Source organism: Mesorhizobium sp. M0923 (assembly GCF_040319365.1).
GTDB lineage: Bacteria > Pseudomonadota > Alphaproteobacteria > Rhizobiales > Rhizobiaceae > Mesorhizobium.
The window spans coordinates 56,698-172,040 of the sequence record NZ_JAMYNW010000004.1 but is presented as its reverse complement, the minus strand read 5'-3'; the positions used below and the strand labels follow the sequence as shown (position 1 = coordinate 172,040).

Below are 115,343 nucleotides of genomic sequence, written 5' to 3'. Positions count from 1 at the left end.
AAACCGAACAGGAAATGTGATTGGGCTGCCGGCCGTAAGGTCGGCAACAAGCTCGGGAGAAAGAAGATGGTTGTAAGCGCCAACAGGCTTGAACTGCTGCAGATCGCCGATGCGGTCGCGCGTGAAAAGTCGATCGACAAGTCGATCGTCATCGCCGCTATGGCCGATGCGATCCAGAAGGCCGCGCGCTCGCGCTACGGCCAGGAAACCAATATCCGGGCCGATATCAATCCGAATACCGGCGAGATGAAGCTGCAGCGGCTGATGGAAGTGGTCGAGAAGGTCGACGACTACGCGACGCAGATTGCCATTTCCTCGGCGCGCGAGCGCAATCCGGACGCCCAGCTCGGCGATTTCATCGCCGAACAGCTGCCGCCGATGGATTTCGGCCGCATCGCCGCCCAGTCGGCCAAGCAGGTCATCGTGCAGAAGGTGCGCGAGGCCGAGCGCGACCGGCAATATGACGAGTACAAGGACCGTATCGGCGAGATCGTCAACGGCACCGTCAAGCGTGTCGAATACGGCAACGTCATCGTCGATCTCGGCCGCGGCGAGGCGATTATCCGCCGGGACGAGCTGATCCCGCGCGAAAACTATAAATATGGCGATCGCGTCCGCGCCTACGTCTATGACGTGCGCCGCGAACAACGCGGCCCGCAGATATTCCTGTCGCGCACCCATCCGCAGTTCATGGCGAAACTGTTCACCATGGAAGTGCCGGAAATCTACGACGGTATCATCGAGATCAAGTCGGTCGCCCGCGATCCGGGTTCGCGCGCCAAGATCGCTGTCATCTCCCGTGACAGCTCCATCGATCCGGTCGGTGCCTGCGTCGGCATGCGCGGCAGCCGCGTCCAGGCGGTCGTCGGCGAATTGCAGGGCGAGAAGATCGACATCATTCCGTGGTCGCCCTCGGCCGCGTCCTTCATCGTCAATGCATTGCAGCCGGCGGAAGTCGCCAAGGTCGTGCTCGACGAGGATGCCGAGCGCATCGAGGTCGTCGTCCCCGACGACCAGCTGTCGCTGGCCATCGGTCGCCGCGGCCAGAACGTCCGTCTTGCCTCGCAGCTCACCGGCTGGGATATCGACATCCTGACCGAGCAGGAAGAGAGCGAACGGCGCCAGAAGGAATTCGTTGAACGGTCGTCGCTGTTCATGGAAGCCCTCGACGTCGACGAGATGGTCGGCCAGGTGCTCGCTTCCGAAGGCTTCACCAGCGTCGAGGAGGTCGCGTATGTCGATTCCGGCGAAATCGCGTCGATCGACGGCTTCGACGAGGACACGGCTTCGGAGATCCAGACCCGCGCCCGCGAATATCTGGAGAAGATCGAAGCCGAGCATGACGAGAAGCGCAAGGCGCTCGGCGTTAAGGACGAGCTGCGCGAGATTCCCGGCATCACCACCGCCATGATGGTGACGCTCGGCGAGGACGGCGTGAAGACGATCGAGGATTTCGCCGGCTACGCCGCCGACGACCTGACCGGCTGGAAGGAACGCAAGGACGGCGAGACGAAAGTATTCCCGGGTGTGCTCGCCAACCACGGCGTGTCGCGCGCCGATGCCGAGCAAATGGTCTTGGCCGCTCGCCTGAAGGCTGGCTGGATCACCGAAGACGAGCTTGCCGCCGAGGGCGTGCCGGCTGACGAAACCGTCGGTGCGTGAGGTGAAACCGCATCGCACCGAACCCGCCCTTGGACGAGATGAACGATCGCACCTGCATCGTCACCCGCAGGCAAGCCGAACCGGATGAGCTGATCCGTTTCGTCGTCGGCCCGGATTCGGCCGTCGTTCCGGACATCAAGAGAAACCTGCCCGGCCGCGGTTGCTGGGTGACCGCCGACCGCCTACATATAGACAAGGCAGCGGCGAAAAACCTGTTTGCCCGTGCTTTTAAGGCGCAGGTGACCGTGCCAGCCGATCTTGGCGGCATGGTCGACGCGCTGCTTTCCAGGTCCGCTCTGGGCATGCTTGGCCTGGCCCGCAAGGCGGGCGCCATAGCGCTCGGAGCGACCAAGGTCGAGAGCGCCGTGCGCGGCGGACTTGCACTTTTCGTGCTCCACGCGACCGAGGCTTCCGACGATGGCGTCCGCAAGATAAGCCAGGCGCGACGGGCAACCGTCCACCTCGGCGGGCCTGCGATCCGCGCTTACAAACTTTTCTCTGAGGCCGAGTTGAGCTTGGCATTGGGGGGTACAAATGTGATACATGCTGCCGTTCTCGCGGGAGACGCGGGCAGGGCGGTCCAGAAGCGCATGGTTGCGCTCGACCGATATCGGGGCGGTTCCCCGGACGATCTGGCAATGCTTGCGGCCGTTGCTGACGAAGATGATGCCGCAGAGGATATGGAATGAGCGATACGAAATCGGGCGACGACAAGACGCTGAGTGTTACGCCGAAGAAGACCTTGACGCTGAAGCGCCCCGGTATGGAACAGGGCACGGTGCGCCAGAACTTCTCGCACGGCCGCACCAAATCGGTGGTTGTCGAGACCAAGAAGCGCAAGTTCTCGCTGCCCGGCGACAAGTCGGAGCCGGCGGCAGCGCCTGTGTCCGTCTTCACGCCGAAGCCGGTCGCGGCAGCGCCTGCCGTGCAGGAAGCCCCCAAGGCGCCGCCGCCTCCGCCGCCGGTCGAACGCGGCGGCATGGTGCTGAACGAGTTGTCGCGCCAGGAAATGGAAGCACGCCGCCGGGCTCTCGAGGGCTCGAAGGTCCGTGACGTCGAGGATCGCCAACGCGCCATCGAGGAGGCCAAGCGCCGCAGCGAGGACGAGGAGCGCCGCCGCCGCGAGCGCGAGGAATCGGCTCGCCGTCAGGCCGAGGAAGAGGCACGGCTGCAAGCCGAGGCTGAATCCCGCCGCCGTGCCGAGGAAGAGGCACGCCGCCGTGCGCCGCTGGCCGCCGAACTGGCGACAGTCGATGACGAGGAAGAGGTCAAGCCGAAGCGGACCGGTGCCGGCGCACCAGTGCGCCGTCTGGTCACGCCCGAAGTGGCGCGTCCGGCCAAACCGACCAAGGGCGAGGAAGACCGCCGCCGCGGCAAGCTGACGCTGAATTCGGCCCTTTCCGACGAGGATGCGCGCGCCCGCTCGCTGTCGTCGATGCGCCGCCGTCAGGAGAAATTCAAGCGCGCGTTGCATAATGAGCCACGCGAGAAAGTCATGCGTGAAGTGATCCTGCCCGAAACCATCACCATCCAGGAGCTGGCGCAGCGCATGTCCGAGCGCGCTGTCGACGTGGTCAAGTTCTTCATGAAGCAGGGCCAGATCCTGAAGCCTGGCGACGTCATCGACGCCGACACGGCCGAACTCGTCGCGACCGAATTTGGCCACACGGTCCGCCGCGTCGCCGAGTCCGACATCGAAGAGGGCTTGTTCAACATCGCCGATCGTCCCGAGGACCTGCAGCCGCGTCCGCCGGTGGTAACCATCATGGGCCATGTCGATCACGGCAAGACCTCGTTGCTCGATGCCATCCGAAATGCCAACGTGGTGTCCGGCGAAGCCGGTGGCATTACGCAGCATATCGGCGCCTATCAGGTCGAGAAGAACGGTAACAAGATTACCTTCATCGACACGCCCGGCCACGCCGCCTTCACGGCGATGCGTGCCCGCGGTGCCCAGGCGACCGATATCGCCATCCTGGTGGTGGCGGCCGACGACAGCGTGATGCCGCAGACGATCGAATCGATCAACCACGCCAAGGCGGCCGGCGTTCCGATCATCGTGGCGATCAACAAGATCGACAAGCACGACGCCGACCCGCAGAAGGTGCGCTCGGAACTGCTGCGCCATGAGGTGTTCGTCGAATCCATGGGCGGCGAGGTGCTGGATGTCGAGGTGTCGGCGACCAAGGGCATCAATCTCGACAAGTTGCTCGAAGCGATCCTGCTGCAGGCCGAAATCCTCGACCTGAAGGCCAATCCGGACCGCACCGCCGAAGGCGTTGTCATCGAAGCCCAGCTCGACAAGGGCCGCGGCCCAGTCGCAACCGTGCTGGTGCAGACCGGCACGCTGATGCCGGGCGACATTCTCGTCGCCGGCAACGAGTGGGGCCGGGTGCGCGCGCTGGTCAACGATCGCGGCGATCAGGTCAAGGAAGCGCCGCCGGCAATGCCGGTGGAAGTCCTCGGTCTGCAAGGTACGCCGCTGGCCGGCGACCGCTTCGCCGTTGTCAACAACGAAGCCCGCGCCCGCGAGATCACCGAATATCGCCAACGTCTGGCGCGCGAGAAGGCGGTGGCCAGGCATGCCGGCCAGCGCGGCTCGCTTGAACAGATGATGTCGCAATTGCAGACCAGCGGATTGAAGGAATTCCCGCTGGTCATCAAGGGCGACGTGCAGGGCTCGATCGAGGCGATCAACGCGGCGCTCGACAATCTCGGCACCGACGAGGTGCGCGCCCGCATCGTCCATGCGGGCGCCGGCGGCATCACCGAAAGCGACGTGTCGCTGGCGGAGACCTCGGGGGCTGCGATCATCGGCTTCAACGTTCGTGCCAATGTGCAGGCGCGTGCGGCCGCGGCTGCGGCAGGCATCGAGATCCGCTACTATTCGATCATCTACAATCTCGTCGATGACGTTAAGGCGGCGCTCTCCGGCCTGCTATCACCGGAGCGTCGCGAGACCTTCATCGGCAATGCCGAGATCCTCGAGATCTTCGACATCACCAAGGTCGGCAAGATCGCCGGCTGCCGTGTCACCGAAGGCAAGGTCGAGCGTGGTGCGGGCGTGCGCCTGATCCGCGACAACGTCGTCATCCACGAAGGCACGCTGAAGACCCTGAAGCGCTTCAAGGACGAGGTTTCGGAAGTTCCGGGCGGTCAGGAATGCGGCATGGCCTTCCAGAACTACGAGGACATGCGCGTCGGTGACGTCATCGAGTGCTTCCGCGTCGAGATGGTAACCAGGACGCTCTGAGTTCGAGCGTCTTGAGTTCGAGCATCTATTGAGACCGGGCGGTGGTCGAAAGGCCGCCGCCCAAACCATATGAGACATGCGGCGCGGTTCCATCCCGCGCTTCACGATTTCAGGACCGAGGAAAATGCCCCGTTCGACCCCGTCAGGCCCATCCCAGCGCATGCTGCGCGTCGGCGAGCAGGTGCGCCATGCGCTATCCGAAACCTTGCAGCGCGGCGAGATCCTCGATCCGCTGATCGAGAACACAGTGGTCTCGGTCTCCGAAGTGCGCATGTCGCCCGATCTGAAGATCGCCACCGCCTTCGTCTCGCCGCTCGGCGCCAAGGATGCCGGTGCGGTGGTCGAAGCGCTCAACAAGCATGCCAAGTTCGTCCGCGGCCGCGTCTCCGGCGCGCTGCGGCAGATGAAGTACATGCCGGAATTCCGCTTCCGGCTCGATACCAGCTACGATAATTTCCAGAAGATCAACGAATTGCTGCACTCGCCCGAAGTGGCGCGCGATCTCAGCGCCGACGACAAAGACAAAGACAAAGACGACCGGAAGGACAGCGAATAGTGGCGCGTCGCGGCAAGAAGAAGGGCCGGCCGATCTCGGGCTGGCTGGTACTGGACAAGCCGGTCGGCATGGGCTCGACCGAAGCCGTCTCCAAGATCAAATGGCTGTTCCTGGCGGAAAAGGCCGGCCATGCCGGCACGCTCGACCCGCTGGCGTCGGGCATGCTGCCGATCGCGCTTGGCGAGGCGACCAAGACCGTGCCTTACGTCCAGGACGGCGCCAAGGTCTACCGCTTCACCGTTGCCTGGGGCGAGGAGCGTTCGACCGACGACCTCGAAGGCGCGGCGACCAAAAGCTCAGACCTCCGTCCGGCGGAATCCGAAGTGCTGGCGCTGCTTTCGAAATATACCGGCGTGATCATGCAGACACCGCCGCAATTCTCAGCGATCAAGATCGCCGGCGAGCGCGCCTACGACCTTGCCCGCGACGGCGAGACGGTCGACATTCCGGCACGCGAGGTCGAGATCGGCCGGCTCGACCTGGTCGAGCACATGGCCGATCGCACCATCTTCGAGGTCGAATGCGGCAAGGGCACCTATGTCCGCTCGCTGGCGCGCGACATGGGGCGCGACCTTGGCTGTTTTGGTCACATCGCCGAGCTGCGGCGGGTCGAGGTCGAGCCGTTCACGCAGGGAGATTTCGTCACCTTGGCCGAGCTGGAGGCCGCCCGCTTCGGCGAACAGAGCGAGGACGCTTCGCAAGCAGCGGACGCGCCGATCGACTTCGGTGCCATCGATGCACTTCTGGTCGACACCGCCGCGGCGCTCGAATGCTTGCCGCAGGTTGCGATCAGCGACGATGCGGCAACCAAAATCCGCCTCGGCAATCCGGTCATCATTCGCGGCCGTGACGCGCCGGTAGAAGCTGAGGAGGCCTGCGCCACCGCGCGCGGCAAGCTGGTCGCCATCGGCGCCATCGAGCAAGGCATGTTCAAGCCAAAGCGGGTCTTTGTCGGGTAACAGCTGTCGCCCGGCGCATGATCTCCAAACCGGATTCTATTTTGGGAAAGGATCATGCGCTAAATCAACAGGGCTACGGCGTCGTTTGTCGTCCGAAAGGATGCGCTGTGCTGTAGTGCCGTTCGACGCTGCACTCGAGGGGGCACATGGCAAAGGCTGACACGGTCAACAAGCGAGCGGCGCTCAAAACACGGCGGCCACCGGTCGGGACTTCGCCGGGCACGCTGATCGCCGACCCGGCGGCGCGCCGCTCCGAGCTCAGGCTGACATTGATCTCGCCTGAGAAGTTCAAGACGATCGACAATGCCAGCATCGACGACGTCAACACCCATTGCCACAATTGGCCGATCATCTGGCTCGACTGCACAGGCCTCGCCAACATCCAGCTGATCGAGGAGATCGGCGGGATCTTCAACCTGCATCCGCTGGCGCTGGAAGATGTCGTCAACACCGGTCAGCGGCCCAAGGTGGATTTCTTCGAGGACCATGCCTTTGTCGTCGTCAGGATGATCGACGATGTCACCGCCCATCGTTACGAACAGATCGCCGTCTTCTTCGGCAAGAACTTCGTCGTCACCTTCCAGGAGCGCGAAGGCGACCCGTTCGATCCCGTGCGCAAGCGGATCGCGAGCTCGGTGCCCAACCGCTTGCGCTCGCGCGGCGCCGACTATCTCGCCTATGCTTTGATCGACGCCATCGTCGACAGCTATTTCCCGCCGATCGAGGCTGCCGGCGAATTGGTCGACAGCATCGAGGACCAGATGCTGAACCAGGCGCACAAGCACCAGATGCGGCAGCTTCACGAATTGCGGCGCGACGCCAATGTGCTGAAGCGCGTGCTTTGGCCGATGCGCGACGCGCTGGCGACCATGATCCGCAACGACGTCTCTTATGTGAAGGCCGAAACCAAATTATTCCTGAACGACACGCTGGATCATTCGCTGCGATTGATCGAACTGGTCGAAACCCAGCGCGATATGCTGACCGGCCTGATCGAGATGCACCTGTCGCTCAGCCAGGCGCGCACCAACGACGTCATCAGCTATTTGACCATCGTCTCGGTGATCTTCATGCCGCTCACCTTTCTCGTCGGCGTATGGGGTATGAATTTCGACCCCGACACCTCGCCCTGGAACATGCCGGAGCTGAAAGCCTATTACGGCTATCCCCTGTCGCTCGTCTTCATGGCGATTGTTGCGGTCGGGCTCTACGCATACTTCAAATGGAAGAAATGGCTCTGACCATGCGGAAGTGCCCGTTTATGCAGCAAAAAGCCGGCTTGTGAATTGGGCTGGCCTTTTTGTCGGAATTGCACTATATGCGCCGCAGCTTCGCGCTTTGACGCGTTGCTTGCACCGGCCCCTGCTGGACGACATCCCGGCTGAGGGCGTCCCGTTTCCTCAAACAGACAAGGAAAAACACGATGTCGATTACTGCCGAACGCAAGAAGGAATTGATGGGCGAATTCGCAACCGCCAAGGGCGATACCGGGTCTCCGGAAGTCCAGGTGGCCATCCTTTCCGAGCGCATCAAGAACCTGACCGATCATTTCAAGGACCACAAGAAGGATAACCATTCCCGCCGTGGCCTGCTCGCTCTCGTTTCCCAGCGCCGCAGCCTGCTTGATTATCTCAAGCGCAAGGACGACGCGCGCTATCAGACGCTGATCGAGAAGCTCGGTCTGCGCCGTTGACGAATTGACCGGCGGGTTCTTTCGAGAGCCCGCCGGTCGCGCATTGGAGCATCGGATCATCCAAGGCTCCAATGAAGAAAGCAGAGCGCCGCGCACCGGTTTGGATGCGCAAAGGACGCTCTGAAGTTTTAGATTTGCGCAGGATACTTTCCGAAAACCTGGTTTTCGGGTTCACGCGCAAGGCCAGTCGGATCGATTGGCCAACCCGGTTTCGAAACAGCAGAGGGCCACTCGAAACCGCCCATGGACGGTCATGGGGCAGGATTGCAGGACGCTCGTGCGGCAAATGCGCCGAATAGCCGAGCTTCCCGTTGTCTTGCCCGTGGCTGCCCGAGAAAGGAAGCCAAGGGAAAGGGGCATCCGCGCACGCTGAAACGGCGCGGCCCTTTCCGCATACGAAGGACAAGATATGTTCAATTACCACAAAGTGGAAATCGAATGGGGCGGCCGTCCGCTCATTCTCGAAACCGGCAAGATCGCACGTCAGGCTGACGGCGCGGTGCTGGCCACCTATGGCGAAACCAAGGTTCTCGCCACCGTCGTCTCGATGAAAGAGCCGAAGCCCGGCCTCGATTTCTTTCCCCTGACGGTCAACTACCAGGAAAAGACTTACGCCGCCGGCAAGATCCCGGGTGGCTATTTCAAGCGTGAAGGCCGTCCGAGCGAGAAGGAAACGCTGGTTTCCCGCCTGATTGACCGCCCGATCCGCCCGCTCTTCGCCGAAGGCTACAAGAACGACACCCAGATCGTTGTCACCGTCGTCCAGCACGATCTCGAAAATGATCCGGACATCCTGTCGATCGTCGCCACCTCCGCCGCACTGACCTTGTCCGGCGTGCCGTTCATGGGCCCGGTTGGTGGCGCCCGCGTTGGCTACATTAACGGCGAATACGTGCTCAACCCGCATGTCGACGAGATGCAGGAATCGAAGCTCGACCTGGTCGTCGCCGGCACCGCCGACGCCGTGCTGATGGTCGAGTCCGAAGCCAAGGAACTCGGCGAGGATCTGATGCTCGGCGCCGTCATGTTCGGCCACAGGGGCTTCCAGCCGGTGATCGACGCGATCATCAAGCTGGCCGAAGTCGCCGCCAAGGACCCGCGCGATTTCACCGCGCCGGACTATTCCGCGCTTGAAGCCGAGATGCTCAAGATCGTCGAAGGCGAGCTTCGCGATGCCTACAAGATCACCGACAAGCAGAAGCGCTATGCCGCCGTCGACGCCGTCAAGGCGAAGGTCAAGGCCGCGTTTGCGCCGGCAGAAGGCGAAGAGGCCAAATACACGTCCGAACAGATCGGCACCGTGTTCAAGGAACTCCAGGCCAAGGTCGTGCGCTGGAACATCCTCGACACCGGCTCGCGCATCGACGGCCGCGACCTGAAGACGGTCCGCAAGATCGTCTCGGAAGTCGGCGTCCTGCCGCGCACACACGGCTCGGCGCTGTTCACTCGCGGCGAGACCCAGGCGCTGGTCGTCGCCACGCTCGGCACCGGCGAGGACGAGCAGTATGTCGATTCGCTGACCGGCATGTACAAGGAGAAGTTCCTCCTGCACTACAATTTCCCTCCCTATTCGGTCGGTGAAACGGGCCGTATGGGTTCGCCCGGCCGCCGCGAAATCGGCCACGGCAAGCTCGCCTGGCGCGCCATCCGGCCGATGCTGCCGACCGCCGACCAGTTCCCCTATACGTTGCGCGTCGTTTCGGAGATCACCGAGTCCAACGGCTCGTCCTCGATGGCTACCGTCTGCGGCACCTCGCTGGCGCTGATGGATGCCGGTGTGCCGCTGGCCAAGCCGGTCGCCGGCATTGCGATGGGCCTGATCAAGGAAGGCGAGCGCTTCGCCGTGCTCTCCGATATCCTCGGCGACGAGGACCACCTCGGCGACATGGATTTCAAGGTTGCCGGCACCGCCTACGGCATCACCTCGCTGCAGATGGACATCAAGATCGAGGGCATCACCGAAGAGATCATGAAGATCGCCCTCGACCAGGCCAAGGATGGCCGTCAGCACATTCTCGGCGAAATGGCCCATGCGCTGTCCGGCGCGCGTGCCGAGCTCGGCGAGTTCGCGCCGCGCATCGAGGTCATGCACATCCCGACCGACAAGATCCGCGACGTGATCGGCTCGGGCGGCAAGGTCATCCGCGAGATCGTCGAAAAGACCGGCGCCAAGATCAACATCGAGGATGACGGCACGGTCAAGATCGCTTCGGCCAACGCCAAGGAAATCGAGGCGGCGAAGAAGTGGATCCACACCATCGTCGCCGAGCCGGAAGTCGGTGAAATCTACGAAGGCACGGTCGTCAAGACCGCCGACTTCGGCGCTTTCGTCAACTTCTTCGGTCCGCGTGACGGCCTCGTCCACATCTCGCAGCTCGCCAATGATCGCGTCGCCAAGACCTCCGATGTGGTCAAGGAAGGCGACAAGGTCTGGGTCAAGCTGATGGGCTTCGACGAGCGCGGCAAGGTCCGCCTGTCGATGAAGGTCGTCGACCAGGCCACCGGCAAGGAAATCGCCCGCGATAAGAAGAGCGAAGGCGAAGAAAACGCCGCCTAAGCGGGGTTGCGTTCCGTCGAACGCATAAAGCAATCGAAGCGGGCGCGCCGGAAGGTCGCGCCCGTTTGCATTTCAACAACAGCCTTGCAGTTCAAGAGTGGTGAATGTCCGCCGAGCCGCTGAAGACGCTTTTCCATCCTTTCGAGGCCGGGACCGTTTCCCTGCCGCGAAAGGATGAACGTATTCTTTTTCTCGGTGCCGAGCCCGGCTTTCGCTTGCTCGAAGGCTTCGATGCCAAGCTTCATCTCGTCCAAGGCTTCAGGCCGCATTTTCGCGCCTTGCAGGCGTCCGGCTTCACCGTCACGCCGCAAGTGGAAGGCAAGGCTTTCGACGCGGCGCTAGTGCTCGCTGGCCGCCATCGCGGACAAAACGAGGTGCGCGTCGCAGAAGCGATCGAGCACGTGGCATCAGGCGGGTTGATCGTCGTCGCCGGCGGTAAGGACGATGGTATCGCCAGCCTGCGCAAGCATGTCGGCGCCCTTGTGCCGCCCGAAGGCCACCTGCCGAAGCATCACGGCATTGCCTTCTGGTTTCGCCGGCCGGCCGATACCGTTGCCGCGGCAACGCTTCGCGCCGCCAATCCGGACTTGGTGGTCGAGGACCGCTTCCGCACGGCCCCAGGCATGTTTTCGTTCGACAAGATCGATGCCGGATCGAAGCTGCTGGTCGAAAATCTGCCCAACGATCTGCGTGGCAGCGTTGCGGATTTCTGTGCCGGTTGGGGCTATGTCGCCGCCGAAGTCGCCGCCCGCTCACCCGGCATATCGGCGCTTGACCTTTACGAAGCGGATTTCGAGGCGCTGGAGGCGGCGAAGGTCAATGTCGGCAACACAGGCCTGGAGCCACGTTTCTTCTGGATAGATCTTTTGAGCGAGCCGGTCGAGCACCGCTACGATGTGATCGCCATGAACCCGCCCTTTCACCGCAGCCGGGCGACTGAGCCCGAAATCGGTGCCGGCATGATCCGCGCGGCAGGCAAGGCGCTGAAGCCGGGCGGCCGGCTGTTCATGGTGGCGAACCGTCAGCTTCCCTACGAACCGGTGCTGGCGGCCGCCTTCTCCAGCCATGCGGAGCTCGCCCGCGACGGCATGTTCAAGGTCTTCTCGGCGCGACGCTGAAACGCTGCGGGGCAAGCCGGCGACACGTCGCTCGCGCTATTCCCGCCCGCCGTCGGTTTGCTTCAACTCGTCAAGCGTCGGCATGGACACGATGTGATAGCCGGAATCGACATAGTGGATTTCGCCGGTGACGCCGGAGGACAGATCGGACAGCAGATAGAGCGCTGAGCCGCCGACTTCGTCGATTGTCACCGTGCGGCGTAGCGGCGAGTTGCGCTGCTGGTAGGAGAACATGTGGCGTGCGTCGGAAATCCCGGCGCCGGCAAGCGTCCGCACCGGTCCAGCCGATATGCCGTTCACCCTGATGCCGCGCGGGCCGTAGTCGTTGGCTAGATAGCGGACGCTGGCCTCCAGCCCGGCCTTGGCGACGCCCATGACGTTGTAGTTCGGCATGACGCGGACCGAACCGGCATAGGTCAGCGTGATCATCGAACCGCTATCCTTCATCAACGTGGCGGCGTGACGGGCGACCTCGGTGAAGGAGTAGCAGGAGATCACCATGGTGCGGATGAAGTTGTCGCGGCTGGTGTCGGCGTAGAGGCCTTTCAGCTCGTTCTTGTCGGAAAAGCCGATGGCATGGACGACGAAATCCAGCCCGCCCCACGCCTTGCCCAAAGTCTCGAAAGTCGCGGCGACCGATGCGCTGTCCTCGACGTCGCAAGGCACCACCAGCGATGCGCCCAGTTTCTCGGCGAGCGGCTTGACGCGGCGCCCGAAGGCCTCACCCTGATAGGTGAAGGCGAGATCCGCGCCATGTTCGGACAGTTTGCGGGCGATGCCCCAGGCGATCGAATGATCGTTGGCGACGCCCATGACAAGCCCGCGCTTGCCCTTCATCAATCCGTCCATGGTCGGCAAATCCTTATGCGGAATAGCGCTGGAAAATCAGCGTAGCGTTGGTGCCACCGAAACCGAACGAATTGGACAAAACGGTGTCGATCCTGGCTTCGTCGATGCGCTTGCGCACGATCGGCATGCCTTCGAATTCCGGATCGAGGTTGTCAATGTGGGCGCTCTCGCCGATAAAGCCGCCTTGCATCATCAGGATCGAGTAGATCGATTCCTGCACGCCGGCCGCACCCAGCGAATGACCGGTCAGCGATTTGGTCGACGTGATGAAAGGCATCTTCTCGCCGAACACCTCGCGGATGGCGCCCATTTCCTTGGAGTCGCCAACCGGCGTCGAGGTGCCGTGCGTATTGATGTAGTCGACCGGCGAGGACACCGTTGCGAGCGCCTGCTTCATGCAGCGAGCCGCGCCTTCGCCCGACGGCGCCACCATGTCGTAGCCGTCGGAGGTGGCGCCATAGCCGGTGATCTCGGCATAGATCTTGGCGCCGCGTGCCTTGGCATGCTCGAGCTCTTCAAGAATCAGCACGCCGGCGCCGCCGGCAATGACGAAACCGTCGCGATCGACGTCGTAGGCGCGCGAGGCGACTGATGCCCTGTCGTTGAACTTGGACGACATGGCGCCCATGGCATCGAACAGATCCGACATCGTCCAGTCGAGATCCTCATGACCGCCGGCGAAGACGATGTCCTGCTTCCCCCACTGGATCAGCTCGTAGCCATTGCCGATGCAATGCGCTGACGTCGAGCAGGCCGATGAGATCGAATAGTTGACGCCGTGGATCTTGAACCAAGTGGCAAGCGTCGCTGAAGCGGTCGACGACATCGCCTTTGGCACCGCGAAGGGACCGATCCGCTTGGGACTGCCGTTCTTGATCGTCGTCTCGGCCGCTTCGACGATTGCACGGGTCGACGGTCCGCCGGAGCCCATCACGATGCCGGTGCGCTCGTTGGTGATGTCGGTCTCGTCGAGGCCGGCGTCTGCGATCGCCTGGTCCATCGCGACATGGTTCCAGGCAGCACCTTGCGACAGGAAGCGCATAGCGCGACGGTCGATCATTCCCGACGGATCCAGCGTCGGCGCTCCCCACACCCGGCAACGGAAGCCATGCTCGGCGAAAGAGTCGGAAAAGCTGATGCCGGACCTGGCATCATGCAAGGAGGCCTGCACCTCGTTGGCATTGTTGCCGATCGACGACACGATGCCGAGACCTGTGACTACGACCCGTCTCATTCGCAACTCCTTCCAGCACGGACCTCCGAAACCTGATTAAGTTTCCGGAACGGAACCATGCGCAAATTAAAGTGCTACAGCGTCCTTTAGATGTCCAAGACGTGGCACCGTTGGTCTTCGCTCAGCCGGCGGCCGATTGCTTGGACAGACCGACCTTCAGATCCGTTGCCGCGTATATGGGCTCGCCATCTGCCTTCAGCCAGCCATCGGCGATGCCAAGCACAAGCCGACCGCGCATCACTCGCTTGAAGTCGACGCCATACTCCACCTTCTTGACCGAAGGCGTGACCATGCCTTTGAATCTCACCTCACCTGTCGACAGCGCCATTCCCTTGCCTGGTTCGCCGAGCCATCCAAGGTAGAAACCCGTCAACTGCCACATGGCGTCCAGGCCCAGGCATCCCGGCATGATCGGATTGCCGATGAAATGGCAGGCGAAAAACCACAAATCCGGCTTGATATCGAGTTCTGCGCGGATGAAACCCTTGTCGAACGCACCGCCGGTTTCGCTGATCTCGGTGATGCGGTCGAACATCAGCATCGGCGGATAGGGCAGTTGCGCATTTCCCGGTCCGAACAGCTCGCCGCGGGCGCAGGCAAGCAATTCCTCGTAACCGTAGCTGGATTTCGAACCCGCCATCAATCTCGTCCCCGTGATCGTCCCGGGCGATAGGCGCCCATGCTGGTGGTTTCCTAACACAATCTGTTTCAGGCCGGAAACCGGCGTTTGCGCTTAACCTGCCCGTCTGCCCGGGTCAATGCGCGCTATTGATCGCATTCGGCCGACAGAATATATGTCAGGACACGTCCAATTTCGGCAGATGCTCTATTTCTGCCATTTTGGACGTGTCTGAGACGGAACTGTGGGCGCGACGGATAGATGGATCTGGGTTGCCGGAAGGATAATGTCGCTGTGGACAAGCGGGTTCGCGAAGCCGGTCTGAGGCCGACACGCCAGCGTATCGCGCTGGCCGATCTGCTTTTCGCCAAGGGCGACCGCCACCTTTCGGCCGAGGAACTGCACGAGGAAGCGCTTGCCGCCGGCGTGCCGGTGTCTCTGGCCACCGTCTACAATGCTCTGCACCAGTTCACCCAGGCTGGCCTTTTGCGCATCCTTGCCGTCGAGGGATCGAAGACCTATTTCGACACCAACACCTCCGATCACCATCATTTCTATATCGAGGGCGAAAACAGGATCTTCGATATCGACAGCGGCCCGGTGACGGTTTCCAACCTGCCGGAACCGCCGGAAGGCATGGAGATCGCCAATGTCGATATCGTGGTGAGACTGCGTCCGAAACGCTGCGACTGACCGGCGCCTTATGAATTTCCTGGATTTGACGCTCCGGCTCGAATGGGTCGCCGTCGCGGTGGCGGCTCTTGTCTTCTATGCAATGGCCGGTGCTTCCTGGTGGCTATTTGCAGTGCTCGTCCTGGCGCCCGACCTGTCGATCCTGGGTTACATGGCCGGGCCGCGCGTCGGGGCCGTCGCCTACAACACCTTGCACATACTGGTCTTGCCCGTTCTGCTGGCGCTTTTCGGCAGCGTCTTTGACAATGCATTGGCGACATCCGTTGCGCTGATCTGGATCGCCCACATCGCCATCGACCGCGCCCTGGGCTATGGCTTGAAGCTGTCGAGCAGTTTCCAGGATACCCATCTCGGCCGCATCGGCGGCTAGATCATCCCCGAATTGAAGAACAGCGAAACAAAATGCCGGATCCGGTGCTTGCAGCGCTGGCCTGACCTCCGGTTCGGAAGCGTCAGTTCTTGACCTTTTCGCCGGGATAGGCGCCCCAGACGAGCGACTGGGCGAGCCAGCCGGTATGGCCGTCGAAGGTCATTTCGCACCATTGGCCATCGCAGGACTTGATCGTGCCCATCACCCCCGGTTCGAGGATCGCGATGACGCTTGCATCTTTTGCCGGGTCGTCGAGGAGGTTGATGCGGGCGTCCTTGCCGCGCTGCCAGGGGGCGACGATCGCCGTGCGGCGGCCCGAAAGCAGCGACTGATTGATCCAGCCTTCCGAGCCGTCGGCATCGCGCACGCGGCGCCATGTATCGAACTCCTGGATGATCTCCATCGGCAGGCCTGGTTTCATGTACATCCAATCGACGGAATAGTTGACGCCCGGCCCGACGCGCGAGTTGACGCGGCCGGATTTCAGGCTGACGAAGCGCGGCAGCGGCAAGCCGCTTGGTCCGAGCGTGACGCTCTGGGCGGGGGCCGCGGCACTTTGCGCCATCACCAGTGGGCTATGGATGAGAGCGCCGAGGAATGCTGCACTGAGGGTCAGGCGGAGCGACGCGAAACCAGACACTTTCGTTCCTTTCGGCGCCGGCCCATCGGCCTTCGCGCCCCTTTTTCTTTGTCTTCGGCGGAACCACTTGTTACATGGATGACCGGTACCGCGATCGGCTCTCAGTTTCGCCGTTCTTGGTTAAAGAGGTCTCAACGAGATCGAGTTCGAGGAAACAATGGCAGGCAAAAAGAAGCCCCTCGTCGTCATCACGCGCAAGTTGCCCGACCCGGTCGAGACCCGCATGCGCGAGTTGTTCGACGCCCGGTTGAATGTCGAGGACAGGCCGATGACGCAGCCGGAACTGGTGGCGGCGGTCAAGGAGGCTGACGTGCTGGTGCCGACCGTGACCGATAATATCGACGCGGCGCTGATTGCCCAAGCCGGCGACAAGCTCAAGCTGATCGCCAATTTCGGCAATGGCGTCGACAAGATCGACGTTGCGGCAGCGGCCAAGAAAGGCATCACCGTCACCAATACGCCGAACGTGCTGACCGAAGATACGGCCGACATGACCATGGCGCTGATGCTGGCCGTGCCGCGACGGCTGGCCGAAGGCGCCAACGTGCTGACCGGGGACAAGAAATGGGCGGGCTGGTCGCCGACCTGGATGCTCGGCCGTCGCATCTGGGGCAAACGGCTCGGCATTGTCGGCATGGGTCGCATCGGCACCGCCGTCGCCAGGCGCGCCAAGGCCTTTGGCCTCTCGATCCACTACCACAACCGCCACCGCGTGCTGCCGGCAATCGAGGACGAGTTGGAAGCCACATATTGGGAAAGCCTCGACCAGATGCTTGCCCGTATGGACATTATCTCGGTCAATTGCCCATCGACACCGGCAACCTTCCACCTGCTTTCGGCACGGCGGCTGGCGCTTCTGCAACCGTCCGCTTACATAGTCAACACCGCGCGCGGCGATATCATCGATGAGGAATCGCTGGTCAAGCTCATCCATGACGGCAAGATCGCCGGCGCCGGCCTCGACGTCTACGAGCACGAGCCGGCGCTGAACAGCAAGCTTCTGAAGCTCGCCCACAAAGGCAAGGTCGTGCTGTTGCCGCATATGGGCTCGGCGACGCTCGAAGGCCGCATCGACATGGGTGAGAAGGTGATCATCAACATCCGCGCCTTCTTCGATGGCCATCGTCCGCCCGACCGCGTGCTGCCGCTGCGGGCGTGACCTGCCATCATGCCGGCATGGCCTTGCCGCGGCAACCACGCGTTCGTCTTTGGATAGTGTTGGCTTACGAAAGCGCCTTGCGCATGGTGATTGAGGTCGGCCGGTCGTAGCCCTTGTGCGCTGTCCGTTCGGTTTCGCGAAAGCCGAGGCGGGCGAAGGCAGCGTGGTTTCCGGTCAGTTCGACCCGGGTCTGGAGCTCGATGGCGGCCCGGTTGTGGCTACGGGCAAGATCTTCGACAGCCTGCATCAGCCGCTTTCCGATGCCTTGTCCCTGAAGAGCCGGCACAACCGCGAGCTTTCCGACATAGAGGTCGTCTGCCCGCTCCAGGATGAAGACGCAACCGACGATCTCGCTTTCCTTCAGCGCCAGGAATCCTGTCTCCTCCAGCGCTTTAGCCCTAAGATTTTCGACAGTGAGCCGATGCGCCGAGGACGGCGGATCAATAACGTCTTCCATGAAGGCGAAGGCGCGCATGACCAGTGCCAAGACCTCGTCCCAACGATCGAAGTCGGCCGCAAGCTGCACAATGGAAACGTCGGCAGGCAGGCTCACCGGCTAGTTCGCTTGTAGCGGATCGTGTCGAAGCGTGCCGCCAGTGCATCATAGAGCAGCAGTCGCCCGACCAGCGGCTCGCCAATCCCGGTGATCAGCTTGATTGCCTCCATGGCTTGCAGCGTGCCGATGACCCCGCTCAGCGCGCCGACAATGCCGGCCACCGCGCAGGACGGCACCAGTCCCGGCGGCGGCGCTTCGGGAAAAAGATCGCGGTAGCTTGGGTTCAACGTGCCGTCCGGACCGGTTTCGAACGGCTTCAGCACCGTGACCGAGCCGTCGAAGCGGCCAACGGCGGCATGGACGAGCGGCCGGCTTTCGGCGGCGCAGGCGTCGGCCACGGCGTAGCGCGTCTCGAAATTGTCGGAGCCGTCAACGACGATGTCATAATCGGCGATGAGGGCAGGGGCGTTGTCCGCGGTCAGCCTGAAATTGTGCTCTTCCACGACGACGTTTGGATTGATGCGGATGATCGCCGCCTTGGCGCTGTCGGTTTTCGCCATGCCGACATCGCCCGTGGCGTGGATCACTTGTCGTTGCAGGTTGGAAAGCGAAACGATGTCGTCGTCGACGATACCGAGTGTGCCAATCCCTGCGGCGGCGAGATATTCGAGCACCGGCGCTCCCAACCCGCCGGCGCCGATGACCAGCACCCGCGCCCGCTTTAGCCGCTGCTGGCCGGCGCCGCCGATTTCGGGCAGCACGATGTGGCGGGCGTAGCGTTCGAGCTCTTCGTCGGTGAGGGCGGCTGTGATCATCGCCGGACCATATAACGGAGGAAAAAACTTGTCAGGCGTCAATGCATGCGGCTCAGAAATGCGTCATGGACGAAGTTCAGATGGTCGGCCTGACCTTGCCGTGATCGACGGTCAGGAACTGCGCGCGTCCCTTGAGGCTGTCAAACAACGCGGCATCGGTCCCGGTCATGAAAGCCTGGCAGTTCAGTTCCTCCAGGATCGAGAACAAGGCCGCGCGCCGGCCGCCGTCGAGGTGGGCGGCGATCTCGTCGAGCAGCAGGATCGGCGTCATGCCCGACATCTCGCCGGTTAGCCGCGCATGCGACAAGACAATGCCGACCAGCAGCGCCTTCTGTTCACCGGTCGAGCAGAGTTCGGCCGGCATTGCCTTGGGCCCGTGGCGCACCACGAGATCGGAACGGTGCGGGCCGTCGAGCGTGCGTCCGGCGGTGCGGTCACGGTCGCGCCCTTGGGCAAGCGCACGACGGAACCGTTCCTCGACGTCGACGGCCGGCGAAATGCCGACTTCGCCTTCCAGCTCCCCCGAGATGCCGATGTCGGCTTGCGGAAACGGTCCGTCGCCGGGCAGACGGTCGATCATGGCGGCGAGCAGACGCACCAGTTCGGCACGCGCCGCGGCAATTGCCACGCCGGTCTCGGCCATTTGCATCTCGATCGCATCGAACCAGGCACCGTCGCGCGAACCGTCGGCGAGCAGCCTGTTGCGGCCGCGCATTGCCTTTTCGTAGTCAAGCGCGCGCTGGCCGTGGCCAGGATCGATCGCCAGCACCAGTCGGTCGAGGAAGCGCCGACGATCGGCCGCCGGCCCGGGGAACAGGCCGTCCATGGCCGGTGTCAGCCAGACCACACGCAGCCATTCCAGCATGTCTTCGGCTGAGCGCGCCGCCGCGCCGTTGATCCGCACCCGCCTGCCGCCTTCGCTGTCGCTGCCTGCAATCCCGGTACCGATCTCGACCTGGCCGTCCGGCCCGTCAAGCCGGGCATGCAGCGCAAAGCCACCGTCGCCGCCTTCGCGCGCCACCTCGGCATAGGGTGCGCGGCGCAGGCCGCGGCCTGGCGTGAGCAGCGAGATCGCTTCAAGCAGATTGGTCTTGCCGGCGCCATTGTCGCCGGAGAAAACCACAGCGCCGGGATCAACGTCGATTGCCAACGCCGCATAATTGCGGAAATTCGTAAGTGTAAGCTTACTTATGTAAGTCTGCCGCGGGTTTGCAAATCTGGTCACGACAGCAGATGGCCTCGTTCGGGCCCTACACCCGCATCGGCATCAACACGTAGAGCGCGGTCTCGTCGGCCATGTCGTGGATCAGTGTCGGGGATCCGGCATCCGCCAGCATGAACTTCGCCTCCGTGCCGGTCAGTTGCGCGGCAACGTCGAGCAGGTATTTGGCGTTGAAGCCGATTTCGATCGGATCGGACGAATAGTCGGCTGCCAGTTCTTCGGTGGCGCTGCCTGAATCCGGATTGTTGACTGCAAGCGTGACCTGGCCTTCGGCGATCGAAAGCTTTACAGCCCGGCCGCGTTCGGACGAAATGGTCGAAACGCGATCGACGGCAGCGGCGAAACTCTGACGATCGATGATCAGCTTCTTGTCGTTGCCGGTCGGAATGACGCGCTGGTAGTCCGGGAAAGTGCCGTCGATCAGCTTGGAGGTCAAGATGACGCTGCCGATGGTGAAACGGATCTTGGTGTCCGACAGCTCGGTGGTCACCGCAATGTCGGGGTCGTCGACCAGCTTCTGCAACTCGCTGACCGTCTTTCGCGGGATGATGACGCCAGGCATGCCCTCGGAGCCCGCTGGTGCGTCGATCTCGGCGCGCGCCAGCCGATGGCCGTCGGTCGCGACCGAGCGCAGCTTCAGCTTGCCGCCAGCCTCGTGCGTGTGCAGATAGATGCCGTTCAGATAATAGCGCGTCTCCTCGGTCGAGATGGCGAACTGGGTCTTCTCGATGAGGCCCTTTAGCCCGAGGGAATCGAGCCGGAAAATATGCGAGAACGACCCGGCTGAAAGCTCGGGAAAGTCGGACTGCGGCAGGCACTGCAGGCGGAAGCTCGAGCGCCCCGACGTCACCGTCATGGCGTTGCCGTCTTCGTCGGTCTTCAGCGCCACCTCCGCGCCGTCGGCAAGCTTGCGCACGATGTCGTAGAGCAGATGCGCCGGAACCGTCGTCGCCCCGCCACGCTCGACCTTTGCCGGCGTTGCTTCGGTCACCTCCAGGTCGAGGTCGGTCGCCTTCATTTCAAGGCTGGCCCCCTCGGCGCTGAGCAGCACGTTCGACAGGATCGGAATGGTGTTGCGCCGCTCGACCACGCGGTGAACATGGTTAAGCGACTTCAGGAGATTTGACCGTTCCAGGATAACACGCATGACGAAACAGGCTCGCTTGAATGAATGAACGGGTCTCCGGCAAGCGGCGCCCCGCGAAAGGTCTGAACAGGCTCAGAATCTGCGTAAACTGACAGGAAAAACCCGGCAAACGCAAGCCCGCGCCACCGGTTCGGGCCGGCTGCACGGGCTTTCTGGGGATAAAAAGGCCGAAGTCCGCGAGCCGGCGTTTTTCGCGCCGTCAGGCCTGGTCGTTGATCAGCCTTCTCAGCAATTCGAGTTCCTGCGCCAGTGTGTTGTCGACGCCTGAAAGATCCTCGATCTTGCGCACGGCATGCAGCACCGTCGTATGGTCACGGCCGCCGAAACGCCGCCCGATCTCCGGCAGCGAGCGCGGCGTCATCACCTTCGACAGGTACATGGCGACCTGCCGTGGCTTGACGATGGTGCGTGTGCGCCGGTTGGACAGAAGTTCAGTCTTCGACACGTTGTAATGGCGTGCGACGATGCGCTGAATGTCCTCGATACGCACCCGCTTCGGCTCGCCGGAACGATAGATGTGGCCGAGGATCTCGTCGATGCGGTCGATGGTGATCTGCGGTTCGAAGGATTGGCGAAACAAAAGCTGGTTGAAGGCACCTTCGAGCTCGCGCCCGCTGCCGGTCACCGTGCGGGCAACGTGATTGAGGATCTCTTCGGAAATATCGAGCGACACATCGTCGAGCTTGGCGGTGGCAAGCCTGAGCTTGAGCATACCGATGCGCATGGCGAAATCCGGGGCCGACATTTCCAGCGCGACGCCGCCGTTGAGGCGCGAGCGGACGCGCGGCTCCAGCGACTCCAATTCCGACGGCGGCCGGTCGGCAGCGACCACCACTTGCTTGGCGCTGTCGAGCAGCATGTTGATCAAATGGCAGAATTCATGCTGGATCGACTTGCCCTGCAGGAACTGCATGTCGTCGATGATGAGAAGGTCGATGTCGCGAAGCTGTTCTTTCAGCGTCAGTGCGTTGTTGTCGCGAATCGCGGTGGCGAACCGCCACATGAAATATTCAGCCGTCAGATAGACGACCCGCGATTTCGGGTTCTGCTTCAGCGATTCTGCGGCGATCGCCTGCAACAGATGCGTCTTGCCCAGCCCAACCGTCGCGTGAAGAAAGAGCGGATTGAAGCGCACCGCGCTCGACTGTGATTCCGCGACCGCCTTGGCAGCGGCAAAAGCCACTCGGTTCGATGGTCCCTCGATGAAGGAGGTGAAAGTGTAGCGTGGATCGAGCGGCGAACCGAGCACATTGTGCCGGAACTCTGTCTCTGCCGGCATTCCTGGGCGGGGTGCCGGGACCCGCTCGACCCTGCTGGGGCTCGCCGTGCCCGCAGAGAGAGCGGTTTGCGTCTGCCTGGTCATCTTGCGTGCCGGGGCCACTTCCGGCTCGACGCTGTTGCGGCCCTGGCGTGTGGCGGTGCGAACGACGATCTCGATCTTGAGGATCTCCGGATCCTCGTGCTTCCACAACTCGGCGATGAGATCGAGATAGTGGCCGTTGATCCATGAACGCAGGAATGCGGTTGGCACCGAGATGCGGACAATGCCCTTGGAGGATTCAGCGACCTTCATGCGCCCGAACCAGCTCGAATAGACCTCGGTTCCCAGACGCGCCTTCAGCTGGGCCTTGACCCGATCGAACTTCTGTTCAGCTTCATTGGAAGCCGCCATGTCGTTCCTTCCGATTAACGTTCCAGGAAATGGGAGGTCGCCCGTAAGCTCCCTTTCGATGCCGCCGCTCTGCATGATCGAGTTCCTTGTCTCTTGTACCTGTTTTCCGCCGGGGATGCGCCTCCTGCATCCATGTTTCCGGCGACCGTGTCTTCGCTGCGACACCATCGCCACCGCCGGCTGATGAATCGCCTCGTTATCGGTCCGGCGCCGAAGTGCCGATCCGCCTTGGTCATGTCAGGGCAATAAAATGCCGTCCGGCGAAAAACGCCGGCGCACCGTCGACCTGCCATGTACAATTACGCCAGTCCCCTACCGTATCAAAAAGACAAACCAACCCCGTCCGCGGAGTTGAATCCGCGTTGTAAACTCTGCCAATTTGAGCTGGCCGGTTTCAGGCTGGTCAAGGGCCAAGGGCCCGTCCCTTCGATGGACAGACATTACCGAAATCGCTGTGGATAGGGCAAGGCCACCCCTAACGGATTTTTAAGGAATCTGACTAGCAAGGGACGGTTCGGACGCCATGCCGCAACAGTTGATTTTGACAAAGCCATTGTGATTCAAACCCTTTTCCGGCGAATATGAAAAAGGCCACACAACGCGAAATTTTCTGAAATAATTCACTTGACAGCCAATTGTCGCCTATCGACCGCAGCCGATGTGAACAAGCTGTGGATCACCATCTGTAAACTGCTGAAAAGAAACGGTAATCTGTGACGCTCGGAAATTTTCGCATTGGCGGTTTCGAAGGCTGCGAATATCAGCGGGCATGTATATGCCGGCAAAGCATTTCGAACTTTGAAATGCACGCGGAGCGCCGTTTTGCGGGCTTTCTTTTAAGTACTTGCCGGCAAACGAAAAAACCCGGCGCGATCGGCCGGGTTTGAAGAAGCGCAGTTCAGGAAAAGGTATATTAGGCCGACAGCACCTTGACCCGTTGGGCCAGCCGCGACACCTTGCGCGATGCAGTGTTCTTGTGCACCACGCCCTTGGTCGCGGCCCGCATCAATTCCGGCTCGGCCACCTTGAAGGCAGCCTGTGCGGCCGCCTTGTCGCCAGCCGCGAGCGCCTCTTCGACCTGGCGGATGTAGGTCCGGACGCGGGAGCGACGGTTCTTGTTGATCGCTGCGCGACGGGCGATCTTGCGCGTTGCCTTTTTGGCCGAGGAGGTATTGGCCATGGTGCCTCTCTTCTGATCTGGTGGGCGCTTGCGGGATACCGCGGGGCGCAAAAAACAAACGGGCAGCCACAGGGCCGCCTCGGTTGGTGCGGCTTATAGTTCAGCTTTTCCGGCGCGTCAACGCTGCGGCGCTTTCTTTTTGGCCGGTGCCTTCGTCATCTCATCGGTTCGTGAAATTCGGCTTCCGCTTGCCGGTGAAGGCCGCCATGCCTTCCTTCTGGTCGTCCAGCGCAAACAGCGAATGAAACAGCCGGCGCTCGAACCGCAGGCCCTCGGTGAGCGTCGTCTCATAGGCGCGGTTGACGGCCTCCTTCGCCATCATCACCGATGGCAAGGAAAAACCGGCGATCTTGGCCGCTGCCTTAAGCGCTTCCTCGATCAACTCGCCGGCTGGCACGACGCGCGAGACCAGGCCGGAACGCTCGGCCTCGGCTGCGTCCATCATTCGCCCCGTCAGGCACATATCCATCGCCTTCGACTTGCCGACGAAGCGGGTCAGGCGCTGCGATCCGCCCATGCCGGGCATGACACCCAGCGTGATCTCGGGTTGGCCAAACTTGGCGGTATCGGCGGCGATGATGAAATCGCACATCATCGCCAGTTCGCAGCCGCCGCCCAGAGCGTAGCCCGCCACCGCCGCGATGATCGGCTTTCGTGCCCGCGTAAATTCTTCCCAGCCGACGAAGAAATCCTGCAGATAGGCATCCACATAGGAGATCGACTGCATTTCCTTGATATCGGCACCTGCGGCGAAAGCCTTTTCCGAACCAGTGATGACCATAGCGCCGATGTCGGCATTTGCGCCCATGCTGTTCACCGACGCAACCAGTTCCGCCAGCACTTGTGAATTCAGCGCATTGAGCGCTTGCGGCCGGTTCAGCGTAATCAGCCCGATCTTGCCGCGGGTCTCGACGATGATGGTTTCATAGCCCATGCTTGCTCCTCCTCGCTTGTGTTTCAAGCCTGACAGGTCCGGCAGTGGAAGGTTGAGCGACCGCTTTGCACGATACGCTCGATGTGCCCGCCACAACCAGGCTTGGAGCAGGCCTCGCCCTCGCGACCATAAACCGCGAAGGAATGCTGGAAGTAGCCCAGCGATCCATCGGTCTGCATATAATCGCGCAACGACGAGCCGCCGGCGGCGATCGCGTCGGCGACGACCGAGCGGATTGCTTCGGCCAGGCGTTCGCTCTGTTCTCTGGCTTTCTTGCCGGCTCTCGCGAGCGTGCCCGCTTTGCGCAGCGGTGACAGGCCGGCCCGCCAAAGCGCTTCCGAGACGTAGATATTGCCTAGCCCGGCGATCAGCCGTTGGTCGAGAAGTGCCGCCTTCAGCGGTGACTTGCGACCTTTCAGCAGCGAAGCGAGCAGAGCGCCGTCCAGTGCATTGCCTGTAGGCTCGACACCTAATCCCGCCAGCATCGGATGCATGTCTGGCTCGTCTTCCGAAAACAGCATGAACCCGAAGCGGCGCGGGTCGTTGAAGATCACGCGAGAGCGGACGCCGGCAGGTGATGTGATGTCGAAGACGACGTGATCGTGAGCGGTGTTTTTCGAACGTTCATAGTGGAACGCGCCGGGTGTTGCACTCTCGTCGGCCGTTTCGACGCGAAACGAACCCGACATGCCGAGATGGCAGATCAGCACCGGGCCGTTGTCCAGGTGCATCGTCAGATATTTGGCGCGGCGGCCGAGCGCTGCAATCGTCTTGCCGGTCAGCCGCTCCGAAAATCTCTCGGGGAATGGAAACCGCAAATCGGGCCGGCGTGCCTCGACACCGACGATGCGGGCACCTTCAAGGACCGGCTGCAGACCGCGCCTGACTGTCTCGACCTCCGGCAGCTCAGGCATGGCCGCTTATCGTGGCATGGAAGGAGGTGCCGTATGGGCCGGGCGCCAGCCCGAGATGTTCGGCCACGGTTTCGCCGATGTCGGCAAATGTCGTCCTCAGTCCAATGTCCGCGCCTTTGAAACCCGGCCGTGTGCCGATAACCGGAATACGCTCGCGTGTGTGGTCGGTGCCGCGCCACGTCGGATCGTTGCCGTGATCGGCGGTCAAAATGAGCAGATCGCCTGGCCTCAGCCGCGCGAATGCCTCCGGCAGGCGCCGGTCGAAAGCTTCGAGTGCGGCGGCATACCCCGCGACGTCGCGCCGATGTCCGAACTCGGTATCAAAGTCGACAAAGTTCGCGAAGACGAAGTCGCCGTCGCGGGCATCTTCCATGGCGCCAAGCGCTTTGTCGAACATCGCCATGTTGCCGGCAGCCTTGCGGACTTCCGAGATCCCCCGATGGGCGAAGATGTCGCCGATCTTGCCGATTGCGATAACCCGGCTGCCGCGCGCCGTCAGCCGGTCGAGCAGCGTCGGTTCCGGCGGCGGTACGGCATAGTCGCGACGATTATGCGTTCGCGCGAACGTGGCGGCGGTTTCACCGATAAACGGTCGTGCGATGACGCGCCCGATATTCAGCGGATCGACCAGCCCGCGCACTATCTTGCAGAAGTCGTAAAGCCGTTCCAGGCCGAAATGAACCTCATGCGCGGCGATCTGCAGGACGGAGTCGACCGAGGTGTAGCAAATCGGCTTGCCGGTGCGGATATGGTCTTCGCCGAACCGTTCGATGATCTCGGTGCCGGGGGCATGACAATTGCCGAGAATGCCGGGCACCTTCCCTTCACGCACCATTGCTTCGGTCAACTCGGCTGGAAAGGCGGGAATCGTGTCGGGGAAGTAACCCCAGTCGAAACGGACCGGCAGGCCGGCTATTTCCCAATGGCCCGATGGCGTGTCCTTGCCGCTCGAAACCTCCTGTGCCGCGCCGTGAAAGGCGGCGGCAAACTCGACGCTGCCGCCATTCTCGAACCTGAAACCCGTCGCCGTTGCCGCGGCATGGCCGAGGCCGAGCGATAGCATGTTTGGTACAAGAAGCGGTCCGCCACGCAGGCCTCCGCGATCGGCGCGGCCTTCCGCGCAGGCCTGCGCGATGTGTGCGAACGTGTTGGAGCCAGTGTCGCCATAGCGTTCGGCGTCGGCCGCGCCGCCGATGCCGAAGGAGTCAAGGACAAAAAGGGAGGCGCGTGCCATCAAAGGTTCATCATTGCCTGGGTGTTGACTCAGACATAGGGTTCCGCGCTGCCGTTGGCAATTCGGAAACCCGAACGGCACGGCTTGGCGTGCTGGTCCGGGAGAAACGAATCGCGGCATGGTCGATCTGCCGATCGAAATGCGCGGCATGGAGCTCGCATGAGGCCTGCCCTGAAAGCATTCGCTGCCGTACTGGCCTTGCTGCTGGATGCATCTTGCGCGAACCTGGCGCGTGCCGATTGGCGCGATGATATCGGAACGTTCCGTATCGGTATCGTCGCCGAGCCTGGCGCCGGCAACACCGTTCCAGGTCTGGCGCTGCTGACCGACGCCTATACCAAAGCGCTCGGCATGAAGGTGGAGTTTGTCGTTGCCCGCGACTATACGTCGTTGATCGAGGCGCAGGCCAATGCGCGGATCGAATATGCAATCTATTCGGCAACCTATTCGGCAACCGCCTACGCCGCCGCCTCCGAACGGTGCGGATGTGTCGAACCTCTCGCGGCGCCGCTCGATTCCGGCGGCGCCATCGGCATCCGCTCCGTACTGCTGACGCGCGACGGGAGGGTTCCCGATCTGATGGCCATGGCAGTCCATCGGGTCGTCATGGCGCCTTTCGACAGCGTCGGTGGTGCTTTGTTGCCGCTTGCCGGGCTGGCTGCAGACGGGGTCAACGTGGCGGAAGATGCGCCGTTTTTGACCCACGCCAATTCGGCTGCCGCAGCTGAAGCAATGCTGGTCGAGGGCGAGGCCGATGCCATATTCGGCTGGATCCCGGCTGTGGCAGAGGGACGGCCAAATCCTCCTGGCGGCACGGTGGCGAGGCTCGAGGCCGCAGGGCTCTCGAAATCGTCGCTTCAGGTCGTATGGACCTCAGGCCTGCTGCGGTATGGTCCGCACGCCGTCCGCAGCGATCTGGACCCCGAAGCCAAGCGCCGGCTCACCGTCTTTCTCACCAATCTCAGATCAGCCGCGCCGGACATTTACGATCTTCTGGAGCCGAGACACTCCGGCGGGTTCGCCGTTGCCGGTCCGAGGGATTATGTGCTGGCTGCGGCCATCGTGCACCTGGTCTCGGCCCGCGGCCGCACGCAATAGCTACAGCCCGGTTAGCGGGCTTCAGGCGTCAGCAATCGCTGCACGGAATGGTCGGGCTCCTTCGCGGCCGTAGATAATAAGTTTCCGCCATCGATATCGAATTGAAGGCCGAGCTCAACCCGAACCGGCTTTGGCCATCCGCCGACCAGGTGATGATTGGCTTGTAGGCGAGATCGCTTTCGACCCGAATGAGGAAAGTGCCTTTGATCTTGAGCGCGCTCGGGACCGTTGTGGCGGAATCCTTGATGGCGTCGACGCTAGAGACACCATCGACTACTTTGCGCGACCACACGACCAAGACTTTCGGCGTCGTCTCGTCCGTGACCTGTATCGCCGTAATGATGATCTTCGGTTTCGAACGATTATAGGGCTGAAGCGTGGAACTGCCGATCGCGATGATGGCATCGAGATCGGCCGCCTTGATGGTCTGCTGCTGCGTGACAAGGTCCGCTACCATGCTGCCGATGCGGCTGACCTTCTTGCTGGTCTCGATGGCTTGCGAGGCTTCCATGGTCATAAAGTACATGATCAACAGGACAGGCACGATGAGGGCAAACTCGACAGCCGCAATACCGCGGCGGTCCGAGCAAAGCCGGACTGCTCTTGTACAAATCTCTGCGATGCCCAGCTGTGCCCCCGCACGAATCATGGCTTTGCCCTTTTCAAGCGACTAGGTGGTTCAGTTGTCGAACGGCTCGTTCTGCCAAGTGATCGAAGCGAAATGCAGCGTTTTGCCGTGCTTCAGATTGGCCATCGACTTGGCCATGAAGTCGGTCATCACCGGCCATTTGTAAAAAACCCGCAGCATGTTTCTCGACTCTGCCAGGCCTGGTGCGACGGTGAAGGTCTGTGTGCTCGTGCCCTTGGTCAACACGACGTCGCCATCCTGGATCTTGAAACCGGCCAGCGCCGCATCGGCGAAGGTCGGATATTCGCGCAAATCCACCAGCAATCCGGGACAGGTCTTGGCGACCATGATCTCCAACTTGGTGCAGATCATATCCCGCAGCTTGGTCCCGGACACATCGGCCGGTCTTAATTGGCCGGTACGCAGTTGGCGCGCGATGTCGTCTGTGGCGTTTGCCATCACTTCTTGTGCGGCAAATGAAATACAGCTCTCCAGGATGGCGAAGACAAGAAGCGCGAATGGAATTGCAAGCATGGCGAATTCGATCGCCGTGCTTCCGCGTCGGTCGCCCAAAAACCTTCCGGGAAAACCTGCTCGTCCTGCCTTGCTCATGTCCTCTACCCGCCGATTCCAGTTCTGCATCGGATCCCACCATTAGTCGGAACCGATTGAAGTCCGGTTGGAATGACCGTTAAATTCGGCGGAAAGGCCTTAACCAGGCAATAACCGAAGCGTTCCCGCAAAGGTGGAGAAGTCGGCTAGCTAATGCCCGGCGCTCATCTCGGCCTCAGAGGCCTTCTCGGCATCGCTCTTGTACGAGCTTTCGCAATATGGCGCGCAGGACATGGTCTGTACTTCGGCACGCCGATAGATGCGCACCGACGACGCTGCCTGGCGCACGACCGTTATTTGCTCATCGACGATCGGGTTGCCCTCCTGATCGAGGACGACAAGATTGGTGACGCCAAATCCCTTGCCGGTCAGTACGATCGTCGATGCGTCCTGCACGGAGGCGTCAGCGATCGCCGGATTGCCGACGACAATCGTATCGGCGGCGCGCGACAATTTGACGATCTTTGCCTGGTTCATCGTGACCTCGATGCCGGCGCCTGCCTTGGCTGGAACGGCGAAAGCCGCTGCGGCAAGAACCACGGCAATTGGAAATGACGATCTCGGCCCGGCCATTGAGGCGCTCCCCGGCAACAAACTGTTCAACAGAACATGAACGAGATTGGTGAACCAACCGTTAAGCGGCTGGAGTTCAGGATTAAGCCGGAACCGGCATTGGGCTAGCAGGCACGGCTCAAACCTCTTTGCCGAATTGCGCCTTTTGCGCCCTTTGTTAGCCTGTGGACCCAGTGGCCGGTATTTTAGTCCTGGGTTAACTACGCAATGTCATCGAAGCGGGAAAGGAATCGGTAAGCCTGTTTATTAAGCCGATCGAAACAGCTTCCGCTTACATTCGCAGCATCCGATCAGCCATCAAGAGAAGTTGACGGAAGTGCTGTAACAATTGGAGTAGGAGCTCGAATGTCTAACCTCATCGCACGTTTTGTGAAGGACGAATCCGGCGCGACCGCTATCGAATACGGTCTGATCGCCGCCCTCATCGCGCTCGCCATCATGGTTGGCGCCGGCTCGCTCGGCAACGCGCTGAACGCCAAGTTCGACAAGATCGCCAGCAAGGTCAACGGCGTCAATTAAGCTACGCGGCCAGTCACTTTTCAAGAACAGGGGCCGCTCCGTTGCGGCCCTTGTTGCATTATAGTAACAAAACACTTTGAAGTCTCATCAGTCGTTAATAGAATGTGCCTAGGTTAGGCCAGGTACAATTTGACCACAGGCGCGCGTCCATGCTTGAAGCCGTGATCTTCGTCGTCTTTCCGTTCTGCATGCTTTTTGCCGCGATCTCCGACATGCTGTCGATGACGATCGCCAATCGCGTGCCTGTGCTGCTTGTGGTTGTCTTCGCCTTGGTAGCGCCTTTGACCGGCATGGATTGGGCCACCTATGGCTGGCATTTCGCCGCCGCCGGCCTGGTTCTCGCGGTGACGTTCGGCCTGTTCGCGCTTGGCGGCATGGGCGGCGGCGACGCGAAGCTTCTGGCCGCCACTGCCATGTGGATGGGACTGAATGTCCATCTCATCGAATATCTCGTCGCCTCGACATTCATAGGCGGCTTGCTGACGCTTGCCATTCTCGCCTATCGAAAATCGCTGCTTGCCGCCGTCACAAGCCACAATCCGTTCCTGCGCCATTTCGCCGATGACGCGACCGGTGTTCCGTACGGCATTGCGCTTGGCATTGGCGGTCTGCTTACCTATCCGGACTCGCCGTTAATGGCCTGGGCTCTCGCCAGGCTGGCGGGCTGATTTGCGTTACTCCGTTTGCGCCGGGCCTGGCGAGTTGGCGACGTCTTTCCTTCGGGCCGCGCTTGGTCGCTCTAATTTATGTAAACGTTAAATTAATCACGATCGTAAGTATAACATTAACCTTGTTTTGACGATTGCCGCTGCAAAGTCCGGCTTGGCCAGGTGGTTTGCCAAGGGCGAGGTTCGGACAGATGCCAGCATCCCGATTGATTATTCTAGGCGTGGCGATAGCCGCGGCCGGAGGTGCAGGCTATGTCGCGAAGAACATGGTCGCGCCTCCGCCGCCTCCGGTTGTCGATTCCGGCCCCCAAGCGCCGGCGATCGCGCTGCAGGACGTGCTTGTCCTTTCCGGCGATGTTCCGATGGGCAGTCCGCTAGAGAACAACATTTCCTGGGAGTCATGGCCGTCCGCCGGCATCAACGCAAATTTCATCACCCGCGCCGCCGAGCCTGAAGCGCTGGATAAGCTGAAGGGCGGCGTCGCGCGCGTGGCGCTGTATGCCGGCGAGCCGTTGCGGCGCTCGAAGTTGATCGGTGAGGGGCAAAGCTTCATGTCGTCGATCCTGCCCTCCGGCATGCGGGCTGTCGCCACAAGCATCTCGGCCGACACTTCGGCCGGTGGCTTTATTCTTCCCAACGATTTCGTCGACGTCATCATGACCCGCAGAGCCGATACCGCCAATGGCGGTAGTCCGGGCTTCACGACCGAGACTATCCTCAAGAACATTCGCGTCCTGGCGATCGACCAGACCATTCAGGAGGATGAGGAAGGCAAGAAGACCAGGGTCGGCCAGACCGCCACCCTGGAACTGACGCCGCAGCAGTCCGAGATCATCACCGTCGCTCAGCAGATGGCGGATCGCCTGACATTGGCACTGCGCTCAATCAAGGACAGCCAGGACAAGAATGTGGGGGAGGCCGACTACCTGGTTTCCGGCAATGGTCGGCGCGGAACGGTGCGGTTGATCAAGTCGGGCGAAGTTTCCGAAGTGGGGGCGAGGAAATGAAGCTAAAAACCAAACTGCCGGTCACCTTGGCTGCGGCGATCGGCCTGTTTCTCCTTGGAACGAATGCGTATGGCACTCTCGATGCCCATGCGGCGAACAATGCCAGGGTCACAGCCTCGACGGCCACCCAGCGAGTGAAGCTCGGGCTCAACAAATCGGTGGTCATCGACCTGCCGAGCGATGCCTACGATATTCTCGTTGCCAACCCCGCGGTAGCCGATGCGGTGACCCGCACCGCCAGGCGCATCTATCTATTCGGAAAGGCGGTCGGCGAGACCAACATCTTCGTCTTTGGCCCGAATGGCGAACAGATCGTCAGCCTTGATCTGGCGGTCGAACGCGATGTTGCCGGGCTGGAGGACTATATCAAGCGCTTCATCCCGTCATCGGAGATCAAGGTCGAGTTGCTGAACGACAATGTCGTTCTGACCGGAACCGTTGACACTCCGCTGGACGCCAAGCGTGCGCAAGACCTGGCGGAGATCTTCGTCTCAGGCGGCGAAGCGACCACGGGTCAATATTCGCAGACCGCTGCCGGCGGCTCCGCCGATGCCGGCGTCGACATCAACAATCCGGACACCGAGCGCCGCGTCAGCAAGATCGTCAACCTGCTGCAGATTATCGGCGACGACCAGGTGACGCTCAAGGTGACGGTTGCCGAAGTCAGCCGCTCGGTGATGAAGCAGCTCGGCGTCAACATGATCGGCAGCGGCAGCAGCAACGGCATCAGCTGGAGCGCGTTAAGCGACAATTTCACCGGTTTAGGCAAGTCGCTGTCGAACTCGGGCCTCTCTATCAGCAGCTCGACGCTGCAGGCCTATATCAACGCCATGGAACAGTCCGGCGTCATGAAGACTCTCGCCGAGCCAACATTGACGGCCGTATCCGGCGAGAAGGCGACCTTCAAGGTCGGCGGTGAATATAACATGGTGACCGGCGTTTCCGAAGCCGTCTCCAACGACAACCAGACAGGTCTGAAAACCTATTCAGTCGAGAAGATCGAATATGGTATTGGCCTGGAATTTCAGCCGGTGGTGCTGTCTCCCGGCCGCATCAGCCTGAAAGTCAGGACGTCGGTCTCCGAGCCGACAACGGAAGGGTCAGTATCTTATTCCGAAGGCGTAAAAAGCCTTGGCATGAACGCCCTGTCGCTTCGCAAACGCTTGGCCGACACGACGGTGGAACTGCCTTCGGGCGGCTCGATGATGATTGCCGGGCTCGTCCGCGACGATGTCAGGCAAGCCGTCAACGGCTTGCCTGGCCTGACAAAGATTCCAGTGCTCGGCGCGCTCTTCCGCAGCAGGGATTTCGTTCGCAACGAGACCGAGCTCGTCATCATCATCACGCCCTATCTGGTGAAGCCGGTGGCGCGCAACGACCTTGCCAAGCCTGACGACAATTTCAACGCCGCCAGCGACGGGGCCGCCATGTTCCTTGGACGCGTCAACCGCGTCTACGGCACCATGCAGACCGACAAGCCCAACGGCCGTTATCACGGCGTTGTCGGCTTCATCTACAAGTAAGCGGGGAAGCGGACATGTCTCAGTCAGCATCGAAGACAAAGGCGATCACCGCGATGCGGTCGGTCCATTTGCGAATCTGGCGGCCCGCCGTTCCCATCATGGCGGTCGTGATGGCGGCATCACTGGCCGGCTGCGCCAATCGCGACAGCGTCACGGTCGGTGCCATACCGGACGACTATCGCACCACCCATCCGATCGTCATCGCCGAGAAGATCCAGAAGATCGACCTTCCGGTCGGCGCCGGCGACCGTGGCATGACCAGATTCCAGCGCGACACGCTCCTGGGCTTTCTGGACGGATACGACAGGAGCGCGGCTCCGGTGCTGACGATTGAGGTCCCGAGCGGCTCGGCTAACGAAATCGCAGCGGCCGCGGCCGGCCGCGATTTCGCCAGGCTTGCCATAGCCAGCGGCATCAGCCGGAAGCGGATCGCCGTGCGGTCCTATCAATCCGTTTCGGCCGAAGCGTCCGCCCCGGTCCGTGTCGCCTACGTCTCGGTGAAGGCTCAGACGGACAAATGCGGGCGCTGGCCGGAAGACCTTCTGGAGACTTCGGAAAACAAGCATTATGCCGATTTCGGCTGTTCGTACCAAAACAACCTTGCCGCCCAGATGGCCAATCCGGCCGATCTGATCGGGCCGCGCAAACAGACTCCCATCGACGCGGCAAATCGGAGCGCGGTGATCGACGTCTATCGCGACCGAGGAATTTCGGACGAACTCCTCGGCAATTCGGAAGTCGAATATTAACGAGTGTTGAGGCTCAACAGACCTAAGCCGCGCAAGTCACTGAAAGAGATGACAATGAGCAATCTTGCCTATGACACAGAGGTAGCAGGCGGCGAAACCTCGGAGCAGGATATTGCCGCGATGCAGGCGTTGCGGCCGATCCCGCGCATTTCGATCCAGGCGTTCTGCGAGACCGAAGGCGTAGCCAATCCGGTCGAGCGCGCTGGCGAGGATCGCCGTATGGCCAAGGCCCATCTGAAGGTGCATATGGGGGGCATCCCCACCGCTATCGAATTCTACCAGTCTGCGCCGACACCGAACCTGATCCTGCTTGAATCGCGCAGCGAGCCGAAGCTGTTGCTGGAACAACTCGCCCAGCTCTCCGAGCACTGCGATCCGACCTCCAAGGTGGTGGTTGTCGGCCATTACAACGATGTCGGCCTGTATCGCGAACTCATCCGTTCGGGCATTTCCGAATATGTCATCGCCCCGGTATCGATGGCCGACATCGTCAGCGTGGTGTCCTCGATCTTCGTTGATCCGGAAGCTGAGCCGATCGGCCGCTCGATCGCCTTCATCGGCGCCAAGGGCGGCGTCGGCTCCTCGACAATAGCCCATAATGTGGCTTGGGCCATGTCGTCCCTTTTCAAGTCCGAAGTGGTTGTCGCCGATCTCGACCTCGCCTTCGGAACGGCCAACATCAATTTCGACCAGGACCCGGCGCAGGGCATTGCCGAGGCGGTCTTCTCGCCGGAACGCGTCGACGAGGTCTATCTCGACCGGCTGCTCGCCCAATGCGCCGAGCACCTGTCGCTGCTTGCGGCACCTTCGACCCTGGAGCGGGTCTACGATTTCGAGCCCGACGCCTTCACCCAGCTTATCGACATAGCCCAGCGTAGCGCGCCGCTCCTCGTGCTCGATGTTCCCCACGTCTGGGCCGGCTGGACCAAGAACACGCTGGTCAAGGCCGACGAGATCGTCATCACGGCGACGCCCGAACTGGCCAATCTGCGAAACACAAAGAACCTGGTCGACATGCTGAAGCGGCTTCGTCCAAACGATCCTGCGCCAAAGCTTGTGATCAACCAGGCCGGTGTGCCGAAACGTCCCGAGATTACGCCGTCCGATTTCTCCGAATCGCTCGGCCTTTCGCCGATGTCGGTCATCCCGTTCGAGCCGCTTTTGTTCGGAAATGCCGCCAACAACGGACGTATGCTCGGTGAGATGGATGCCAAGAGCCCCGTCGTCGCCACGATCAACGAGATTGCCCATGTGCTGACGGGGCGCAGCGAAATCAAGGTGAAGAAAAAGGCTGGCCTCGGCAACCTGCTCGGCAAGCTTTCGCGCAACAAGAAGTGATGCCGCAGCGGTGGAATTGGTAAGCAATCATGTTTGGTAAAAGAGGCAGCGACGACGGCAACCGGACCATCCCGGAATTCCGTCAGCCAGCACCCGCACCTGCCGCGCCGGCGGCCGCGAACCCTGTGGAAGCGGCGGTAGCTGCCAGGCCCGGGGCGCTGCCGCCATCCGGCGCGCCTGCAGGGCCGGCGGTTCGCCGTGCGGTCGAGCCGCCGCCATTGGCGCCGGAGCCGAAAAGGATTCAGCGTGAGCGCAGCGAGAGCTATTACGACACCAAAAGCCAGGTCTTCTCCGCACTCATCGACACGATCGATCTGTCGCAGCTCGCCAAGCTCGATCCCGAAAGCGCGCGCGAGGAAATCCGCGACATCGTCAACGACATCATCGCGATCAAGAACTTCGCGATGTCCATCGCCGAGCAGGAAGAGCTTCTCGAGGATATCTGCAACGACGTCTTGGGCTACGGGCCGCTGGAGCCACTGCTTGCCCGCGACGATATTGCCGACATCATGGTCAATGGCTCCAAGAACGTCTACATCGAGGTCAACGGCAAGGTCGAGCAGACCGGCATCCGTTTCCGCGACAACCAGCAGCTCCTCAACATCTGCCAGCGTATCGTCAGCCAGGTTGGCCGCCGCGTCGATGAATCAAGCCCAATCTGCGATGCGCGTCTTCCTGATGGCTCCCGTGTCAACGTCATCGCACCGCCCTTGGCCATCGACGGCACCGCCCTTACCATCCGCAAGTTCAAGAAGGACAAGCTGACGCTCGACCAGCTGGTCAAGTTCGGCTCGATTTCGCCGCAAGGCGCCGAGATTCTCAAGATCATCGGCCGCGTCCGTTGCAACATTGTCATTTCGGGCGGTACCGGCTCCGGCAAGACGACGCTGCTCAATTGCCTGACCAACTATATCGACCGCGAGGAACGCGTCATTACGTGCGAGGACTCGGCTGAGCTGCAATTGCAGCAGCCACATGTGGTGCGTCTCGAAACACGTCCGCCCAACCTTGAAGGTGAGGGCGAAGTGACCATGCGCGACCTGGTCAAGAACTGTCTGCGCATGCGGCCCGAGCGCATCATCGTCGGCGAGGTGCGTGGACCCGAAGTGTTCGACCTATTGCAGGCGATGAACACCGGCCATGACGGCTCGATGGGAACGATCCACTCGAATAGCCCGCGCGAATGCCTCAACCGTATAGAGTCAATGATCGCCATGGGCGGCTACACGCTGCCGCAAAAAACCGTACGCGAAATTGTCGTCGGCTCCGTCGACGTGATCATACAGGCTGCACGCCTGCGCGACGGATCGCGGCGCATCACCCACATCACCGAGGTGATCGGCATGGAAGGCGACGTCATCATCACCCAGGACATCGTTCTCTATAACATCAAGGGCGAGGATGCGAACGGCAGGTTGCTGGGCGAGCACGTGTCGACCGGCATCGGCCGTCCGCATTTCTGGGAGCGCGCCCGCTACTATGGCGAGGAGCAGCGCCTAGCCGTTGCACTCGAGGCGATGGAGAAACGCGCTGACTGATCCGTCTGGAAGCGTGGGGGCCAGGGTCGATGTTCGGGATTGACAGCACCGTATTGGCATTCGTCGTGCTCGCCGGCTTCAGCGCCGGCGCAGTGGCCTATGCTTTCCTGTTCAATCGGATCAGCACCGAGAAGCAGGTCGGCAAGCGGCTTGAATCGATCAAGACCGCCGAGACGGATCGTTCCGTCGTCAAGGCTTCGCGCGATCGCGTGGCGGAAGCGGCCAAGCGTCGCAAATCCGTCCAGGATTCGCTGAAGGATCTCGACCAAAAGCAAAAGTCCAACCAGAGCCTGGTCAAGAAACCACCGCTGAAGATCCAAATCCGCCAGGCCGGCATGAAGGTCTCGATTGAGCGCTTCTATGTCTATTCGGCGGTCTGCGGCGTCGTCTTGACGGCTTTGGTCTATTTCATCGGCGCACCGCTGCTGGTCTTGCCGGCTGCGCTGCTGGTCGGTGTCTTGGGTCTGCCGCGCTGGTTCGTCTCGTTTCGCCGCGCACGCCGCGTCAAGGCGTTTCTCAACGAATTTCCGAACGCGCTCGACATCATCGTGCGTGCAGTAAAATCCGGCCTGCCGCTGAACGACGCCGTGCGCCTGATCGCCAATGAATCCCCCGAGCCGGTCAAGACCGAGTTCCGCCGCATCGTCGATTCGCAGCAAATGGGTTTGTCGATCCCCGACGCGGCCATGCGCATGCCCGAAACGATGCCGTGCACCGAGGCGAGCTTCTTCGGCATCGTCATCCAGATCCAGTCTCAGGCCGGCGGCAATCTTTCCGAAGCGCTGGGCAATCTTTCGCGCGTGCTTCGCGACCGCAAGAAAATGAAGGCCAAGGTCCAGGCGTTGTCTATGGAAGCCAAGGCATCCGCCGTGATCATCGGCGCGCTGCCTTTCGTCGTTGCCTTTCTCGTCTATCTGACGAGCCCGAACTACATCATGCCCCTCTTTACCACCAGCACCGGCCATCTGATCCTCGGTTGTTCCGGCGTCTGGATGTCGATGGGTATCCTGGTAATGCGCAAGATGATGAACTTCGAAGTCTAGGATTCGCGCGTATGACCGATCACGTCATCAGAACTCTCACCGACCCGTCCCTGCTGATCGCACTGCTGGTCGGCATCGCGGTGTTTGCGACGGTCTTCACGCTGCTGCCCGCCTTTGGCGGGAACCAGCTCAAGGCGCGCATGAAATCCGTGGCGCTGGAGCGCGATGAGCTGCGCGCCAAACAGCGCGCGCGGCTGGCAGTCGAAGCCGACCGCCGCCGCAAGGGCCTGCGCGAAGAGCAGTCGGTCGGCATGCGCAATATTGTCGATCGCCTGGATCTCAGGCGTGCGCTGGCGGACGAAGGTACCTTGCAGAAATTGAAAGTGGCGGGTTTTCGCGGCCAAAATCCGCTGACGCGCTTCCTTTTTTTCCGCCTCGTCCTGCCCTTCATCGGCTTTGCATTGGCGGCCATATATCTGTTCGTGCTTGGAGGACTGCCCGAGCAGCCGCTTTTCGTGAAGCTGTTCGTCTGCATCGTGGTTGCCTATGCGGGGTTCTACGCGCCGGTGCTCTACGTCAACAACCGTGCGACCAAGCGCAAGCAGTCGATTCAGATGGCGTGGCCGGACGCGCTCGACCTGTTGCTGATATGCGTCGAGTCCGGCATGTCGGTGGAAGCAGCGCTTCGCAAGGTCGCCGATGAGATCGGCGCGCAATCGGTGGCATTGGCGGAAGAATTCATCCTGACCAATGCCGAACTTTCCTATCTGCAGGAGCGCAAGCAGGCGTACGAGAACCTTGCAAGCCGCACTGGCCTCGAATCCGTCAGGTCGGTGTCCCAGGCGTTGGTTCAGGCCGAGCGCTACGGTACGCCCGTGGCGCATGCGCTGCGCGTGCTTGCCGCTGAGAGCCGCGACATGCGCATGAATGCCGCCGAGAAGAAGGCGGCCGCGCTGCCGCCGAAGCTTACCGTGCCGATGATCCTGTTCTTCCTGCCGGTGCTGTTCGCCATCATTCTGGGTCCCGCCGGCATCCAGGTGAGTCAGCGCGGCATCTTTGGCGACCAGCCGAAATCGAGCAGCCAGTAGCCCAAGCGGCGTCGCCACAAACGCTGCTACGATTCAAAGCCGCGCTGCGGGTGTCGCGCGGCTCCTTGCGTTTGACGTGTTGCGGAATTCTCGCGCCGGTTCGGCGCTCGAAGCGGTCAGTTGGTGGCAGGCTTTGCCTTGTCCTGCTCCTTGAGCTGGCTCCAGGCATTCTGCTGCGCCAGCATCTGGCGAAGGTAAGCGACGTTGGCCTGCGCCTGTTCCGGCGACAGCTCTTGTGAGGCGATCTTCTCGGCCTCGTCGAAACGTCCTTGCAGACCGACGACCAGCGCCAGGTTCTGGCGGACGCGACTGTCGGCATTCGGCTGCTGGGCGGCCGAGCGCATATAGGTTTCGGCCGTGCGCAAATCGCCTTCCAGCACATACGACATGCCGAGATTGGAAAGGATCGACGGTTCGTTCGGCTTGAGGTCCAGCGCTTTGCGATAGTCTTGACGCGCCTCGTCCTTTTGGCCGAGCTGGTCGAGAATGGCAGCTTCCGCCGATACAAGTTTCCAGTCAGGATATTCGGGCGTCTGGGCGCGGCGCACGGCATCGAGAGCCGGCTCGAACTGTCCGTTGGCGGCAAGCGCCTTGCCATAGGCGGCGAGCACGTCGCGGTCCTTCGGCAAGGCAATCGCCAGCTTGCGCATCACCGCAAGCGACTGGTCGGCGTCACCGTCCATCTGCAACGCCGCGGCATAGTTTGTCGCGATCCGCTTGTCGTTGGGGCTTTTCGAGTAGGACTGCCCGAGCGCCATCGTGGCGTTGTGCAGTTCGCCCGCCGACATTGTTTCCAGCGGCTTGCCGCTTGGGCGAGAAATCGAGCCAGTCGTCAATTTGCTGGTTCCGCAGCCAGCGACGCTTGCGGCAAGCACCATCATCAACGCCGTGGTGATCAGCCTATTTGCGCTGGCGTTCATCCTGCGGTCGGTCGGCATCGGCACCAGGGCTCCGTTCATGCGCGTGACCATTTGCGTGGTCATCTTCCCTCCCGCAGAAATATTCTGTTAACCCTAACGGAGAGTTAAGAAATGCCGACTCAGAAGCCGGAGACCAGCGAATGCCTGTTGAACTCGTCGAGAAAAAATTGAGCAATGCGCTGCCGGTCCGTCTGGTGGCGAAGGATGCGCAGGCGGCGGCGGGCCTTGAGCCATCCTCAGTCGCCTGGGCCAAGGCCAACGGCTTTTCTGGCGAGGCCGGCAGGACGCTGGTTGTGCCTGGCGACAACGGCGCGATTGCCGGAGCCCTGTTCGGCACCGGCGACGACGAGGGTGCAATGGCCGTCGGGGCACTGGCGAGAGCCTTGCCCGAAGGCGAGTGGCGTCTTGCGTCCGCACCGGCCAAGCCGGAGCTTACGGCACTCGCGCTGGCACTCGGCGGCTATGTCTTCACCCGCTATGGCAAGAAGCCCGGCAGGACGCTTCGCTTCGCGCTGCCGTCCGGCGCCGACGCCGCTCGCGTCAGACGCATCGCCGATGGCGTTTTCCTGGCACGCGACCTGGTCAACACGCCGACCAGCGATATGGGTCCCGGCCAGCTGGAGAATGCCGCCCGGACCTTGGCCGCGACGCACAAGGCTGAAATATCGGTGACCAAGGGCGACGATCTTCTCGCCGCCAACTTTCCGATGATTCATGCCGTCGGTCGCGCTTCGGCCGACGCGCCGCGCCTGATCGACATGATTTGGGGGCCGAAGAATGCCCCCAAGATAACGCTGGTCGGCAAGGGCGTCTGCTTCGACACAGGCGGCCTCGACATCAAGCCGTCCTCGGGCATGCTTTTGATGAAGAAGGACATGGGCGGCGCTGCCAACGTGCTGGGCCTCGCTTCCATGATCATGGCCGCCGGGCTGAAGGTCCGGCTGCGCGTGCTCATCCCCGCTGTCGAGAATTCGATAGCCGGCAACGCCTTCCGTCCAGGCGATGTGCTGGTGAGCCGCAAAGGCATCACCGTCGAAATCGGCAACACCGACGCTGAAGGGCGGCTGGTCCTCGCCGACGCCTTAGCCTTGGCCGACGCCGAGGAGCCGCAGATGCTGGTCGATATGGCAACACTGACAGGCGCTGCCCGTGTTGCGCTCGGCCCCGACCTGCCGCCCTTCTACACCGGTGACGAGGCGCTTGCATCCGAGCTGGCGGACGCCTCCATTGCGGTCGAGGATCCGCTATGGCGCATGCCGTTGTGGAAGCCCTATGACGCCAAGCTGGCGTCGAAAATTGCCGATATCAACAACGTCACGTCGGATGGTCTCGCCGGCTCGATCACCGCGGCGCTATTCCTGAAGCGCTTCGTCCAAAAGACCGCCAGCTGGGCGCATTTCGACATCTTCGCCTGGAACCCGTCGGACCGCCCGCACGGCCTTGCCGGCGGCGAGGCGCAAGGCATCCGGGCGCTGGAGCGTGTCATTTCGAACCGCTTCGGCGGATGATGTCTCGGCATAGCCGACGAAGGTGTTGACTGAAACGGAACCGAAACAATTTTCCGTCATGCTGGACGGATGTCGATTATCATGCGTCCAAGTCAGGCCTTGCGACTGTGGCAGCAGGTGGTGCTGTCGCAGGTGCGCGACGACGCACCCGATCTCACCATGCGCCAGACGGCGATCCTGTTCACCATCTATCTCGATCCGCCGCCGCACACGGTGCGCGGTCTGGCTGCCCGCCTCAATGTCACCAAGCCGGTGATCACCCGTGCGCTCGACACGATGGGGGCGCTGAAGTTGGTGTCGCGCCACCGCGACGAGCTCGACAAGCGCAACGTGCTGGTCAGGCGCACAGTCGAAGGTGCGCTCTTTGTCGAACGCTTCGGCGATGTTATCATTGCCAGAGCCCAAGAGCTGCCGATTTGACCAAATTGTCCATTTGAACGAGTTGCCGATTTGACCGCCAGGGATGCCCGCCTCCATGCCTTCCGCTCCGATCTCGCCGATGCCAGGCTGAGAGGCGAGGTCGCCGCCGACCGGTTCGTCGCCGGCCGGCCGGCTCGCATCACCGCTTCCGTGGCCGACATCCGCAAGGCGCCACGGCCGAATGCCGGTGTCAACACACAGCTTCTGTTCGGCGATGACATTCTCGTCTTCGAGGACGCAGAAGGCTGGGCCTGGATCCAGGGCGAATGCGACGGCTATGTCGGCTATGTCGCCGACACGGCGTTGGGCGCTCGGGACCATGCGCCGACCCATATCGTTTCGGTGCCGCGCACCTTTCTCTATCCAGGACCCGACTTGCGCTTTCCGGTGAGCGGGCAATTGTCGATGGGATCATTGGTGACGGTGACGGGCTCAGCCGAAACACGCGGCACGCATTATGCGCTGTTGCCGTCCGGTCAAGCGGTCATCTCGGGTCATCTCAGGCCTGTCGCCGAGGCGGCCGCCGACTACGTTGCTGTTGCCGAGAGCTTTCTCGGCACGCCTTATTTGTGGGGCGGCGCCTCGGGCTTCGGCATCGACTGTTCCGGTCTCGTGCAATTGGCGATGCGCATGGCCGGCAGGCAGGTGCTGCGCGATTCCGACATGCAGGCGGCAACCATCGGCGAGCCGCTCGTTCCGGGGCCGGACTTTTCCGGGCTTCAGCGCGGCGACCTGGTGTTCTGGAAAGGCCACGTCGCTATCATGACCGACGCCGAGACGATAATCCACGCCAATGGCCACACCATGCTGGTATCGCGTGAAGGACTGAGCGAAGCGATCGCCCGTATCGGCTATCTCTATGGCCGTCCGACGGGGTTTCGCCGGCCGTAACGCGAATCGATCACCTTTTGTTCTGATTCTGCTTGGCGATCGCGCGCCGCCGCGCTACCTCTGACGCGTGACAGAGCAGCCGCGCCTTGCCGAACAGAAAGCCGCCGTCGTCCTGCCCGAGCCATTCGTCAAATGGTTTGCGGAAAAAGGCTGGTCGCCGCGCGCCCATCAGATCGAATTGCTGGCCAAGGCTCAGGGCGGGCAGTCGGTATTGCTGATCGCCCCGACCGGCGCCGGCAAGACGCTGGCCGGGTTCTTGCCATCGCTGACCGAACTGGCCGGCCGGCCAAGGAGAAGGCCAGGGCAGGCGCATCGCGGCATCCACACGCTGTACATCTCGCCGTTGAAGGCGCTGGCCGTCGACATCGAGCGCAATCTCGGCAAACCCGTCGAAGAGATCGGGCTGCCGGTTACTGTCGAGACGCGCACCGGCGATACGCCCGCACACAAGCGCCAGCGGCAGAAGCTGGCGCCGCCCGACATTCTGCTGACCACGCCCGAGCAATTGGCGTTGCTGATTGCCGCGCCCGACGCCAGGCGCTTCTTCGAGGACCTGCGCTATGTCGTACTCGACGAACTGCATTCGCTGGTGACCTCGAAGCGTGGGCACCTCCTGTCGCTTGGCCTGGCCCGGCTGCGCTCGTTTGTGCCCGCCCTGCAGATGATCGGCCTGTCGGCGACGGTCGCCGAGCCCGACGAATTGCGGCGCTGGCTGGTCAGCCAGAATCCACCGGGGCCGATGGCCGAACTGATCGTTGTCATTGGCGGCGCCAAGCCCGAGATCTCCATTCTCGATTCGGAGGAGCGCGTGCCGTGGGCGGGACATTCGGCCCGCTACGCAACGCCGGAGATCTACAACGAGATCAAGCGCCACAAGACAACCCTGCTGTTCGTCAACACGCGCAGCCAGGCGGAGCTGCTGTTCCAGGAGTTGTGGCGGGTCAACGAGGACACCTTGCCGATCGCGCTACACCATGGCTCGCTCGACGTCGCCCAGCGCCGGCGCGTCGAGAAAGCGATGGGCGAGAACGCCTTGCGTGCCATCGTCGCCACCTCGACGCTCGACCTCGGCATCGACTGGGGCGACGTCGACCTGGTCGTCCATGTCGGCGCGCCGAAAGGTGCCAGCCGGCTGGCACAGCGCATCGGTCGGGCCAACCACCGTATGGACGAGCCGTCGAAGGCGATCCTGATCCCGGCCAATCGCTTCGAGGTGCTGGAATGCAGGGCGGCGCTCGACGCCAATTATCTGGGCGCCCAGGATACGCCGCCGCTGGTCAATGGCGGGCTCGACGTGCTGGCGCAGCACGTGCTGGGCTGCGCCTGCGGTGCGCCGTTCCAGGCCGATGCGCTGTTCGAGGAAGTGCGAACGGCAGCACCCTATGCCGATCTCGACCGGCCGACATTCGATCGCGTCATCGATTTCGTCGCCACCGGCGGCTATGCGCTGAAGAACTACGAACGCTACGCCCGTATTCGTCTCAACAAGGACGGGCTGTGGCGGGTGTCCAATCCTCGCGTCGCTCAGCAATACCGGCTGAATGTCGGCACCATCATTGAAGTGCCGGCGCTCAACGTGCGCTACGTCCAGGCCGGCAGCAGAGGCGCGGCTTCGCGTGGCGGTCGGGTTCTTGGCAAGATCGAGGAGGCGTTCCTCGAAACGCTGACGCACGGCGACACCTTCATGTTCGCCGGCAAGGTGCTGCGCTTCGAGGGCATCCGCGAGAGTGAGTGCTTCGTCTCGAACGCGCCGGGCAGCGACGCCAAGGTGCCGTACTATGGCGGCGGCAAATTCCCACTTTCGACGTACCTAGCCGAACAGGTGCGCGCCATGCTGGACGATCCGCAGCGCTGGAAGAAGCTGCCGGAGCAGGTCGCCGACTGGCTACGTTTCCAGGCCGACAAGTCGGTGCTGCCGAAACGCGACGATCTGCTGATCGAGACCTTTCCGCGCGGCAACCGCTACTACCTGGTGGCCTATCCGTTCGAGGGCAGGCTGGCGCACCAGACGCTGGGCATGCTGCTGACCCGCCGCCTCGACAGGGCGGGAGCCAGGCCGCTCGGCTTCGTCGCCACCGATTATGCGCTTGCCATATGGTCGCTGGCCGATATGGGTCACATGTTCAGGGCGAAGAAACCGTCGCTGGCTGCGCTCTTCGATCAAGATATGCTGGGCGACGACCTCGAAGCCTGGCTCGCCGGCAGCTGGCTGTTGAAGCGCACCTTTCGCAATTGCGCGCTGATCTCGGGATTGATCGAGAAACGCCACCCGGGCCAGGAGAAGAGCGGCCGCCAGGTGACCGTGTCGACCGACCTCATCTACGACGTGCTGCGCAGCCATGAGCCCGACCACATCCTTTTGCAGGCGACGCGGGCCGATGCCGCGACCGGTCTGCTGGATGTCAGCAGACTTGCCGAGATGCTCTCGCGCGTCCAGGGTCGAATCATGCATAAGAATCTCGAGCAGATATCGCCGCTCGCCGTGCCGATCATGCTTGAGATCGGCAAGATGCCGGTGCACGGCGAGGCCGATGAGACGCTGCTGATGGATGCAGCCACGCTGGTCAAGGAGGCCATGGGGACGAAATGACTGTGGCGCTGGCAATGGCTGCGACTCTGGCGGATACGGGCGCCGTCCGTATCGCTGGCGAACGCGCGATCTGCGACCGCCGCGGCGTGCTCTATTTTCCCGAATTCCGGCTTCTGGCCGTATCCGACCTGCATCTGGAAAAAGGCTCCTCACTGGCCAGGCGCGGCACGCTGGTTCCGCCTTACGATACCGGCGCCACGCTGCTCCGGCTGCAGACGGTGATTGCCGATTATCAGCCTGCGATCGTCATCAGCCTGGGCGACAGTTTTCACGATGGCGGCGGCGCCGCGCGCATGCACGCAAGCTTCCGCGACAGGCTGGAAGGGCTGATGGTTGGGCGCGACTGGTTCTGGGTCGCCGGCAATCATGACCCGGAAGCACCGGCCGACCTGCCGGGCGACACCGTGCGCGAGCTGGCCATCGGCTCTCTGCTCTTCCGGCACGAGCCTTCGGCGGTAAGGGTGGAGGGCGAGATATCAGGCCATCTGCATCCTTGCGCCCGCATCGTCCAGCAAGGCCGTTCGGTGCGGCGGCGCTGCTTTGCCGGCGATGGCGGCCGCATGATCATGCCGGCCTTCGGCGCCTACACCGGTTCGCTCAATCTGCTTGACCGCGCCTATGCCGGGCTGTTTCGCCGCGAAACGCTGATGGCCTATATGCTTGGCAGTGAGCGCATCTTCGCGATTTCCCACTCGATGCTCAGGCCGGGCTGAGCTGCCCTATCGTCCGTAATAGGCTGCCCTATCGTCCGTAATAGAGGGTAACAGTGTGCTTGGCCTCGGCGAAGAACAGCCAGCGCTCCACCAGCATGCCGGCGAGTTGGGTGATTGCTGCGAGTATCGACAGTGCCGCCGCAAAGGGCCACGGCAAGGCAAACGCCGCAATCAGCAGCAAAGCGGGCAAGGCAAAGGCCAGAGCCTGGGTGATCAGCCGCAGCTTTGCGCTGTGCTTGCGTGCGATGCGAAAGCCCATTTCCTTGAGCAGATAGTTTTCCTCGGTATGCGGCCATTCCATCGACCGCACCGTGCCGCCGGAAAGCCCGGTTGCGGTGTTGGCATTGGTCGGGATCTCCAGCCTATCATTGTGTCGCCAGGTCGCCAGCTTCAAACCCCAGCCGAGCACGGTCAGCAACAGGGCAGCCGCCAGAAGCATATTCGAGCCTGCCGCAAATCCCTGCAGCAGGGCGTTGAGCAGTACGCTGCCGGTCATCGCCGAAAAGATCAGATAGCCGGGCAGGGTGAAGCGGCTGTGCCATTGGGCGATCGGCTTCAACGACGCGTAGATCATGCCGGTGGTGCAGACGGTTGCGACCGCGCCGATGGCAGCCAGCAGCCCGGCGACAGCCACCCAGCCGCTCGTACGGCCGAGGACCACCCAGCCAATACCGAACAGTCCCGCCGGCACGAAGGTGGCGACCGAGGCAACGCCTTCGCGCGACAGCCATGAGCTACGCCATTGCGAGAAGGCACGCCAGGCGCGTTCGGGCCGGCCGAGATGGCCGGCCGAGGACAGCAGGCCTGCCGAGATCAGGCCGAGCGACAGCCCCATGCCGGTGAGGCCAAGCCAGAAATCGGGCGGGATAAAGCCCTGTCCGGCCAACACGCCAAGCAGCGCGAGCAGGCCGTAACCGGCGCCCGTGGCGGTGGTGAAAAAGACGACGGAGAAGGCTGGATGCATGAAGGCGCGGGTCAGTTCGAAAGCATGCGGTCGACCCAGCCAAGGAAACCGCCTTCGGCTCGCACCGGCTGGAGCGCCTGTGCCGGCACCGATGCGGCGCGGGTGGTGTGGGCGCGTGGCGGCAGATATTTGTTGGTCGGCCTGTAGCCCATCTCCGGCATCAGGTCGACACCGCCGCGCTCCGCCACCAGTTGCGAGATAGCCGATGCCGGATCGCCCAGATCGCCGAAATGCCGCGCGCTGGTCGGGCAGGCGGCAACGCAGGCCGGCACGCGGTCTTCCTCCGCCAGATTGTCGTTATAGATGCGGTCGACGCACAGCGTACATTTCTTCATCACGCCGACATCCGTGTCGAATTCGCGCGCGCCGTAGGGGCAGGCCCAGCTGCACAATTTACAGCCGATGCATTTGTCCTCGTCGACCAGCACGATGCCATCCGACGCCCGTTTGTAGGAGGCGCCGGTCGGGCAGACCGTGACGCACGCCGGTGTCTCGCAGTGCAGGCAGGAGCGCGGGAAATTGACCGTGCGCCCACCCATCTCGGTCATGTGCTCATAACTGTGCACGCGGTTGAACCAGACGCCGTCGACATTGCCGCCATAGGGGTCGATGTCGGTTAGCGGCGCCATATGGCCGCCGGTGTTCCATTCCTTGCAGGCGGTGACGCAGGCCTGGCAACCAACGCAGGTGTCGAGGTCGATGACCAGGCCGAGCTTTTTGTCGGTGTGGGCGGGAAGGCAAGTCATTCGGCAGCTTCTCTCTCCCGACGGAATTCGGCGCCGAAACTGAGCTTGTCGGGCGAGGGCTCGAAGTGTGGCGGCTGCCGGAACCGCTCGAATTGCGGCTCGGTGAAGCCAGCTTCCTCGGCCGCGCATTTGACGATGCGCACGCGCAGGTCGAACCATGCCGCCTGGCCGGTGACAGGATCGGAATTCGAATAGCGTTTGCCATTCGCATCGGCAGAGGTCTGGTCGCCGATGATGTGGTTGAGCAGGAAGCCGCGATTGGATTCGGCCGCGTCATCCTTGAGCCCCCAGCTGCCGCGCCGTTTGCCGATCGCGTTCCAGGTCCACACCGTATCGGCGTTGACGCCGTCGATCAGGCTGATCTGCCCCTTGACCTTGCCGTTGATGCTCTCGATCCACACCCAGTCGTCATCGACAAGCCCGAGGCTGGCGGCGGTCCGATTGTGCACGAACAGCCGGTTCTGGCTGGTGATCTGCCTTAGCCACGCATTCTGCGCGCCCCAGGAATGGTACATGTGCATCGGCCGCTGCGTCAGCGCGTGGAGCGGATAGGCTTGGCTATCGACTGCAGCCTCTTCGAAGGGCGCGTACCAGAACGGCAGCGGATCCATATAGGTCTCGATACGGCTGCGCTCCGCCTCCGGCGGCAGCACCCCGCCATGGCCGCGCGCCGCAAGGCGAAAGCGCTGCATCGGCTCGGAATAGAGTTGGAAGACGATCGGCTCGGCCTTCGGGATGAAGCCCATGCTCTCGGCGAATTCGAGATAGGAGCGGTTGGCCATCTTGTAGTAGCGCTGATCGGCGGCGAAATCCTGGTGCCAGAAGCCGCCATTATCGATGTAGCGCTGCAACTGGTCGGGATTGACGTCGCCCTTGCCGACCGAGGCCCCGTCCTTGCCGCGCCAGCCGGCGAGCGGACCGACACCTGGCGTGCGCTCGTGATTGACGATGTAGTCGGGATAGTCGCGGTATTTGGCGGAACCATCGTCGTCGACGAAGCCGGGCAGGCTGAGCCGCGCGCCGAGTTCGATCAGCACCGTCTGGAACGGCCTGACGTCGCGATCCGGCTCGACGACGGGATGGCGGATGGCGTCGCCCGGCCCGTCGGCGTGGCTGATCGGCCGATCGAGCAAACTGATACAGTCATGACGCTCGAGATAGGTCGTGTCCGGCAGCACCAGATCGGCAAAAGGTACGGTCTCGGAATAATAAGCGTCGGAATAGATGATGAACGGGATCGTGTACTCACCCGACGCATCAATATCGGTCAGCATGGCCATCGTCTCGACGGTATTCATCGACGAGTTCCAAGCCATGTTGGACATGTACATGAACAGAGTGTCGATCGTGTAGGGATCGCCGGCCCAGGCGTTACGGATAACCGTGTGCATGAGCCCGTGTGCGGCCAGCGGCGCATCCCAGGAGTAGGCCTTGTCGATACGGATCGGTTTGCCGCCTTCGTCGATCAGCAGGTCCCCCGGTCCGCAGACGAAACCGAGCGGCATGCCCTCGAGCGGCGTCATCGGCTTCACATTCTTGCCGGCTGGCTTCGGACCCGGCGGTGCAGACCGTGGATAAGGCGGTTTGAAGCGAAAGCCGCCCGGCACGTCCACCGTGCCGAGAAGCACCTGAAGCAGATGAATGGCGCGGCAAGAGTGAAAACCGTTCGAATGGGCCGAGATGCCGCGCATCGCATGCATCGACACCGGTCGGCCCTTGATGGTCTCGTGCCGGCGGCCGGCCCAGTCCGTCCACGCCACCGGCAATTCGATTTGCTGTTCGAAGGCGACATGAGCGAGTTCGGCGGCGATCCTGCGGATGGTATCGGCGGAGATGCCGCACCGGTCAGTGACCGCCTCGGGTGAATAGCTCTCATCCAGATAGCGGTCGGCGACGAGTTGGAAGACCGGCACGCAACGGCGGCCGTCGACGAGAAAGCTGCCGGTCAGTGCGGGCTTCGCGTCGGCGTCACTGGCATTGACTGGCATCTTTGCCACCCTGTCCCAAGCCAGCGGATTGCCGTCGCCGTCGCGCATGAACAGCCCATCATCGGCAGCACCAGGCTCTTGAATGACGAGAAGATGGGCGTTGGTGTAGCGCAAGAGGTAGTCGAGATCGACACGGCCGGCCTTAAGCAATTCGTGGACGAGCGCAAACACGAACAGGCCGTCGGTACCGGGCCGGATGCCGATCCAGTCGTCGGCAATCGCGTTGTAGCCGGTGCGGCAGGGATTGATCGAGACCACCTTGGCGCCGAGTGCCTTGAGCTTGCCGAGACCGATCTTGATCGGATTGGAATCATGATCCTCGGCAACCCCGAACAGCATGAAGTATTTGGTGTTGTCCCAGTCGGGCTCGCCGAACTCCCAGAACGAGCCGCCGATCGTGTAGAGGCCGCCGGCCGCCATATTGACCGAGCAGAAGCCGCCATGGGCGGCAAAGTTCGGTGTGCCGAACTGGCTCGCCCACCAGCCGGTCAGCGATTGCGACTGGTCGCGCCCGGTGAACAAGGCGAGTTTCTTCGGATCGGTTCGGCGGATATTCGAAAGCCGCTTCGTCGCGATCGACAAAGCTTCCTCCCACTCGATCTCGCGGAACTCACCCGAGCCGCGCGGGCCGGTGCGCAGCAGCGGCTTCTTCAGCCGAGCCGGGCTGTAGTGCTGCATGATGCCGGCGCTGCCCTTGCCGCACAGCACGCCACGGTTGACCGGATGGTCCTTGTTGCCGTTGATGTAGCGGACTTTGCCGTCCTTGATGTGGACGTCGATGCCGCAGCGGCAGGCGCACATATAGCAGGTGGTCTTGGCGATGCTGTCGGAGACATCAGGCGAAGTATCGACGCCGTCGCCTTCGGCGGGCGCGCGCGTATCGGCAAGCGGCCGTTGGGATGGTGCTGAGTTGGCGCCGCGCAGCGGTTTGTTGGTCATGATCCGGCGATGTTGTTGCGTTCCGCGGCCTTGGCTCTCGTCTTCGGGCCTGGGCCGCGCATGTAATGCTGTTCCGGCCGATAGCGTTCACCGACGAGCCGCCACCGCAGGCTGCGGGTCCAGTGCGTAAACACGGATTTGAACAGCCTCACCAATTTCTACCCTCGACTGTTCTGGCGCGACTTTTTTCCAATTTCGGGCTAAAATTTAGAACAAAGCAATCAATCTGTCTAACAACTTGCTCTTGTAATTCCAATCGGATTTGCTTCTTAATGCTGGCATGACTCTGGACCAATTGCGGATCTTCGTCGCCGTCGCCGAACGGGCGCACATGACCAAAGCGGCCGACTTGTTAGGCATTTCACAGTCGGCCGCGTCCGCCGCCATCCGCTCGCTCGAACAGCAGCACGGCGTGCAGTTGTTCAACCGAGTGGGCCGCAATATCGAGCTCGCCGAGACCGGACGCCGGTTCCTGCCGGAGGCCAAGGCGGTTCTCGAGCGGGCGGCGGCCGCCCACAACGTGCTGGAGCATGTCTCGCAGACGATATCAGGCAGTCTCTCGATCGCTGCCAGCCAGACCATCGCCAGCTATTGGCTGCCGCGCCGGCTCGCTTCTTTCCACGAAGCCTATCCTGCCGTCAGGCTGAGCGTGAGCATTGGCAACACCAGGCAGGTCGAGACCAATGTACTTGATGGCGCAGCCGATTTTGGCCTGGTCGAGGGGCGCACCGAATCCGACATTTTGCGGCGTGCCAAGGTCGATATCGATCGCATGATGCTGGTCGTGGCGCGCTCGCACCCTGAGATCGCGGAAGTTTCGCCTGGGCATCCCGACCTTGGCGGGCTTCGCTGGATCATTCGCGAAGGCGGGTCGGGCACGCGCGAGGCGCTGGAGGACCTTGCCCGACGCGACGGGATTTCGTTCGCGGACCTACAGATATTCCTGGTATTGCCGAGCAATGAGGCTATTCGCCAGGCGGTCGAGGCCGGCGCCGGCGCCAGCATCATTTCGGAACTCGTCGTCGCGCGCGCGGTCGCCGAAGGCAGTCTGCGTTCCGTGCCGATCGATCTGCCGAAGCGCGAATTTGCCATGATCACGCATCGCGACCGGCAGCCAAGCCTGGCCCAGATGGCGCTCAAGGCGCATCTCGGCGGCAAAGCTGAGAGAGCCGCGCCGCTTTAAGCCGATCAGGCGAACTTCCGCTGTGCGTCGAGCGCCAGCCCAAGCCCGACTGAGCCGAACACATCGCCTTCGATAACCGATGCCTGCGGCACCAGAGCCAGGATCTGCTGCCTGGCCAGCGGGATCGCGGTCGATCCGCCGGTCAGGAACACCGCCGTGATGTCGGAGGGCTTCACCTGCGCGTCGCGGACGGTCTGCTCGACGGTACCTGCAACGCGCTCAATATCCCGAGCGATAGTGGCTTCGAGACCTTCGCGCGTGATCTCTGCCGTGAACCTCACCTCCGGTAGCGCGACCTCGATACCGGCCGACGATCGATCCGTCAGCTCGATCTTGGCCCTTTCGACCAGCGCCGCCAGCGCGTGGCCGTAACGATGCTCGACGATGTGGATGAAGCGGTCGACCAGGTCTGCGCGCTCTGCCTCGTAGCGGATCTGGCGAAGATGCGTCATCGCCCTTGCGGTATAGACCAGGTTGATGCGCTGCCATGTCGCCAGGTCGATGAAGTAGCTCGCCGGCAGATTGCGCTTGCCATCCTTAGTCGACGTCAGATAGCCGAGCTGAGGCATCACAAGGGCGATGCTCAGCAGCCGATCGAAGTCGGTGCCGCCGATGTGGATGCCGCGGCTGGCCAGGATGTCGTCCTTGCGGTCGAGCGAGCGGGCGCGCTCGGGCGAGACCCGCACGATCGAGAAATCGGACGTGCCGCCGCCCATGTCGATGATCAGCGCCAGTTCCTCGCGCGTCACCTTCTGTTCGTAGTCGAGTGCCGCCGCGATCGGCTCGAATTGGAAGGCGATGTGCTTGAAGCCCTGAGCGCGAGCGGCATTTTCGAGTTCGTGCTCGGCCTCGGCGTCGGCCCCGGCGTCGTCGTCTACGAACTGTACCGGCCGTCCGATTACGACGCTTTCGACTGTGTCGAGGGCGTTTTCTTCGAGCTTCTTTTTCAGGTGGCCGACAAATAGGCTGACAATTTCCATGAAGCCGATCGAGCGCGCCTTGATGCGCGTCTTTTCGTGAGCGAGCGAGCTGCCGAGAACGCTCTTCAGCGAGCGCATCAGGCGGCCTTCGATACTGTCCGTATAGTTGGCGATGGCGCGTCGCCCGAAATAGGTGCGGTTGTCCTCGAAATTGAAGAACACCGCACTGGGCAGAGTGACTTGGCCGTCTTCCAAGGCCACCAGCCGCGGCTGCCCGTTCCTGACCACGCTCACGGTGGAATTCGAAGTGCCGAAGTCGATACCGGCAAATGCTGGTCGCATCGTGCGTTCCTATATTCTGATTTGGGGAGCAGCAGCTCGTGCCCGGTCGGACCGGGGATCGCGGTCTAGCCCATACCCTCGGAAAGGGAAACCACTTTTACGAGAGTTCAGTCTTTCCTGAAGACCAGTCTTCCGAGCCAGCCTGTCAGCATGGCCAGCGATACGGCAAAGACACCGTAGAGGAAGGAGTAGTCGTGGGCGACGCGGAAGATCGACTGTTCGAAACCGGACTTGCGGATTTCGAGCTGGGCGGAGCTTTCCTTGATGAACAGGCCGCTCTTGAACAGGAAGGCGCGCGCCTTGTGGGTGCCGACCGGAACGTTGGGAGCGAGCCTGACGGTGGCGCGGAACAGGTTCTGCGACAGGAACTGCACACCGCCGACATTCTCGCTGTAGAGGCCTGTTGCCGCCTTGCGCTCGCGCAGCGCGGCGGTGAACTCCTCGATTGTCGCCGGGCTGTCCTCGGCGTCGGCCGGCTGCAAATAGAGGTTGGAGGCGCCAAGCGACAGCTGCTTGTAGCTGTTCGGATCGGTGACGTCCTGCAGCGGCCGCGTCGTCGCCACAGAATAGGAGACAGGTACGTTTTCGAAGGTCTCCGACTCCAGATTGACCCAGACGCCGAGCACCCGGTCCTTGCGGCGCACGACGACCGGTCGGGCCGGGCCTTCCAGCACAACGATCACGTCGTAGCGCCCTTGCCGTGCGACAAGCGGATCGGCATTTTCCAGCGATCCGAAGATGGTCAGGTCGGCGCCGGAAAAGCCGGCGGTAATCGAGACATTGTCGGTGGAAAGGCCGATCTGGATGTTTTCGGTTAGTGGCGTCTGTGCCTTCGCCGCTGACGCCGCGGCCAGCAGCGACAGCAAGGCGGCGGCCGCGAGCGTCCTCAAGCCAGCCATCAGCTCAGGCCCACGCCGGACAGCGAATAGAGATTGGGAGGCGTGACGAAAAGATCGATGGCGAGCCGGATGGCGACCGCCAGCACAAGCAGCGCCAGCAGCGCCCTGAGTTGTTCGCCCCGCAGCCTCTGACCGGCCTTGGCGCCATATTGTGCGCCGGCGACGCCGCCTGCCATCAACAGGAAGGCGAGCATGACGTCGACCGTCTGGTTGGTGGTGGCGTGGACCAGCGTGGTGTAAGCCGAGGTGAAGATGATCTGGAACAGCGAGGTGCCGATGACGACGTTGGTCGGCACTTTCAAAAGGTAGATCAGGGCCGGCACCATGATGAAGCCGCCGCCGACGCCCATGATCGACGATAGGAAGCCAATCGCCGCGCCCAGCCCAAGCACCGGAATGACGCTGACGAAGAGCTTCGAGGCCCTGAACCGCATCTTCAGCGGCAGGCGGTGGATCCAGTTGTGCTGGCCGGATTTCTTCAACACCGGTGCGGCGCCGCTGCGGGTGACGCGCAGCGCATTGATACTCTCGACCAGCATCAGCCCGCCGACAGTGCCGAGCAGCACGACGTAGAGCAGCGAGATGAACAGATCGAGCTGGCCGAGTCGGCGCAGGAACGCAAAGACATAGATGCCGCCGGTCGAGCCGACGATGCCGCCGGCCAAAAGCACGCCGCCGAGCTTGAAGTCGAGCGTGCCGCGCTTCATGTGCGACAGGGCGCCGGAGAAGGAGGAAGCGATGACCTGGTTGGCGCCGGTGGCGACCGCAATCGCGGGCGGTATGTTGTAGAAGATCAGCAGCGGCGTGATGAGAAAGCCGCCGCCCACGCCGAACATGCCCGACAGGAAACCCACCGCTGCGCCCATGGCCAGCAGCACGAAGACGTTAACGGAAATTTCCGCGATCGGGAGATAGATGCCCACCCGTCAGTCTCGATCAGTTTGCCTCCTGGCGAATGCAACCGTTGCGGGCATTTTGCGTCAGAAGGCTATCTCGTTCTTGCGCCGGCCGGGCGGTGAAGTCAAACTTCGTCGCACCGCCGAAACAAAAAACAACTCAATCAGTTAACAGGCAAATCTGTGGCAAGGGCGTCGCGGAAACGACGCATCCGCCGTTATTTGCGCGCGAGCAACGCCTTGACCAGCTTTTCGTCGATCGCGCCGGTTGCCTTCATGTCGTTGTCGGTCTGGAAGGCCATGATCGCGTTCTTGGTTTTCCGGCCCATCATGCCGTCGGGATTGCCGGCCTCGTAGCCGTTCTTGTTGAGGATGCGCTGGATGTTCTGGACCGCTTTCTTCATGTCGATGCCGGCCGTCGTCTGCGGTGTGCCGTCCTGCCACGATTCAGGAATGTCGGCCGAATTGGCGGCTGGATCGAGCGGCTTGGCCTTCCACAGCTCGGCCGCGGCACGCGTACGCTCCAGCTGCTCGGGTCTCAGGGCTTTGGCGATCTCGTCGCGCTTGGCCGCCGCATCCTTGTCGCCGGTCTTGGCGACGAGCGCGAACCATTTGTAGCTCTCCTCGAGGTTCTGCTTCATGCCGACGCCCTTCGCCGCAAGGATGCCGAGATTGAACTGGCTGTCCTTGACGCCGAGGTCCGCCGCCGCCTGGAACCAGCGCGCTGCCGATTCATTGTCGGTCACGCCATCCGCCGCCATCGCAAACAGCACGGCCAGATTGTGCATGGCGCTGGCGTTGCCCTGCTCTGCGGCAAGCTGGTACCAGGTCTTCGCTTTTTTGATGTCGCGTGCGACGCCGATGCCCTTCTCGTAGAAATTGCCGATGCGGTATTCTGCCGGTGCGAAACCGAGATCGGCAGCTTTCTCGTACCATTTGGCCGCCGCTGCCATGTCTTCCTTGACGCCGCGCGACTCGGCGTAGCGCGAGCCGATCTCGAACAGTGCCTTGGCGTCGCCGCCGGCCGCTGCATCGCGCAGGGCGGCCGGACCGACACCGGCCGGAACCTCGATCTTGGCAACGCTTGCCGCGGCAGCATCTGCCGGCGGCACCGTGCCCGTCGTGTCCTGCGTCGCAGCTGTGGTGGTAGCAGGCGCGGCAGCCATTGGCTCGGCGTCGCTGGCCGTCGCCGCTGCCGGTGCGGGCACTGCGGCCGTGGCGTCTGGCGCCGCCATGTCAGGGGCTGCCGCGGGGGCTGTCGATGCCTCGGTTGCCGGTGTGGCGGGGCCGGTTTGCGCCGCCGTGTCGTCCTTGGTCGTCGCTGCGGACGGCTCTGCCTGCCTGACGATGGAGGACGGCGCGCTATCCTGCGCTGCCGTCTGCGCGTCCGCCTTCGGTTCGCTGGCAACGCTGGCCAATGCAGTCTCCACCGGCTGTGCGGCCACAGCCGGCGCCGCGTCATTGTTGGCGACTTCGACCGGATCGGAGAAGAAGGCTTTGCCCAGTTGCAGGCCGGCAAGCGCCAGCATGATGGCAATTGCCCCCATCAGGATCGGCTTGCGCCGCGCCTTGAGCAGGTCGCCTATCCTGAGCGCCTTGACCGGGCCTTTCATCGTCGACTGGCGCTTAAGGGCGTCCGCCTCGGCGGCCGCCGCTTGCGCAGCCCGTCTGGCTGCCGCGATGAAGTCCGATTTCGCCGCTTCGGCGCCGCCTTCGCGGGCCGGCTGCCCGCGCTCGTCGCGCACACGTTTCATGATGGCGCTGAGGTCGGGGGCGCCGGAGCCGGGTTCCAATGGCCGATTGGCGACCTTGGGGTCGAGCGGCTCGTCCAGATCGACGCTCGGTATTTCGACGCTCGACGCCGAGCCGGCAAGCGGCGGCATCTCGGCCTCCTTCTTGCCCTTCAAGGCGCGCGCCAGCCCGCCTAACATCGATTTCCTGCCGCCGCCGTGCTCGGTTTTTTCATGCGTCGTGTCTGAACCGAGGGCCGCCAGGGCGGCTGCCGCGGCCGCCTCGGCCGGCGTACGCGGACCTGGCTCGTCGCGCACGAGCGCCGCGGTGCGACCGTCCAGATCGGCCATGTTGCCCGTTAACGGCAGCGGCTGGTCGATGTCCATCGACGGTGCGTCCTGCACCGAGATCTTGGATGCCCGGCCGAAGCGTTTGCTCAACTCTGCGCTTGCCGGTTCGCCGGTCTCCAGTGAACCTAGCCTGTCAACAATCTTGAGCAGCGTGTCGTGGATAGCCTCGAACGTCCTTGAATTGCGCTCGTCCGAACGGCGCGTCAGCGCCTCGAGCGTCTTCAGGTCCTGGGCGAGGCCGGTAACGGCCGCCGTGTTGGCGCTTGATCCGGCCAGCGAGCGGACGGCGCTCTCGGCCGCCTCGCGCGCCGCGCCGAGGATGGAATCGCGGGTTCCGGCCAGCGACTTCTCGATCTCGTTGAGGCGCGGGCTGATGTCGTCGAATTCCGGCAGCGGCGTGCCGGGCTTGGAAAGATGCGCCGTCAGGCCCGCGACCTGCGCTTCGAGGCTGCGGATCAACGCCGGGTCGATGCTGGCGACCTGTGCCGCGGACGAATCCAGCCGGCTTGAAATGTCTTCGAGCCGGCTCTCCAGGCCGCGGATCGCCGCCTCGCTGGCGGGATCTGGAACGCGCGTCTCCATCCGCTTGGCCAGCGCGGTGAAGCGGGCGTCGATGGCATCCATGATGCCGGCGCTGTCGACCTGCGGCATGCGCTGATCCAGCCTGTCGGCGACTTCGTCCAACCGGCGCTCAAGGTCGCGAAACAGCATGTTGCCTTGTTCGATGGCGTCGCCCTGGCGACGTTCCATCATGCTGGACAGCACATCGAAGCGCTGCTCGAGCCCCTGGAAGATGTAGTCGGCGTCGGGCATGGCAGGTGCATGGTCGATCTTGTCGGCGATAAGCGCGACTTGCCTGGCAAGGCGCTCCATAGCTTGTTCCGGCAGATTGGCTCGGCCGGCCAGCTCATCCACGCGGCTCGACAATGTGTTGAGACGGTCGATGACCTCCCGGCCCGGACGATCCTGCGACACTTCTTCGATTTGCTGGGCCAGTGAATCGATCCGCTTCTCGATGCGTTCGAAGGGCTCGGGGTCGAACGAATTGGCTTGCGCGGCAACCGTCGAGGCGACGATCGCGCGGGAAATCTCGTCGAGCCGCTCGTCGATCTGACTGAATGTGTCGCTGCCGCGATTGTCCTGCTGGCGGGCGAAATGGTCGACCGCTCCGGCAAGCATGCGGACCTTTTCCTCCAGCGAGCGCAGCGACAGCGATTCCGGCAGATTGCTGACGGCATTGCTGATCTGTTCGAGCCGCTCGGTCAGCGCCGACAGGCCGGGCGCGTCGGAGCGCTTGCGCTGATCGGCGTCGACGCGGTCCTCGAAGGCGCTCCAGCGGCGGTCGAAATCGTCCCAGCGGCGGCCCACTGCCTGCACGCTCTCGTCGCGCGCCAGCGTATCGAGAGCTGCCTTGACCTGCTCAAGCTCGAGCCGCAACATATTGACGCTTCTGTCGTCGCTTTTTTCGGCCAGCGTCTGGATGGCGCCGGAAAGCCGCTCGAATTCGACGCCGAGTTCGGCGCTGCCCTTGCCGCCGCCATTTGACTGGTAGGCTCGCTCGATATTCTTGCGCAGTGCGTCGAACTCGCGTTGCAGGCCGGAGGTCATCTGCTGGCGAAGCTCTTCGCGCAGGCCGCGCAATTCGCCAGCGATCTTGCCGGCTAGGGCGACGCCGTCCTCCTGGCCGCGCACCCGGTCGATATCGCGGGCGATCGCCTGGTAGTTCTGGTCGACGGCCGCCGCTGGACCTTTCGGCCGCTGCGCGTCGCGTGGGTCCTCGTACCGGCGCTGCTGGCCATAGGGTTGGGCACTAGGATAGCGCGGTTCTGCCGCTGGTCGGCGTGGACCGGGATGGCTTGCAGTCTCCTCGCGCGTCCGCTCCAGTCGCTGCTCCAGCGTTTCCAGGGAACGGTTGAGCTCTTCAAGCGTCGTGTGCGGCCTGCGCTGCCTGCCGGCGTTGAGTGTATCGAGGTAGGACCGCTTGCTGTTCATCAATGCGCCCGTTTCAGAATTGCTGGCTTTCACCAGGTTCCCAAAGTCCTGCCGGGACGAACGCGACTGCTTGGCTTGTTGCAGTGGAAGACGAGCTTCCCGGGTCTTACCCGCGCTCCGAAAAACCGTGAAAAATTCAATACAGGATAAACACGGGTAACCGACATGCGCACATTTCGCCCCAACGTGGTAAACAACGCGTTAACCAAGCTTAAGAAGTTGCAACTTTGTCGACTGGCTGCGGACGGCGCCGGGTGTCTTTTTGGACGCACAAAAGACGCTGTAGAATTTTGATCAGCCGCATGATCGCTCCCGAAATCGGCCACGACTTTTAGGTTATCCACCGGCGCTGCGGCATAAAGTTCCAAGCCCAGAACGCTCTTGCGTCGTAAGGCGGCTATCGATATAGCATTGACGTAAACGTAAACGAGCGGATTACGCCGTTTGCGATTTGTTTGTTGAAACCACGAGTGGAAGCACGCCCCCGCTTTCACTCAGGCGACGCAAGGTCCGCGACCGCGACGCCACCAGACGGGGAAAGCCAGTGACCATGAAACTTATTTCGCCCGGCCAAGCCGCGGCCAATACCAACGATATGTCGAGCGAAGCCGGTGAAGAGCTTGTCCGCATCGGCGAAATGGCCAAGAAATACGGAGTGACGCTGCGCACGCTGCGTTTCTATGAGGACAAGGGTCTACTCAACCCGCAGCGTGACGGCTCAACCCGTCTCTATACACGCCGCGACAGGGCCCGGCTGAAACTGATCTTGCTCGGCCGCAAGGTCGGGTTCTCGCTGCGTGACGTCAAGCAGATGATGGACCTCTACGATCCGAACGGCTCCAACACCAAGCAGTTGCGGTTGGCGCTCGACAAGTCGGAGAAGCAGCTTGCCCGCCTGCAGAAGCAGCGGGCGTTGATCGATGACGCCATCAGCGAACTGAGTGCCTCGATGTCGACCGTCCGGCAAATGCTGATCGAGCGCTCGGCGCCGCAGGCCAGCGTGGCGAGCTAAACTAAACCTGCCGATTTCTGACGAATGAGAACCGCGCGGCTTTCGCCGCGCGGTTCTTCGTCGTTACCGTCCTTCGCCGTTTGCCGTCTTGGCGCGCGGGAGAAAATTTGCCCCATCGCAGAATTGACGTTTACGCAAACGTCAATATTTGTTATCTCGACCGCAACGTTGGTCCGTCTGCCATCCTCATATGCTGAGGCTGATTTCGGGGCCAAGACCGCATGGTGGAGGAAACGCATGCCGATCTACAGAGCGCCGATCCGGGACACGCTGTTCGTGCTGAACGAGGTGCTGGGCTATCAGCGCTATTCCAATCTTCCCGGATTTTCCGACGCGACGCCGGATGTGCTCGAGGCCATCCTTGCCGAGGGCGCGAAGCTCGCCGAAAACGTCATGCAGCCGCTCAACCGTGTCGGCGACGTGGAAGGTTGTGTGCGCCATGTCGACGGGTCGGTGACGACGCCAAAAGGCTTCAAGGAAGCCTTCGACCAGTATCGCGAAGGTGGCTGGATGGGGCTCGCCGCACCTGTCGAGTTTGGCGGGCAAGGCTTGCCCTATGCAGTGCATACTGCGGTTGCCGAATATATGGTGTCGGCCAATATGTCGCTGATGATGTATGCCGGACTGACGCAAGGTGCGATCGCTGCGATCATCACCCATGGCACCAAAGAGCAGAAGGCGACATGGTTGCCGAAGCTGGTCGAGGGCGCCTGGACCGGCACCATGAACCTGACCGAGCCGCACTGCGGAACCGATCTCGGCTTGCTGCGCACCAAGGCCGTTCCAAATGGCGACGGCACCTATAGGATCTCCGGCCAGAAGATATTCATCTCGGCCGGCGAGCATGACATGTCGGGAAACATCGTCCACCTCGTGCTGGCCCGTATCGAGGGCGCGCCGGATGGCGTGAAGGGCATCTCGCTGTTCATCGTGCCGAAGCTCAAGCTCGATGCATCAGGCAATCCGGGCGAGAAGAACACCGTCTCCTGTGGCTCGATCGAGGAGAAGATGGGTATCCATGGCAATTCGACCTGCGTCATGAATTACGACGACGCTGAAGGCACACTGCTCGGCGAGGCCAATGGCGGGCTGAAAGCCATGTTCACCATGATGAATGAGGCGCGGCTTGGCGTCGGCCTGCAGGGGCTCTCGCTGTCGGAAGTTGCCTACCAGAATGCGGTTTCCTACGCCAAGGATCGCCTGCAGGGCCGCTCGCTGTCGGGGCCGAAAGAACCGGACAGGAAGGCCGATCCGATCATCGTCCATCCGGACATCCGCCGCAGCCTGATGACCATGAAAGCTTTCAACGAGGCCGGTCGGGCGCTGGCGCTGTGGACGGCGATCAAGTCCGACATCGCTCACCGCTCCGGTGACGACAAGGACCGCCAGGCCGCCGACGACTACACCGGGCTGATGACGCCGGTGGTCAAGGGCGTGCTCACCGACAAGGGTTTCGATCATGCGGTAATGGCGCAGCAGGTGTTCGGAGGCCACGGCTATATAGAAGAGCACGGCATGAGCCAGTTCGTCCGCGATGCCCGCATCGCCATGATCTATGAGGGTGCCAACGGCATCCAGGCACTCGACCTCGTCGGCCGCAAGCTGGCCTTGAATGGCGGTCGCGCGGTGCAGGCGTTCTTTAGGGAAGTCGGCGAGTTCTGCGAGGAGAACCGCACCGACGAGAAGATGGCGCCCTTCACCAAGGCGCTGAAGAAGAGCCTCAACGATCTGCAGGCGGCGACGATGTGGCTGATGCAGAACGGCATGGCCAAGCCCGACAATGCCGGTGCCGCCTCGACCGACTACATGCATCTCTTCGGCCTGGTGGCGCTGGGCTATATGTGGGCGCAGATGGCCAGGGTGGCCGCAGCGAAATTGGCGAATGGCGCCGACGGCGCTTCGTCTTTCTACGACAACAAGCTGGTGACGGCGCGCTTCTTCGTGGAGCGGATCATGCCGGAGACGGCGGCGCACCTTGCCCGCATCTCCAGCGGCGCCGACACATTGATGGCGCTGCCGGCCGAAGCGTTCTAGGCTCCCCTCTTCCTCGCGAGGAGGGTGGCCGCGAAGCGGCCGGGAGAGGGCGCCACGGCAGCGCGCCAGCCTCAATTCTGGCGGCGTGCTTGGAAGGAGGATCAGAGAATAAACATGACCAGTCCCGCCGAAATCCTTGGCCTTCCAAAACCCGCCTGGGCGGCGGACGAGGTCGGCATGCTTTATGACATGGCGCACCGCTTCATGTCGGAAGAGATCGCGCCGCGTTACGACGAGTTCGAGAAGAACGAGATGGTCGACCGCGAAAGCTGGCTGAAGGCGGGTGCGGCCGGCCTGCTCTGCGCCTCGATGCCGGAGGAATATGGCGGCTCGGGCGGCAGCTTCGCGCATGAGAGCGCCATCATCGAGGCGATCGCCCATGTCGGCGTCGACGGGTTCGGCATTGGCCTGCACAATTCGATCGTCGCCCCCTACATCCTCCATTACGGCTCGGACGAGCAGAAGAAGAAATGGCTGCCGAGGCTGGCGACCGGCGAACTGATCGGCGCCATCGCCATGACCGAGCCGGGTGCGGGCTCCGACCTGCAGGGCGTCAAGACGCGCGCCGAAAAGGACGGCAACCAGTACAAGCTCAACGGCTCGAAGACCTTTATCACCAACGGCCAGCTCGCTAACTTCATCATCGTCGTCACCAAGACCGATCCGCAGAAGGGTGCCAAGGGCATCTCGCTGATCGTCGTCGAGACCGACGAGGTGGAGGGCTTCGAGCGCGGCCGCAACCTCGACAAGATCGGCCTCAAGGCCAACGACACGTCGGAACTGTTCTTCAACGACGTGCGTGTGCCGACCTCGAACCTGCTTGGCAACGAGGAAGGCCAGGGCTTCGTCCAGCTGATGCAGCAATTGCCGCAGGAGCGGCTGCAGATCGGCACCACTGCTATCGCCATGGTCGAGCGGGCGCTGGCTCTTACCATCGACTACGTCAAGGAGCGCAAGGCCTTCGGCAAGGCCATCATCGAATTCCAGAACACCCAGTTCAAGCTGGCCGAATTGAAGACCGAGGCGACCATTGGGCGCGTCTTCTACAATGACTGCGTTGCCCGCCACATTAACGGCGGCCTCGACCCGGTGACGGCCTCGATGGCCAAATACTGGCTGTCAGACCTGCAGGGAAAAGTCGTCGACGAATGCCTTCAATTGCATGGCGGCTATGGCTACATGAATGAATATCCGATTGCGCGCATGTTCCGCGACGCCCGCGTCCAGCGCATCTACGGCGGAACCAACGAGATCATGAAATTGCTGATCGGGCGCTCTCTCTGAGCGACTTTCAGCAAAGCCAAGGAGCAGGAAAATGGCCGAAGCTTACGTCTATGATGCCGTGCGCACGCCGCGCGGCAGGGGCAAGAAGGATGGCTCGCTGCACGAAGTGCCGGCGGTGCGGCTCGGCGCCAAGGTGCTCGAGGCGATCCGCGACCGCAACGGGCTGGACACCGGCACCGTCGACGACATCATCTTCGGCTGTGTCGATCCGGTTGGCGAGGCGGGTGCAGTCATTCCACGTGCCGCTGCTTTCGAGGCCGGCTACGACACCAAGGCGCCTGGCATGCAGATATCGCGCTTCTGCGCCTCGGGCCTCGACGCCATCAATTTCGGCGCCGCCAAGATCGCGCAAGGCGCCGACGAGATCGTGATTGCCGGTGGCGTCGAATCGATGTCGCGGGTCGGCATGGGCGCCTCCGGCGGCGCCTGGTTCATGGATCCTTCGGTCGGCCTGCCCGGCTGGTTCGTGCCGCAAGGCATATCGGCCGACCTGATCGCCACCAAATACGGGTTTTCGCGCGACGACGTCGATGCCTACGCGGTCGAAAGCCAGAAGCGTGCCGCCAAGGCGTGGGGCGAGGGCCGCTTCAAGAATTCGGTGATCTCGGTCAAGGACCAGAACGGCCTGACCATTCTCGATCACGACGAGCACATGCGGCCTTCGACCGACATGCAGTCGCTGGCCGCGCTCAACCCGTCCTTCGTCATGCCCGGCGAAATGGGCGGCTTCGACGCCGTCGCGGTGCAGAAGCATCCCGAGGTGGAAGAGGTCAACCACGTCCACCATGCCGGAAATTCGTCCGGCATCGTCGATGGCGCGGCGGCCGTGCTGCTCGGCTCGAAAAAGGCGGGAAAGACGCTCGACCTCAAGCCGCGCGCGCGTATCCGCGCCTTTGCCAACATCGGCTCCGAACCGGTGCTGATGCTGACCGGTCCGGTCGACGTCACCGAAAAGCTGTTGAGGCGGGCGAAGATGAAGCTGTCGGACATCGACCTGTTCGAGCTTAACGAGGCCTTCGCTTCGGTGGTGCTGCGCTACATGCAGGCTTTCGACATTCCTCATGACCGGATCAACGTCAATGGCGGCGCCATCGCCATGGGCCATCCGCTGGGCGCCACCGGTGCGATGATCTTCGGTACGGTGCTGGACGAATTGGAACGCCGCGACCTGAACACCGCGCTGGTGACGCTTTGCATCGGCGCCGGCATGGGCACCGCAACGATCATCGAACGCGTCTGACGGAGAGAGATGATGAGCTATACCAATTTCACCCTCGACACCGACGCCGACGGCATTGCTTTGGTCACCTGGGACATGCCGGACCGTTCGATGAACGTCTTCACCCAAGAGGTGATGCTCGAGCTGAACGTCATCGTCGACAAGGTGGCGACCGATGCAGCGATCAAGGCGGCGGTCATTACCTCCGGCAAGGATACGTTCTCGGGCGGCGCCGACATCACCATGCTGCAGAAGATGCTGGCGACCTTCGCCGCCGACAAGGCAAAGGACCCAGAGAAGGCGACCAAGGCGCTGTTCGACAATGCGGGCTATATGAACGGCCTGTTCCGTAAGCTGGAAACCTCGGGTAAGCCGTGGGTGTCGGCGATCAACGGCACCTGCATGGGCGGCGCGTTCGAATTGTCGCTCGCCTGCCATGGCCGTGTCGCGGCCGATTCCGACAAAGTGAGGATGGCACTTCCCGAAGTGAAGATCGGCATTTTCCCCGGCGCCGGCGGAACCCAGCGCGTGCCGCGGCTGACCGACCAGCAGCAGGCGCTGCAAATGCTGACCTCCGGCCAGACGCTGTCGCCGCAGAAGGCCAAGTCGATGGGCCTGATCCATGAGATTGCCGAGCCGGACAAGCTGGTCGAAACCGCCAAGGCGATGATCAGGAACGGCTTGAAACCGGTGGCGCCCTGGGACGAAAAAGGCTTCAAGCTGCCCGGCGCTCCGATCTATTCGGTGGCCGGTGCCAATCTGTGGCCGCCGGCCATCGCCATCCTGCGCCGCGAGACCTATGGCAACTATCCCGCCGCTGCCGCCATCCTGAAATGCGTTTACGAGGGCTTGCTGGTGCCGTTCGACACCGCCTTGCGGATCGAGCAGCGCTATTTCACCGAGATCATGCAGACCAGGGAAGCGGCAGCGATGATCCGCTCGTTGTTCGTGTCGCTCCAGGAACTGAACAAGGGCGCGCGCCGCCCGGCCGGTGTGCCGGAAATGAGGTTCAAGAAGATCGGCGTGCTCGGCGCCGGCTTCATGGGCGCCGGCATTGCCTATGTGACGGCTAAGGCCGGCATTCCGGTGGTGCTGCTCGACCGTGACATGGAGTCTGCCGCCAAGGGCAAGGCGCATTCCGACAACCTTATCTCGGATCAGGTGAAGAAGGGCCGTGCCAAGCCACAGGACAAGGACCAGTTGCTGACGCTGATCACGCCGACGGCCGATTACGCCGATCTCGCCGGCTGCGATCTTGTCGTCGAGGCGGTATTCGAGGATTCGGCCGTAAAGAAGGGCGCCACCGAACAGGCCGAGGCTGTGCTCAAGCCTTCGGCGACCTTCGCCTCGAATACGTCCACCATACCGATTACATCGCTGGCCAGGAATTCGGCGCGGCCAAAGAATTTCATCGGCATCCACTTCTTCTCGCCGGTCGACAAGATGATGCTGGTCGAGATCATCCTCGGCAAGAAGACCGGCGACAAAGCGCTGGCCACCGCGATCGACTTTGTCCGCGCCATCAAGAAAACCCCGATTGTCGTCAACGATACGCGCGGTTTCTATGTCAATCGCTGCGTACTGCGCTACATGTCGGAAGCCTACAAGATGCTGATCGAAGGTGTTCCGGCGCCGATGATCGAGAATGCGGCGAAAGCCGCCGGCATGCCGGTCGGTCCTCTGGCGTTGACCGACGAGACCGCGATCGACCTTGCCCAGAAGATCATGAAGCAGACGATGCGCGATCTCGGCGACAAGGCGGTCGACCCGAAGCAGATGGCGCTGATCAGCACGATGGTCGACACACACGGTCGCTTGGGTCGCAAGAACAGCAAGGGCTTCTACGACTATCCGGCAAAACCTGCCAAGAAGAAGCTGTGGCCAGGCCTCAGGGACCTCTACCCGCAACTGGCGCCGGAGAGGGTCGATTATGAGGAGCTGAAGCAGCGGCTGCTGGTCACCATCGCGCTTGAGGCGGCACGGGTGATGGAGGAGGGCATCGTTACCGATCCACGCGAGGCCGATGTCGGCTCGATCCTGGCCTTCGGCTTCGCGCCCTACACAGGCGGTGCACTGTCCTACATCGACGGCATCGGCGCGAAGAAATTCGTCAAGATCGCCAAGCGCCTGCAGAAGAAATACGGCGCCGAGTTCAGGGCGCCGAAGCTGCTGCTCGACATGGCCGAGAAGGGCGAGACCTTCTATGAGCGTTTCGATCCCTATGACAGGAACGAGGCCAAGGAGGCAGCGTGACGCCGTCTTCGGCGGTGGACAAGATGGCGGCCAAGAGGTAGAACAGGGAAGGTATTTTTTCCTGTTTCGAAGGAGAGCAAGGTGCTCTCGCATGACCGCGTTTGGGCCGCCATCGACGCTCTCGCCGAGCGTTATTCGCTTTCGGCCTCCGGGCTGGCCAGGCGCGCTGGCCTCGACTCGACGGCCTTCAACAAATCGAAGCGGCTGTCCTCGGATGGGCGGCCGCGCTGGCCGTCGACCGAATCGCTGGCCAAGATCATCGAGGCGACCGGCGCCTCGCTGGATGAATTTGCGGGGCTGGTCGAAGGCCGGGGTAATTCCGGCGCACTGCCCGTGCAGAAATCGTCGGTGCCGCTGCTCGGCTTCGCCCAGGCGGGCGCCGGTGGCTTCTTCGACGACGCCGGGTTTCCGGCGGGGCAGGGATGGGACCTGATCGAGCTGCCGGCACGGGCAACCGAAACCTCCTATGCGTTGAAGGTCCAGGGCGATTCCATGCTGCCGCTTTACCGCAATGGCGATGTCCTGATCGTCGAGCCGGGGGCTATCATACGAAAGGGCGATCGCGTCGTCGTCAAGACCAATGCCGGCGAGGTGATGGCCAAGGTGCTCGACCGCCAGACACCGAAGTCGATCGCGCTGGTCTCCCTCAATCCCGATCATCCGGACCGCGACATCCCCATGCGTGATGTCGAATGGGTGGCGCGGATTGTCTGGGCAAGCCAGTAGGCGCGGGGCCGGTGCGTCTGCCTCACCTTGCCTTGGCCGTTCTGGCGATTCCGGCGATGGCCACGGCAATTGTCGCTGGCGGCCGCGCCGTCCAGAACCAAAGCGGCGGCCCTGGCGAGCAAATTCAGGTCAGCGCTGAACCCCAGCCCGCCGCGCCGGCTACGTCGGCCATCTCGAAACCAGAGGCGGCCAAGCAGGCTACGCATTCAAGGGCAATCGATCCGGAAATCGTGGTGCCGCCGCAGCTCGGTTCCGACGAGCTTGAACGGATTGAGCCGCGCGCACCGTTGAGCGATCTGGCATTGGCCGGACTGCCCAGGCCGCCAAAAACGAAAATGCCTGACGACTGGAAAGGCACGAAACTGTTCCAGCCGGTCGCGCCGGCCGCCGGGGTCATCGAGGCAAAGGGCTATTCGATTGCGGTTTCCGGCATCGACATCGTCAAGCAGGACGAGACTTGCACCGACGGCGGCAAGTCTTGGAGTTGCGGCATCCGGGCGCGAACTGCCTTCCGCGCTTTTCTGCGCGGTCGTGCGGTGGTCTGTGCCGTGCCGCCCGAAGGCGGCCGTGACCTGATCGACGCCGAGTGCCGGATCGGCAATCAGGATATCGGCCAATGGTTGGTCGAAAACGGCTGGGCGCGCGCCGCCAAGGGCGGCGCTTACATAGAAGCCGGCGAGAAGGCGCGTGCAGCGAAAAAGGGCGTCTTCGGGCCGGCGCCGAGCGTCTCAGGCCTGCCGCCGCTCCCGGCTGCGTCGCGATCCGCGCCTGTGGCGCCGGGCTCGATCCTGGAGGAGCAGGACAGCGTCCTCAAGCCGCCAGCTGACCAGCAAGCGCCCGTCGAATGAGCTCACGCGTTTCGGCAATGCCGTAGAGTGCGGCGAAGGAACCGAAGCGCGGCCCGCGTTCCTGACCTATCAGCACCTGATAAATCATCTGGAAGAAGGCGACGGAGACGCCGGGTCCACCCTCAGGGCTCTGCTTGGAACGATCCTGGTAGCGCTCGATCTTGCGCGCGACATTGAGGGCGGCGTTCTGGATCGCCTCGCCGGCGGCGTCAGCGGGCAGCGCGGCGAGCGCTTCCGAAAGTTTGGTCAGCGCCTCGCGCTCGACCGCGTCGGCGGCACGGTACACCTTAGCCGGCTTCACGAAATCGTCGAAATAGCGGATCGCATATTCGGTCAGCCGGTCGAGTTCGGGGTGAGTTGCCGGCGTCACACCCGGTGCGTGGCGCGAAATGAAGCCCCACAGCACGTCCCTGTTCTGCGCATTCGAGGCGCTGACCAGGTTGAGCAGCAGCGCGAACGACACCGGCAGGTCGATGATAGGCGGATTGCCGTCATGCATGTGCCAGACCGGATTGCCCAGCCGTTCTTTCCAATCCTGCTTCTGATAAGCAGAGAGGAACGTGTAATATTCGTCTACCGCCTTCGGGATGACGTCGAAATAAAGCTTCTTCGCGGTTCGCGGGCGCTGGAACATATAAAGGCTAAGGCTCTCGGTCGGCGCATAAGTCAGCCACTCGTCGATGGTTAGCCCATTGCCCTTCGACTTCGAGATCTTCTGGCCGTGCTCGTCGAGGAACAGCTCATAATTGAAGCCCTCCGGCGCTGGAGCATCGAGCGCACGGCAAATCTGCCCGGCGAGCTTGACGGAATCGATCAGATCCTTGCCGGACATCTCGTAATCGACGCCGAGTGCTGCCCAGCGCATCGCCCAGTCTGGCTTCCATTGCAGCTTGGCATGACCGCCGGTCACCGGCGTCTCGAAGCGCTCGCCGGTGTCCGGGTCGCGCCACACGATGGTGCCGGCGTCGAGCTTGCGCTCATCGATCGCGACTTGCATGACGATGCCGGTCTTGGGATGGATCGGCAGGAAGGGCGAATAGCTCTGCGCCCGCTCTTCACGCAGCGACGGCAGCATAATTGCCATCACCTTATCGAAGCGCTCGAGCATCTTGAGCAGCGTCGCGTCGAAGCGGCCGGAAGTATAATAGTCGGTCGAGGAAGCGAATTCGTAATCGAAGCCGAAACGGTCGAGGAAGGCGCGCAACCGTGCGTTATTGGCGGCGCCGAAGGACGGATACTCATTGGAGAAAGGGTCCGGTATCCTGGTCAGCGGCTTGCCGAGATACGCGCGCAGCATGTCCTTGTTAGGCACATTGTCCGGCACCTTGCGCAATCCGTCCATGTCATCGGAGAAGCACAGCAGCCGCGTCTTGACCTTGTCTTCGGTCAGCACGCGGAAGGCGTGGCACACCATAGATGTGCGCGCCACCTCGCCGAAAGTGCCGATATGCGGCAGCCCCGACGGGCCGTAGCCGGTCTCGAACAGCACCGTTTCCGGGTAGCCGCTGCTCGCGTAGCGGGCGACGATCTTTTTCGCTTCCTCGAACGGCCACGCCTTGCTTTCGGCGGCCGCGGTGAGGACTTCCGGGCTGAGATCGATCGGCTGTTGTCCGGCCATGATGCTATTTCCTGCAGCTTTGCCGGCATCCGTGCCGGCAGCCGCATGCTCTAGACTATGATCCCGAAAAGTGGAACCCGGTTTCCGGGCAGGACCGTGATCAGGCAAGAAGATATGAGCCCCGTCCCATTTAATCGGTATGGATCAGGCTTCAGGGCCTGACCGGAGCGTCAACGATCGCGGCTCTTTTTCCTTGCGGCGCCGGTCCCTCGTTCCTAACTTCGGGACCCGTCTCAAGGAGTTGTAAATGCCATTGTCGCCACACGAAGCCATGATCTACCTGATGGTCATCACCTCGGCGTCAGACCGCGACATGACCGATGTCGAACTGGCGCGGATCGGCGACGTCGTTCGATCCTGGCCGGTGTTTGAGGATTTCAATCAGGAGCGGCTGGTCGAGGTCGCCCAGGCCTGCCAGAAAATGCTGCAAGAAAAGGACGGGCTGGAGGGCGTCCTGGCGCGCGTCGCCGAGGCGCTGCCCGACCGCCTGCGTGACACCGCCTATGCCGCTGCCTTCGAGGTCGCGGCCGTCGATCTCGAAATGCGACTGGAGGAGGTGCGCGTGCTGCAGCTCGTCCGCCGGGAACTCGACCTCGATGCGCTGACGGTCGCCGCCATCGCGCGAGCCGCCAAGGCCCGCCTTCGCACGCTGACCTGAGCCAGCAGCCAAGCTCAGAAAAAGCTGACCGGAAAATAGCGCAGATAGAACTCGGCGAACGTGCCTTTCACCGAAATTTCCTGCAGCGCATAGTCGAAAGCGGCGGCCAGGGCCGGATCGTCGGCCCTGGTGGCGATCGCCATGCCCGAGCCGAGATATTCGGGCGCCAGATAGGGGCCGCCGGCAAAGCGGCAGCAGCCCGCCGCATCCGAACCGCCGAGCCAGAACGCAAAACGCATGCCATCGCCGAAGGCGGCGTCGATCTTGCCGGCTTTCAGCTCGCCATAAAGCTCCTCCGGCTTTGCGAAGGGGACGATTTGGACGTCGCCGAAATAATCGCGCAGCATCCGCTCATGCCCGGAGCCGGCGATCACGCCGACACGCTTGCTGCGCAGCTTGTCGAACATTGGTTCCGTCAGCGCCTGTGTCTTCGGCACGACGAAGCGTGCCGGAAATTGCAGGTAGGAGCGTGAAAACGCGTATTTCGACCGCGATTCCGGCGTGGCGGCGATTCCGGCAATGATCGCTTCGCCTTCGCCTTTCCGCAGCGCGCCTTCGAGCTCGGCCCAGGGCAGCGCCTGGATCTGGCATTTTTCGGCAATGCCGAGCTCGGCGCAGATGGCGCGCGCCAGGTCCACATGGAAGCCGGACAGTCGGCCTGCCCCGTCGAGAAAGTTGAAGGGCGGGAAATCGGTGGTGGTCAGGAATCGCAGCCGCGGCAGCATCGAAAGGTCCGGCTTTGGCAGCCGCACCTTGGCGTCCCAAAACACCGGCACCTGCGGCCCCGCAGCGCGCGCAGCACCCGCAAGCGATTGCACTCCGATCAGCATCGAGATCAATGAAATGGATATGCACCGAAACGCCACGCGACGACTCCGTCCAGTCTTGCCCCGGCTTTCGTACGAAATAACACAGGTTCTTGTACGAAAATAACTCAGGCACAACGGTTTTTGGTTTCATCATGGCAATTTAGGGATATTGTTTAGTGAGTTTGCAAGTGACTGTATGATGCCGGCTCAAGAGGAGCGGTGGGGCGTACAGAGGGAGCAGCTTTGCAGTCCGGGGTTGATGGCGTAGTGCGGGTTGATCACTGCCATTGGTCTCAAGCGCGGAAGGCAACATGGGGTAGATGTTGCGATGGGTCATTTCGATCGTACCCTGGAGTTGATAGATCAGTTGCAGCACGCCGGCACAGCGGCCGCCGTCTGCGAAAAGCTGCTGGGGGTAACAAGCGGGTTCGGGCTGACGGCGCTGATGGCCGGGACGGTTCCGCAACCTGGAACGCCGAAAAATCAGCAAAAGAACCATGTGCTGCTTTGCGACTGGCCGGCTGAATGGCTTGAGCGCTACGTCGCACGCAACTACGTCGATCACGATCCCGTCGTCAGCCACATGAAGCAGCTTCAGGCGCCGTTCCAGTGGCGGGAAGCGTCTCAGGGCATCCGCATCGGCAAGAGCGGCGGCGAGGTGATGGGCGACGCCGGTGAATTCAAGCTGCGCGACGGGTTGGCCTTCCCGCTGATCACGCTCGATGGCCAGATCGTCATGGTGTCGCTGGGCGGCGAGGCTGTCGAATTGTCGGGCGCCGAGTTCGGGTTGGTCTCGTTGGTTTCGACTTATGCGATTGGCCGCGCCATGCAGCTCCACACCATGGCGGGCAAAACCATCGACCATGTCGAATTGACGCCGCGTGAGCGCGAATGCCTGCAATGGGCCGCCGTTGGCAAGTCCGAATGGGAGATTTCCCAAATTCTCGGCATTTCGGAACACACGTCAGAGAAACACCTTCTTAACGCCAAAAGCAAACTCGGTGCCGTCAACCGGGTCCAAGCCGTCGCGGAAGCGATAAGGCGCGGCTATATTAACTAGGTCGGCCGCGCCGGCCTAGAAATTCTTGCCTACGTGATCGCGCAATTTTCTCGGGGGAGCACGGCCGTATTTTCCTATTGAACCTAGGAGACGGCAAATGCTTTTTTCCCTCACCACCCAGGAATTGATGGAACGCCCAGGCCTTTGGGAGGCAGTTCATCGGTTGCGTTACAAGATTTTCGTCGAGGAGATGGGATGGACCGATCTGCAGCGCCCCGATGGCCTCGAGATCGATCAATTCGACCACGACGAGGCAGTGCACCAGATCGTCATCCGCAATGGCGAGCTCGCCGGTTACCAGCGTATGTTGCCGACGACCCGGGCACATCTTCTAACCGATGTGCTGGCGGACCTTTATGAGGGAACCCCACCGTCGGGGCCGAATGTCTATGAACTGACCCGCTATGCGGTTGCGCCGGGATTCCGCGACGGCCGGCGCGGCGTGTCGACGGTGGGCACCGAACTGATCGCCGGCTTCGTCGAGTGGGGTCTGAAGCGCAACGTCAACCAAGTGATCATCGAATTCGAGCCGATGTGGGTGCTTCGCGCGCTGCAACTGCATTTCCTGGCAACGCCGCTCGGCTATCAGCGGACCTATGGCAACCAGCAGGTCGTTGCCACACTGCTCACCTTCAACGAGCACACGCTCGACGTGGTGCGATCGCGCCGCAATCACTTTGCGCCGGTGCTGGCCAGAGGGTACCCGGACATGCTCGGACAGAGACGCGCCTCGTAAGATTGGAGAGGGCCATGAACGTTCACTCAAAAACAGAATTCCGCAATCACACGCTGATCGTCACCGTATCGTCGGGTGACGGCCGCCCGGTGCTGGACAGGCGGGCCTACGAAAGCCTGGCCAGGACATTCCATGAAGCCGCTGTCGATGACGACGTCCGCGTCGTGGTCCTGCGCGGCCTGGCCGGGTGCTTTTGCCTCGGTGCTGATTTCTCCGAATTTCTCGATGCCACCAAACATCGGCGATTGATCGCCGCCGTCACCGATATGTTCCGCACGCTGGCGACGTTCCCGAAACCGGTGCTTGCCTGTGTCGACGGCGACGCCGTCGGCGTCGGCTGCACCATCCTGTTCCACTGCGACATGGTGATCGCCTCGAGCAAGAGCACGTTCCGGGTGCCGTTCGTCGATTTCGGCCTGGTGCCGGACGCGGCGACCAGCATCCTGGCGCCGCAGAAGCTCGGCTATGCCGGTGCGTTCCGCTTCTTCTGCCTCGGCGACACGCTCGCCGCCGAAGATGCCAGGCAGCTCGGCCTTGTCGGCGAGATCGTGACGGACGTCAGTGTCGAGGAAGCCACGTTGGCCAGAGCCAGGCAGCTCGCCAAGAAGCCAGTCGCGGCACTGCTGCAGACGCGCGACCTGCTTAGGGGGGACACCGGCGCGCTCTGCGACCGCATCGATCAGGAGATCTCGCTTTTCCAGCAGGCGCTGCAGGACGACACCACGCTGAAGCGGCTGCAGCGGATTGCCCGGATGGCGGCATGAGAGCCGTGAATCGATGAGGTGAGCTTATTTTTCGAGGAAAGTCGGCCCTTCGCCGATGATCTTCTTGTCCTCCTTGCCGATGACGTCGAGGTCACGGCCGTCATAGGGAAGTGACAGGAGAATGCGCTGCATGACCGCCAGCCGTGCGCGCCGTTTGTCGTTCGCCCGCACAATGATCCAGGGCGCGAACTCCTTGTGCGTGCGTTCGACCATCAGGTCGCGCGCCTTGGTGTAGTCGTCCCATTTGGTGATGCCGGCGATGTCGATCGGCGAAAACTTCCAGCTCTTCAGCGGGCTCCAGCGACGGTCATGGAATCGCTCAAGCTGCGTTTCCCTGCCGATGTTCAGCCAGAATTTGAAGAAATAGATGCCCTCGTTGCGGATCATCCGCTCGAAATGCGGAACCTCGTCCAGAAATTGCTCGTGCTGCGCGGGCGTGCAGAATCCCATCACCGGTTCAACGCCGGCGCGGTTGTACCAGGAGCGGTCAAAGGTGACGAATTCGCCCGACGTCGGGAAGTGGTCGACGTAGCGCTGGAAGTACCATTGTCCAAGCTCAGTGGCTGTTGGCTTGGTCAGCGCCACGTTGCGCGCCGTCCGAGGGTTCAGATACTGGCGCAAAACGAAGATCGTGCCGCCCTTGCCGGCGGCGTCGCGTCCCTCGAACAGCGACATCACCCGCTTGCCCGTCGACTGTAGCCACGCCTGCGCCTTGACCAGCTCGATCTGCAGCTGCTCGAGCCTCTCGTCATACCCCTCGCTCTTCATCTTCTTGTCGTAGGGATAGCCGCCGGCGGTCAGCTTGCGGTCCTCGACCCAGTCCGGAAGAGTGGGGGCCTCGATGTCGAACTCCCGCTCCTTGCCGTCGATCATGATCTTCAACGGCCCCGACGAACCTGTTGCGGGGCCTTCCTTGGCGTTTTTCATCGAGACGAACCTTTCCAGCTTCCGGACTCATGCTATTGGGAGCCTCCATGCCGGTCCAGCAGGAAGTTCTTGAGGTGGCCGCAGACGGAGCGCAGGCGACGGAGCGCAAATGGCCGACATCGGCACAGAGCGGAAAGGCAGGGCGCAAGCCGTCGCCATGCGGCTGTGGAACAGCCGCTGGCTGCTGGCGGCCGGCTTCGTTGCAGTTCTGATGGTCTATGGTTTTGCCGGCATATCCGGCTATGTGGTGCTGCTGGCAGGCGCCGTGCTGGTTGCCGCTGCGATGCTGCCGGCCGGCGTCGCGCATCAATCGACCGAAAATGCCGCGGCCATCGAGGCGAGCGGCCTGCAACGGCTTTCCGGCGAATATCTCGCGGCGGCGGTTGCCGATCCGCTGGTCATTTTCGATCGCTCCGCCGCCATCGTCCATGCCAACGCCGCCGCCTTTGCAGCCTTTGGTGGGATTGCCCCCGGCGTATCGCTGTCGCTGAAATTCCGCGCGCCGGAAATGCAGGCCTTGCTGGATAATATCTTGTCGGGCAACGTCGCTTCGGACAGCGTCGACTACATCGAGAAGCTGCCGGTCGAACGAGCTTATCGGGTGAGCGCGTCTTCTGTCGGCCACGCCACGGATCTCTACGTGCTGGTGTTCAAGGACCAGAGCGAGGCGCGCCGGATCGACAGAATGCGCGCCGACTTCATTGCCAATGCCAGCCACGAGTTGCGCACGCCTCTCGCCTCGATCGCTGGCTTCATCGAGACGCTGCGCGGGCCGGCCCGCAACGACCCCGCGGCACGCGAGCAGTTCCTGCAGATCATGCAGAACCAGACCAGCCGCATGGCGCGCCTCATCGACGACCTTCTGTCGCTGTCACGCCTGGAGATGAAGCCCTATCTCCAGCCGGGAACCGAGGTCGATCTGCGCCAGGCCATCGACAGCGTCATCGATTCGCTTGGGCCGCTGGCCAAGGAAAGCGGCGTCGTCATCGAGCGGGATTTCGCGCAAGGGCCGCTCGACGTGCCCGGCGATCGCGACGAGCTTTTCCAGGTTTTTGAAAACCTGCTAGAAAACGCCTGCAAATACGGTCAGTCCGGTGGACGCGTCGTGGTGTCGATCACGCGCGGCGACAGCGATCCCGAGCCGGGCATCGACGTCACCATCAGGGATTTCGGCCCCGGCATCCCCGAAGAACATATCCCGCGCATCACCGAGCGCTTCTACCGCGTCGATGTCGAGAACAGCCGGACCCAAAAGGGCACCGGCCTTGGCCTGTCCATCGTCAAGCATATCCTAACCCGCCACAACGCCAGACTCTCCATCAGGTCGGAGGTCGGCAAGGGCGCGGCGTTCACGGTCCATTTGCCGGCTCGCTGACGCCGTACTATCTACCACATGATGGGCCGTTTCTTTTTTCTGTCATCCGGCTAGCGTATCAGCGGGGATTCGAGCGAACGACTCAACCAGAAGATCCGGGAAGGCATTCGTCCATGCAGTCCGTGCACATCGTCAGCGCCTATGACGAGGAGCTGAAATATCTGTCGAAGCGCATCGCGGCGATGGGCGGGCATGCCGAGCGCATGGTCGAGCAGGCAGTAGCGGCGCTGGTCAATGCGAATCCGGGGCTCGCCCAGAAAGTCATTCGAGACGACCTGGTTCTGGATGAGGGGCAGCGTGAGATCGACGACAAGGCGATCATCATCATCGCCAAGCGCCAGCCGATGGCGACGGATCTGCGCGAGATCGTCGGCGCGATCCGCATCTCGGCGGACCTCGAACGGGTGGGCGACCTCGGCAAGAACATCGCCAAGCGGGTGGTTGCCGTCGCCGACGGGCGCCAGCCGAACAGCCTGTTCCGCGGCCTCGAGGCTTTGGCCAATCTGGCACTGACCCAGCTCAAGGAAGTGCTCGACGTCTACGCGTCGCGGTCGGTGGAGAAAATCGGTTTCGTGCGCGACCGCGACGACCAGATCGATGCCATGTACACCTCGCTGTTTCGCGAGTTGTTGACCTACATGATGGAAGACCCACGCAACATCACGCCCTGCACGCATCTCCTGTTTTGCGCCAAGAACATCGAGCGCATCGGCGACCACGCCACCAACATCGCCGAGACGATCTACTATATCGTCACCGGCGATCAGATGCCGGCCGATCGCCCGAAGGGCGACAAGACGGATAAGATAATTCTTCCCGCAACGCTGCCTGCGAAGTGAGTTCTCGAAACAAAACGTGGTGGCCGCTAGAGTTGCCACTTGGTGGAGTGGCTCTCAAATCCGAAAAGCAGCTCCCCTGCTGCTCGACACTAATGCGAATTTCGGATTCGCCACCTGAGAGCAAATTGCGCTAAGCTTTCGACGCGCCGACTTCTCAGTTCCGCGATGAAAGCCTGCCTTCAGGAGGCTGGGATGGAATATGTCCGCGAGTTTGCTCCCGCGCCGCCGATGTCGGGCATAATAGCTTGCGGCGTCTATACGGCTGGGCGGCGCATCGCCGACATACCGATCGAGGAAGCCGGCGAATGGGCCGGGAAGCCGGGCCATGTCGTCTGGATCGGACTGCTGGAGCCCGACCGCAATTTATTGCTGCGCGTCCAGGCGCAATTCCATCTGCACGAGTTGGCGATCGAGGACGCCGAGCATCCGCACCAACGGCCGAAGATCGAGCAATATGGTGATGCCCTGTTCATCGTTGCCCGCACGGCGCAGCTGATCGACAGCCGTGTCACCTTCGGCGAGACGCATCTGTTCGTCGGCGCTGGCTACATTGTCAGCGTCAGGCATGGCCCGTCGACCTCCTACGCCGCCGTTCGCCAGCACTGGGAAAGCTGTCCGCATTCCCTCGCCAAGGGCGAGGATTTCGTCCTCTACGCCATTCTCGATTTCATCGTCGACAACTACATGCCGGTGCTCGAGCAGATCGAAAACGAGGTCGAGGCGATCGAGGACAAGGTTCTGCTGAAGCCGATGACCGGCTCCGACATCGAGCGGCTTTACATGCTGCGCCGCGATCTCTTGCGCCTGCGTAATGCGGCCCTGCCGCTGGTGGAGGTCTGCCGGCGGCTGACCAGCGCCGATCTGCCGCAAATCCATACAGCCATGCACCCGCTGTTTCGCGACGTCACCGACCACATCCGCACGGTCCAGGAAAAGATCGACAGCCTGCGTGAGGTTCTCGCCTTCGCCTTCGAGGCGAGCCTTCTGGTCGGCCAGAGTCAGGAGACGGCGATCTCCAAGAAGCTTGCCTCATGGGCCGCCATCTTGGCCGTGCCGACAGCATTCGCCGGCATCTACGGCATGAATTTCAGCGACATGCCGGAACTGAGGATGGAATATGGCTACCCGGCCGTACTGGCGGCAATCGCCCTGATCTGCACGTTTCTTTACTGGCGGTTTCGCAAGAATGGGTGGCTTTGAAGAGAGGTGAATAGTGAATAGGGCTAAATGGGAGCCTTGCTTCTTACGCCAGGCTCAAGCCGCCACCATTCACCTGCTCCGCCGCCGCTCCGACGCCGGCTGGAACGCCACCCGGGCGTGGTACTTGCAGTAGGGTCCGGTTTCGGCGGCGTCGTTGCCGCAGAAATGGAAGTCTTCCGAAAGCGGATCGCCATTCGGCCACTTGCAGGTGCGCTCGTTCAGCTCGACGAGTTGCAGATGCCGGGAGATCGGCACGACGACGTTTTCGACCGGGCGGATATAGTGGCGCGACACCGGTTCGGCATCGAACTGCGCCTTGAGCGCGGTCGCACCGATCGACATCGACGTGGTGGCATGGCGCGTGGCGCTTGCTGCCCGCGACACCGATTTCTGGATCGTCGATCCCTGTACCGTCTTCTTCTGGCGTGCCGGTGATGCGGTTGTGCGTCCGCGGCCGGACAGTTTCAGCCGGTGCACTTTGCCGATGACCGCATTGCGGCTGACCCCACCAAGCTGTGCGGCGATCTGGCTGGCGCTGAGACCCTCCGACCACAATTTTCTGAGAAGTTCGACTCGCTCGTCAGTCCAGTTCATGAGACCGCGCTCCTGCTGAAAAGTGCGGCAATCGGAATCCATTCCCGACCCGGCTTCTGCCGGGCAGACACCACATATATCGGGTGATTAGGTCCGCCGCACGAAATCTAGTTATTTCTCTACTACAATTACCTTATGCGCTGACTCGGTGACAAGAGTCCCAAGGCCAACACGAATCGGTTTTTTCGGTTTTCCCCAACTTGCCCGGTCGCTTATGAGCCGGCATTGTGCTGGGGGGCTTGCCGCACGTCCTTGCGCGACCTTTTCGTTGACTTCACGGCCGAAAAACACGATAAGCCACAAGGGCCGCCGCTTTGGCGGCTTTTTGATTTTCCGGTTCCGGAGACGCATATAATGAGCGGTTCGGCGCTTTTCGAGACCTTTGTTCGCGCACCCCTGGCTTTCGACCACGGTGAAGGCACCTGGCTGGTCACCGACAAGGGCGAGCGATATCTCGATTTCGCAGGCGGCATCGCCGTGAATTCATTGGGCTACAGCCATCCGCATCTGGTCGCGGCCCTCACTGAACAGGCCGCCAAGCTCTGGCACGTCTCCAATCTGTACGAGATTCCGGGACAGAGCCGGCTCGGCGAGCGGCTGGCCGACGCCAGCTTCGCCGACAAGGTGTTCTTCACCAATTCCGGCGCAGAGGCGCTTGAATGCGCCATCAAGACGGCGCGGCGCTATCACTTCGTCAAGGGCCATCCCGAGCGCTTCCGCACCATCAGCTTCGAAGGCGCCTTCCATGGCCGCACCCTGGCGACCATCGCCGCCGGCGGCCAGTACAAATATCTGGAAGGTTTCGGCCCCAAGGTCGACGGCTTCGACCAAGTCGGCTTCGACGACATCGACGCCGCCGAAAAGGCGATCACGCCTGAAACCGCGGCGATCCTGATCGAGCCGGTGCAAGGTGAGGGCGGCATCAGGCAAGTGCCGTCGCAATCGCTGAAGCGGCTCAGGCAGCTCTGCGATCAGCACGGACTGCTCTTGATTTTCGACGAGGTCCAATGCGGCGTCGGCCGCACCGGAAAGCTGTTCGCGCATGAGTGGGCGGGTGTCACACCCGACCTCATGGCGGTGGCCAAGGGCATCGGCGGCGGCTTCCCGATGGGCGCCTGCCTCGCCACCGACGAGGCAGCGGCCGGCATGACCGCCGGCGTGCACGGCACCACCTTCGGCGGCAATCCGCTGGCCATGGCGGTCGGCAACGCCGTGCTCGACGTGGTGCTGGAAGACGGCTTTCTCGATGACGTCCGGCGCAAGGCGCTGCTCTTGAAACAGGGGCTGGCCGGTGTCGCCGACGAATTTCCGGACGTTATCGAAAGCATCAGGGGCACCGGCCTGATGCTCGGCCTTAAATGCGCGATGCCCAACACCAAGGTTACGGTGGCACTGCGCGACCAGCATCTCTTGACGGTTCCGGCCGGCGACAACGTTATCCGTCTGTTGCCGCCTCTCACCGTCACCGATGCCGAGATCCACGAGGGGCTCGAGCGCATTCGTGCCGGCGCCAAGAGCCTGGCGGATGCCATCGTCGCTGCCGCCGCGAAGTAATCCTGGAATTCCTGATGTCCCTTCGCCACTTCACCGATCTTTCCGCCGTTTCCGAAGGCGATCTGCGCTTCATGCTCGACGACGCAGCTGTGCGAAAGGCGAGGCTCAAGGCCGGCGAACGCACCAAGCCGCTCGAAGGCAAGGTGCTGGCGATGATCTTCGACAAGCCCTCGACGCGCACGCGCGTGTCGTTCGACGTCGGCATGCGGCAGTTGGGTGGCGAGACGATCATGCTGACTGGCACCGAGATGCAACTTGGCCGTTCCGAGACTATTGCAGACACGGCCAAGGTGCTGTCGCGCTATGTCGATGCCATCATGATCCGCACCACCTCGCATGACCGGCTGCTGGAACTGACGGAAAACGCTACGGTGCCCGTCATCAACGGGCTGACCGACGAAACCCATCCCTGCCAGTTGATGGCCGACATCATGACCTTCGAAGAGCACCGCGGTCCGGTGGCCGGCAAGACGATCGCCTGGACCGGCGACGGCAATAATGTCCTGCATTCTTTACTGGAGGCCTCTGCGCGGTTCCGCTTCAAGCTGAACGTCGCCGTGCCCGAAGGCAGCGAACCGGCTCAGAGGCATGTCGACTGGTCGAAGGCCAATGGCGGCAAGCTGAAATTCACTCGTTCGCCCGAGGAGGCCGTTCACGAGGCCGACTGCATCGTCACCGACTGCTGGGTCTCGATGGGTCAGGAGCACCGTGCGCGCGGCCACAATGTCTTCTTGCCCTATCAGGTCAACGCGGCCCTGATGGCGAAAGCCAAGCCGGACGCGCTGTTCATGCACTGTCTGCCGGCGCATCGCGGTGAGGAGGTTACCGACGAGGTCATCGATGGGCCGCATTCGGTGGTGTTCGACGAGGCCGAGAACCGGCTCCACGCCCAGAAGGCGGTTTTGGCCTGGTGCCTGGGCGCTTGATCCGGGCCGCCTTGATCCGGGAGTTCGTGGTGCCTATCTCAGGCGCATCACGCAAATCGAGCGCGTCTCGTCGCATGCGCCCCGGAGGGCGGCATCGCCGCGCCCCGGAGCTTTGTCATGTTGGAAACTCGTCAATTGGCTGAACATCAACCCAAGCTCGGCGAGTTCGGCTACGCCGGCGACGACCATGTCGTGCCGTTTGAGGTCGGCCCGCTCGACGTGCGCGGCCGTACCGTCCAGCTCGGGCCGATGCTCGACGCTATTCTCAGCCGCCACGAGTATCCCGAGCCGGTGGCACGACTACTGGCCGAAGCCTGTGTGCTGACCGTCCTGCTCGGAACTTCGTTGAAGTTCGAGGGCAAGTTCATTCTGCAGACCCGCACCGACGGGCCGGTCGATATGCTGGTCGCGGATTTCTCCACGCCGCACGCGCTGCGCGCCTATGCCCGCTTCGATGCCGACCGGCTGGAGGCTTTGACGGCTGCCGGCGAGACGTCGCCGCAGACGCTGCTCGGCAGCGGCGTCCTGGCGCTGACAATCGACCAGGGCGCCCACACGCAACGCTACCAGGGCATCGTCCAGCTCGACGGCGTCACGCTGGAAGAAGCCGCACGCACCTATTTCCGCCAATCGGAGCAGATTCCGACCGACCTACGGCTTTCGGTGGCCAAGCTTCTGACGCCCGGCGTCGGCGGTGCCCGCGAGCAATGGCGCGCCGGTGGCCTGCTGGCACAATTCCTGCCGCAGTCGCCGGAACGCATGCGCGTACCCGACCTTCCCGGGGGCGACGGCGATCCGCGTGAGGAAATCCACGACCCGACCGACAATTCCTGGCAGGAACTGCTGGCGCTGCTTGGTACTATTGAACCGACCGAGCTGATCGATCCGACTATCGGCGCCGAGCGGCTGCTTTACCGGCTGTTCCACGAGCATGGTGTCCGCGTCTTCGGCGGCGTGCCGGTCGCCGACCAGTGCTCATGCTCGAGGGAGAAGATCCGCGGCATCCTCGAGGGTTTTTCCGCCGAGGAGATCAGAGACAGCACCGAGGATGGTAGCATTCACGTCGCCTGCGAATTCTGCTCGAAGCAATATGACTTCGACCCGGCGGAATTTGCAGCGGCTCAATAACGAGCGTCAGTGCGGCTGCCTTCGCAGAACTTGGGTTCCTCGCCCCGCAAGGCGGGAAGAGGAATCAAAGTGAACGTCAATTGACGGTGCGCCGCGTGCCTGGCAAATCGAGTGAGAAGGCGGGGATGGCGACGTCGAAGGTCTCGCCCCGCTTGTTGCGCATTGTGTAGTGCCCGACCATGATGCCGGACGGGGTCGAGAGCGGGCATCCAGACGTATACTGATAGCTGTCGCCGGGCTTGAGTCCGGGTTGCTCGCCGACGACCCCGGGGCCGCGCACTTCCTCGACCTTGCCGGTGCCGTCGGTAATGTGCCAGTAGCGCGACAGAAGCTGCACGAACTCGTCCGACCGATTGTCGATGGTCACCTGGTAGCCCCAGACATAGCGGTTTTGCGGCGGGTCGGAATGATCCTCCAGATAGAACGGCCTGACCTGCACTTCGATGTTGCGGGTGACGGCGCTGTACATGAACTGCTCCAAAGCAATGTAGACGGAACTTTCGACGCTCAGCGCAGTTTGATCAACGATGCGCGTCATCTCCTTGCCCGACTCAAGCGCAGGTGCCGAAAAACAATGTCATTTAAGTGACACATGACAATGATGGTGTGCAGGCTTGTGCCGGGCGACTCGGTGTTCTGTCGAATTGTTGAAAACGGCCGTCATGCGGCCAGCATTTCTGGAGTGACCAGATCTCGATGGAACCGACATTCGCAGCCGCCCTCTTTTCCATAGCTCTCCTTCTTTCAAATCTCGCCAGCATCCTGTTAGCTTCGCTGAAGCTGAAGCGAGCAGCTAGGATCGCATCGCCGGCCGCCACCGTGCCACCGGTATCGATCGTCGTCCCGGCGCGCGGCGTCGAGCCGTTTACCGAGGAGACGCTGGAGCGCGCCTTCTCACTCGACTGGCCGCGCTACGAACTCATCTTCTGCGTCGCCCATGCCGACGACCCCGTGGTCAAGTCGATCACCACTGCAATGGCGCGTTTTCCGGCTATACGCGCCCGGCTGCTCGTCGGCGACGACCGCATCAGCGGCAATCCGAAACTCAACAATTGCGTGAAGGGTTGGGAAGCGGCGCTTTATCGCTGGGTCATCCTTGCCGATTCCAACGTGCTTATGCCGAGCGATTATGTCCAGCAGCTGATGGCGGCATGGCGGCCCGACACCGGCCTCGTCTGCTCGACGCCGATCGGCTCGCGGCCTGAAGGGTTTTGGGGGGAGATCGAATGCGCCTTTCTCAACACACTGCAGGCACGCTGGCAGTACGCTGGAGAGGCGCTCGGCCTTGGCTTCGCCCAGGGCAAGAGCATGTTGTGGAACAAGCCGATGCTTGACGCCAATGGCGGCATCCGCGCACTGGCCGCCGAGATCGCCGAGGACGCCGCCGCGACCAAGCTGGTCAACCGGCTCGGACTTCGCGTCAATCTTGTCGCTTCGCCCTTCGAACAGCCGCTCGGCCGGCGCACGCTTGGCGAGATCTGGTCTCGGCAGGCGCGTTGGGCGCGGCTGCGCCGCGTCACCTTCGCGCTGTTCTTCGCCCCCGAGATCCTGATCGGCGCGGCGCCGCCGCTGCTGCTTGCGCTGATCGCGGCGGCTGACGCCGGCGTCAGCCTGCCGGCAACCGCCATCGCCGTGCTGGTCGCGGCCTACCTGCCGGAATGTGCCTTGGCCTGGTTCAAAGGATGGCACCTGTCGCTGCGCACCATCCTGGCGATGATGGTTCGCGACTGCATGCTGCCGGCGATATGGGCGCGCGGCTGGCTGAGCGGCGCCGTCGACTGGCGCGGCAACGTTATGACCATCCAGACCAAGGCCGTCGCGGAGCTGGAAGAGACCCCGTCCGGCGCCTGATCGGCGCCCCCCGCTCACCTCTGTTCGGTCAGCCCTATCCGGCGGCTCTCAGCGCTTGCTCGATATCTTCGAGCAGATCGTCGGTATCTTCCAGGCCGACGGAAAGCCTGAGCGTGCCCGGCCCGATGCCGAGCTCGGCGCGGGCCTCATCGGTCAAGTTCTTGTGTGTGGTCGTCGCCGGATGGGTGATCAGGCTCTTGGCGTCGCCGAGATTGTTGGAAATCAGCACGATGTCGAGCGCGTTCTGGAAAGCAAAGGCCGCCTGCTTGCCGCCCTTCACATCCAGGCAGATCAGCGTTGAGCCGCCCGACATCTGCTTCTTGACCACGGCCGCTTGCGGGTGGTCGGCACGGCCGGGATAGATGACACGGGCGATTTGCGGGCGCTCGGCGAGGAAATCCGCTATGCGGCCGGCACTTTCCGTCTGCTGGCGGACGCGTAGCGGCAGCGTCTCCAGGCCTTTCAGCAGGGTCCAGGCATTGAAGGGCGAGAGGCTGGGGCCGGTGTGGCGGAAATAGTCATGCAGGTTCTCGTCGATCCATTTTTTGTCCGACAAGATAACGCCTCCAAGGCAGCGCCCTTGGCCGTCAATATGCTTCGTTGCCGAATAGACGACGATGTGGGCGCCGAGCTGCAAGGGTTTTTGCTGCAAGGGCGTGGCGAAGACATTGTCAACGATCAGCCTGGCGCCGATCGAGTTGGCAAGTGCCGCGACGGCGGCGATGTCTACCACCTCCAGCGTCGGATTGGTCGGGCTTTCCAGGAAGAACAGTTTGGTGTTCGGCTTGACCGCCTGTTCCCAGTTGGCGACGTCGGTGCCGTCGACCAGCGTTGCCCCGATGCCGTATTTCGGCGCCAGCGTCTCGACCACCCAGCGGCAGGAGCCGAACAGTGCGCGCGCCGCCACGATATGGTCGCCCGCCCTGGCGCTGCACAGCAGCGCTGCCGTCACCGCCGCCATGCCGGACGCCGTAGCGCGCGCGTCCTCGGCGCCTTCCAGCGCGCACATACGCTTTTCGAACATGTCGACCGTCGGATTGGCATAGCGCGAATAGATGAAGCCCGGCTCCTCCCCCTTGAAGCGGGCTTCCGCCGCTTGCGCCGTCTCGTAGACATAGCCTTGGGTGAGATACATCGCCTCGGAGGTCTCGCCGAAGCCGGAACGCAGCGTCCCGGCATGCACGAGTGCGGTCTGAGGCTTCCAGTCGCGCTTCTTGGTCATCATTCTATCCAAACACCAAAAATGGTCCAAACAACAAAAAACCGGTCGCGAAAGTCGCAACCGGTCCATATGGCCTTGCGGCCCGACGGTCCTTTAGCGACTTGTTTAACGTGGCTGCAAGCCGACCGGCCAAATCACCACGGGATAACGAGCTTTAGACCCGCACCACGCTTGCGTCAATTGCCGGCATGATTAAGACGGTTGTACCAAGCAGGTGCCAAAGGCGTCCACGGTTTGTGGCAAGGACCTGTGACGAAACAAGACCTCGCCCGGTGTTCGAACGGAGCCAGACCCTTGCGGCAGACAGGCATTCTTCCCGATCGGGATATTTCCGCGCTGTTCCAGACGGGCGCGCTGAAATCGCCGCGCGCGCTCGATGCCGACCAGATCCAGCCGGCCAGCCTTGACCTCAGGCTCGGCGACAAGGCCTGGCGCGTGCGTGCTTCCTTCTTGCCCGGCCCCGACCACAGAGTTGTCGACAAGCTCGACCGGCTGAAGTTGCACGAGATCAACCTCGCCGAAGGTGCCGTGCTCGAAACCGGCTGCGTCTACATCGTGCCACTGCTCGAAAGCCTGGCGCTGCCCGCGCATATTTCGGCTTCGGCCAACCCGAAGAGCTCGACCGGGCGGCTCGACATCTTCACTCGGGTAATGACCGACCGCGGCCACGAGTTCGACAAGATCGCCGCCGGCTATGAAGGCCCGCTCTATCTGGAGGTCAGCCCGCGCACCTTCCCGATCGTCGTGCGCACCGGCTCGCGGCTGTCGCAGATCAGGTTCCGCACCGGCAATGCGCTTTTGTCGGAAAGCGAACTGCACGACCTGCATCGCGCCGAGATGCTGGTCGCCACCGAGCCGCCCAACATCTCAGGCGGCGGCATCGCGTTGTCGATCGACCTCGACGGTGACAAGGACGGGCTGGTCGGCTATCGCGGCAAGCACCACACCGGCCTGGTCGACGTCGACAAGCGCGCCGCGCAGGATGTCGTCGATTTCTGGGAGCCGCTCTACAAGAGCGGTGCCGGCGAGCTGGTGCTCGATCCGGACGAATTCTATATCCTGGTGTCACGCGAGGCGGTGCATGTGCCGCCGCTCTACGCCGCCGAAATGACGCCCTTCGATCCGTTGGTCGGCGAGTTTCGCGTCCATTATGCCGGTTTCTTCGACCCCGGTTTCGGCCATTCGGCGTCGGGCGGCACCGGCAGCCGGGCGGTGCTCGAGGTGCGTAGCCACGAAGTGCCGTTCATTCTCGACCATGGCCAGATCGTCGGGCGGCTGGTCTACGAGCACATGCTGAAACGGCCGCAGGCACTCTACGGCACCGATCTCGGCTCCAACTATCAGGCGCAGGGCCTAAAACTGTCCAAGCATTTCCGCGCGGCGCGCTGAGCTTCCCCTTACTTGCGGCTATGCCGGCTCAAAGCGCCTTCACCGCCACCTTCACCGGCTGCTCGATTTCGAGCGGGTTGCGCAGCGGCAGGCCGAAATCCTGCGCCTCGATTTCGAACACGTCGCCGGCCTCCGTCCTGATGCCGTCGGCGAAGGACAGCGTCGCCGTGCCGAACATGTGCACATGCACGTCGCCCGGCTGGCGGAAGGCCGAGTATTTGAAGTGGTGATGCTCGAGATTGCCAATGGTGTGCGACATGTTCGCCTCGCCCGACAGGAACGGCTTTTCCCAACGCAGCTTGCCGTGGCGCAGGATGCGTGAAGCGCCGCGAATGTCGGACGGCAGGTCGCCGATCAGGATCTCCGGCCCGAACGAGGCGTTGCGCAGTTTCGAATGGGCGAGGAAGAGATAATTCACGCGCTCGGTGACGTGGTCGGAAAACTCGTTCGACAGCGTGAAGCCGACGCGGAACGGGGCGCCGTCGTCGCCGATCACATAGATTCCGGCGATTTCCGGCTCCTCGCCGGCATCCTGGGCGAAGGCGGGCGACATGAGCGCCGCGCCGGGCGCCACTGCCATGGTACCGTTGCCCTTGTAGAACCATTCGGGCTGCACGCCGATCTGGCCCTTCGCCGGCTTGCCGCCCTCCAGCCCCATGCGGAACATCTTCATGGAATCGGTCAGCTGTTCCTCGCCGCCATCGCTGAGCTTCTTGTGCATGGAATCGCGGGTCGCGGCGGAGCCGAGATGCGTCAGCCCGGTGCCGGTGAGATGGAGATGCGCCGGATCGGGATGGTTGATCGGCGACAGCAGCCGTCCCTTCTTGTAGGCTGCGTCGAGATCGACGGTTTCGCCGAAGCCCTTGCGCTCGATCAGGGCGACAAGCCCGGTGCCGGTGCGCGCGGCTTCCATCGCCAGCGAATAGACGCTGCGAGCGCCGTTGATGACGCGGGTCTTGCCGCCGTTGCGGGCAACGACGCGGATCGTCTCGGCGTCGTCGAGGATCTGTGAGATCAGCATGGTAACCCTCTCTGAATTGCGGCCTGCCTTCTTGGCAAACCCTGCCCGGCGCGGCTCGGACCCTGTCCACGCCGCGGTTGAAATTCTTCGTCCGGATTGCGCTCGCGGGTCAGGTCCCTCGGGGGACTTCTTCGCGCCGCCCGGCAGCGCCGCGATGTGACCTGTATGCCTCCTGGTTGCCTCTCAAGCCTTGTTCTTGTTGTAGACGTCGAAGACGACGGCGCCGAGCAGCACCAGGCCTTTGACCACCTGCTGCCAATCGACATTGACGCCCATGATCGACATGCCGTTGTTCATGACGCCCATGATGAAACCGCCGACCACCGCGCCGATGACCTGGCCGACGCCGCCCATCGCCGAAGCGCCACCAATGAACACCGCGGCGATGACGTCGAGTTCGCTGCCGAGGCCCGCCGCAGGCACCGCCTGCCCCAGGCGCGCCGCGATAATCAGGCCGCCGAGTGCCGACAGCACGCCCATGTTGATGAACACCATCAACGTCAGCCGTTCGGTCTTGATGCCCGATAGCTGGGCTGCCTTGGCATTGCCGCCCATCGCATAGATGCGGCGTCCGATCGTCATGCGTTTGGTAACGAAGACGAACAACGCTATCAGCACGCCCATCACCATGAGAACGATGGGCAGGCCCCTATAGGTGGCGAATTGGTAGACCAGAAACAGTGCCAGCCCGCTGATCACCAGGGTCTTGACGACGAACAGCGAGAAAGGCTCGGCTTCGTAGCCATGCCGCTCGCGGGTGCGCCGCGCCCTGAGCCCGAAATAGGCATAGGCGAGCACGGCGGCGAGGCCGATCACGATAGTCGTCAGGTGCAGCGTCAGGCCGCTGCCGACAATGGTTTTGCCGGCGGCGTTCACGGTCGGTGGTATCAGCGTCAATGGGCCGATCAGGTCCGGAATGAAGCCGGAACTCAGTGCCTTGAAGCCGACTGGAAGCGGCCCCACGGAAGACCCGCCACCCAGCAGCGCCTGACAGATGCCGCGGAAGATCAGCATGCCCGCCAACGTGACGATAAAGCTCGGTATTCGGTGATAGGCAATCCAGTAGCCTTGTGCCGCGCCGATCGCGCCACCCACGATCAGGCAGATGATCGACACCACCAGCGGATTGCTCAATGGGCCAAGCGGCCAGATAACCATCATCATCGCCGCCAGTGCGCCGATGAAGCCGGCGACTGAGCCGACGCTGAGATCGATATGGCCCGAAACGATCACCAGAAGCATGCCCAGCGCCATCACGATGATGAAGCTGTTCTGCTGCACGAGATTGCTGAGGTTCACCGGCTTGAACAGCGTTCCGGACGTGGTGAACTGGAAGAACACCATGATTGCGATCAACGCCAGCACCAACCCGTATTCGCGCAGATTGGTGACCAGCGCCGAGACGGCAATGCGAGGTGCCTGTTGTATATCCTGGGCGACGCCGGTTTGCGGCCCGGGAGCGCTTTCGGTGCTCATGATGCTTTCCCTTCTCCACGGACGATGGCGCGCATGATCTTTTCCTGGCTGGCGTCGCTCGCCGCCATTTCGCCGACGATGCGTCCTTCGTTCATGACGTAGATGCGGTCGGTGATGCCGAGCAGTTCGGGCATTTCCGACGAGATGACGATGATTGCCTTACCCTCGGAGGCGAGACGCGCGATGATCGTATAGATTTCATATTTGGCGCCGACATCGATACCGCGTGTCGGCTCGTCGAGGATCAGCACTTCCGGATTGGCGAACAGCCATTTCGACAGCACCACCTTCTGCTGATTGCCGCCAGAAAGGTTGCCGGTCATCTGGTAGACGCTTGAGGCGCGGATATTGGTCCTGCCGCGATAATCGTTGGCGACGGAAAGCTCGCGCAAATCGTCGATAACGCCATGGCGCGAGACGCCGGGCAGGTTGGCTAGCGTGATGTTATGCTTGATATGGTCGATCAAGTTGAGACCGTAGGTCTTGCGGTCCTCCGTAACATAGGCGATGCCGTGTTCCACCGCCTTGCTCACCGAAGAGACATCGATCGGCTTGCCGTTAAGGAACACCTCGCCCGTGATGCGACGGCCATAGGACCGGCCGAACAGGCTCATGGCAAACTCGGTCCGGCCGGCGCCCATCAGCCCGGCAATGCCGACCACCTCGCCCTTGCGGGCGTTGAGGTTGATGCCCTTGATGACCTGCCGCTCGGCATGGATGGGATGGTAGACCGACCAGTTTTTCACTTCGAGAACGGTCTCACCGATCTTCGGCTCTCGCGGCGGGTAGCGGTCGTCGAGCGAACGGCCGACCATCGAGGTGATGATGCGGTCCTCCGAGATGTCCTTCTTGGCCAACGTCTCGATGGTCCGGCCGTCACGGATGATCGTGACCTTGTCGGCGACCCGGTTCACCTCGTTGAGCTTGTGGGAGATCAGGATCGAAGTGATGCCCTGCCGCTTGAATTCGAGCAGCAGATCGAGCAGCGCCTGGCTGTCCTTTTCGGACAGGCTCGCCGTCGGCTCGTCCAGAATGAGCAGCTTCACTTCTTTGCTGAGCGCCTTGGCGATCTCGACCAGCTGCTGCTTGCCGACGCCGATATTGGTGATCAGCGTGTTGGGGTCTTCCTTGAGGCCGACCTTCTTGAGCAGGGCGCTGGTGCGCGTCTCGTTGGCATTCCAGTCGATGACGCCGTATTTGGCCTGCTCGTTGCCGAGAAATATGTTTTCGGCGATAGACAGCATCGGCACCAGCGCAAGCTCCTGGTGGATGATGACGATGCCCTTGCGCTCGCTGTCATGGATGCCTTTGAAATGGCACTCATCGCCGCGATAGATGATCTGGCCGTCATAGGTGCCGGACGGATACACACCCGACAGCACCTTCATCAGCGTCGACTTGCCGGCGCCGTTCTCGCCGACCACGGCATGGATCTCGCCTTCCTCGACCATGAGCTTGACGTTCGACAGCGCCTTGACGCCGGGAAACGTCTTGGTGATGTCGCGCATCTCCAAAATCGTCGATGCCATTGAGAATACCACTCCTGCGAGGTCCGCAAACAATACCGGGCTGGCTCGCCAACGAAAAGGGGCCCTGCCTGCGCAGGACCCCAGGCTTTGTAACCGCGATTACTTCAGTTCTTCGGCCTTGATGTAGCCGGAGTCGACCACCAGCGCCTGGTAGTTCGACTTGTCGACGTCATGCGGCGTCAACAGGATCGAGGGAACGACCTTGACGTCGTTGTTGTAGGTCGTGGTGTCGAGGCCTTCCGGCTTGCCGCCCGAGAGCACCTTGTCGACGAGTTCGACCGTCGCCTTGGCGAGTTCGCGGGTGTCCTTGAACACGGTCGAATACTGCTCGCCGGCGATGATCGCCTTGACCGAAGCGGTCTCGGCGTCCTGTCCGGTGACGATCGGCCATGGCTGATCGGCAGTGCCGTAGCCTACGGCGCGCAGCGAAGCGATGATGCCGCGCGACAGGCCGTCATAGGGCGAGAGCACGCCATCGACGCGGCTGCCGTCCGAGTAGTTGGCGGAGAGCAGATTGTCCATGCGGGCCTGGGCGGTTGCCGCCAGCCAGCGCAGCGTGCCGACCTTGTCCATGCCCATCTGGCCGGACTTCACGACGAGGGTCTTGTCGTCGATCAGCGGCTGAAGAACCGACATGGCGCCGTTATAGAAGAAGAACGCATTGTTGTCGTCCGGCGAACCGCCGAACAGCTCGATGTTGAACGGGCCTTTCTTCTCGGGATAGCCGAGGCCCTTGAGCAGCGATTTGGCCTGGATGACGCCGACGCCGAAATTGTCGAAGGTGGTGTAGTAGTCGACATTTGGCGTCTTCTTGATCAGGCGGTCGTAAGCGACGACGACGACGCCGGCGTCATTCGCCTTCTGCAGCGCATCCCCCATCGTGGTGCCGTCGATCGAAGCGATGATCAGCGCCTTCGGGCCTTTGGTGATTTCGTTTTCCAGCTGGCTGAGCTGGTTCGGAATGTCGTCCTGCGCGTATTGCAGGTCGACAGTGTAGCCCAGAGCCTCGAGCTGGGACTTGACGGCGTCGCCGTCGTTGATCCAGCGCTGCGAGGTCTTGGTGGGCATCAGCACGCCGACCAGGCCTTCGCCCGCTTGCGCCGGCAGCGTCATAGCCGCGATGCCTAGGGCCGCGACGGCGGCCAGTGTCTTGATAATCTTCACATTAACTCTCCCTGGTTGATGGACGCGTACCCTTGGGTTTCGTGGGCCGCGCAATCGTGCAGGAGCGCCAAACGCGCCGCTGCCGTCAATCGATCTCCGGTATCCTCCCAATCGGCCCCGAAACTCTGGTTCAATCGATACGAGTTTTCCCTCGTCACCGACCGTCAAGTCTCAGGACGCGCGAAGGGTGTGTCGCTTTGCCATAACTGTCAAATGCGATCTTTGATGATTGCTATATCGAGACTGATATGGCTTAGGCTAGTGACGACGCTGCCGGATCCAGCTGGCGCGCCGGGCGTAGGAGTAGGGAAAAATCATGGCGGCGCTGCGAAATCCTGGTGGAATATCAGCCGGTTACGATGAGATTCCGCGCGATGGCGGAACCCTGCTGCGCAGCGGCTTGAGCCTGCGTCACATGCGTATGATCGCAGCCCTCGACGAGCACGGCCGGGTGAGTGCCGCGGCCCAGGTCATGAACATCTCGCAGCCGGCGGCTTCGCGCATGATCGCCGAGATGGAGGCGGTGCTCGACGTCAAGCTCTGCGAAAGGCTGCCGCGTGGCATCACGCTGACGCCCTATGGCAAGGCGTTGGCACGGCGCGCGCGGTCGATCCTGCTCGAGATGCGCGAGGTCGACCGCGAGATCTTCGAGCTCAAGGCGGGCAAGGGCGGCTCGGTGTTCCTGGGCGCGGTCACGGCACCGGCGATCGAGCTGGCGGTGCCGGCGATCCGCGAGATCCGGCGCCTCTATCCGCGCATCGAGATCACCATGCAGGTCGAGACCTCGAACGTGCTGGCGCGCGAGCTGATCGCCTCTCGGCACGATTTCATCATCGCCCGCATCCCCGACGACCTCAATCCGCGGCTGTTCGAGGCCCGCGTCATCGGCGTCGAGAAGGCCTGCCTGATCGTGCGCCGCGGCCACCCGCTGACCAAGGGCAAGGCAGTGCGGTTGGAAGACACCGCCGCCTATGACTGGGTTTTCCAGTCGGGCGGCTCGCCGCTGCGCCAAGCCATGGAAAGCAACTTTTTGAACCGCAACATCGCGCTGCCGGATCGCATCCTCAACACCAGCTCGCTGTTACTGACTCTGGTCATGGTCGCGCAATCCGACGCGATCGCGCCGGTGTCGATCCAGGTCGCGAAGTTCATTCAGAACCCCGAAGGGCTCGACGGCGCCATCGACGTCGTCCAGACCGAGTTCGACATCGAGGTCAGGCCCTACAGCCTGATCACGGTAAAGAACCGCGCGCTGTCGCCGGCGGCCAAGATGCTGCACGATTTTATTTTGCGGGAGGTGGGCTGAGGATTGGAGCGGGTAGCGGGGCGCATCCCGTGGCCGGCCAGACGACCAGACAGGCCCACCAGCAGCGGCGCCGATGCACGTCGGCCACAACTGCTGCGTGATGCTCAAAAAAAGCCCGCCAGCAGAAGCCAGCGGGCCAAGGGTAGACATTCCGGTTGGGGTCATTCGAGGCCCCGCCGACCCTCAATGTGAGATATTCGACGAACTGGCACATCGGCCAAACAGATGAAGGACGGCCAGCAGCTGTAAAACTGCCTGTAAAGCCGCAAGTTTTCAACATCGCCAACTCAGGCGCAACCCGTGTGGCAAAAGCTGGAGCGGGTAGCGGGAATCGAACCCGCGCGTTCAGCTTGGGAAGCTGACAAGCTACCATTACATCATACCCGCGCTGGTTCCTCCGATATCATGGCCCGGCGCCGATGCGCAAGCCGGTTTGAGGGCTCGGCTTGATGCCGGGCGGTCAACTGCGTATTTCTGGGCATGTGCCCGAATCGCGGCACCCGACTGTGGAGACAGGCCTTGTCCGCACTGAACCGCTTTCTCGGCGATACGCCGCTCCGGGTGATCTTGAAGCTGCTTGTGGTGTCGTTCCTCGTCGGCCTGGTCATGAACGCCTTCGGCTGGTCGCCGATGGACGTGCTCTACGGCATCCGCAAATTCTTCATCGACCTGTGGAATTTGGGCTTCCACGCCATCGACCGCTTCCTCGGCTACATCCTGCTCGGTGCCGCGATCGTCGTGCCGGCCTTCATCCTGCTCAGGATCGCCAATTTCAGGAAGTAGAGCATGATCCCAAAAAGTGGGAACCGGCTTTCGGAAAAGATCATGCTCAAACAAACAGCCTTTCACGCGTAGCCCGCAGCCACCTCGAACAGGATGGCGTGGCGTGCGGCAAGTGCTGCGACATCCGTCGAATAGCCGCCGCCGATAACGCCGCACACCGGGACGCCTAGCGTGCGGAAATGGCGGATCACCATATCGTCGCGGGCGCGCAGCCCGTCATTCGACAGCGCCAGCCTGCCGAGCCGGTCCTCGGCATGGACATCGACGCCGGCATTGTAGAAGACGAGATCCCAGCGCTTTCGCGCCGACAGCTCCGGCAGGATGGCGCCCAGCCGCTCCAGATAGGCTGCATCGCCGGTGCCGTCGGGCAGGGCGACGTCGAGGTTGGAGGCGATCTTGCGCGCGGGGTAGTTGCGGTCGCCATGCATGGAGAAGGTAAACACGCGCGGCTCGTCGTTCAGGATATCCGCCGTGCCGTCGCCCTGATGCACGTCGAGGTCGACGACCAGGATGTTTTGGGCGGCACCTTCGGCGAGCAGCACCAGCGCGGCAACGGCCACGTCGTTGAAGGTGCAGAAGCCGGCGCCTTGCGCGCGCCGCGCGTGATGACTGCCGCCGGCCGTGTTGCAAGCGATTCCGTTCAGCAAAGCCAGCCGCGCCGCCATCACCGTGCCGGCCGTTGCGAGCTGCGCCCTCAGCGAAACCCGCGGTCCCACGGGAAAGCCGATCTCGCGCTCGATCCTCACCGGCACGTCGCAGGCAAGCACCTGGTCGACATAGTCTGCCGCGTGGGCAAGCTTCAGCCATGATGGCCGCGCCACCGCTGGTGTGTTGAGCGCTTCGGGCCGCGCCAGGCCGCGTGCCCGCAAGGCGTCCATCAGCAGCGGATATTTGCTCATCGGGAAGCGGTGGTTGACGGCGAAACCGGCGTCGTAATCGGGATGATGAACGATCTGCAAGGACATGGGACGGCCGGTGCGCCAGAGGCGGGTTTCGGTTGACCATGCCGGGATGGATGGTTGCGCGAGGTCCGCAAACTGGGGCACATCGGCTAGCCGATCAAGCCGCAACAGGAAGCAACACACGTTTGGAGCAGGCTTTACCCACCGAAGCCCACGTCACCGAAGCCAGGGCTTTCGTCGTCACCAACCGTTCGGTGCTCGCCATCGCCGTGCCGATGACGCTTGCCTATCTGACGACGCCGTTGCTCGGAATTGTCGACACGGCGGTGGTCGGACAGTTCGGCGACGCCGCCCTTCTCGGCGGCCTGGCGGCCGGCGCCCTGATCTTCGACGTCGTTTTCACCACCTTCAACTTCCTGCGCTCCGGCACCACCGGCCTCGTCGCCCAGGCCTTCGGGCGCGGCGATGCACTGGAGGAGCAGGCGGTGTTCTGGCGCGCCGTGCTGATCGCGGTCGTCGCCGGCATCGTGTTTGCCGCACTTGCGCCCCTGGTTTCGGCTGCCGGGCAATGGTTCATCGGCGCCGAGCCGCGCGTCGGCGCGGCGATGGACGTCTATATCCGCATCAGGATGCTCGCAGCACCGTTCTCGCTTATCAATTACGCCATCCTTGGTTATGTGCTGGGGCGCGGCGAGGGCGGGCTAGGGCTGATGCTGCAATTGATACTGAACGGCATTAACATCGCCCTCTGCTTCCTGCTTGGCCTGGAGCTTGGCTGGGGTGTTGCCGGCGTCGCCTGGGCGACGCTCACCGGCGAATTCGTCGCCATGCTGCTTGGTCTCGCCATCGTCGGCCGGCGCTTCTGGGCCGCACCCAGGCTGCCACGCCATCGCGTGCTCGATCTGGCGGCATTCCTGCGCATGATGTCGCTCAATCGCGATATCATGATCCGCTCCTTCTCACTGCTCGCCGCCTTCGCGCTGTTCACCCGCCAGGGCGCGCAGTTCGGCACTCTGACGCTGGCCGCCAATGCCGTGCTGATGAACCTCTTCCTGGTTGCCGGCTATTTCCTCGATGGATTCGCCACCGCCGCCGAACAGCTCGCCGGGCGCGCCATCGGCGCCCGTGCCGCCACGGCGTTTGACCAGGCGGTGCGGCTGACGCTGTTCTGGGGGCTCGGTCTGGCCGGCGCTGCGACGCTCTTCTTGTTGCTGGAGGGCACGGATCTGATCGCCCTGATCACGACCTCGACAGACGTCCGCGCCATTGCCGACATCTACCTGCCGTGGGCGGCGTTCACTGCGCTCAGCGGCGCGCTGGCCTTCGAGATGGACGGGGTGTTCATCGGCGCGACATGGTCGCGCGACATGCGCAACATGATGCTGTTGTCGTTCCTGGCGTTCAGCGCCGCGTTGCTGATCCTGGCACCGGCGTTCGGCAATCACGGCCTGTGGGCCGCGCTGCACGTGTTCCTGCTGGTGCGCGGCTTTAGCCTGCTCGCTACATTGCGGCTGCGGGTGCGCACGGCCTTTAACTGATCGCTAAAGCGGTTTCGTCGCCCAGTGATCGAGGCGGCTGTCGCGAAGCTCGCGCAGCGATTTCAGCCCTTGACTGTCCATGAAACGGACCATGCCGGAAAGAATGCGCCCCGGCAGCGCCGGCCCGGCATAGATCATGCCGGTATAGAGCTGGACGAGATCGGCGCCGGCACGGATCTTTTCCAGCGCCGTCTCGGCGGAATCGACGCCACCGACGCCGATGATGGCGGAATCCGGGCCAAGCAGTTTTCGCATCCTTGCCAGCACGATGGTCGAGCGCTCGAACAAGGGTTTTCCCGAAAGCCCGCCGGTCTCGCCGGCAATGCCGGCGTTGCGCAGGCCGGGTCGCGCGATCGTGGTGTTGGAGATGATGACGCCGTCTATTTGCTTGTCGGTGATCTCGGCGGCGATGTCCTCCAGTTCGGCCTCGACCAGGTCCGGCGCGATCTTGAGGAAGACGGGCGGCTTTGCCGGTGCCGCCGCACGCGCGGCCATGACCCGCGACAGGAGTTCACCAAGCTGTTCGCGCGCCTGCATGTTGCGCAGGCCCGGCGTGTTTGGCGAGGAGATGTTGATCGTCAGATAGCCGGCGTATCGCGCAAACCTGATCACGCCGCGCTCATAGTCGCCGACGCGGTCGGCGCTGTCCTTGTTGGCCCCGACGTTGACGCCGACGACGCCGGCGCGGCCCTTGCGGGCAGCAAGACGTTTTTCCGCGGCGGCGTGGCCTTCATTGTTGAAGCCCAGCCGGTTGATCACTGCCCCGTCCGAAGGCAGCCGGAAGATGCGCGGCTTCGGATTGCCCGTCTGCGGCAGCGGCGTGATCGTGCCGACCTCGGCGAAGCCGAAGCCGAGGCCGAGCAGTGCGTCCGGCACTTCGGCATTCTTGTCGTAGCCGGCGGCCATGCCGAGCGGGTTCGGGAAATCGAGCCCGCAAAGGCTGACCTTTAGCTTGTCGTCTCGCAAAGGGCGCCCGGCGACCGGCAGGCCGCATCTCAGCGCGGCAATCGACAGCCCATGCGCGGTTTCCGGATCGAGCGTGAACAGCAGTTTCTGGCCGATCCGGTCGAACGCGCTCATTCGGCCTCCAGCGCCGGGAATTCGTGCCGGCCGTCGGCACCGAGCGGCAATGCCTGCACCGAGACGACCGCATCGAGGCCGAGCCCGCCATAAAGATGCGGGAACAAGGCGCCGCCGCGCGAGACCTCGTATTTCAGCGCATCGCCGAGGTGCGCGCCGTCGACGGCGACCAGCAGCAACCCGCTCTGGCCGGCGAAATGCTTGGCTGCCGTTTCCCGAACCTGCCCGGCGGTGGAAAAATGGATGAAGCCATCGGCGACGTCGATCGGCGCGCCGGTGAAGCGGCCTTCTCGTTCAGCCTCGCGCCACAGCGCCTCGGGAACTATCTTGTAGATGATCTCGGACATCGTTGCGCTATAGTCCGAACCGACGACGCGGGGAAGGGCAGGTCCGCGTTCTTCCCCATTTCAGGTTCTTCCCCAATTCCGGCGCAAACTGTGATAGATTGCGCCGACTGGCTCATGGAGGAAAACATGCGTCTGAAACACGTCTTGATCCCCGCAGCACTGGTCTCGCTTGTCGCAGCTTCGGCCTTTTCCGAGGAAGCCGATCGCTACCGGCTGGAAAAATCGGCCAATGGCTATGTGCGCATGGATACGCAGACCGGCGCCATGTCGCTCTGCGAGGAGCGTTCCGGTCAGCTCGTCTGCAAGACAGCGGCCGACGAACGTGCCGCCTTCCAGGATCAGATCGACCGGCTGCAAAATTCGGTGAAGGCGCTCGACGAACGCGTCGCCAAGCTCGAAAATTCGCTTGCCGCGCGTTTCGAATCGACTTTGCCCAGCGAGGAGGATTTCAACAAGACGATGGGCTACATGGAGCGCTTCCTGCGCAGCTTCATGGATATCGTCAAGGACATGGACAAGGACGAAGACGGCGCCAAGCCCAATTCGCAAAAGACCTAGGCAATTCGCAAAAAGACCTAGGGCGGGAATAGCAAGCCGGCCACGCCGAACAGCGGCGTAGCGTTATGATCGTTCAGATCCTGCAAGGCGGAAAATCGCCAACGGGATTCGGGGAGGGATATCACCGTTGGGCTACACATTCGTCATCGCCGACGATCATCCGCTTTTTCGCGGTGCATTGAGGGAGGCACTCGCCGGCATCGGAGATGTTGCCGCCATTCACGAGGCCGGCGATTTCGAAAGCGCCAAGGCGCTGGTCCTGGCCAATGAGGATGTCGATCTGGTCCTGCTCGACCTCTCGATGCCGGGCGCAAGCGGCCTTTCCGGCCTGATCTCGTTGCGCGGCATCCATCCGGCGGTGCCGATGATGGTGGTCTCGGCGCATGACGATCCGGTGACGATCCGGCGCGCGCTCGACCTGGGCGCCTCGGGGTTCATCTCCAAATCGGCCAGCATGGAAGAGATCCGCAATGCGGTGCAGTCGGTGCTCGCAGGTGATATCGCGGCACCCGCCGGGGTCGATCTCGGCGTCGAGCGCGATCCCGAGATTTCCGACCTGATCAAGCGGCTGCAGGCGCTGACGCCACAGCAGACGCGCGTGCTCGGCATGCTGGCGGAGGGACTGCTCAACAAGCAGATAGCCTATGAGCTCGGCGTCTCCGAAGCGACGATCAAGGCGCATGTCTCGGCCATCCTGCAGAAGCTCGGCGTCGACAGCCGCACCCAGGCGGTCATCCTTTTGTCCAAGATCGGCAGCGACCCGGTGCAGGCCGCCGGCTGATTCTTATTCGGCCGCCGGCGCCAGCGGCCTGACCCTGGCCATCATCGAGCGCAGCATCGCCGGTTTCAACGGCTTGCTGATCACCGGCACGTCGAGCCTGCCGGCGGCGGCGCGAACCTCGCTGGAGCGGTCGGCGGTGACCAGCACGGCCGGCAGGTCCTCGCCATGGATCGCACGCAACTGGGCGATCAATTCGAGGCCGGTCTTGTCGTCGAGATGATAGTCGGCAAGCACAATGTCCGGCCGATGCATGGCGGACCTGTCGAGATCCTCCGCGCCGGAAAGCGTATCGACGCTGCAGCCCCAGCCCTCGAGCAGCAGCCGCATGCCGTCGAGGATGCGGCCGTCATTGTCGATGCAGAGCACATGCAGCCCGGCAAGCGAGGTCGTAGCGCGGGCAGGCGGCTTCGCCTCGGCCTCGCGCCGCGGTGCCTGCACGGCCGCCACCGGCAGCAGCACGGAAAAGCGCGTGCCCTTGCCGGGATTGGAGAAGATCCGGATTTCAAGGCGCAGGACGCGGGCGATGCGGTCGACGATGGAGAGCCCCAAGCCGAGGCCTTCCGCCTCGCGCATGCCCTCGTCGAGCCGGGTGAATTCGCGGAACACGGTGTTGAGCTTGTCGCCGGCAATGCCGATGCCGGTGTCGATAACCTGGATCTCGGCCAGTTCGCCGCGCCGCCGCACGCCGACCAGGATGCGGCCATGGCGCGTATATTTGATGGCGTTGGAGACCAGGTTCTGGATCAGCCGGCGCAGCAGATTTCGATCCGTCATGACGCTGAGCGACGACGGCATGATCGAGAGTTCGAGCTTCTTTTCGGCGGCAAGCGGCCGGAAGTCGTTGCCGATCTGGCGCAGCAGCCCGTCGAGGCCGAAGCTCGTATCGTCCGGCTTCATCGCGCCGGCATCGAGGCGCGAAATGTCGAGCACCGCGCCGAGGATGGTCTCGACCGATTCCAGTGACGATTCGATATTCATCGCCGCCTTGCCGGCAGGCCCCTTGCCGGTCTTCTCGATCAGCGACGAGCAATAGAGGCGGGCGGCGTTCAGCGGCTGCAGGATGTCGTGGCCGGCGGCAGCGAGGAAGCGCGTCTTGCCGAGATTGGCCTCTTCGGCCAGCATCTGCGCCTGCGCCAGCTCCTCGTTGACGCGGGTGAGCTCGGCGGTGCGGCTCTTCACGCGCTGTTCCAGCGATTCATTGGCGCGCTTCAGCGCCAGATCCTGCTCGACGCGCCCTGAGATGTCGGCATAGGTGGCGACGATGCCGCCGTCCGGCATCGGATTGGAGCGCAATTCCAGGATACGCCCGCTGGTCTTCAGCTCCATCTGCCATGGGCTGACGAAGCTGGTCAGGCGGTTCAGCATGGTGACGCGCTGGTCTGGCGGTATATCGCCGCGCTCGGCAAGGTGGCGCAGGATACGATCGAGCGAGACGCCGACCTGGCCCATTTCGTCGGGCAGGTCGAACAGCGCCCGGTACTGGCGGTTCCAGCAGATCAACCGGAAATCGCGGTCGAAGACGGTGATGCCCTGTTCCATCTGGTCGAGTGCGATCTGCAGCAGGTCGCGATTGTGCTGTAGCGCCTCGGTGGCGTCGTCGAGCAGGCGGAAGGCGTCCTTGGATTCGCGGTCGTTGCGGCGCAGCAGCAGCGACAGGATCAGCCGCGCCGAGGAGGAGCCGACGGCACTGGCCAGAAGCTGCTCGGAGAAGCGGATGACATCCATGCTGGCCTGTTCGTTGCCGTGCAGTGAAGTGCCGCTGCTCTTCTCGAATGACTGGAAGGAGCGCTCGGTGCGTTCGACACCGAGATAGCGCGCGATCGTGTCCTTGAGGTCGTTGACGGTGATCGTGGTGCGGAAGCGGCGCAGGCTCGGCAGCGGCCCCGCCTCGCGCGGCACGAAGATCGACGCCTGGATGCGTTCCAGCGGCACCGACGCGCGCGACAGTGAGCCGAACACAAAAAACAGCGTGTTGATCGACAGGCTCCACAGCACGCCATGGTTCAGCGGCTCGGCGACGGTGCCGAACAGGGCTTGCGGCCGCAATGCATCGAAGCCGAACAGGCCGTGGACGAGGATGCCGGTCTCGGGCGCGGCGAGCGAGGGAAGCAGTAGCGTGTAGCTCCAGACGACGATGCCGGCCACCATGCCGAGTGCCGCACCCCTTCCGTTGGCGCCGCGCCAGACCAGGCCGCCGATCATTGCCGGCGCGAACTGCGCGATCGCGGCGAACGACATCAGGCCGATCGAGGATAGCCGCGCGCTGTTTGTGCTCTCGCGGTAGTAGAGGAAGGCGATGAACAGCATGATGAAGATCGCCGCCCGCCGCACATTGAGGATGAGCGTCGACCAGTCCTCGCTCTCTGAGGTCGTGGTCCGCAGCAGCCGGCGCACGAACAGCGGAATGATCAGGTCGTTGGAGATCATGATCGACAGCGCGACGCTTTCGACGATCACCATTGCCGTCGCCGCCGACAGGCCGCCGATAAAGGCGGCCATGGCCAGCACGTCGTGGCCGCTGAACAGCGGCAGTGACAGCACATAGAGGTCGCTGCTGGTCCTGGGGCCGACCAGTTCCAGGCCGGCCAGCGCGATCGGCAGCACGAACAGGTTGATTGCCACGAGATAGAGCGGAAACACCCATGTCGCCGTGCGCAGCTCAGCCTCGCTGCGGTTCTCGACGATGGTGACGTAGAACTGGCGCGGCAGCATGAGGATGGCAAAGCCGCTCAGGCATGTCAGTACCAGCCAGGTCGCGAGCGAGGTGTTGTAGCCCATCGCCTGGCGCACCTGCGTGTTTTCGGCGAGCCGGTCGAACATATCGCCTGGCCCGCCGAAGATCAGAAACGTGACCATCAGGCCTATCGCCAGGAAGGCGGCGAGCTTGACCACGGTCTCGACCGCCACCGCCAGCACCAGACCGTCCTGGTGTTCGGTGGCGTCGGCATGGCGCGTGCCGAACAGCACGGCAAACAGCGCCAGCAGCATGGCAACGACAAGCGAGATGTCGCTGACGAACGGATCGAACGACGGCGGCGAGCCGGTATAGTGCTCGACCATCAGGCTGACCGAGCCGGAGATCGCCTTCAATTGCAGCGCCATGTAAGGCACCGCGCCTATGGTTGCGATCAGCGTGGCGATCGCCCCGACAGCGAAGCTCTTGCCGTAGCGGGCGCCGAGAAAGTCGGCGATCGAGGTGATCTTCTCGGTCTTTGCCAGCCTGACGATGCGCTGCAGCAGCGGAAAGCCGAACACGAACACCAGAACCGGTCCGATATAGATGCCGAGGAATTCGAGGCCGCGCTCGGAGGAGAGCCCGACCGAGCCGAAGAAGGTCCAGGAGGTGCAGTAGATGGCGAGGCTGAGCGCATAGATAAAGGGCCGGGCGCGGCCAGGCCCGGATGAAGTCGAGCGCCGGTCGCCCAGGCTGGCGATAGCAAACAGCAACGTCACATAGGCGATCGCGATGATGACGATGAACCAGCCCTGCACGCCTCGAACTTCCTCCCTGCGCCGGCTTTTTCATCCGGCCTTGCAGACGCAATCACAGCTTGGCCACCGAGTCCATCGCGGCTTTCGGCGCATTATGGCCGCGGCTTCGCGCAATCCAGGCCGGGGAAACACGTCTTTGCTCCTGTCGCAACCGCAGGTTTTTGCTATTCTGCCTGCCGGTCGATGCCGAGGGCGTGGACGGCAGCACGGCCGGTCAGGAAAAGGAGGGTCGAATGCTGAAAGAGTTTCAGGAATTCATTTCCAGGGGCAATGTGATGGACCTGGCCGTCGCCGTCATCATCGGCGCTGCCTTCGGCAAGATCGTCACCTCGCTGGTCGACGACATCATCATGCCGGTCATCGGGGCGATTTTGGGCGGATTAGACTTCAACAACTACTTTCTGCCCTTGTCCTCGGCCGTTAACGCCACATCGCTGGCGGATGCCAAGAAACAGGGCGCGGTCTTCGCCTATGGCAGCTTCATCACCGTGGCGTTGAACTTCCTTATCCTCGCCTTCATTATCTTCCTGATGGTCAAGGCGGTGAACAATCTGCGCCAGCGGCTGGAGCGCGAGAAACCGGCTACCCCGGCCGCTCCGCCACCAGCCGACGTCGCGCTGCTCACCGAAATTCGCGATCTCCTCGCCAGAAAGTAGCGCCTGCGGCAACTTTCTGGACCAAAACCCCGGTCGCTTGCGGCCGGGGTTTTCTGTTTTCGTCCGCCCTGAAACACGCTAGCAGTCGAGCAAACGAAAACGGACCCATCCATGACCCTGATCGATACTCTGCGCGCCGAAGCGCGGGCGGCGCCCGAAAGCGGCATTGTCGCCGTCATGAATCGTGGCCGCGGCCGCGACGGTATGATCCCGCTTTGGGCCGGCGAGGGCGACCTGCCGACGCCTGCCTTCATCACCGATGCCGCCGCCAAGGCGCTGGCCGCCGGCGAGACCTTCTACACCTGGCAGCGGGGCATTCCCGAACTCAGGCAGGCGCTCGCCCGCTACTACACCAGGCATTTCGGCAAGACTTTCGCCAACGAAGAATTCATCGTCACCGGCTCCGGCATGCATGCCATCCAGATGGCCATCGACGCGGTGGCCGGCAAGGGCGACGAACTTGTCTACCTGTCGCCGGCATGGCCGAATTTCGCCGCCGCCGCCGGCGTGGCCGGCGCCGTTCCGGTTGCAGTCACCCTTGATCAGTCCGGCAATGGCTGGTCCTGCGATGTCGACAAGATCGCAGCGGCGATCACGCCACGGACCAAGGCGCTGTTCGTCAACACGCCGTCCAACCCGACCGGCTGGACCGCCGACAAGGAGACGCTGCAGGCAATCCTCGATCTCGCCCGCGAAAGGGGCCTGTGGATCATTGCCGACGAGATCTATTCGCTGTTCCACTACGGCCATGGCCGCGCGGCGTCGTTCATCGACATCATGGCCGATGAGGACCGCATCCTGTTCGTCAATTCCTTTTCCAAGAACTGGGCGATGACCGGCTGGCGCATCGGCTGGATCAAGATCCATCCCGCCTTGCAGCAGGTGTTCGAGAACCTGGTCCAGTATTCGACTTCCGGCGTTGCGCAGTTCATGCAGCGCGGCGCCGTCGTCGCCCTCGACGAGGGCGATGCCTTCATCGTCGAACAGGTGGAGCGGGCGAGGGCGGCGCGCGACCTCGTCTGCGGCATTCTCGCCGAAACCGGCAGGGCGCGGTTCACCGTGCCGCAGGGCGCGTTCTATCTGTTCTTCGCCGTCGACGGCATCACCGATTCCCGCGCTGCCGCTTTCGACATGGTCGACCGCGCCAATGTCGGCCTGGCCCCCGGCACCGCCTTCGGCCCCGGCGGCGAAGCTTTCCTCAGGCTATGCTTCCACCGCCGCCTCGACCAGCTCGAAGAAGCCGCGCACCGGCTGGCGAAATGGATGAAGACTGTGTGAGGTGTGTTGAGCTTCGCGCCAGGCATCGCAGCACTGAAAAATGAGGCGGCACCGATAGGCGGCTTCCGCAATGGTGCCCGTAGCGGCGGAGGTTACCCGCCCGACTTCGGCACCAGCAACGGAATGACGCGGTCGCTCTTGGCCACTGAAGGCCGGCCGGCCGAACCGTAGGGAATCCCCAACGCATCCCATGTCTCGACTAGCGCGTCCTGTAAGGAGGCAATCAGCGCGTCAGAATGGAACGGTGTCGGCGTGATGCGCAGCCGTTCGGTGCCGCGCGGCACTGTCGGGTAATTGATCGGCTGGATATAGATGCCGTGCACGCCGAGCAGGCGGTCGCTGGCCATCTTGCAGAGCTCGGGATCGCCGACCAGCAGCGGCACGATGTGGGTAGGTGACTCCATTACCGGCAGGCCGGCCGCGGCAAGCACTTCCTTGGTCCGCGTCGCCTGACGCAGCTGCGCGTCGCGCTCGGCCTGCGAGCGCTTGAGATGGCGGATCGAGGTGGTTGCCGCGGCAGCGATCGCCGGCGGCAGCGCCGTGGTGAAGATGAAGCCCGGCGCATAGGAGCGCACGGCGTCGATCACGGCGCTGGTGCCGGTGATGTAGCCGCCAAGCGTGCCGAACGCCTTGGCCAGTGTGCCCTCGATGATGTCGATGCGGTCGGCCAGCCCTTCGCGCTCGGTGATGCCGCCGCCGCGCGGCCCGTACATGCCAACGGCATGGACCTCGTCTATATAAGTCATCGCATTGTAACGCTCGGCGAGGTCGACGATCTGCTTGATCGGCGCGATGTCGCCATCCATCGAATAGACGCTCTCGAAGACGATCAGCTTGGCACGCTCGCGGCCGGCCGCCTGCAGCAGGCTTTCGAGATGCGCGACGTCGTTATGGCGGAAGATCTTCTTCTCGGCGCCCGAGCGCCGCACACCCTCGATCATCGAAGCGTGGTTAAGCTCGTCCGAGATGATCAGGCAATTGGGAAGCAGCTTTGCAATGGTCGAGATCGACGCTTCGTTTGAAACGAAGCCGGAGGTGAAAACCAGTGCCGCTTCCTTGTCGTGCAGGTCGGCAAGCTCCAGTTCGAGCTCGACCAGCGGGTTGCTGGTGCCCGAAATGTTGCGGGTGCCGCCGGCCCCCGATCCCATTTTGCCTGCCGCCTTCTGGAACGCGGCGATGACGTCGGGATGCTGGCCCATGCCGAGATAATCGTTGGAGCACCAGACGGTGATTTCCTCGGCGCGGCCATTGGCACGCCAGATGGCGCGCGGGAATTTTCCCACGATACGCTCAAGGTCGGCGAAGACGCGATAGCGACGCTCTGCATGGAGCTGGTCGATCGCTTCCTCGAAGAACCGCTGGTAATTCATGTCGCCTTCCCAATTTTGCGCGGGATCATAGTCATTGGCCTATTCGCCGTCCACCGCACCGTTTTGGTCAAAATGCCACGCCCCAGGCCTGTTCCTAACGACCACGGAACGTGGCCTATTCCCTTGATGTGGATCAATCTTGTTTCAGGACAATGCCACCCGCCGATGAGACTGGTTACCGCAGATTGTAATGGCCTGGCGGCAGGTTTTCCAGTACGGCGACGATTGAGACAGTTCCGATAAATCATGAATAGCGAGGATGCGGATGACGGTTTTGGTGACAGGCGGTGCCGGCTATATCGGCAGCCATATGGTCTGGGAGTTGCTGGACACGGGCGACAGCGTCGTCGTCCTCGACCGGCTTTCGACCGGCTTTGAATGGGCGGTGGCTCCGGAAGCAAAGCTCGTCGTCGGCGATGTCGCCGACAAGGAATTGGTCGCCTCGATCATCCGCGACAACAAGGTCGACGCGATCATCCATTTCGCCGGCTCGATTGTCGTGCCCGAATCGGTGGCCGACCCGCTTGCCTATTACGAGAATAACACCTGCAAGACACGCACCCTGATCGAGACCGCGGTGCGCGAAGGCGTGCCCAATTTCATCTTTTCCTCGACCGCCGCCGTCTATGGCGGCGCCGGCCTGGAGCCGGTACGCGAGGACGCCAGGCTTGCGCCGGAATCGCCCTACGGCCTGTCCAAGCTGATGAGCGAATGGATGCTCCGCGACGCGGCTATTGCCTATGGGCTGCGCTATACGGCGCTGCGCTATTTCAACGTCGCCGGCGCCGACCCGAAGGGCCGCACCGGCCAGTCGACGCCCGGCGCCACGCATCTGATCAAGGTCGCCTGCGAGACGGCGCTCGGCAAGCGCCCCTTCATGCAGGTGTTCGGCACCGACTATCCGACGCCGGACGGCACCTGCATGCGCGACTATATCCATGTCAGCGACCTGGCGGCGGCGCATCGGCTGGCCCTGCAGCGGCTGCGTGCCGGCGGATCGAGCCTGGTCGCCAATTGCGGCTACAGCCACGGCTATTCGGTGCTCGAGGTCATCGACAGCGTACGCCGCGTCTTCGGCCATGATTTCGAGGTGCGGATGGGCGAGCGCCGCCCCGGTGACGCCGCCGCGGTTGTCGCCAATTCGGAGCTGGCCCGCGGCGAACTCGGCTGGACCCCGCAGCGTGACAACCTCGACCAGATCGTCTCCGATGCGCTTGCCTGGGAGCGCATCCTGACCAGCAAGAATTCGGCTCTGGGCTAAGCGCGGGCTCTCCGTAAGGGCTCGTCGGCAGGAGGCAGAGGCGCTATTGAAGGGCCTCACGGCTGAGCGTGCAGGCGTTCGGCTGTGTTCGAGTTGGGGGCGGCATGAAAATATCGGTGCTTGGAGCCGGCGTCGTTGGCACGGCGGCGGCCTATTGTCTGGCCAGCGACGGCCATGAAGTCACGGTGATCGAGCGCCATCCGGCGGCGGCGCGCGGCACCAGCCAGTCGAATGCCGGCCTGGTATCTCCCGGCGATGCCACCGCCTGGGCTTCGCCCGCCGCGCTTAAAACGTTCCTGCGAGCCCTCTACAACCACGATCTCGGCATCAAGGTGCGGCTGCGCTTCGATCCGTATTTTGTCGCCTGGAGCCTGCGCTTCCTGCGCCAGTGCACGCATAAGCGCATGCGCGCCAACACCGAGATCAAGCTGCGCCTGGCGCTCTATTCGCGCAACTGCATCAACGCCATCTCCGCCGACACCGGCATCCACTATGACGAGCGCAAGAAAGGCATTCTGTATTTCTTCCGCTCGCAGCAGAGCTTTGATACCGGCACCGACAATTACCGCTATCTCGCCGAACATGGCCTGCCGATCGAGATCGTCGGCCGCGACCGGCTGGTCGAGCTCGAGCCCGGCCTTGCCGGAGCCAAGGACAAAATTGCCGGCGGCGTCTATTCGCCGATCGACCAGACCGGCGATTCCAGTCAATTCACGCAGCGCCTCGCTGCCTATGCCGCCGAAAAACTCGGTGTCCAATTCCTCTACGGCACGACGGTCGAAGGCCTCGACATCGACGGCGACCGGGTGCGCGCGGTGATGACCTCGGCCGGCCCGGTGGCCGGCGACGCCGTGGTCATTTCCATGGGGCCGGAGAGCGGTCTGCTCGGCCGCCGCTACGGCATCGACCTGCCCGTCTATCCCGTGAAGGGCTATACCGTGACCGTTCCGCTGGAAGATGAAAGCAACGGGCCGATCATGGGCGGCGCCGACGAGGACCGGCTGATCGGCTATTCCAGGCTGGGAAATCGGCTGCGGATGTCCTCGACGGCGGAGTTCACCGGTTTCGACCGCACGTTCAAGCCGCGCGATTTCAACTCGATCCTGAACACCGGCAAGGACCTGTTCCCCGGCGCCTTCGACGAGAGCAAGGCCGAGCTCTGGGCTGGACTTCGCCCGATGATGCCGAACTCCGTGCCGGTCATCGGCCGGGCGCGGTATGACAATCTATATCTCGATACCGGCCACGGCCATCTCGGCTGGACCATGGCCTGCGGTTCGGGAAAATTCCTTGCCGACGTGGTCGCCGGCCGCAAGCCGGAGATCGATCCACAAGGATTGCTCTACGCGGGCTAGCAACGGCCTGACCGCAGGGCGCCATGAGCTCGGCGGTCAGGCTCGTTCGTCGACTGCCGAACGCCAGGAGCGCACGTAACTTGTCCAGAGTGGATCGGCCGACGGTTCGGTCCTTTCGCCTCTGCCTTGCGGTGTCCCCTGGTCCGACGCCAGCAAGGCGGCGCCGATGCTGGTGCCTGTCGCAGCCGCGGAGGCAATGACGGCGCGCGCCGTCGCCGCAGCCAGCATGCGGGTGAACAGCCGGTTGCGGGCGAAGGGTCCTTCGACGATGGTTGACCCCCCGCCGCCGATCAGATCGAGGCAGGTCGCGGTCATCAGCGCCAGGTAGAACGAGATGGCGACAAAGCGCTGGCCGGCCGTCATACCTTCGGCGCTGAGCCACGCCGCGGCATAGTGCGGAAACGGCCCCGAATCCTGTTGGGTCGAAGGCAACAGGGACGTCTTGCGCGCGAGCACCGCGGCGACATCGTCTTCGGTCCAGTCTTCCGATTGGCCTTCCGTCAGCACGGAGAACTCGCGGCCACCCATGAAGCGCGCCGAGGGCACGGCATCGCCGAACGCGTTGACATTGACCAGCGTGTCGCGCGCCGGATCGAGCGTGACCTTGCTGCCGCCAACCGCCATCGACACCACCCAGGTGCCGGTCGAGACGACGGAGAAAGGCGGCTTGTCGGACAGGAGATGCGGCAGCAGCGAGGCGTTGGAATCGTGCAGGCCGCAATACACCGGCGTTTGCGGATCGAGGCCGGTTTGCCGCGCCAGAGCGGGCAGGATCGGGCCCAAGCGGTCCTTGGCCTGCCGCACCGGCGCCATTAGCCGGCGCCATTCCAGCCGGTCGACCAGTGAGGAAAAATCCGCTTTCCACGGGTTCCACAGATCGGTGTGGCAGCCGAGCGAAGTCACCTCGCTGGCGGCGACGCCGGTCAGGCGCAAGGCCCAGTATTGCGGATACATCAGCATCGCGGCGGCCCTGGCGAAATCCGCTGGAAAGCGCTTCTGCTGCCAGAACAACTGCGCGCCGAGATTGAGGCCGGCCGGCAGGCGCGGCGTGCCGGTCTCGGTGAAAGGCGGGCGGATCGCGTCGTAGTCCTTGGCGAAGGCATCCGGACCGTCGAACTCGTAATCGAGCACCGGCAGCGCCAGTTCGCCTGATGCGTCGGCCAGCACCGCCGTTGCGCCATGGGTGGTGATCGATATCGCGTCGATGCGCTGCTCGCGATCGATCTCGGCCAGGCTGCCGAGGATGAACGCCCATAACCGCTCGACGTCGTGGTGCGGATACGGGCGTTGCCGAACCGGCTCGTTGACCATCCTGCGCAGCGCCACTTCGCTTGCTGCGGCGAGATCGACCAGCGCCACCTTGGCGTTGGTCTTGCCGATATCGATGACGGCGACGTGGCGGGTCATTCCATATGGAACATTGTTTCCAGCGGCACCGCCACCGGCTCGTTGTTCGGCTTGGTTTCCATGATGTCTGCCATCTCGGCCCACCAGCGCTGCATCGCCGGATGCTTAGGCAATTCGTCCATGCCATGGTCGTTACGGCGCCACAGCACGCCGAACAAGGTGTTGGTCTCCTCGTCGAGATGGATCGAGTAATCGGAGATACCAGCCTGTTTTAGCAACGCGACGAGTGACGGCCAGATGTCGTCGTGGCGCCTCTTGTATTCGGCCTTCATGCCGGGATTGAGCTTCATCTTGAACGCATATTTTTCGGGCATCAGGCAAAGCGCTCCCGCCGCACGCGCTGCCACAGGATCGGCAGCGCGATGACGATGATCAGCAGCAGGCCGATGAAGATCGACATGACGATCCCCGGCACGTTGAGCAGGCCAAGACCGAAGGTCACCAGCCCCATGATGAAGGCCGCCAGCACGACGCCCAGAATGCTGCCGGCGCCGCCGAGAATGCTGACGCCGCCGAGCACCACCATGGTGATGACTTCGAGTTCGTAGCCCTGCGCGATCGACGGCCGGGTCGAGCCGAGCCGTGACGTAATCAGCACCGAGGCGATGCCCGCCATCAGGCCGGTCAGGCAAAACAGGATGAACTTGATGCGGCCGACACGCACGCCGGAAAACTGCGCCGCAACCGGGTTGTTGCCGATGGCAAAGACCCGGCGGCCGAAGCTCGTCCGGTGCAGAAGGAACCAGTAGACGACGGCCGCGACCAGGAAAAGCGTCAGTTCGAACGACACCACCCACCAGACATAACCTTGGCCGAAGAAGGCGAAGCTCGCGGGATAGCCCTTGTAGGCCTGGTCGCCGAGGATGATGAAGGCAACGCCGCGAAACAGGCTCATCGTGCCGATGGTGACGACGATCGACGGCAGCCCCAGCCTGGTGACGAGCAGCCCGTTGAAGGCGCCGCAGCCGAGCCCGACGACGATGCCGATTGCCACCAGGACAGGCGTGCCGGCGCCGGCCTGCACCGCCATGCCCATCATCGTCGAGGCGAGTGCGATGATAGCGGCGACCGACAGGTCGATTTCGCCGGAGATGATCAGCAGTGCCATGGCCAGCGCGATCAGCGCCTTTTCGGTGAAGTTGAAAGTCAGGTCCGACAGCGACCACGCGTCGAGGAAATAGGGCGAGGCAAAACTGTTGACGGCAAAGATGGCGACCGCCACGACGACCAGCAGCGCCTCCCATGAGAAGATCGCCGCAGTGAACCGCTTGTCGAGTCGGTTCGGAACATGGCGCGGGGCAGGGGTATCGGTCATGCCACTTCCGCCTTTTTGAGGATGATGCGGCCTTGCCGGCGTTCGCCGCGCGCGTTGAGCACCACGGCCAGGATGATGGCGCTGCCCGAAATCGCCATTTGCCAGAAGGGCGAGATATTGATCACCGGCAGCGCGTTGGAGATGATACCGAGGAACAGCGCGCCGAGCACCGCGCCGCCGACCGAGCCGATGCCGCCGGCGATGGAGATGCCGCCGATGACGCAGGCGGCGATGATGTTGAGCTCATAGCCGTTGGCGACCTCGACCGAGGCGATGACGTAGCGCGAGATCCAGAGATAGCCGCAGAGGCCGCCGATCATCCCCGAAATGCAGAAGACGATGAATTTCGTCCGGCCGACGTCGATGCCGGCATAGACCGATGCGGTCGGGTTGACACCGATGGCGTAGATCGAGCGGCCGAGCGCCGTGCGCGTCATCACAAGGAAGAACAAGGCGATGACCAGCAGGGCAATCCATGACAGCACCGGTATGCCGAGGAACGTCGCGCGCTGCAGGCCGATGAAATCGGGGCTCATCTGGTCGGCGTTGACCCAGGCGCCGCCTGAAATAACGAAGGTGGCGCCGCGGTAGATGGTGAGAGTGCCGAGCGTTACCACGATCGAGGGAATGTTCAGCCGCCACACCAACAGGCCATTGATGGCGCCGAGCACCAGGCCGACCAGAAGTGCGATGACGATCAGCAGCGGGATCGGGATTGCCGGATGCGCGGCGTTCAGCATCGCCACCACCATGCCGGTGAAGCAGAGATTGGCTGCCATCGACAGGTCGATCGAGCGGGTCAGGATAACCACCATCTGGCCGAGCGCCAGGATCATCAGGATCGACGTGTCGTTGAACACCTGGCGCACATTGCCGGGAGCGGCAAAGCCCGGAAAACGCATCGAGATCAGCCCGATCAGCACGGCGATTGCCGCCAGCAGCCAGACTTCGCGGTATTTGAGAAGAGCCTTCATGCCGCGATCCCCGCTGCCGTCCTGACCAGCGTTTCGGCGTCGAGCCCCTTATTGTCGTAGACCGCGGCAATGCGGCCCTCGCGCATAACGACGACACGGTCGGACATGCCGAGAATTTCCGGCAGTTCGGACGACACCATGATAACCGACAGGCCTTGCGCGACGAGCTCGGCCATGAAGCCGTGCACGGCGGCCTTCGAGCCGATGTCGATGCCCTTGGTCGGCTCGTCCAGTATGATCACCTTGGGCGCGGTCGCCAGCCATTTGGCGATGACGATCTTCTGCTGGTTGCCGCCCGACAGCGTGCCGACGTCCTGGCTGAGCGAGGAGGCGCGCAGGTCGAGCCGCTCTGTGTAGGAGCGGGCTAGCGCAAACTCTTCCGCCAGCCGCAATATGCCGGATTTGGAGGTTCGCTTGAGCGACGGCAGCGAGACATTCTGGAAGATCGGCAGGCCGATCACCACACCTTGCTTGCCGCGCTCCTCCGGCACATAGACGATACCGGCATCGATCGAATCCGCCGCCGATTTCGGCGCGATCGCCTTGCCTTCCAGCGTGATCGTGCCGCCGCTGGTGTGGGTGATGCCTGATATCGCCTGCATCACCTCGCTGCGCCCGGCGCCGACAAGACCGTAGAAGCCGAGGATCTCGCCCCTGTGCAGCTCGAAGCCGATATCATCGAACTCGGTCGGATGCGACAGGCCGGAGACGGCCAGCACCGGCGCGCCGATCTCGGCCTTGCGCTGCGGAAAGATGTGGTCGACCGCGCGGCCGACCATCATGCGCACGATCTGGCTCTGGCCGGCGTCCTTGATCAGGCCTTCGCCGACCATCTCGCCGTCGCGGAACACGGTATAGCGGTCGGCGATGCGGTAGATCTCATCGAATTTGTGGCTGATGAACAGGATCGCCTTGCCGTCGCTCTTGAGGAATTCGATCAGCAGGAAAAGCTCTTCGATCTCCTTCATCGAAAGCGCCGCCGTCGGCTCGTCCATGATGACGATCCGCGCGTCGATCGACATGGCGCGGGCAACGGCGACGAGATGCTTGTTGGCGATGCCGAGATCCTTCAGCCTGGCATCGGCGTCGATATGGCCGGCACCCATCGTGTCCAGCACTTCGCGGGCGTTCTTGCGCATCGTGCGCCAGTCGATGGTCTTGAAGCGGGTGCGCGGCGCATGGCCGAGGAAGATGTTTTCGGCCACCGTCAGGTCGTCGAACAGCACGGTTTCCTGATGGATGGCGGTGATGCCATGCCCGAAGGCGGCATGGGCGCTGGGCAAGGCGACGGGCTGGCCGTCGATGCTGATCGTGCCCGCATCCGGCTGATAGATGCCGGTCATGATCTTGACCAGCGTCGACTTGCCGGCGCCGTTCTCGCCGATCAGCGCGGTCACCTGGCCGGGATAGAGCGACAGGCTGACATCGTGCAGCGCGCGCACGCCGGGAAAGCTTTTCGAGATGCCGGACAGCGTCAGCCGCGGCCCGGGAGACAAAGGCGCTTCCTTCGCCACTTCGTGTTGGGCTGTCGTGTCCATAATCGTATCAAGCCCTGAAACTAGGTCCGGTTGAGGCCGCGGCGGGGCCAAGGTCCCGCCGCACCAGTTCGAAGGCTCCACGATCAATAGATCTTGGAGAACTTTTCGATGTTCGACTTGTCGAACTGGAAGGGCGGAGCCATCGCAGCCGAGTTGGTGTCGTCGAGCGTGACCTTGCCGACGCGGCCGATCGACAGCGTAGCACCGGGCTTCGCCTCTTCCTTCTTCACCGCCAGGTCGTGGGCGAGGTAGACGGCCGAATAGCCGAGGTCGATCGGGTTCCACAGCGCAACCGCTTGGCTGGCGCCATTGTCGATGAACTTCTTGAACTCCGATGGCAGCGCCAGGCCGGTGACGTTGACCTTGCCGATCAGGCCTTCATCGGTCACCACCTGCGCGGCGGCAACGACGCCGACCGTGGTCGGTGCGATGATCGCCTTGAGGTTCGGGTAGGACTTCAGCAAGCCCTTGGCCTCGTCCGTGCTCTTGGCCGAGTCGTCGTCGCCATAGACGGTGGCGACGAGCTTGATCTTGGGGAACTTCTCCGGCAGCACCTTCTTGGCCGCGTCGATCCAGGCGTTCTGGTTGGTCGCGGTGGACGAAGCCGACAGGATGGCGACATCGCCGCCTTCCGGCAGGTAGTCGGCGGCAAGCTTGATGATGGTCTCGCCGATCAGGTTGGTGTCGGAAGGGTTGAGGTGAAGCTGGCGGCCTTCCGGCGCGACGCCTGAATCCCACGAGATGACGGTGATGCCGCGTTCCATCGCCTTCTTCAGCGCCGGAACCAGCGCGTCGGCGTCATTGGCCGAAATGGCGATGGCGTTGACCTTCTGGGCGATCAGCGAATTGACCACTTCGATCTGCGCTTCGGCGGTCGCCTTGGTCGGGCCGGTG

General features: G+C 62.7%; 102 protein-coding genes, 1 tRNA gene and 1 riboswitch (2 of these 104 only partly in view). Of the genes, 57 read left to right on the top strand and 46 right to left on the bottom strand.

Going from position 1 to position 115,343, the window contains the following annotated elements:
* The 10 genes from rimP to NKH89_RS08830 all read left to right on the top strand — a co-directional run.
* Positions 1–20: the final stretch of a ribosome maturation factor RimP gene (gene rimP / locus NKH89_RS08875; RefSeq protein ID WP_023719564.1), read on the top strand. Its footprint begins 613 nt before the window's first position; only the last 20 of its 633 coding nucleotides appear in the window; the start codon falls outside the window, past its left edge; its stop codon occupies positions 18–20.
* A gap of 46 nt (positions 21–66) precedes the next feature.
* Positions 67–1,662, top strand: a complete 1,596-nt coding sequence (nusA, locus tag NKH89_RS08870; protein WP_023719563.1) for a transcription termination factor NusA — start codon at positions 67–69, stop codon at positions 1,660–1,662.
* A 38-nt stretch (positions 1,663–1,700) separates the two neighbouring features.
* Entirely contained in the window at positions 1,701–2,351 is a 651-nt protein-coding gene (locus tag NKH89_RS08865) for an RNA-binding protein (RefSeq protein WP_023719562.1), read from the top strand.
* Entirely contained in the window at positions 2,348–4,915 is a 2,568-nt protein-coding gene (infB, locus tag NKH89_RS08860) for a translation initiation factor IF-2 (RefSeq protein ID WP_352815762.1), read from the top strand. The genes NKH89_RS08865 and infB overlap by 4 nt, the downstream gene beginning before the upstream one ends.
* A 124-nt stretch (positions 4,916–5,039) precedes the next feature.
* A complete protein-coding gene (gene rbfA, locus NKH89_RS08855; RefSeq protein ID WP_023719560.1) occupies positions 5,040–5,471 on the top strand; it encodes a 30S ribosome-binding factor RbfA in 432 nt (143 codons plus the stop codon).
* Positions 5,471–6,430 carry a tRNA pseudouridine(55) synthase TruB gene (gene truB / locus NKH89_RS08850; protein ID WP_023719559.1) on the top strand — a complete coding sequence of 320 codons (960 nt, stop codon included), beginning with the start codon at positions 5,471–5,473 and terminating at the stop codon, positions 6,428–6,430. The genes rbfA and truB overlap by 1 nt, the downstream gene beginning before the upstream one ends.
* A 146-nt stretch (positions 6,431–6,576) precedes the next feature.
* Positions 6,577–7,671 carry a magnesium/cobalt transporter CorA gene (gene corA, locus NKH89_RS08845; RefSeq protein WP_352908608.1) on the top strand — a complete coding sequence of 365 codons (1,095 nt, stop codon included), beginning with the start codon at positions 6,577–6,579 and terminating at the stop codon, positions 7,669–7,671.
* A 140-nt stretch (positions 7,672–7,811) separates the two neighbouring features.
* Positions 7,812–8,123 carry a 30S ribosomal protein S15 gene (rpsO, locus tag NKH89_RS08840; RefSeq protein WP_280940423.1) on the top strand — a complete coding sequence of 104 codons (312 nt, stop codon included), beginning with the start codon at positions 7,812–7,814 and terminating at the stop codon, positions 8,121–8,123.
* 409 nt (positions 8,124–8,532) lie between these two features.
* Complete coding sequence (gene pnp / locus NKH89_RS08835; RefSeq protein ID WP_023719557.1) at positions 8,533–10,680, top strand: polyribonucleotide nucleotidyltransferase; 2,148 nt, start codon at positions 8,533–8,535, stop codon at positions 10,678–10,680.
* Positions 10,681–10,784: 104 nt separating this feature from the next.
* On the top strand, positions 10,785–11,798 hold the full coding sequence (locus NKH89_RS08830) for a class I SAM-dependent methyltransferase (RefSeq protein ID WP_352493775.1): 1,014 nt from the start codon (positions 10,785–10,787) through the stop codon (positions 11,796–11,798).
* 36 nt (positions 11,799–11,834) lie between these two features.
* Here NKH89_RS08830 and fabI read toward each other — a convergent pair whose 3' ends face one another.
* The 3 genes from fabI to fabA form a co-directional block, all read right to left on the bottom strand.
* Positions 11,835–12,647, bottom strand: coding sequence for an enoyl-ACP reductase FabI (gene fabI, locus NKH89_RS08825; protein ID WP_023719555.1), 813 nt, complete (start codon positions 12,645–12,647; stop codon positions 11,835–11,837).
* 13 nt (positions 12,648–12,660) lie between these two features.
* Positions 12,661–13,881: a beta-ketoacyl-ACP synthase I gene (gene fabB, locus NKH89_RS08820; RefSeq protein ID WP_352856717.1), complete on the bottom strand. Its 1,221-nt coding sequence runs from the start codon at positions 13,879–13,881 to the stop codon at positions 12,661–12,663.
* Positions 13,882–14,002: 121 nt separating this feature from the next.
* Positions 14,003–14,521 carry a 3-hydroxyacyl-[acyl-carrier-protein] dehydratase FabA gene (fabA, locus tag NKH89_RS08815; RefSeq protein WP_352856715.1) on the bottom strand — a complete coding sequence of 173 codons (519 nt, stop codon included), beginning with the start codon at positions 14,519–14,521 and terminating at the stop codon, positions 14,003–14,005.
* Positions 14,522–14,761: 240 nt separating this feature from the next.
* Between fabA and irrA the strand changes: the two genes are divergently transcribed.
* A complete protein-coding gene (gene irrA / locus NKH89_RS08810; protein ID WP_023676913.1) occupies positions 14,762–15,193 on the top strand; it encodes an iron response transcriptional regulator IrrA in 432 nt (143 codons plus the stop codon).
* Between the two features lie 10 nt (positions 15,194–15,203).
* A complete protein-coding gene (locus NKH89_RS08805) occupies positions 15,204–15,563 on the top strand; it encodes a DUF4260 domain-containing protein (RefSeq protein WP_023719552.1) in 360 nt (119 codons plus the stop codon).
* A gap of 82 nt (positions 15,564–15,645) precedes the next feature.
* Here the strand turns inward: NKH89_RS08805 and NKH89_RS08800 are convergent, their stop codons facing one another.
* Positions 15,646–16,203, bottom strand: coding sequence for an SH3 domain-containing protein (locus tag NKH89_RS08800; protein ID WP_023719551.1), 558 nt, complete (start codon positions 16,201–16,203; stop codon positions 15,646–15,648).
* A 157-nt stretch (positions 16,204–16,360) separates the two neighbouring features.
* On the opposite strand from NKH89_RS08800, the gene NKH89_RS08795 reads away from it, so the two are divergent.
* A complete protein-coding gene (locus tag NKH89_RS08795) occupies positions 16,361–17,362 on the top strand; it encodes a 2-hydroxyacid dehydrogenase (RefSeq protein WP_023719550.1) in 1,002 nt (333 codons plus the stop codon).
* Positions 17,363–17,426: 64 nt separating this feature from the next.
* Here the strand turns inward: NKH89_RS08795 and NKH89_RS08790 are convergent, their stop codons facing one another.
* The 9 genes from NKH89_RS08790 to NKH89_RS08750 all read right to left on the bottom strand — a co-directional run bounded on the left by NKH89_RS08790 (position 17,427) and on the right by NKH89_RS08750 (position 26,976).
* A complete protein-coding gene (locus NKH89_RS08790) occupies positions 17,427–17,915 on the bottom strand; it encodes a GNAT family N-acetyltransferase (RefSeq protein ID WP_352549140.1) in 489 nt (162 codons plus the stop codon).
* Entirely contained in the window at positions 17,912–18,673 is a 762-nt protein-coding gene (locus NKH89_RS08785) for a molybdopterin-synthase adenylyltransferase MoeB (protein ID WP_031194176.1), read from the bottom strand. The genes NKH89_RS08790 and NKH89_RS08785 overlap by 4 nt, the downstream gene beginning before the upstream one ends.
* A gap of 76 nt (positions 18,674–18,749) precedes the next feature.
* Positions 18,750–19,898, bottom strand: coding sequence for a DNA replication/repair protein RecF (gene recF, locus NKH89_RS08780; RefSeq protein WP_352908607.1), 1,149 nt, complete (start codon positions 19,896–19,898; stop codon positions 18,750–18,752).
* Positions 19,899–19,923: 25 nt separating this feature from the next.
* Complete coding sequence (gene dnaN, locus NKH89_RS08775; RefSeq protein ID WP_023719546.1) at positions 19,924–21,042, bottom strand: DNA polymerase III subunit beta; 1,119 nt, start codon at positions 21,040–21,042, stop codon at positions 19,924–19,926.
* Between the two features lie 199 nt (positions 21,043–21,241).
* Positions 21,242–22,789 carry a chromosomal replication initiator protein DnaA gene (dnaA, locus tag NKH89_RS08770; RefSeq protein ID WP_031194174.1) on the bottom strand — a complete coding sequence of 516 codons (1,548 nt, stop codon included), beginning with the start codon at positions 22,787–22,789 and terminating at the stop codon, positions 21,242–21,244.
* Between the two features lie 838 nt (positions 22,790–23,627).
* Positions 23,628–23,894, bottom strand: coding sequence for a 30S ribosomal protein S20 (rpsT, locus tag NKH89_RS08765; protein WP_023676922.1), 267 nt, complete (start codon positions 23,892–23,894; stop codon positions 23,628–23,630).
* Positions 23,895–24,054: 160 nt separating this feature from the next.
* Positions 24,055–24,828 (bottom strand): enoyl-CoA hydratase, encoded by a 774-nt coding sequence (locus NKH89_RS08760; RefSeq protein WP_352908606.1) that lies wholly within the window; start codon positions 24,826–24,828, stop codon positions 24,055–24,057.
* Between the two features lie 23 nt (positions 24,829–24,851).
* Complete coding sequence (mutM, locus tag NKH89_RS08755; RefSeq protein WP_352908605.1) at positions 24,852–25,742, bottom strand: bifunctional DNA-formamidopyrimidine glycosylase/DNA-(apurinic or apyrimidinic site) lyase; 891 nt, start codon at positions 25,740–25,742, stop codon at positions 24,852–24,854.
* Complete coding sequence (locus NKH89_RS08750) at positions 25,735–26,976, bottom strand: phosphopentomutase (protein WP_352483230.1); 1,242 nt, start codon at positions 26,974–26,976, stop codon at positions 25,735–25,737. The genes mutM and NKH89_RS08750 overlap by 8 nt, the downstream gene beginning before the upstream one ends.
* A 159-nt stretch (positions 26,977–27,135) precedes the next feature.
* On the opposite strand from NKH89_RS08750, the gene NKH89_RS08745 reads away from it, so the two are divergent.
* Entirely contained in the window at positions 27,136–28,074 is a 939-nt protein-coding gene (locus NKH89_RS08745; protein ID WP_352908604.1) for a phosphate/phosphite/phosphonate ABC transporter substrate-binding protein, read from the top strand.
* Positions 28,075–28,102: 28 nt separating this feature from the next.
* On the opposite strand, the gene NKH89_RS08740 is transcribed toward NKH89_RS08745, so the two are convergent.
* The 3 genes from NKH89_RS08740 to NKH89_RS08730 form a co-directional block, all read right to left on the bottom strand.
* Entirely contained in the window at positions 28,103–28,723 is a 621-nt protein-coding gene (locus NKH89_RS08740) for a TadE/TadG family type IV pilus assembly protein (RefSeq protein WP_023719540.1), read from the bottom strand.
* 30 nt (positions 28,724–28,753) lie between these two features.
* Entirely contained in the window at positions 28,754–29,314 is a 561-nt protein-coding gene (locus tag NKH89_RS08735; protein ID WP_352908677.1) for a TadE/TadG family type IV pilus assembly protein, read from the bottom strand.
* Between the two features lie 150 nt (positions 29,315–29,464).
* The gene (locus NKH89_RS08730) at positions 29,465–29,887 is read right to left on the bottom strand and encodes a pilus assembly protein N-terminal domain-containing protein (protein ID WP_023719538.1); all 423 of its coding nucleotides are present in this window, start codon (positions 29,885–29,887) and stop codon (positions 29,465–29,467) included.
* Between the two features lie 345 nt (positions 29,888–30,232).
* On the opposite strand from NKH89_RS08730, the gene NKH89_RS08725 reads away from it, so the two are divergent.
* The 9 genes from NKH89_RS08725 (at position 30,233) to NKH89_RS08685 (ending at position 39,300) form a co-directional block, all read left to right on the top strand.
* Positions 30,233–30,406 (top strand): Flp family type IVb pilin, encoded by a 174-nt coding sequence (locus NKH89_RS08725; RefSeq protein ID WP_023719537.1) that lies wholly within the window; start codon positions 30,233–30,235, stop codon positions 30,404–30,406.
* A gap of 149 nt (positions 30,407–30,555) precedes the next feature.
* The gene (locus NKH89_RS08720; RefSeq protein ID WP_023719536.1) at positions 30,556–31,074 is read left to right on the top strand and encodes an A24 family peptidase; all 519 of its coding nucleotides are present in this window, start codon (positions 30,556–30,558) and stop codon (positions 31,072–31,074) included.
* 191 nt (positions 31,075–31,265) lie between these two features.
* Complete coding sequence (gene cpaB, locus NKH89_RS08715; RefSeq protein WP_023719535.1) at positions 31,266–32,081, top strand: Flp pilus assembly protein CpaB; 816 nt, start codon at positions 31,266–31,268, stop codon at positions 32,079–32,081.
* Positions 32,078–33,604: a type II and III secretion system protein family protein gene (locus tag NKH89_RS08710; RefSeq protein ID WP_023719534.1), complete on the top strand. Its 1,527-nt coding sequence runs from the start codon at positions 32,078–32,080 to the stop codon at positions 33,602–33,604. The genes cpaB and NKH89_RS08710 overlap by 4 nt, the downstream gene beginning before the upstream one ends.
* Positions 33,605–33,618: 14 nt before the next feature.
* Positions 33,619–34,353, top strand: a complete 735-nt coding sequence (locus NKH89_RS08705) for a CpaD family pilus assembly protein (protein ID WP_023719533.1) — start codon at positions 33,619–33,621, stop codon at positions 34,351–34,353.
* 54 nt (positions 34,354–34,407) lie between these two features.
* Positions 34,408–35,691, top strand: a complete 1,284-nt coding sequence (locus tag NKH89_RS08700) for a CpaE/TadZ family protein (protein WP_023719532.1) — start codon at positions 34,408–34,410, stop codon at positions 35,689–35,691.
* A 29-nt stretch (positions 35,692–35,720) separates the two neighbouring features.
* Positions 35,721–37,229, top strand: coding sequence for a TadA family conjugal transfer-associated ATPase (locus tag NKH89_RS08695; RefSeq protein WP_023719531.1), 1,509 nt, complete (start codon positions 35,721–35,723; stop codon positions 37,227–37,229).
* Between the two features lie 29 nt (positions 37,230–37,258).
* Positions 37,259–38,272: a type II secretion system F family protein gene (locus tag NKH89_RS08690; protein WP_023719530.1), complete on the top strand. Its 1,014-nt coding sequence runs from the start codon at positions 37,259–37,261 to the stop codon at positions 38,270–38,272.
* 11 nt (positions 38,273–38,283) lie between these two features.
* Entirely contained in the window at positions 38,284–39,300 is a 1,017-nt protein-coding gene (locus NKH89_RS08685; protein ID WP_352483228.1) for a type II secretion system F family protein, read from the top strand.
* Between the two features lie 116 nt (positions 39,301–39,416).
* Here NKH89_RS08685 and NKH89_RS08680 read toward each other — a convergent pair whose 3' ends face one another.
* On the bottom strand, positions 39,417–40,238 hold the full coding sequence (locus tag NKH89_RS08680; protein WP_023719528.1) for a tetratricopeptide repeat protein: 822 nt from the start codon (positions 40,236–40,238) through the stop codon (positions 39,417–39,419).
* Positions 40,239–40,360: 122 nt separating this feature from the next.
* Here NKH89_RS08680 and NKH89_RS08675 point away from each other — a divergent pair, with 122 nt between their 5' ends.
* The 5 genes from NKH89_RS08675 to pdeM all read left to right on the top strand — a co-directional run bounded on the left by NKH89_RS08675 (position 40,361) and on the right by pdeM (position 46,342).
* A complete protein-coding gene (locus tag NKH89_RS08675) occupies positions 40,361–41,728 on the top strand; it encodes a leucyl aminopeptidase family protein (RefSeq protein ID WP_352716700.1) in 1,368 nt (455 codons plus the stop codon).
* Between the two features lie 69 nt (positions 41,729–41,797).
* The gene (locus NKH89_RS08670) at positions 41,798–42,148 is read left to right on the top strand and encodes a MarR family winged helix-turn-helix transcriptional regulator (protein WP_023719526.1); all 351 of its coding nucleotides are present in this window, start codon (positions 41,798–41,800) and stop codon (positions 42,146–42,148) included.
* A gap of 30 nt (positions 42,149–42,178) precedes the next feature.
* Positions 42,179–43,039 carry a C40 family peptidase gene (locus tag NKH89_RS08665; protein ID WP_352908603.1) on the top strand — a complete coding sequence of 287 codons (861 nt, stop codon included), beginning with the start codon at positions 42,179–42,181 and terminating at the stop codon, positions 43,037–43,039.
* Between the two features lie 67 nt (positions 43,040–43,106).
* Positions 43,107–45,629 carry a ligase-associated DNA damage response DEXH box helicase gene (locus NKH89_RS08660; RefSeq protein ID WP_352908602.1) on the top strand — a complete coding sequence of 841 codons (2,523 nt, stop codon included), beginning with the start codon at positions 43,107–43,109 and terminating at the stop codon, positions 45,627–45,629.
* A gap of 14 nt (positions 45,630–45,643) precedes the next feature.
* Complete coding sequence (pdeM, locus tag NKH89_RS08655) at positions 45,644–46,342, top strand: ligase-associated DNA damage response endonuclease PdeM (protein WP_502896879.1); 699 nt, start codon at positions 45,644–45,646, stop codon at positions 46,340–46,342.
* Between the two features lie 28 nt (positions 46,343–46,370).
* Here pdeM and NKH89_RS08650 read toward each other — a convergent pair whose 3' ends face one another.
* The 3 genes from NKH89_RS08650 to NKH89_RS08640 are packed head-to-tail and all read right to left on the bottom strand — an operon-like array spanning position 46,371 to position 50,979.
* Entirely contained in the window at positions 46,371–47,306 is a 936-nt protein-coding gene (locus NKH89_RS08650) for a dimethyl sulfoxide reductase anchor subunit family protein (RefSeq protein ID WP_352908600.1), read from the bottom strand.
* An 11-nt stretch (positions 47,307–47,317) separates the two neighbouring features.
* Positions 47,318–48,052: a 4Fe-4S dicluster domain-containing protein gene (locus NKH89_RS08645; RefSeq protein WP_352483223.1), complete on the bottom strand. Its 735-nt coding sequence runs from the start codon at positions 48,050–48,052 to the stop codon at positions 47,318–47,320.
* The gene (locus NKH89_RS08640) at positions 48,049–50,979 is read right to left on the bottom strand and encodes a molybdopterin oxidoreductase family protein (protein ID WP_352908599.1); all 2,931 of its coding nucleotides are present in this window, start codon (positions 50,977–50,979) and stop codon (positions 48,049–48,051) included. Before NKH89_RS08640 ends, NKH89_RS08645 begins: the two co-directional genes overlap by 4 nt.
* Positions 50,980–51,259: 280 nt before the next feature.
* Here NKH89_RS08640 and NKH89_RS08635 point away from each other — a divergent pair, with 280 nt between their 5' ends.
* A complete protein-coding gene (locus NKH89_RS08635; RefSeq protein ID WP_023719518.1) occupies positions 51,260–52,162 on the top strand; it encodes a LysR substrate-binding domain-containing protein in 903 nt (300 codons plus the stop codon).
* Between the two features lie 5 nt (positions 52,163–52,167).
* On the opposite strand, the gene NKH89_RS08630 is transcribed toward NKH89_RS08635, so the two are convergent.
* From NKH89_RS08630 to NKH89_RS08615, 4 genes are all read right to left on the bottom strand, one after another.
* Complete coding sequence (locus tag NKH89_RS08630) at positions 52,168–53,424, bottom strand: Hsp70 family protein (protein ID WP_352846957.1); 1,257 nt, start codon at positions 53,422–53,424, stop codon at positions 52,168–52,170.
* A 107-nt stretch (positions 53,425–53,531) separates the two neighbouring features.
* Positions 53,532–54,323 (bottom strand): TIGR02186 family protein, encoded by a 792-nt coding sequence (locus NKH89_RS08625; protein WP_023719516.1) that lies wholly within the window; start codon positions 54,321–54,323, stop codon positions 53,532–53,534.
* The gene (locus NKH89_RS08620; RefSeq protein WP_023719515.1) at positions 54,323–55,246 is read right to left on the bottom strand and encodes a sulfite exporter TauE/SafE family protein; all 924 of its coding nucleotides are present in this window, start codon (positions 55,244–55,246) and stop codon (positions 54,323–54,325) included. Before NKH89_RS08620 ends, NKH89_RS08625 begins: the two co-directional genes overlap by 1 nt.
* 191 nt (positions 55,247–55,437) lie before the next feature.
* Positions 55,438–59,292 (bottom strand): peptidoglycan-binding protein, encoded by a 3,855-nt coding sequence (locus tag NKH89_RS08615; protein ID WP_352549131.1) that lies wholly within the window; start codon positions 59,290–59,292, stop codon positions 55,438–55,440.
* Between the two features lie 550 nt (positions 59,293–59,842).
* Here NKH89_RS08615 and NKH89_RS08610 point away from each other — a divergent pair.
* The 7 genes from NKH89_RS08610 to NKH89_RS08580 all read left to right on the top strand — a co-directional run bounded on the left by NKH89_RS08610 (position 59,843) and on the right by NKH89_RS08580 (position 68,668).
* Complete coding sequence (locus NKH89_RS08610; RefSeq protein WP_023719513.1) at positions 59,843–60,304, top strand: MerR family transcriptional regulator; 462 nt, start codon at positions 59,843–59,845, stop codon at positions 60,302–60,304.
* Positions 60,305–60,541: 237 nt separating this feature from the next.
* Complete coding sequence (locus NKH89_RS08605; RefSeq protein ID WP_352482491.1) at positions 60,542–62,338, top strand: acyl-CoA dehydrogenase; 1,797 nt, start codon at positions 60,542–60,544, stop codon at positions 62,336–62,338.
* Between the two features lie 114 nt (positions 62,339–62,452).
* Positions 62,453–63,622, top strand: a complete 1,170-nt coding sequence (locus NKH89_RS08600) for an acyl-CoA dehydrogenase family protein (protein WP_023719511.1) — start codon at positions 62,453–62,455, stop codon at positions 63,620–63,622.
* Positions 63,623–63,653: 31 nt separating this feature from the next.
* Complete coding sequence (locus tag NKH89_RS08595) at positions 63,654–64,862, top strand: acetyl-CoA C-acetyltransferase (RefSeq protein ID WP_352547915.1); 1,209 nt, start codon at positions 63,654–63,656, stop codon at positions 64,860–64,862.
* Positions 64,863–64,874: 12 nt separating this feature from the next.
* On the top strand, positions 64,875–67,094 hold the full coding sequence (locus NKH89_RS08590) for a 3-hydroxyacyl-CoA dehydrogenase NAD-binding domain-containing protein (RefSeq protein WP_352856694.1): 2,220 nt from the start codon (positions 64,875–64,877) through the stop codon (positions 67,092–67,094).
* 81 nt (positions 67,095–67,175) lie between these two features.
* Positions 67,176–67,820, top strand: coding sequence for a S24 family peptidase (locus NKH89_RS08585; protein ID WP_023719508.1), 645 nt, complete (start codon positions 67,176–67,178; stop codon positions 67,818–67,820).
* An 11-nt stretch (positions 67,821–67,831) separates the two neighbouring features.
* A complete protein-coding gene (locus tag NKH89_RS08580; RefSeq protein WP_352908598.1) occupies positions 67,832–68,668 on the top strand; it encodes a thermonuclease family protein in 837 nt (278 codons plus the stop codon).
* On the opposite strand, the gene NKH89_RS08575 is transcribed toward NKH89_RS08580, so the two are convergent.
* Complete coding sequence (locus NKH89_RS08575; protein WP_352482488.1) at positions 68,631–70,286, bottom strand: lysine--tRNA ligase; 1,656 nt, start codon at positions 70,284–70,286, stop codon at positions 68,631–68,633. The two genes, NKH89_RS08580 and NKH89_RS08575, sit on opposite strands and share 38 nt — an antisense overlap.
* 247 nt (positions 70,287–70,533) lie before the next feature.
* Here NKH89_RS08575 and NKH89_RS08570 point away from each other — a divergent pair, with 247 nt between their 5' ends.
* Complete coding sequence (locus NKH89_RS08570) at positions 70,534–70,944, top strand: tellurite resistance TerB family protein (RefSeq protein WP_023719505.1); 411 nt, start codon at positions 70,534–70,536, stop codon at positions 70,942–70,944.
* Positions 70,945–70,958: 14 nt separating this feature from the next.
* Here the strand turns inward: NKH89_RS08570 and NKH89_RS08565 are convergent, their stop codons facing one another.
* Positions 70,959–71,810, bottom strand: coding sequence for an ABC transporter substrate-binding protein (locus NKH89_RS08565; protein WP_352908597.1), 852 nt, complete (start codon positions 71,808–71,810; stop codon positions 70,959–70,961).
* A 271-nt stretch (positions 71,811–72,081) separates the two neighbouring features.
* On the opposite strand from NKH89_RS08565, the gene NKH89_RS08560 reads away from it, so the two are divergent.
* From NKH89_RS08560 to NKH89_RS08550, 3 genes are all read left to right on the top strand, one after another.
* On the top strand, positions 72,082–72,813 hold the full coding sequence (locus NKH89_RS08560; protein ID WP_352482485.1) for a helix-turn-helix transcriptional regulator: 732 nt from the start codon (positions 72,082–72,084) through the stop codon (positions 72,811–72,813).
* Positions 72,814–72,910: 97 nt separating this feature from the next.
* Positions 72,911–73,549 carry an acyl-homoserine-lactone synthase gene (locus NKH89_RS08555; RefSeq protein ID WP_023719502.1) on the top strand — a complete coding sequence of 213 codons (639 nt, stop codon included), beginning with the start codon at positions 72,911–72,913 and terminating at the stop codon, positions 73,547–73,549.
* A gap of 14 nt (positions 73,550–73,563) precedes the next feature.
* Positions 73,564–74,313, top strand: a complete 750-nt coding sequence (locus tag NKH89_RS08550) for an enoyl-CoA hydratase-related protein (RefSeq protein WP_023719501.1) — start codon at positions 73,564–73,566, stop codon at positions 74,311–74,313.
* 24 nt (positions 74,314–74,337) lie between these two features.
* Here NKH89_RS08550 and ppk2 read toward each other — a convergent pair whose 3' ends face one another.
* Positions 74,338–75,240, bottom strand: a complete 903-nt coding sequence (gene ppk2, locus NKH89_RS08545; RefSeq protein ID WP_023719500.1) for a polyphosphate kinase 2 — start codon at positions 75,238–75,240, stop codon at positions 74,338–74,340.
* Positions 75,241–75,349: 109 nt separating this feature from the next.
* Here ppk2 and NKH89_RS08540 point away from each other — a divergent pair, with 109 nt between their 5' ends.
* The 3 genes from NKH89_RS08540 (at position 75,350) to NKH89_RS08530 (ending at position 78,654) form a co-directional block, all read left to right on the top strand.
* Complete coding sequence (locus NKH89_RS08540) at positions 75,350–76,615, top strand: sensor histidine kinase (protein WP_352908596.1); 1,266 nt, start codon at positions 75,350–75,352, stop codon at positions 76,613–76,615.
* Between the two features lie 113 nt (positions 76,616–76,728).
* Positions 76,729–77,454 (top strand): phosphate signaling complex protein PhoU, encoded by a 726-nt coding sequence (gene phoU / locus NKH89_RS08535; RefSeq protein ID WP_023719498.1) that lies wholly within the window; start codon positions 76,729–76,731, stop codon positions 77,452–77,454.
* A gap of 192 nt (positions 77,455–77,646) precedes the next feature.
* Entirely contained in the window at positions 77,647–78,654 is a 1,008-nt protein-coding gene (locus NKH89_RS08530; RefSeq protein WP_023677347.1) for a magnesium and cobalt transport protein CorA, read from the top strand.
* A 69-nt stretch (positions 78,655–78,723) separates the two neighbouring features.
* Here the strand turns inward: NKH89_RS08530 and NKH89_RS08525 are convergent, their stop codons facing one another.
* On the bottom strand, positions 78,724–79,248 hold the full coding sequence (locus tag NKH89_RS08525) for a GcrA family cell cycle regulator (RefSeq protein ID WP_023719497.1): 525 nt from the start codon (positions 79,246–79,248) through the stop codon (positions 78,724–78,726).
* A gap of 354 nt (positions 79,249–79,602) precedes the next feature.
* On the opposite strand from NKH89_RS08525, the gene NKH89_RS08520 reads away from it, so the two are divergent.
* The 3 genes from NKH89_RS08520 to NKH89_RS08510 all read left to right on the top strand — a co-directional run bounded on the left by NKH89_RS08520 (position 79,603) and on the right by NKH89_RS08510 (position 82,856).
* A complete protein-coding gene (locus NKH89_RS08520) occupies positions 79,603–80,802 on the top strand; it encodes an aspartate aminotransferase family protein (RefSeq protein ID WP_023719496.1) in 1,200 nt (399 codons plus the stop codon).
* Between the two features lie 14 nt (positions 80,803–80,816).
* On the top strand, positions 80,817–81,728 hold the full coding sequence (gene argF / locus NKH89_RS08515; RefSeq protein WP_031194171.1) for an ornithine carbamoyltransferase: 912 nt from the start codon (positions 80,817–80,819) through the stop codon (positions 81,726–81,728).
* 117 nt (positions 81,729–81,845) lie between these two features.
* Complete coding sequence (locus NKH89_RS08510) at positions 81,846–82,856, top strand: Hsp33 family molecular chaperone (protein WP_023719494.1); 1,011 nt, start codon at positions 81,846–81,848, stop codon at positions 82,854–82,856.
* 76 nt (positions 82,857–82,932) lie between these two features.
* On the opposite strand, the gene apaG is transcribed toward NKH89_RS08510, so the two are convergent.
* Positions 82,933–83,325: a Co2+/Mg2+ efflux facilitator ApaG/CorD gene (gene apaG / locus NKH89_RS08505; protein WP_352494020.1), complete on the bottom strand. Its 393-nt coding sequence runs from the start codon at positions 83,323–83,325 to the stop codon at positions 82,933–82,935.
* 227 nt (positions 83,326–83,552) lie between these two features.
* Between apaG and NKH89_RS08500 the strand changes: the two genes are divergently transcribed.
* Positions 83,553–84,707, top strand: a complete 1,155-nt coding sequence (locus NKH89_RS08500) for a ceramide glucosyltransferase (protein WP_352908595.1) — start codon at positions 83,553–83,555, stop codon at positions 84,705–84,707.
* Between the two features lie 34 nt (positions 84,708–84,741).
* On the opposite strand, the gene NKH89_RS08495 is transcribed toward NKH89_RS08500, so the two are convergent.
* Positions 84,742–85,932, bottom strand: coding sequence for an O-succinylhomoserine sulfhydrylase (locus NKH89_RS08495; protein WP_031194169.1), 1,191 nt, complete (start codon positions 85,930–85,932; stop codon positions 84,742–84,744).
* 70 nt (positions 85,933–86,002) lie between these two features.
* Positions 86,003–86,080, bottom strand: a riboswitch (SAM riboswitch).
* Between the two features lie 143 nt (positions 86,081–86,223).
* On the opposite strand from NKH89_RS08495, the gene NKH89_RS08490 reads away from it, so the two are divergent.
* Positions 86,224–87,318 carry a 2'-deoxycytidine 5'-triphosphate deaminase gene (locus NKH89_RS08490; RefSeq protein ID WP_352482477.1) on the top strand — a complete coding sequence of 365 codons (1,095 nt, stop codon included), beginning with the start codon at positions 86,224–86,226 and terminating at the stop codon, positions 87,316–87,318.
* Between the two features lie 28 nt (positions 87,319–87,346).
* Here NKH89_RS08490 and araD1 read toward each other — a convergent pair whose 3' ends face one another.
* The 4 genes from araD1 to chvE all read right to left on the bottom strand — a co-directional run bounded on the left by araD1 (position 87,347) and on the right by chvE (position 92,508).
* Complete coding sequence (araD1, locus tag NKH89_RS08485) at positions 87,347–88,339, bottom strand: AraD1 family protein (protein WP_352908594.1); 993 nt, start codon at positions 88,337–88,339, stop codon at positions 87,347–87,349.
* Between the two features lie 183 nt (positions 88,340–88,522).
* A complete protein-coding gene (mmsB, locus tag NKH89_RS08480) occupies positions 88,523–89,815 on the bottom strand; it encodes a multiple monosaccharide ABC transporter permease (RefSeq protein ID WP_023719488.1) in 1,293 nt (430 codons plus the stop codon).
* The gene (mmsA, locus tag NKH89_RS08475) at positions 89,812–91,344 is read right to left on the bottom strand and encodes a multiple monosaccharide ABC transporter ATP-binding protein (RefSeq protein ID WP_023719487.1); all 1,533 of its coding nucleotides are present in this window, start codon (positions 91,342–91,344) and stop codon (positions 89,812–89,814) included. Before mmsA ends, mmsB begins: the two co-directional genes overlap by 4 nt.
* A gap of 99 nt (positions 91,345–91,443) precedes the next feature.
* Positions 91,444–92,508 carry a multiple monosaccharide ABC transporter substrate-binding protein gene (gene chvE / locus NKH89_RS08470; protein ID WP_023719486.1) on the bottom strand — a complete coding sequence of 355 codons (1,065 nt, stop codon included), beginning with the start codon at positions 92,506–92,508 and terminating at the stop codon, positions 91,444–91,446.
* A 316-nt stretch (positions 92,509–92,824) separates the two neighbouring features.
* Between chvE and NKH89_RS08465 the strand changes: the two genes are divergently transcribed.
* Entirely contained in the window at positions 92,825–93,814 is a 990-nt protein-coding gene (locus NKH89_RS08465; protein ID WP_352482475.1) for a LysR family transcriptional regulator, read from the top strand.
* A 313-nt stretch (positions 93,815–94,127) separates the two neighbouring features.
* On the opposite strand, the gene NKH89_RS08460 is transcribed toward NKH89_RS08465, so the two are convergent.
* Positions 94,128–94,201, bottom strand: a tRNA-Gly gene (locus NKH89_RS08460).
* A gap of 132 nt (positions 94,202–94,333) precedes the next feature.
* Between NKH89_RS08460 and NKH89_RS08455 the strand changes: the two genes are divergently transcribed.
* A complete protein-coding gene (locus NKH89_RS08455) occupies positions 94,334–94,597 on the top strand; it encodes a DUF6460 domain-containing protein (protein ID WP_352475918.1) in 264 nt (87 codons plus the stop codon).
* 62 nt (positions 94,598–94,659) lie between these two features.
* Here the strand turns inward: NKH89_RS08455 and NKH89_RS08450 are convergent, their stop codons facing one another.
* The gene (locus NKH89_RS08450) at positions 94,660–95,562 is read right to left on the bottom strand and encodes a histone deacetylase family protein (protein WP_352482474.1); all 903 of its coding nucleotides are present in this window, start codon (positions 95,560–95,562) and stop codon (positions 94,660–94,662) included.
* Between the two features lie 50 nt (positions 95,563–95,612).
* On the opposite strand from NKH89_RS08450, the gene NKH89_RS08445 reads away from it, so the two are divergent.
* The gene (locus NKH89_RS08445) at positions 95,613–97,037 is read left to right on the top strand and encodes an MATE family efflux transporter (protein ID WP_352482506.1); all 1,425 of its coding nucleotides are present in this window, start codon (positions 95,613–95,615) and stop codon (positions 97,035–97,037) included.
* A gap of 3 nt (positions 97,038–97,040) precedes the next feature.
* On the opposite strand, the gene NKH89_RS08440 is transcribed toward NKH89_RS08445, so the two are convergent.
* Complete coding sequence (locus tag NKH89_RS08440) at positions 97,041–98,117, bottom strand: quinone-dependent dihydroorotate dehydrogenase (protein ID WP_352482473.1); 1,077 nt, start codon at positions 98,115–98,117, stop codon at positions 97,041–97,043.
* Complete coding sequence (locus NKH89_RS08435; RefSeq protein WP_352482472.1) at positions 98,114–98,464, bottom strand: DUF952 domain-containing protein; 351 nt, start codon at positions 98,462–98,464, stop codon at positions 98,114–98,116. Before NKH89_RS08435 ends, NKH89_RS08440 begins: the two co-directional genes overlap by 4 nt.
* A 126-nt stretch (positions 98,465–98,590) precedes the next feature.
* Here NKH89_RS08435 and NKH89_RS08430 point away from each other — a divergent pair, with 126 nt between their 5' ends.
* Both NKH89_RS08430 and NKH89_RS08425 read left to right on the top strand, forming a co-directional pair.
* Entirely contained in the window at positions 98,591–99,022 is a 432-nt protein-coding gene (locus tag NKH89_RS08430; RefSeq protein ID WP_352493790.1) for a hypothetical protein, read from the top strand.
* Between the two features lie 118 nt (positions 99,023–99,140).
* Positions 99,141–99,803, top strand: coding sequence for a response regulator (locus NKH89_RS08425; RefSeq protein ID WP_502893818.1), 663 nt, complete (start codon positions 99,141–99,143; stop codon positions 99,801–99,803).
* 3 nt (positions 99,804–99,806) lie between these two features.
* On the opposite strand, the gene NKH89_RS08420 is transcribed toward NKH89_RS08425, so the two are convergent.
* Positions 99,807–103,295, bottom strand: a complete 3,489-nt coding sequence (locus tag NKH89_RS08420) for a PAS domain-containing hybrid sensor histidine kinase/response regulator (RefSeq protein ID WP_352547900.1) — start codon at positions 103,293–103,295, stop codon at positions 99,807–99,809.
* Positions 103,296–103,528: 233 nt separating this feature from the next.
* On the opposite strand from NKH89_RS08420, the gene mscL reads away from it, so the two are divergent.
* The gene (mscL, locus tag NKH89_RS08415; RefSeq protein WP_023719476.1) at positions 103,529–103,951 is read left to right on the top strand and encodes a large conductance mechanosensitive channel protein MscL; all 423 of its coding nucleotides are present in this window, start codon (positions 103,529–103,531) and stop codon (positions 103,949–103,951) included.
* Positions 103,952–104,062: 111 nt separating this feature from the next.
* Entirely contained in the window at positions 104,063–105,229 is a 1,167-nt protein-coding gene (locus NKH89_RS08410; protein WP_352547899.1) for a pyridoxal phosphate-dependent aminotransferase, read from the top strand.
* 92 nt (positions 105,230–105,321) lie between these two features.
* Here the strand turns inward: NKH89_RS08410 and hemA are convergent, their stop codons facing one another.
* Positions 105,322–106,599: a 5-aminolevulinate synthase gene (gene hemA, locus NKH89_RS08405; protein WP_023719474.1), complete on the bottom strand. Its 1,278-nt coding sequence runs from the start codon at positions 106,597–106,599 to the stop codon at positions 105,322–105,324.
* A 265-nt stretch (positions 106,600–106,864) separates the two neighbouring features.
* Here hemA and galE point away from each other — a divergent pair, with 265 nt between their 5' ends.
* Together galE and NKH89_RS08395 are read left to right on the top strand one after the other, a co-directional pair.
* On the top strand, positions 106,865–107,860 hold the full coding sequence (gene galE / locus NKH89_RS08400) for a UDP-glucose 4-epimerase GalE (protein ID WP_023719473.1): 996 nt from the start codon (positions 106,865–106,867) through the stop codon (positions 107,858–107,860).
* 104 nt (positions 107,861–107,964) lie between these two features.
* On the top strand, positions 107,965–109,215 hold the full coding sequence (locus NKH89_RS08395; RefSeq protein WP_352482468.1) for a D-amino acid dehydrogenase: 1,251 nt from the start codon (positions 107,965–107,967) through the stop codon (positions 109,213–109,215).
* Between the two features lie 36 nt (positions 109,216–109,251).
* Here NKH89_RS08395 and NKH89_RS08390 read toward each other — a convergent pair whose 3' ends face one another.
* From NKH89_RS08390 to rhaS, 6 genes are all read right to left on the bottom strand, one after another.
* The gene (locus NKH89_RS08390) at positions 109,252–110,622 is read right to left on the bottom strand and encodes an FGGY-family carbohydrate kinase (protein ID WP_352515896.1); all 1,371 of its coding nucleotides are present in this window, start codon (positions 110,620–110,622) and stop codon (positions 109,252–109,254) included.
* Entirely contained in the window at positions 110,619–110,936 is a 318-nt protein-coding gene (gene rhaM, locus NKH89_RS08385; RefSeq protein WP_352493794.1) for an L-rhamnose mutarotase, read from the bottom strand. Before rhaM ends, NKH89_RS08390 begins: the two co-directional genes overlap by 4 nt.
* Entirely contained in the window at positions 110,936–111,937 is a 1,002-nt protein-coding gene (locus tag NKH89_RS08380; RefSeq protein ID WP_352908593.1) for an ABC transporter permease, read from the bottom strand. The genes rhaM and NKH89_RS08380 overlap by 1 nt, the downstream gene beginning before the upstream one ends.
* Entirely contained in the window at positions 111,934–112,911 is a 978-nt protein-coding gene (locus NKH89_RS08375) for an ABC transporter permease (protein ID WP_352493795.1), read from the bottom strand. Before NKH89_RS08375 ends, NKH89_RS08380 begins: the two co-directional genes overlap by 4 nt.
* Positions 112,908–114,449 (bottom strand): sugar ABC transporter ATP-binding protein, encoded by a 1,542-nt coding sequence (locus tag NKH89_RS08370; RefSeq protein WP_352493796.1) that lies wholly within the window; start codon positions 114,447–114,449, stop codon positions 112,908–112,910. The genes NKH89_RS08375 and NKH89_RS08370 overlap by 4 nt, the downstream gene beginning before the upstream one ends.
* An 83-nt stretch (positions 114,450–114,532) precedes the next feature.
* On the bottom strand, positions 114,533–115,343 hold the 3' portion of the coding sequence (gene rhaS / locus NKH89_RS08365) for a rhamnose ABC transporter substrate-binding protein (protein ID WP_023719466.1). It continues 185 nt past the right edge of the window; the window shows 811 of its 996 coding nt (coding positions 186–996); its start codon lies beyond the right edge, outside the window — the gene reads right to left on this strand; the stop codon is at positions 114,533–114,535.

Bases quoted from the DNA above. Each gene is read 5' to 3' on its own strand.
- mmsB (WP_023719488.1), bottom strand. From the start codon at position 89,815: ATGAGCACCGAAAGCGCTCCCGGGCCGCAAACCGGCGTCGCCCAGGAT.
- NKH89_RS08560 (WP_352482485.1), top strand. From the start codon at position 72,082: ATGGGTCATTTCGATCGTACCCTGGAGTTGATAGATCAGTTGCAGCAC.
- NKH89_RS08685 (WP_352483228.1), top strand. From the start codon at position 38,284: ATGACCGATCACGTCATCAGAACTCTCACCGACCCGTCCCTGCTGATC.
- NKH89_RS08540 (WP_352908596.1), top strand. From the start codon at position 75,350: ATGGCCGACATCGGCACAGAGCGGAAAGGCAGGGCGCAAGCCGTCGCC.
- cpaB (WP_023719535.1), top strand. From the start codon at position 31,266: ATGCCAGCATCCCGATTGATTATTCTAGGCGTGGCGATAGCCGCGGCC.
- NKH89_RS08830 (WP_352493775.1), top strand. From the start codon at position 10,785: ATGTCCGCCGAGCCGCTGAAGACGCTTTTCCATCCTTTCGAGGCCGGG.
- NKH89_RS08390 (WP_352515896.1), bottom strand. From the start codon at position 110,622: ATGACCCGCCACGTCGCCGTCATCGATATCGGCAAGACCAACGCCAAG.
- rhaM (WP_352493794.1), bottom strand. From the start codon at position 110,936: ATGCCCGAAAAATATGCGTTCAAGATGAAGCTCAATCCCGGCATGAAG.
- NKH89_RS08435 (WP_352482472.1), bottom strand. From the start codon at position 98,464: ATGTCCGAGATCATCTACAAGATAGTTCCCGAGGCGCTGTGGCGCGAG.
- NKH89_RS08700 (WP_023719532.1), top strand. From the start codon at position 34,408: ATGAGCAATCTTGCCTATGACACAGAGGTAGCAGGCGGCGAAACCTCG.
- NKH89_RS08430 (WP_352493790.1), top strand. From the start codon at position 98,591: ATGCGTCTGAAACACGTCTTGATCCCCGCAGCACTGGTCTCGCTTGTC.
- mmsA (WP_023719487.1), bottom strand. From the start codon at position 91,344: ATGGCATCGACGATTTTGGAGATGCGCGACATCACCAAGACGTTTCCC.
- NKH89_RS08450 (WP_352482474.1), bottom strand. From the start codon at position 95,562: ATGTCCTTGCAGATCGTTCATCATCCCGATTACGACGCCGGTTTCGCC.
- NKH89_RS08705 (WP_023719533.1), top strand. From the start codon at position 33,619: ATGTCTCAGTCAGCATCGAAGACAAAGGCGATCACCGCGATGCGGTCG.
- NKH89_RS08865 (WP_023719562.1), top strand. From the start codon at position 1,701: ATGAACGATCGCACCTGCATCGTCACCCGCAGGCAAGCCGAACCGGAT.
- NKH89_RS08570 (WP_023719505.1), top strand. From the start codon at position 70,534: ATGCCATTGTCGCCACACGAAGCCATGATCTACCTGATGGTCATCACC.
- nusA (WP_023719563.1), top strand. From the start codon at position 67: ATGGTTGTAAGCGCCAACAGGCTTGAACTGCTGCAGATCGCCGATGCG.
- apaG (WP_352494020.1), bottom strand. From the start codon at position 83,325: ATGTACAGCGCCGTCACCCGCAACATCGAAGTGCAGGTCAGGCCGTTC.
- NKH89_RS08615 (WP_352549131.1), bottom strand. From the start codon at position 59,292: ATGAACAGCAAGCGGTCCTACCTCGATACACTCAACGCCGGCAGGCAG.
- NKH89_RS08805 (WP_023719552.1), top strand. From the start codon at position 15,204: ATGAATTTCCTGGATTTGACGCTCCGGCTCGAATGGGTCGCCGTCGCG.
- rbfA (WP_023719560.1), top strand. From the start codon at position 5,040: ATGCCCCGTTCGACCCCGTCAGGCCCATCCCAGCGCATGCTGCGCGTC.
- galE (WP_023719473.1), top strand. From the start codon at position 106,865: ATGACGGTTTTGGTGACAGGCGGTGCCGGCTATATCGGCAGCCATATG.
- NKH89_RS08750 (WP_352483230.1), bottom strand. From the start codon at position 26,976: ATGGCACGCGCCTCCCTTTTTGTCCTTGACTCCTTCGGCATCGGCGGC.
- NKH89_RS08605 (WP_352482491.1), top strand. From the start codon at position 60,542: ATGCCGATCTACAGAGCGCCGATCCGGGACACGCTGTTCGTGCTGAAC.
- NKH89_RS08600 (WP_023719511.1), top strand. From the start codon at position 62,453: ATGACCAGTCCCGCCGAAATCCTTGGCCTTCCAAAACCCGCCTGGGCG.
- NKH89_RS08725 (WP_023719537.1), top strand. From the start codon at position 30,233: ATGTCTAACCTCATCGCACGTTTTGTGAAGGACGAATCCGGCGCGACC.
- NKH89_RS08520 (WP_023719496.1), top strand. From the start codon at position 79,603: ATGAGCGGTTCGGCGCTTTTCGAGACCTTTGTTCGCGCACCCCTGGCT.
- fabB (WP_352856717.1), bottom strand. From the start codon at position 13,881: ATGAGACGGGTCGTAGTCACAGGTCTCGGCATCGTGTCGTCGATCGGC.
- NKH89_RS08465 (WP_352482475.1), top strand. From the start codon at position 92,825: ATGGCGGCGCTGCGAAATCCTGGTGGAATATCAGCCGGTTACGATGAG.
- NKH89_RS08575 (WP_352482488.1), bottom strand. From the start codon at position 70,286: ATGGCCGGACAACAGCCGATCGATCTCAGCCCGGAAGTCCTCACCGCG.
- NKH89_RS08635 (WP_023719518.1), top strand. From the start codon at position 51,260: ATGACTCTGGACCAATTGCGGATCTTCGTCGCCGTCGCCGAACGGGCG.
- mutM (WP_352908605.1), bottom strand. From the start codon at position 25,742: ATGCCTGAGCTGCCGGAGGTCGAGACAGTCAGGCGCGGTCTGCAGCCG.
- NKH89_RS08690 (WP_023719530.1), top strand. From the start codon at position 37,259: ATGTTCGGGATTGACAGCACCGTATTGGCATTCGTCGTGCTCGCCGGC.
- NKH89_RS08680 (WP_023719528.1), bottom strand. From the start codon at position 40,238: ATGCCGACCGACCGCAGGATGAACGCCAGCGCAAATAGGCTGATCACC.
- NKH89_RS08650 (WP_352908600.1), bottom strand. From the start codon at position 47,306: ATGCATCCAGCCTTCTCCGTCGTCTTTTTCACCACCGCCACGGGCGCC.
- corA (WP_352908608.1), top strand. From the start codon at position 6,577: ATGGCAAAGGCTGACACGGTCAACAAGCGAGCGGCGCTCAAAACACGG.
- NKH89_RS08695 (WP_023719531.1), top strand. From the start codon at position 35,721: ATGTTTGGTAAAAGAGGCAGCGACGACGGCAACCGGACCATCCCGGAA.
- rpsT (WP_023676922.1), bottom strand. From the start codon at position 23,894: ATGGCCAATACCTCCTCGGCCAAAAAGGCAACGCGCAAGATCGCCCGT.
- NKH89_RS08645 (WP_352483223.1), bottom strand. From the start codon at position 48,052: ATGACTTGCCTTCCCGCCCACACCGACAAAAAGCTCGGCCTGGTCATC.
- NKH89_RS08625 (WP_023719516.1), bottom strand. From the start codon at position 54,323: ATGGCTGGCTTGAGGACGCTCGCGGCCGCCGCCTTGCTGTCGCTGCTG.
- NKH89_RS08590 (WP_352856694.1), top strand. From the start codon at position 64,875: ATGAGCTATACCAATTTCACCCTCGACACCGACGCCGACGGCATTGCT.
- araD1 (WP_352908594.1), bottom strand. From the start codon at position 88,339: ATGCTGATCTCACAGATCCTCGACGACGCCGAGACGATCCGCGTCGTT.
- irrA (WP_023676913.1), top strand. From the start codon at position 14,762: ATGGATCTGGGTTGCCGGAAGGATAATGTCGCTGTGGACAAGCGGGTT.
- NKH89_RS08395 (WP_352482468.1), top strand. From the start codon at position 107,965: ATGAAAATATCGGTGCTTGGAGCCGGCGTCGTTGGCACGGCGGCGGCC.
- argF (WP_031194171.1), top strand. From the start codon at position 80,817: ATGTCCCTTCGCCACTTCACCGATCTTTCCGCCGTTTCCGAAGGCGAT.
- dnaA (WP_031194174.1), bottom strand. From the start codon at position 22,789: ATGCAGAGCGGCGGCATCGAAAGGGAGCTTACGGGCGACCTCCCATTT.
- infB (WP_352815762.1), top strand. From the start codon at position 2,348: ATGAGCGATACGAAATCGGGCGACGACAAGACGCTGAGTGTTACGCCG.
- NKH89_RS08375 (WP_352493795.1), bottom strand. From the start codon at position 112,911: ATGAAGGCTCTTCTCAAATACCGCGAAGTCTGGCTGCTGGCGGCAATC.
- NKH89_RS08410 (WP_352547899.1), top strand. From the start codon at position 104,063: ATGACCCTGATCGATACTCTGCGCGCCGAAGCGCGGGCGGCGCCCGAA.
- NKH89_RS08495 (WP_031194169.1), bottom strand. From the start codon at position 85,932: ATGATGACCAAGAAGCGCGACTGGAAGCCTCAGACCGCACTCGTGCAT.
- NKH89_RS08720 (WP_023719536.1), top strand. From the start codon at position 30,556: ATGCTTGAAGCCGTGATCTTCGTCGTCTTTCCGTTCTGCATGCTTTTT.
- NKH89_RS08445 (WP_352482506.1), top strand. From the start codon at position 95,613: ATGGTTGCGCGAGGTCCGCAAACTGGGGCACATCGGCTAGCCGATCAA.
- NKH89_RS08530 (WP_023677347.1), top strand. From the start codon at position 77,647: ATGGAATATGTCCGCGAGTTTGCTCCCGCGCCGCCGATGTCGGGCATA.
- NKH89_RS08745 (WP_352908604.1), top strand. From the start codon at position 27,136: ATGAGGCCTGCCCTGAAAGCATTCGCTGCCGTACTGGCCTTGCTGCTG.
- NKH89_RS08555 (WP_023719502.1), top strand. From the start codon at position 72,911: ATGCTTTTTTCCCTCACCACCCAGGAATTGATGGAACGCCCAGGCCTT.
- pdeM (WP_502896879.1), top strand. From the start codon at position 45,644: ATGGCTGCGACTCTGGCGGATACGGGCGCCGTCCGTATCGCTGGCGAA.
- NKH89_RS08525 (WP_023719497.1), bottom strand. From the start codon at position 79,248: ATGAACTGGACTGACGAGCGAGTCGAACTTCTCAGAAAATTGTGGTCG.
- NKH89_RS08440 (WP_352482473.1), bottom strand. From the start codon at position 98,117: ATGAGCGCGTTCGACCGGATCGGCCAGAAACTGCTGTTCACGCTCGAT.
- NKH89_RS08760 (WP_352908606.1), bottom strand. From the start codon at position 24,828: ATGGGCTATGAAACCATCATCGTCGAGACCCGCGGCAAGATCGGGCTG.
- NKH89_RS08595 (WP_352547915.1), top strand. From the start codon at position 63,654: ATGGCCGAAGCTTACGTCTATGATGCCGTGCGCACGCCGCGCGGCAGG.
- NKH89_RS08550 (WP_023719501.1), top strand. From the start codon at position 73,564: ATGAACGTTCACTCAAAAACAGAATTCCGCAATCACACGCTGATCGTC.
- NKH89_RS08730 (WP_023719538.1), bottom strand. From the start codon at position 29,887: ATGGCCGGGCCGAGATCGTCATTTCCAATTGCCGTGGTTCTTGCCGCA.
- NKH89_RS08510 (WP_023719494.1), top strand. From the start codon at position 81,846: ATGTTGGAAACTCGTCAATTGGCTGAACATCAACCCAAGCTCGGCGAG.
- NKH89_RS08710 (WP_023719534.1), top strand. From the start codon at position 32,078: ATGAAGCTAAAAACCAAACTGCCGGTCACCTTGGCTGCGGCGATCGGC.
- NKH89_RS08795 (WP_023719550.1), top strand. From the start codon at position 16,361: ATGGCAGGCAAAAAGAAGCCCCTCGTCGTCATCACGCGCAAGTTGCCC.
- phoU (WP_023719498.1), top strand. From the start codon at position 76,729: ATGCAGTCCGTGCACATCGTCAGCGCCTATGACGAGGAGCTGAAATAT.
- NKH89_RS08630 (WP_352846957.1), bottom strand. From the start codon at position 53,424: ATGCGACCAGCATTTGCCGGTATCGACTTCGGCACTTCGAATTCCACC.
- NKH89_RS08610 (WP_023719513.1), top strand. From the start codon at position 59,843: ATGAAACTTATTTCGCCCGGCCAAGCCGCGGCCAATACCAACGATATG.
- NKH89_RS08735 (WP_352908677.1), bottom strand. From the start codon at position 29,314: ATGAGCAAGGCAGGACGAGCAGGTTTTCCCGGAAGGTTTTTGGGCGAC.
- NKH89_RS08370 (WP_352493796.1), bottom strand. From the start codon at position 114,449: ATGGACACGACAGCCCAACACGAAGTGGCGAAGGAAGCGCCTTTGTCT.
- fabA (WP_352856715.1), bottom strand. From the start codon at position 14,521: ATGGCGGGTTCGAAATCCAGCTACGGTTACGAGGAATTGCTTGCCTGC.
- ppk2 (WP_023719500.1), bottom strand. From the start codon at position 75,240: ATGAAAAACGCCAAGGAAGGCCCCGCAACAGGTTCGTCGGGGCCGTTG.
- NKH89_RS08500 (WP_352908595.1), top strand. From the start codon at position 83,553: ATGGAACCGACATTCGCAGCCGCCCTCTTTTCCATAGCTCTCCTTCTT.
- fabI (WP_023719555.1), bottom strand. From the start codon at position 12,647: ATGGACGGATTGATGAAGGGCAAGCGCGGGCTTGTCATGGGCGTCGCC.
- dnaN (WP_023719546.1), bottom strand. From the start codon at position 21,042: ATGCGTGTTATCCTGGAACGGTCAAATCTCCTGAAGTCGCTTAACCAT.
- hemA (WP_023719474.1), bottom strand. From the start codon at position 106,599: ATGAATTACCAGCGGTTCTTCGAGGAAGCGATCGACCAGCTCCATGCA.
- NKH89_RS08380 (WP_352908593.1), bottom strand. From the start codon at position 111,937: ATGACCGATACCCCTGCCCCGCGCCATGTTCCGAACCGACTCGACAAG.
- NKH89_RS08785 (WP_031194176.1), bottom strand. From the start codon at position 18,673: ATGATCACAGCCGCCCTCACCGACGAAGAGCTCGAACGCTACGCCCGC.
- pnp (WP_023719557.1), top strand. From the start codon at position 8,533: ATGTTCAATTACCACAAAGTGGAAATCGAATGGGGCGGCCGTCCGCTC.
- NKH89_RS08675 (WP_352716700.1), top strand. From the start codon at position 40,361: ATGCCTGTTGAACTCGTCGAGAAAAAATTGAGCAATGCGCTGCCGGTC.
- mscL (WP_023719476.1), top strand. From the start codon at position 103,529: ATGCTGAAAGAGTTTCAGGAATTCATTTCCAGGGGCAATGTGATGGAC.
- NKH89_RS08640 (WP_352908599.1), bottom strand. From the start codon at position 50,979: ATGACCAACAAACCGCTGCGCGGCGCCAACTCAGCACCATCCCAACGG.
- NKH89_RS08670 (WP_023719526.1), top strand. From the start codon at position 41,798: ATGTCGATTATCATGCGTCCAAGTCAGGCCTTGCGACTGTGGCAGCAG.
- NKH89_RS08740 (WP_023719540.1), bottom strand. From the start codon at position 28,723: ATGATTCGTGCGGGGGCACAGCTGGGCATCGCAGAGATTTGTACAAGA.